This window comes from Streptomyces sp. NPDC051576 (assembly GCF_040681835.1).
Lineage (GTDB): Bacteria > Actinomycetota > Actinomycetes > Streptomycetales > Streptomycetaceae > Streptomyces.
Window position 1 is genome coordinate 171,907 of sequence record NZ_JBFAZO010000003.1, and the last position, 112,741, is coordinate 284,647.

The 112,741-nt window shown below is 69.8% G+C and carries 111 protein-coding genes, 4 tRNA genes and 1 pseudogene (1 of these 116 cut by a window edge); 63 read left to right on the forward strand and 53 right to left on the reverse strand.

What is annotated here, in order from left to right:
• Window positions 1-215: 215 nt before the first annotated feature.
• Genes dapF through AB0M63_RS10550 form a run of 4 tightly spaced genes read left to right on the forward strand, consistent with a single transcriptional unit; the run spans window position 216 to window position 3,025 of the window.
• Complete coding sequence (gene dapF / locus AB0M63_RS10535) at window positions 216-1,016, forward strand: diaminopimelate epimerase (protein ID WP_366019112.1); 801 nt, start codon at window positions 216-218, stop codon at window positions 1,014-1,016.
• The gene (locus AB0M63_RS10540; protein WP_366019113.1) at window positions 1,013-2,104 is read left to right on the forward strand and encodes an ATP-grasp domain-containing protein; all 1,092 of its coding nucleotides are present in this window, start codon (window positions 1,013-1,015) and stop codon (window positions 2,102-2,104) included. Before dapF ends, AB0M63_RS10540 begins: the two co-directional genes overlap by 4 nt.
• 37 nt (window positions 2,105-2,141) lie before the next feature.
• Window positions 2,142-2,663: a C39 family peptidase gene (locus tag AB0M63_RS10545; protein WP_366019114.1), complete on the forward strand. Its 522-nt coding sequence runs from the start codon at window positions 2,142-2,144 to the stop codon at window positions 2,661-2,663.
• Window positions 2,663-3,025 carry a UDP-N-acetylmuramoylalanyl-D-glutamate--2,6-diaminopimelate ligase gene (locus tag AB0M63_RS10550; RefSeq protein WP_366019115.1) on the forward strand — a complete coding sequence of 121 codons (363 nt, stop codon included), beginning with the start codon at window positions 2,663-2,665 and terminating at the stop codon, window positions 3,023-3,025. Before AB0M63_RS10545 ends, AB0M63_RS10550 begins: the two co-directional genes overlap by 1 nt.
• Before the next feature lie 88 nt (window positions 3,026-3,113).
• On the opposite strand, the gene AB0M63_RS10555 is transcribed toward AB0M63_RS10550, so the two are convergent.
• The 9 genes from AB0M63_RS10555 to AB0M63_RS10595 form a co-directional block, all read right to left on the reverse strand.
• Window positions 3,114-4,376 (reverse strand): hypothetical protein, encoded by a 1,263-nt coding sequence (locus tag AB0M63_RS10555; protein ID WP_366019116.1) that lies wholly within the window; start codon window positions 4,374-4,376, stop codon window positions 3,114-3,116.
• Between the two features lie 113 nt (window positions 4,377-4,489).
• Window positions 4,490-5,959 carry an SAVED domain-containing protein gene (locus tag AB0M63_RS10560; protein WP_366019117.1) on the reverse strand — a complete coding sequence of 490 codons (1,470 nt, stop codon included), beginning with the start codon at window positions 5,957-5,959 and terminating at the stop codon, window positions 4,490-4,492.
• Window positions 5,959-6,879: an AAA family ATPase gene (locus AB0M63_RS10565; protein WP_366019118.1), complete on the reverse strand. Its 921-nt coding sequence runs from the start codon at window positions 6,877-6,879 to the stop codon at window positions 5,959-5,961. The genes AB0M63_RS10560 and AB0M63_RS10565 overlap by 1 nt, the downstream gene beginning before the upstream one ends.
• 29 nt (window positions 6,880-6,908) lie before the next feature.
• Window positions 6,909-7,418, reverse strand: coding sequence for a hypothetical protein (locus tag AB0M63_RS10570; RefSeq protein WP_366019119.1), 510 nt, complete (start codon window positions 7,416-7,418; stop codon window positions 6,909-6,911).
• A gap of 2 nt (window positions 7,419-7,420) precedes the next feature.
• Window positions 7,421-8,425, reverse strand: coding sequence for a CBASS oligonucleotide cyclase (locus AB0M63_RS10575; protein WP_366019120.1), 1,005 nt, complete (start codon window positions 8,423-8,425; stop codon window positions 7,421-7,423).
• 517 nt (window positions 8,426-8,942) lie between these two features.
• The gene (locus tag AB0M63_RS10580; protein ID WP_366019121.1) at window positions 8,943-9,143 is read right to left on the reverse strand and encodes a hypothetical protein; all 201 of its coding nucleotides are present in this window, start codon (window positions 9,141-9,143) and stop codon (window positions 8,943-8,945) included.
• Entirely contained in the window at window positions 9,136-11,499 is a 2,364-nt protein-coding gene (locus AB0M63_RS10585) for an N-6 DNA methylase (protein ID WP_366019122.1), read from the reverse strand. The genes AB0M63_RS10580 and AB0M63_RS10585 overlap by 8 nt, the downstream gene beginning before the upstream one ends.
• A 442-nt stretch (window positions 11,500-11,941) precedes the next feature.
• The gene (locus AB0M63_RS10590; protein ID WP_366019123.1) at window positions 11,942-12,355 is read right to left on the reverse strand and encodes a DNA-binding protein; all 414 of its coding nucleotides are present in this window, start codon (window positions 12,353-12,355) and stop codon (window positions 11,942-11,944) included.
• Complete coding sequence (locus AB0M63_RS10595) at window positions 12,337-12,621, reverse strand: hypothetical protein (RefSeq protein ID WP_366019124.1); 285 nt, start codon at window positions 12,619-12,621, stop codon at window positions 12,337-12,339. Before AB0M63_RS10595 ends, AB0M63_RS10590 begins: the two co-directional genes overlap by 19 nt.
• Window positions 12,622-13,673: 1,052 nt before the next feature.
• Here AB0M63_RS10595 and AB0M63_RS10600 point away from each other — a divergent pair.
• The 9 genes from AB0M63_RS10600 (at window position 13,674) to AB0M63_RS10640 (ending at window position 20,899) form a co-directional block, all read left to right on the forward strand.
• Entirely contained in the window at window positions 13,674-13,979 is a 306-nt protein-coding gene (locus tag AB0M63_RS10600) for a helix-turn-helix transcriptional regulator (RefSeq protein WP_366019125.1), read from the forward strand.
• A gap of 126 nt (window positions 13,980-14,105) precedes the next feature.
• On the forward strand, window positions 14,106-14,726 hold the full coding sequence (locus AB0M63_RS10605) for a DUF2975 domain-containing protein (RefSeq protein WP_355910673.1): 621 nt from the start codon (window positions 14,106-14,108) through the stop codon (window positions 14,724-14,726).
• Complete coding sequence (locus AB0M63_RS10610) at window positions 14,726-14,950, forward strand: helix-turn-helix transcriptional regulator (RefSeq protein WP_366019126.1); 225 nt, start codon at window positions 14,726-14,728, stop codon at window positions 14,948-14,950. Before AB0M63_RS10605 ends, AB0M63_RS10610 begins: the two co-directional genes overlap by 1 nt.
• Before the next feature lie 38 nt (window positions 14,951-14,988).
• Window positions 14,989-15,465 (forward strand): DUF3515 family protein, encoded by a 477-nt coding sequence (locus AB0M63_RS10615; RefSeq protein ID WP_366019127.1) that lies wholly within the window; start codon window positions 14,989-14,991, stop codon window positions 15,463-15,465.
• Window positions 15,466-15,628: 163 nt separating this feature from the next.
• Window positions 15,629-16,126 (forward strand): hypothetical protein, encoded by a 498-nt coding sequence (locus AB0M63_RS10620; protein ID WP_355910664.1) that lies wholly within the window; start codon window positions 15,629-15,631, stop codon window positions 16,124-16,126.
• 85 nt (window positions 16,127-16,211) lie between these two features.
• Window positions 16,212-17,867, forward strand: a complete 1,656-nt coding sequence (locus AB0M63_RS10625; RefSeq protein ID WP_366019128.1) for a hypothetical protein — start codon at window positions 16,212-16,214, stop codon at window positions 17,865-17,867.
• 58 nt (window positions 17,868-17,925) lie between these two features.
• Complete coding sequence (locus AB0M63_RS10630; RefSeq protein ID WP_366019129.1) at window positions 17,926-18,651, forward strand: ABC transporter ATP-binding protein; 726 nt, start codon at window positions 17,926-17,928, stop codon at window positions 18,649-18,651.
• Entirely contained in the window at window positions 18,648-19,865 is a 1,218-nt protein-coding gene (locus tag AB0M63_RS10635; protein ID WP_355910655.1) for an ABC transporter permease, read from the forward strand. The genes AB0M63_RS10630 and AB0M63_RS10635 overlap by 4 nt, the downstream gene beginning before the upstream one ends.
• Window positions 19,862-20,899: a hypothetical protein gene (locus AB0M63_RS10640; protein ID WP_366019130.1), complete on the forward strand. Its 1,038-nt coding sequence runs from the start codon at window positions 19,862-19,864 to the stop codon at window positions 20,897-20,899. Before AB0M63_RS10635 ends, AB0M63_RS10640 begins: the two co-directional genes overlap by 4 nt.
• A 164-nt stretch (window positions 20,900-21,063) precedes the next feature.
• On the opposite strand, the gene AB0M63_RS10645 is transcribed toward AB0M63_RS10640, so the two are convergent.
• Window positions 21,064-21,765: a restriction endonuclease gene (locus AB0M63_RS10645; RefSeq protein ID WP_366019131.1), complete on the reverse strand. Its 702-nt coding sequence runs from the start codon at window positions 21,763-21,765 to the stop codon at window positions 21,064-21,066.
• A gap of 234 nt (window positions 21,766-21,999) precedes the next feature.
• Between AB0M63_RS10645 and AB0M63_RS10650 the strand changes: the two genes are divergently transcribed.
• On the forward strand, window positions 22,000-22,278 hold the full coding sequence (locus AB0M63_RS10650) for a hypothetical protein (protein ID WP_366019132.1): 279 nt from the start codon (window positions 22,000-22,002) through the stop codon (window positions 22,276-22,278).
• A gap of 177 nt (window positions 22,279-22,455) precedes the next feature.
• Here AB0M63_RS10650 and AB0M63_RS10655 read toward each other — a convergent pair whose 3' ends face one another.
• Window positions 22,456-23,337, reverse strand: a complete 882-nt coding sequence (locus tag AB0M63_RS10655; protein ID WP_366019133.1) for an SDR family oxidoreductase — start codon at window positions 23,335-23,337, stop codon at window positions 22,456-22,458.
• A gap of 86 nt (window positions 23,338-23,423) precedes the next feature.
• Between AB0M63_RS10655 and AB0M63_RS10660 the strand changes: the two genes are divergently transcribed.
• Window positions 23,424-24,002 carry a helix-turn-helix domain-containing protein gene (locus AB0M63_RS10660; protein ID WP_355910641.1) on the forward strand — a complete coding sequence of 193 codons (579 nt, stop codon included), beginning with the start codon at window positions 23,424-23,426 and terminating at the stop codon, window positions 24,000-24,002.
• A 46-nt stretch (window positions 24,003-24,048) separates the two neighbouring features.
• On the opposite strand, the gene AB0M63_RS10665 is transcribed toward AB0M63_RS10660, so the two are convergent.
• Together AB0M63_RS10665 and AB0M63_RS10670 are read right to left on the reverse strand one after the other, a co-directional pair.
• Window positions 24,049-24,882 carry an NAD(P)H-binding protein gene (locus tag AB0M63_RS10665; protein ID WP_366019134.1) on the reverse strand — a complete coding sequence of 278 codons (834 nt, stop codon included), beginning with the start codon at window positions 24,880-24,882 and terminating at the stop codon, window positions 24,049-24,051.
• 108 nt (window positions 24,883-24,990) lie between these two features.
• Complete coding sequence (locus tag AB0M63_RS10670; protein WP_355910635.1) at window positions 24,991-25,416, reverse strand: hypothetical protein; 426 nt, start codon at window positions 25,414-25,416, stop codon at window positions 24,991-24,993.
• 508 nt (window positions 25,417-25,924) lie between these two features.
• Between AB0M63_RS10670 and AB0M63_RS10675 the strand changes: the two genes are divergently transcribed.
• Complete coding sequence (locus AB0M63_RS10675) at window positions 25,925-27,307, forward strand: alpha/beta hydrolase-fold protein (RefSeq protein WP_355910632.1); 1,383 nt, start codon at window positions 25,925-25,927, stop codon at window positions 27,305-27,307.
• A 113-nt stretch (window positions 27,308-27,420) separates the two neighbouring features.
• Entirely contained in the window at window positions 27,421-28,410 is a 990-nt protein-coding gene (locus AB0M63_RS10680; RefSeq protein WP_366019135.1) for a cytochrome c oxidase assembly protein, read from the forward strand.
• Between the two features lie 15 nt (window positions 28,411-28,425).
• On the opposite strand, the gene AB0M63_RS10685 is transcribed toward AB0M63_RS10680, so the two are convergent.
• Entirely contained in the window at window positions 28,426-30,183 is a 1,758-nt protein-coding gene (locus AB0M63_RS10685; protein ID WP_366019136.1) for a copper resistance protein CopC, read from the reverse strand.
• Between the two features lie 157 nt (window positions 30,184-30,340).
• A complete protein-coding gene (locus tag AB0M63_RS10690) occupies window positions 30,341-30,808 on the reverse strand; it encodes a cupin domain-containing protein (RefSeq protein WP_366019472.1) in 468 nt (155 codons plus the stop codon).
• Window positions 30,809-30,973: 165 nt separating this feature from the next.
• Between AB0M63_RS10690 and AB0M63_RS10695 the strand changes: the two genes are divergently transcribed.
• The 4 genes from AB0M63_RS10695 (at window position 30,974) to AB0M63_RS10710 (ending at window position 32,874) form a co-directional block, all read left to right on the forward strand.
• Entirely contained in the window at window positions 30,974-31,570 is a 597-nt protein-coding gene (locus AB0M63_RS10695; RefSeq protein ID WP_366019137.1) for an HhH-GPD-type base excision DNA repair protein, read from the forward strand.
• Between the two features lie 62 nt (window positions 31,571-31,632).
• A complete protein-coding gene (locus AB0M63_RS10700; protein ID WP_355910620.1) occupies window positions 31,633-32,298 on the forward strand; it encodes an HdeD family acid-resistance protein in 666 nt (221 codons plus the stop codon).
• A gap of 79 nt (window positions 32,299-32,377) precedes the next feature.
• Window positions 32,378-32,695: a hypothetical protein gene (locus AB0M63_RS10705; protein WP_366019138.1), complete on the forward strand. Its 318-nt coding sequence runs from the start codon at window positions 32,378-32,380 to the stop codon at window positions 32,693-32,695.
• Window positions 32,696-32,748: 53 nt separating this feature from the next.
• Window positions 32,749-32,874: a hypothetical protein gene (locus AB0M63_RS10710; protein WP_355910615.1), complete on the forward strand. Its 126-nt coding sequence runs from the start codon at window positions 32,749-32,751 to the stop codon at window positions 32,872-32,874.
• Between the two features lie 27 nt (window positions 32,875-32,901).
• Here the strand turns inward: AB0M63_RS10710 and AB0M63_RS10715 are convergent, their stop codons facing one another.
• Complete coding sequence (locus AB0M63_RS10715) at window positions 32,902-34,416, reverse strand: helicase HerA-like domain-containing protein (protein WP_366019139.1); 1,515 nt, start codon at window positions 34,414-34,416, stop codon at window positions 32,902-32,904.
• Between the two features lie 105 nt (window positions 34,417-34,521).
• Between AB0M63_RS10715 and AB0M63_RS10720 the strand changes: the two genes are divergently transcribed.
• Both AB0M63_RS10720 and AB0M63_RS10725 read left to right on the forward strand, forming a co-directional pair.
• Entirely contained in the window at window positions 34,522-34,818 is a 297-nt protein-coding gene (locus tag AB0M63_RS10720; protein WP_003999914.1) for a type II toxin-antitoxin system VapB family antitoxin, read from the forward strand.
• A gap of 123 nt (window positions 34,819-34,941) precedes the next feature.
• A complete protein-coding gene (locus tag AB0M63_RS10725) occupies window positions 34,942-35,574 on the forward strand; it encodes a LytR C-terminal domain-containing protein (protein WP_355910835.1) in 633 nt (210 codons plus the stop codon).
• Window positions 35,575-35,656: 82 nt separating this feature from the next.
• Here the strand turns inward: AB0M63_RS10725 and upp are convergent, their stop codons facing one another.
• Window positions 35,657-36,292, reverse strand: a complete 636-nt coding sequence (upp, locus tag AB0M63_RS10730; protein WP_200691015.1) for a uracil phosphoribosyltransferase — start codon at window positions 36,290-36,292, stop codon at window positions 35,657-35,659.
• Window positions 36,293-36,388: 96 nt separating this feature from the next.
• Between upp and AB0M63_RS10735 the strand changes: the two genes are divergently transcribed.
• The 10 genes from AB0M63_RS10735 (at window position 36,389) to AB0M63_RS10780 (ending at window position 42,091) form a co-directional block, all read left to right on the forward strand.
• Complete coding sequence (locus tag AB0M63_RS10735; RefSeq protein ID WP_355910608.1) at window positions 36,389-36,583, forward strand: hypothetical protein; 195 nt, start codon at window positions 36,389-36,391, stop codon at window positions 36,581-36,583.
• A gap of 249 nt (window positions 36,584-36,832) precedes the next feature.
• Window positions 36,833-37,366 (forward strand): hypothetical protein, encoded by a 534-nt coding sequence (locus tag AB0M63_RS10740; RefSeq protein WP_355910605.1) that lies wholly within the window; start codon window positions 36,833-36,835, stop codon window positions 37,364-37,366.
• Window positions 37,367-37,434: 68 nt separating this feature from the next.
• The gene (gene tadA, locus AB0M63_RS10745) at window positions 37,435-37,866 is read left to right on the forward strand and encodes a tRNA adenosine(34) deaminase TadA (protein ID WP_355910602.1); all 432 of its coding nucleotides are present in this window, start codon (window positions 37,435-37,437) and stop codon (window positions 37,864-37,866) included.
• Between the two features lie 45 nt (window positions 37,867-37,911).
• Window positions 37,912-37,996: transfer RNA gene (locus AB0M63_RS10750), tRNA-Ser, on the forward strand.
• A gap of 178 nt (window positions 37,997-38,174) precedes the next feature.
• Window positions 38,175-38,351, forward strand: a complete 177-nt coding sequence (locus AB0M63_RS10755) for a hypothetical protein (RefSeq protein ID WP_355910599.1) — start codon at window positions 38,175-38,177, stop codon at window positions 38,349-38,351.
• Window positions 38,352-38,377: 26 nt separating this feature from the next.
• Window positions 38,378-38,671 (forward strand): Dabb family protein, encoded by a 294-nt coding sequence (locus AB0M63_RS10760; RefSeq protein WP_355910595.1) that lies wholly within the window; start codon window positions 38,378-38,380, stop codon window positions 38,669-38,671.
• A 160-nt stretch (window positions 38,672-38,831) separates the two neighbouring features.
• Window positions 38,832-39,695, forward strand: coding sequence for an RNA polymerase sigma factor SigF (locus AB0M63_RS10765; RefSeq protein ID WP_355910592.1), 864 nt, complete (start codon window positions 38,832-38,834; stop codon window positions 39,693-39,695).
• Between the two features lie 304 nt (window positions 39,696-39,999).
• Window positions 40,000-40,890, forward strand: coding sequence for an RNA polymerase sigma factor SigF (locus AB0M63_RS10770; RefSeq protein WP_355910589.1), 891 nt, complete (start codon window positions 40,000-40,002; stop codon window positions 40,888-40,890).
• A gap of 60 nt (window positions 40,891-40,950) precedes the next feature.
• Window positions 40,951-41,625, forward strand: a complete 675-nt coding sequence (locus tag AB0M63_RS10775) for a hypothetical protein (RefSeq protein WP_366019140.1) — start codon at window positions 40,951-40,953, stop codon at window positions 41,623-41,625.
• A 22-nt stretch (window positions 41,626-41,647) separates the two neighbouring features.
• Entirely contained in the window at window positions 41,648-42,091 is a 444-nt protein-coding gene (locus AB0M63_RS10780) for a GNAT family N-acetyltransferase (protein ID WP_366019141.1), read from the forward strand.
• A gap of 24 nt (window positions 42,092-42,115) precedes the next feature.
• Here AB0M63_RS10780 and AB0M63_RS10785 read toward each other — a convergent pair whose 3' ends face one another.
• Entirely contained in the window at window positions 42,116-42,316 is a 201-nt protein-coding gene (locus AB0M63_RS10785; protein ID WP_355910581.1) for a hypothetical protein, read from the reverse strand.
• A 189-nt stretch (window positions 42,317-42,505) separates the two neighbouring features.
• On the opposite strand from AB0M63_RS10785, the gene AB0M63_RS10790 reads away from it, so the two are divergent.
• The 4 genes from AB0M63_RS10790 (at window position 42,506) to AB0M63_RS10805 (ending at window position 46,936) form a co-directional block, all read left to right on the forward strand.
• Window positions 42,506-43,012: a MarR family transcriptional regulator gene (locus tag AB0M63_RS10790; protein WP_355910578.1), complete on the forward strand. Its 507-nt coding sequence runs from the start codon at window positions 42,506-42,508 to the stop codon at window positions 43,010-43,012.
• 21 nt (window positions 43,013-43,033) lie between these two features.
• Entirely contained in the window at window positions 43,034-45,532 is a 2,499-nt protein-coding gene (locus tag AB0M63_RS10795; protein ID WP_366019142.1) for an MFS transporter, read from the forward strand.
• Between the two features lie 86 nt (window positions 45,533-45,618).
• Entirely contained in the window at window positions 45,619-46,440 is an 822-nt protein-coding gene (locus tag AB0M63_RS10800) for a YceI family protein (RefSeq protein WP_366019143.1), read from the forward strand.
• Between the two features lie 28 nt (window positions 46,441-46,468).
• Window positions 46,469-46,936 (forward strand): PPOX class F420-dependent oxidoreductase, encoded by a 468-nt coding sequence (locus tag AB0M63_RS10805; protein WP_355910569.1) that lies wholly within the window; start codon window positions 46,469-46,471, stop codon window positions 46,934-46,936.
• 7 nt (window positions 46,937-46,943) lie between these two features.
• Here the strand turns inward: AB0M63_RS10805 and AB0M63_RS10810 are convergent, their stop codons facing one another.
• From AB0M63_RS10810 to AB0M63_RS10850, 9 genes are all read right to left on the reverse strand, one after another.
• On the reverse strand, window positions 46,944-47,708 hold the full coding sequence (locus AB0M63_RS10810; protein ID WP_366019144.1) for a TetR/AcrR family transcriptional regulator: 765 nt from the start codon (window positions 47,706-47,708) through the stop codon (window positions 46,944-46,946).
• A gap of 35 nt (window positions 47,709-47,743) precedes the next feature.
• The gene (locus AB0M63_RS10815; RefSeq protein ID WP_366019145.1) at window positions 47,744-49,228 is read right to left on the reverse strand and encodes an MFS transporter; all 1,485 of its coding nucleotides are present in this window, start codon (window positions 49,226-49,228) and stop codon (window positions 47,744-47,746) included.
• Between the two features lie 98 nt (window positions 49,229-49,326).
• Window positions 49,327-51,570 carry a glycosyltransferase family 39 protein gene (locus AB0M63_RS10820; RefSeq protein WP_366019146.1) on the reverse strand — a complete coding sequence of 748 codons (2,244 nt, stop codon included), beginning with the start codon at window positions 51,568-51,570 and terminating at the stop codon, window positions 49,327-49,329.
• Window positions 51,567-53,078: a bifunctional glycosyltransferase family 2/GtrA family protein gene (locus AB0M63_RS10825; RefSeq protein ID WP_366019147.1), complete on the reverse strand. Its 1,512-nt coding sequence runs from the start codon at window positions 53,076-53,078 to the stop codon at window positions 51,567-51,569. Before AB0M63_RS10825 ends, AB0M63_RS10820 begins: the two co-directional genes overlap by 4 nt.
• 13 nt (window positions 53,079-53,091) lie before the next feature.
• A complete protein-coding gene (locus AB0M63_RS10830) occupies window positions 53,092-54,774 on the reverse strand; it encodes a HAMP domain-containing sensor histidine kinase (RefSeq protein ID WP_355910554.1) in 1,683 nt (560 codons plus the stop codon).
• Window positions 54,771-55,511 (reverse strand): response regulator transcription factor, encoded by a 741-nt coding sequence (locus AB0M63_RS10835; RefSeq protein WP_019054929.1) that lies wholly within the window; start codon window positions 55,509-55,511, stop codon window positions 54,771-54,773. Before AB0M63_RS10835 ends, AB0M63_RS10830 begins: the two co-directional genes overlap by 4 nt.
• Window positions 55,512-55,673: 162 nt before the next feature.
• Window positions 55,674-56,591, reverse strand: a complete 918-nt coding sequence (locus AB0M63_RS10840) for an amidohydrolase family protein (RefSeq protein ID WP_366019148.1) — start codon at window positions 56,589-56,591, stop codon at window positions 55,674-55,676.
• Window positions 56,592-56,642: 51 nt separating this feature from the next.
• The gene (locus AB0M63_RS10845; protein WP_366019149.1) at window positions 56,643-57,524 is read right to left on the reverse strand and encodes a DUF2797 domain-containing protein; all 882 of its coding nucleotides are present in this window, start codon (window positions 57,522-57,524) and stop codon (window positions 56,643-56,645) included.
• Between the two features lie 36 nt (window positions 57,525-57,560).
• Entirely contained in the window at window positions 57,561-57,926 is a 366-nt protein-coding gene (locus AB0M63_RS10850) for an HGxxPAAW family protein (protein WP_355910543.1), read from the reverse strand.
• A gap of 93 nt (window positions 57,927-58,019) precedes the next feature.
• On the opposite strand from AB0M63_RS10850, the gene AB0M63_RS10855 reads away from it, so the two are divergent.
• Window positions 58,020-58,502 (forward strand): MarR family transcriptional regulator, encoded by a 483-nt coding sequence (locus tag AB0M63_RS10855; RefSeq protein WP_355910540.1) that lies wholly within the window; start codon window positions 58,020-58,022, stop codon window positions 58,500-58,502.
• Window positions 58,503-58,647: 145 nt separating this feature from the next.
• Window positions 58,648-59,190, forward strand: coding sequence for a GtrA family protein (locus AB0M63_RS10860; protein WP_366019150.1), 543 nt, complete (start codon window positions 58,648-58,650; stop codon window positions 59,188-59,190).
• On the opposite strand, the gene AB0M63_RS10865 is transcribed toward AB0M63_RS10860, so the two are convergent.
• The 4 genes from AB0M63_RS10865 to AB0M63_RS10880 form a co-directional block, all read right to left on the reverse strand.
• On the reverse strand, window positions 59,187-60,131 hold the full coding sequence (locus tag AB0M63_RS10865; RefSeq protein WP_366019151.1) for an aminoglycoside phosphotransferase family protein: 945 nt from the start codon (window positions 60,129-60,131) through the stop codon (window positions 59,187-59,189). The two genes, AB0M63_RS10860 and AB0M63_RS10865, sit on opposite strands and share 4 nt — an antisense overlap.
• Window positions 60,132-60,292: 161 nt before the next feature.
• On the reverse strand, window positions 60,293-60,460 hold the full coding sequence (locus AB0M63_RS10870) for a hypothetical protein (protein ID WP_355910531.1): 168 nt from the start codon (window positions 60,458-60,460) through the stop codon (window positions 60,293-60,295).
• Between the two features lie 78 nt (window positions 60,461-60,538).
• Complete coding sequence (locus AB0M63_RS10875; protein WP_355910528.1) at window positions 60,539-60,760, reverse strand: hypothetical protein; 222 nt, start codon at window positions 60,758-60,760, stop codon at window positions 60,539-60,541.
• A 254-nt stretch (window positions 60,761-61,014) separates the two neighbouring features.
• Entirely contained in the window at window positions 61,015-61,917 is a 903-nt protein-coding gene (locus tag AB0M63_RS10880) for a LysR family transcriptional regulator (protein WP_355910525.1), read from the reverse strand.
• Between the two features lie 139 nt (window positions 61,918-62,056).
• On the opposite strand from AB0M63_RS10880, the gene AB0M63_RS10885 reads away from it, so the two are divergent.
• Window positions 62,057-63,373: an aminotransferase class III-fold pyridoxal phosphate-dependent enzyme gene (locus tag AB0M63_RS10885; protein ID WP_366019473.1), complete on the forward strand. Its 1,317-nt coding sequence runs from the start codon at window positions 62,057-62,059 to the stop codon at window positions 63,371-63,373.
• Complete coding sequence (locus AB0M63_RS10890) at window positions 63,373-64,848, forward strand: amino acid permease (protein WP_355910522.1); 1,476 nt, start codon at window positions 63,373-63,375, stop codon at window positions 64,846-64,848. Before AB0M63_RS10885 ends, AB0M63_RS10890 begins: the two co-directional genes overlap by 1 nt.
• Window positions 64,849-64,931: 83 nt before the next feature.
• Here AB0M63_RS10890 and AB0M63_RS10895 read toward each other — a convergent pair.
• Window positions 64,932-65,004, reverse strand: a tRNA-Arg gene (locus tag AB0M63_RS10895).
• 172 nt (window positions 65,005-65,176) lie between these two features.
• Window positions 65,177-65,267 (reverse strand) — tRNA-Ser (locus tag AB0M63_RS10900).
• 168 nt (window positions 65,268-65,435) lie between these two features.
• Here AB0M63_RS10900 and AB0M63_RS10905 point away from each other — a divergent pair.
• Both AB0M63_RS10905 and AB0M63_RS10910 read left to right on the forward strand, forming a co-directional pair.
• Window positions 65,436-65,906 (forward strand): SSI family serine proteinase inhibitor, encoded by a 471-nt coding sequence (locus AB0M63_RS10905; RefSeq protein ID WP_366019152.1) that lies wholly within the window; start codon window positions 65,436-65,438, stop codon window positions 65,904-65,906.
• A gap of 175 nt (window positions 65,907-66,081) precedes the next feature.
• Window positions 66,082-70,341, forward strand: coding sequence for a PAS domain-containing protein (locus AB0M63_RS10910; RefSeq protein ID WP_366019153.1), 4,260 nt, complete (start codon window positions 66,082-66,084; stop codon window positions 70,339-70,341).
• 18 nt (window positions 70,342-70,359) lie between these two features.
• Here AB0M63_RS10910 and AB0M63_RS10915 read toward each other — a convergent pair whose 3' ends face one another.
• The 8 genes from AB0M63_RS10915 to AB0M63_RS10950 all read right to left on the reverse strand — a co-directional run bounded on the left by AB0M63_RS10915 (window position 70,360) and on the right by AB0M63_RS10950 (window position 78,462).
• Entirely contained in the window at window positions 70,360-72,036 is a 1,677-nt protein-coding gene (locus tag AB0M63_RS10915; RefSeq protein WP_366019154.1) for a long-chain fatty acid--CoA ligase, read from the reverse strand.
• Window positions 72,037-72,145: 109 nt separating this feature from the next.
• Window positions 72,146-72,769 (reverse strand): SigE family RNA polymerase sigma factor, encoded by a 624-nt coding sequence (locus tag AB0M63_RS10920; protein WP_355910510.1) that lies wholly within the window; start codon window positions 72,767-72,769, stop codon window positions 72,146-72,148.
• A gap of 116 nt (window positions 72,770-72,885) precedes the next feature.
• Window positions 72,886-74,076, reverse strand: a complete 1,191-nt coding sequence (locus AB0M63_RS10925) for a lipid-transfer protein (protein ID WP_366019155.1) — start codon at window positions 74,074-74,076, stop codon at window positions 72,886-72,888.
• The gene (locus tag AB0M63_RS10930) at window positions 74,073-74,468 is read right to left on the reverse strand and encodes a MaoC family dehydratase (RefSeq protein WP_355910829.1); all 396 of its coding nucleotides are present in this window, start codon (window positions 74,466-74,468) and stop codon (window positions 74,073-74,075) included. The genes AB0M63_RS10925 and AB0M63_RS10930 overlap by 4 nt, the downstream gene beginning before the upstream one ends.
• Before the next feature lie 29 nt (window positions 74,469-74,497).
• Window positions 74,498-75,592, reverse strand: a complete 1,095-nt coding sequence (locus AB0M63_RS10935; protein WP_366019156.1) for an acyl-CoA dehydrogenase family protein — start codon at window positions 75,590-75,592, stop codon at window positions 74,498-74,500.
• A gap of 1 nt (window position 75,593) precedes the next feature.
• Entirely contained in the window at window positions 75,594-76,601 is a 1,008-nt protein-coding gene (locus AB0M63_RS10940) for a bifunctional MaoC family dehydratase N-terminal/OB-fold nucleic acid binding domain-containing protein (RefSeq protein WP_366019157.1), read from the reverse strand.
• 65 nt (window positions 76,602-76,666) lie between these two features.
• Window positions 76,667-77,923 (reverse strand): acyl-CoA dehydrogenase family protein, encoded by a 1,257-nt coding sequence (locus tag AB0M63_RS10945; RefSeq protein ID WP_366019158.1) that lies wholly within the window; start codon window positions 77,921-77,923, stop codon window positions 76,667-76,669.
• A 227-nt stretch (window positions 77,924-78,150) separates the two neighbouring features.
• On the reverse strand, window positions 78,151-78,462 hold the full coding sequence (locus tag AB0M63_RS10950) for a hypothetical protein (RefSeq protein ID WP_033285529.1): 312 nt from the start codon (window positions 78,460-78,462) through the stop codon (window positions 78,151-78,153).
• Window positions 78,463-78,844: 382 nt separating this feature from the next.
• Between AB0M63_RS10950 and AB0M63_RS10955 the strand changes: the two genes are divergently transcribed.
• Window positions 78,845-79,729, forward strand: a complete 885-nt coding sequence (locus tag AB0M63_RS10955) for a bifunctional DNA primase/polymerase (RefSeq protein ID WP_355910497.1) — start codon at window positions 78,845-78,847, stop codon at window positions 79,727-79,729.
• A 71-nt stretch (window positions 79,730-79,800) separates the two neighbouring features.
• Here the strand turns inward: AB0M63_RS10955 and AB0M63_RS10960 are convergent.
• The 4 genes from AB0M63_RS10960 to AB0M63_RS10975 form a co-directional block, all read right to left on the reverse strand.
• Window positions 79,801-79,887 (reverse strand) — tRNA-Ser (locus tag AB0M63_RS10960).
• A 486-nt stretch (window positions 79,888-80,373) separates the two neighbouring features.
• Window positions 80,374-81,309 (reverse strand): CU044_5270 family protein, encoded by a 936-nt coding sequence (locus tag AB0M63_RS10965; protein WP_366019159.1) that lies wholly within the window; start codon window positions 81,307-81,309, stop codon window positions 80,374-80,376.
• 15 nt (window positions 81,310-81,324) lie between these two features.
• On the reverse strand, window positions 81,325-81,972 hold the full coding sequence (locus AB0M63_RS10970; RefSeq protein WP_366019160.1) for a sigma-70 family RNA polymerase sigma factor: 648 nt from the start codon (window positions 81,970-81,972) through the stop codon (window positions 81,325-81,327).
• 213 nt (window positions 81,973-82,185) lie between these two features.
• On the reverse strand, window positions 82,186-83,742 hold the full coding sequence (locus AB0M63_RS10975) for a trypsin-like peptidase domain-containing protein (RefSeq protein ID WP_355910486.1): 1,557 nt from the start codon (window positions 83,740-83,742) through the stop codon (window positions 82,186-82,188).
• 258 nt (window positions 83,743-84,000) lie between these two features.
• Here AB0M63_RS10975 and AB0M63_RS10980 point away from each other — a divergent pair, with 258 nt between their 5' ends.
• The 3 genes from AB0M63_RS10980 (at window position 84,001) to AB0M63_RS10990 (ending at window position 86,725) form a co-directional block, all read left to right on the forward strand.
• Window positions 84,001-84,834, forward strand: a complete 834-nt coding sequence (locus tag AB0M63_RS10980) for a glycerophosphodiester phosphodiesterase (protein ID WP_366019161.1) — start codon at window positions 84,001-84,003, stop codon at window positions 84,832-84,834.
• A gap of 143 nt (window positions 84,835-84,977) precedes the next feature.
• Entirely contained in the window at window positions 84,978-85,616 is a 639-nt protein-coding gene (locus AB0M63_RS10985; protein ID WP_355910480.1) for an ATP-binding protein, read from the forward strand.
• Between the two features lie 119 nt (window positions 85,617-85,735).
• Window positions 85,736-86,725 (forward strand): DUF5926 family protein, encoded by a 990-nt coding sequence (locus AB0M63_RS10990; protein WP_355910477.1) that lies wholly within the window; start codon window positions 85,736-85,738, stop codon window positions 86,723-86,725.
• Window positions 86,726-86,969: 244 nt separating this feature from the next.
• Here AB0M63_RS10990 and AB0M63_RS10995 read toward each other — a convergent pair whose 3' ends face one another.
• Window positions 86,970-87,557, reverse strand: coding sequence for a hypothetical protein (locus AB0M63_RS10995; RefSeq protein WP_366019162.1), 588 nt, complete (start codon window positions 87,555-87,557; stop codon window positions 86,970-86,972).
• A gap of 56 nt (window positions 87,558-87,613) precedes the next feature.
• Window positions 87,614-88,279, reverse strand: a complete 666-nt coding sequence (locus AB0M63_RS11000) for a bifunctional DNA primase/polymerase (RefSeq protein WP_355910471.1) — start codon at window positions 88,277-88,279, stop codon at window positions 87,614-87,616.
• A gap of 459 nt (window positions 88,280-88,738) precedes the next feature.
• Here AB0M63_RS11000 and AB0M63_RS11005 point away from each other — a divergent pair, with 459 nt between their 5' ends.
• From AB0M63_RS11005 to AB0M63_RS11020, 4 genes and pseudogenes are all read left to right on the forward strand, one after another.
• Window positions 88,739-90,286: a PP2C family protein-serine/threonine phosphatase gene (locus tag AB0M63_RS11005; protein WP_366019163.1), complete on the forward strand. Its 1,548-nt coding sequence runs from the start codon at window positions 88,739-88,741 to the stop codon at window positions 90,284-90,286.
• A gap of 93 nt (window positions 90,287-90,379) precedes the next feature.
• Window positions 90,380-91,846 carry an aminopeptidase P family protein gene (locus AB0M63_RS11010; RefSeq protein WP_366019164.1) on the forward strand — a complete coding sequence of 489 codons (1,467 nt, stop codon included), beginning with the start codon at window positions 90,380-90,382 and terminating at the stop codon, window positions 91,844-91,846.
• 137 nt (window positions 91,847-91,983) lie between these two features.
• Window positions 91,984-93,348 (forward strand): PLP-dependent aminotransferase family protein, encoded by a 1,365-nt coding sequence (locus AB0M63_RS11015; RefSeq protein ID WP_366019165.1) that lies wholly within the window; start codon window positions 91,984-91,986, stop codon window positions 93,346-93,348.
• 87 nt (window positions 93,349-93,435) lie between these two features.
• A pseudogene (locus AB0M63_RS11020) lies at window positions 93,436-94,663 on the forward strand (MFS transporter).
• Between the two features lie 243 nt (window positions 94,664-94,906).
• Here the strand turns inward: AB0M63_RS11020 and AB0M63_RS11025 are convergent.
• Window positions 94,907-95,353, reverse strand: a complete 447-nt coding sequence (locus tag AB0M63_RS11025; protein WP_355910452.1) for an ATP-binding protein — start codon at window positions 95,351-95,353, stop codon at window positions 94,907-94,909.
• A gap of 236 nt (window positions 95,354-95,589) precedes the next feature.
• On the opposite strand from AB0M63_RS11025, the gene AB0M63_RS11030 reads away from it, so the two are divergent.
• The 9 genes from AB0M63_RS11030 (at window position 95,590) to AB0M63_RS11070 (ending at window position 105,403) form a co-directional block, all read left to right on the forward strand.
• A complete protein-coding gene (locus tag AB0M63_RS11030) occupies window positions 95,590-96,426 on the forward strand; it encodes a hypothetical protein (protein WP_366019166.1) in 837 nt (278 codons plus the stop codon).
• Window positions 96,427-96,578: 152 nt separating this feature from the next.
• On the forward strand, window positions 96,579-97,295 hold the full coding sequence (locus AB0M63_RS11035) for a YcnI family protein (RefSeq protein WP_366019167.1): 717 nt from the start codon (window positions 96,579-96,581) through the stop codon (window positions 97,293-97,295).
• Between the two features lie 94 nt (window positions 97,296-97,389).
• Window positions 97,390-98,040, forward strand: a complete 651-nt coding sequence (locus AB0M63_RS11040; protein ID WP_366019168.1) for an SCO family protein — start codon at window positions 97,390-97,392, stop codon at window positions 98,038-98,040.
• Complete coding sequence (locus tag AB0M63_RS11045) at window positions 98,037-98,483, forward strand: copper chaperone PCu(A)C (protein ID WP_366019169.1); 447 nt, start codon at window positions 98,037-98,039, stop codon at window positions 98,481-98,483. Before AB0M63_RS11040 ends, AB0M63_RS11045 begins: the two co-directional genes overlap by 4 nt.
• Window positions 98,484-98,498: 15 nt before the next feature.
• Entirely contained in the window at window positions 98,499-100,463 is a 1,965-nt protein-coding gene (locus AB0M63_RS11050; RefSeq protein WP_366019170.1) for a copper resistance protein CopC, read from the forward strand.
• Between the two features lie 7 nt (window positions 100,464-100,470).
• Window positions 100,471-101,781, forward strand: a complete 1,311-nt coding sequence (efeB, locus tag AB0M63_RS11055; protein WP_366019171.1) for an iron uptake transporter deferrochelatase/peroxidase subunit — start codon at window positions 100,471-100,473, stop codon at window positions 101,779-101,781.
• Window positions 101,782-101,852: 71 nt separating this feature from the next.
• Window positions 101,853-102,785 carry a prephenate dehydratase gene (gene pheA, locus AB0M63_RS11060; protein ID WP_366019172.1) on the forward strand — a complete coding sequence of 311 codons (933 nt, stop codon included), beginning with the start codon at window positions 101,853-101,855 and terminating at the stop codon, window positions 102,783-102,785.
• A gap of 540 nt (window positions 102,786-103,325) precedes the next feature.
• Entirely contained in the window at window positions 103,326-104,603 is a 1,278-nt protein-coding gene (serS, locus tag AB0M63_RS11065; protein ID WP_355910427.1) for a serine--tRNA ligase, read from the forward strand.
• Window positions 104,600-105,403: an HAD family hydrolase gene (locus AB0M63_RS11070; protein WP_355910424.1), complete on the forward strand. Its 804-nt coding sequence runs from the start codon at window positions 104,600-104,602 to the stop codon at window positions 105,401-105,403. The genes serS and AB0M63_RS11070 overlap by 4 nt, the downstream gene beginning before the upstream one ends.
• Window positions 105,404-105,717: 314 nt before the next feature.
• On the opposite strand, the gene AB0M63_RS11075 is transcribed toward AB0M63_RS11070, so the two are convergent.
• The 5 genes from AB0M63_RS11075 to AB0M63_RS11095 all read right to left on the reverse strand — a co-directional run bounded on the left by AB0M63_RS11075 (window position 105,718) and on the right by AB0M63_RS11095 (window position 109,557).
• A complete protein-coding gene (locus AB0M63_RS11075; RefSeq protein WP_355910421.1) occupies window positions 105,718-105,960 on the reverse strand; it encodes a hypothetical protein in 243 nt (80 codons plus the stop codon).
• Between the two features lie 79 nt (window positions 105,961-106,039).
• Window positions 106,040-106,759, reverse strand: coding sequence for an ABC transporter permease (locus tag AB0M63_RS11080; protein ID WP_366019173.1), 720 nt, complete (start codon window positions 106,757-106,759; stop codon window positions 106,040-106,042).
• Window positions 106,760-106,770: 11 nt separating this feature from the next.
• On the reverse strand, window positions 106,771-107,682 hold the full coding sequence (locus AB0M63_RS11085) for an ABC transporter ATP-binding protein (protein ID WP_355910415.1): 912 nt from the start codon (window positions 107,680-107,682) through the stop codon (window positions 106,771-106,773).
• The gene (locus tag AB0M63_RS11090; protein ID WP_355910412.1) at window positions 107,679-108,587 is read right to left on the reverse strand and encodes an ABC transporter permease; all 909 of its coding nucleotides are present in this window, start codon (window positions 108,585-108,587) and stop codon (window positions 107,679-107,681) included. Before AB0M63_RS11090 ends, AB0M63_RS11085 begins: the two co-directional genes overlap by 4 nt.
• Window positions 108,577-109,557: an ABC transporter ATP-binding protein gene (locus tag AB0M63_RS11095; RefSeq protein ID WP_366019474.1), complete on the reverse strand. Its 981-nt coding sequence runs from the start codon at window positions 109,555-109,557 to the stop codon at window positions 108,577-108,579. The genes AB0M63_RS11090 and AB0M63_RS11095 overlap by 11 nt, the downstream gene beginning before the upstream one ends.
• 245 nt (window positions 109,558-109,802) lie before the next feature.
• On the opposite strand from AB0M63_RS11095, the gene AB0M63_RS11100 reads away from it, so the two are divergent.
• The 3 genes in view from AB0M63_RS11100 to AB0M63_RS11110 are tightly spaced (each overlapping or abutting the next) and all read left to right on the forward strand, a layout consistent with a single transcriptional unit that may run on beyond the window.
• Window positions 109,803-110,645: a M24 family metallopeptidase gene (locus AB0M63_RS11100; protein WP_355910409.1), complete on the forward strand. Its 843-nt coding sequence runs from the start codon at window positions 109,803-109,805 to the stop codon at window positions 110,643-110,645.
• The gene (locus AB0M63_RS11105; RefSeq protein WP_355910406.1) at window positions 110,642-112,411 is read left to right on the forward strand and encodes an SDR family oxidoreductase; all 1,770 of its coding nucleotides are present in this window, start codon (window positions 110,642-110,644) and stop codon (window positions 112,409-112,411) included. The genes AB0M63_RS11100 and AB0M63_RS11105 overlap by 4 nt, the downstream gene beginning before the upstream one ends.
• Window positions 112,408-112,741, forward strand: the start of a protein-coding gene (locus tag AB0M63_RS11110; protein WP_355910403.1) for a metal-dependent hydrolase. 569 nt of this gene lie beyond the right edge of the window; only the first 334 of its 903 coding nucleotides appear in the window; the start codon lies at window positions 112,408-112,410; the stop codon falls past the right edge of the window. The genes AB0M63_RS11105 and AB0M63_RS11110 overlap by 4 nt, the downstream gene beginning before the upstream one ends.

A 112,741-nucleotide genomic window follows, 5' to 3' on the forward strand; every position in this document is an offset into this window, starting at 1 on the left:
TAGGGGACTTCGTATGTCTCGACGGCTTGTACCTGCGGGTCCAGGACATGCGGTCCGCCGGCACCGCGGGACACCGGGTTCTGATCTTCGACGGGCACTCCCCGTGGGTCATGAACGAGCCGACGACCACGTACCGGCCCGTCGAACTTCTCTGATCCGGGCCCCCATTCAGCCACCACCAGAACTGCCACCTCACGCCAGCGAGGAGCTTCGCCATGCGCTTCCGCAAGATCCACGGAGCGGGGAACGACTTCGTCCTGTTAGCCGACCCCGTCCCGGACAGCGACAAGGACTGGCCAAAGAAGGCCGAGCGCCTCTGCGCCAGACGAACCGGCGTAGGCGCGGACGGCCTTGTCATCAGCACCCTGATCAGCATCAGCCCGCTCGTCCTCGAAGTCGGCTGCTTCAACGCCGACGGCTCGATCGCCACGATGTGCGGCAACGCGCTGCGGTGTACCGCCTGGGCCGCGCACCACGACCACGGCTTCCGCGAGATGAGTCTGCGCATGGCGGGGGTGATGCACGAGGCGATCGTTAGCGATGACTCCGTGTGGGTCACCGCCGAAGTCGGTGCGGTCCATCCCCGCCGCGTGCAGACCGTCATCAACGGCAAGCCGACCTGGTTCGACAGCGCCCACACCGGCACCGAACACGTCGTCGCCATCGTGGACGACGTGGACGCCATCGACGCGGTACTCGTCGGACGCCTCATCCGCCACCACCCGGACCTGGCCCCGCTGGGGACGAACGTCAACTTCGTACAAGCCGCCGGCCGCCAGGCGCTGAAGATCCGCACCTACGAGCGCGGCGTCGAGGCGGAAACCCTCTCGTGCGGGAGCGGAGCCGTCGCGGCCGTCGTGATCGCCACCCTGCGCGGCCTCGTGTCGCCGCGCGCCGTCACAGTCCACAACCGCGCCGGGGAGCCTCTCACGGTCCGGCCGCATCCCGACCGGCCGAAGCGGACTCACTGGGTCGGCGGTCTGGTCACCCACACCTTCGAAGGGGTCCTCGCATGACTCAGTTCCTCACCTCCAACTCGGACCTCGCGGTGCGCGAGGCCGCCCAGAACCTTCGCGACTGGCAGCGCGACCGCGAGGGGCTCGGTGTCGCCCTCGTCTACGGGCCGGTGTCAGCCGAGGACCGGCTCTACCACTCGAAGTGCCCTGTGGACCAGCGCTCCGTGACCGCCCTGTCCGAGGCCCTCGACGACATCGGCGCCCGCTGGAAAGTGCTGAACCCGTGCGAGCCGGACTTCATCACGGAGTTGGCCGGCTACGACGTCGCCCTCTCGAACCTGCACGGGCCGTACGGGGAGGACGGGAGGCTCCAGGGCCTGCTCGACTACCTGCGCGTGCCGTACTGCGGCAGCGGAGTCGCGGCGTCCGCGGTGGCCGCCGACAAGATCCTGTGCAAGCGAGTGATGCTGAGCCTCGGCGTCCCCACGCCCGGGTGGTGGGTGTGGTCCGGCGGATCAACGCAGTGGAACAGACGCGCCGCGATGGTCAAACCACCGTTCGGCGGCTCCAGCGTGGGCATGAGCCTGGTGCGCGAACAGGCTGATCTTCCCCGGGCGTTGGCCGACGCTGCCGGCGAAGAAGGCGATGCCGTACTGGTCGAGGACTACCTGACCGGCGTACCGCTGACCGTCGGGCTCCTCGAACTCCCTGAAGGCGCGGTCGTGGTGTTCCCACCACTGGCCACCGAGGCGACCGAGGCGGAGTTCTACGACGCCGACACCAAGCTCGACGTGGACTCCAGGGGTGCCGTGGCCGTGCGGGCCGCCGAGTTGTCGCCGGAGGTGCTGGCCAAGGTCACCGAGTGCGCCACGACGCTGTGGGACGGACTCGGGTTGCGTGGTTCGGCGCGCGTCGACTTCATCCTCGCCGAGGACGACGAGCCGTACGTGCTGGAGGTCAACAGCACGCCGGGCATGTCCCGCGACAGCAACTTCGTGGTGGGCGCCGCGATGGTCGGACTCACGCACACGGACGTCGTAGTGGCCATGCTGCACGAGGCGTTGACCCGCCCGCCATACGATGTCCCCCTGCCCACTCCCGCGTTCGCCAGCACCACGCTGACCCGGGAGGCTGCCGTCTCACCGTAGGAGCCCGCCCGCTGTGTCGCGTGTCCACGATGTCCCCATGTGCCGCCAGCTCATCGACCCCACGGAATGGGATCTGCACGGAGGCTGGGCACTCGGGGACAGACTGGAATGGTCCAACCGGGCGTGCGGTCTGGCGTCGCTGAGAATGATCCTTCTCGCCTACGGACGCCCAGCACCCACGGTAACGGAACTGCTCAAACTCGCGGTCAAGCACGAGGTTCTGACCCCGCGTGGAGCGCTCCACGCGGGGATCGCGAGCCTCGCTGCAGACCTCGGTGTCCCCTCAACTGCGCAGCCAGTACGAGCGGAAGACCTATTCGCCCGCCTCGACGACGCACCGGTCATCGTCTCCGTCACCGAGCAGTTCCCAGACGACGGCCGTTCCGGAGGCCACCTCGTCATCCTCTGCGGCTACGAGGACGGCCCCGACCCGACGCTCTTCATCCGGGATCCATCGGCCTGGGGCCAGACGCACGACCGAATCCCCCTGAGCCGTCTGTCCCCTTCCTACACCGGCCGCGCGATCACCTTCGCGCCCTTGAACAACGGAGAGTCCTGATGCCCGAGGCAGACGGCGACACGACCGAGGCCACGACAGGCCGCAGGATCGCCGTACTCGGAGAGATGCTGGAGCTGGGCGACGAAGCCGTGGAAGCCCACCGCGCGGTCGGGCGCATGGCAGCCGAGAACGGCGTCGACCTCATCGTGGCGGTCGGCAACGCACTCGCCAAGCAACTCGCCCTCGCGGCGGGGGCGGCAGGCGTCCCGGACATCGCGATGGTCGGCGACAACGGCACCGCCGCCGCCTACCTCGCCTCCATCCTCCGCCCCGGCGACGTCGTTCTCGTAAAGGCATCCCGCGGCGGACAGCTCTGGCAGATCGCTCAGGCGCTCACCGGGCAGCCCGTCACCGGCCTGTGAGCAGCCCGTCAGCCTGCTGGCTCGCCGGGGGAGAGCCGGTTCGAGAATGCCCGGTTCGGGGTCTGCGACGTTTCCACGCACTCCTCAGCTAGCGACCGTTGAGTTCGGCGCGGCACACCGCGCAGTACATGGCCGCATAGCGTCCATGCCGACGCATCAGCTGACCGCAGCCAGCGCACAGTCCCAGCTCCCAGGTCGGGCAGCCCAGTGCCGCCGAGGCCGCCGCCCGCTCGACGGACGTGATCAGCGACGGCTTCACGGACCGTTGCAGCGGCATCCGCGGCAAGGTGTAGCCACCAGTGGGCTGTCCCAGATCACGAATGGGCCGAGCATCGATCACGAACCGTCCCTCTTCACCAGCGCGGCATGTTCGGTCGATCTCCTGCTCGGCGAAGGTGATCCGGTCGTCGTCCTCCTGCTCCGGCGCGAGGGGAAGTGGCACCTTCTCTCTGACCAGCTCCCGCCATAACTCGCAGTCGTCCGTCGGGACCCACATGTGCCGGCCGGCCCGACCACTGCCCCGATTGGGCACGTAGACGGGGACGCTCTCCCCTGTCGCACTGGAAACGACGAGATCCTCGATATGAACGGGCTTTTTCTCCGGTAGGCACAGAGCAGGCAGGAACCACTCGGCATGAGTCCCGCCGCAGTAGCCGGCTCCCTCGGACAAAGGGCAATGACGATCGCTGCTGGACACGCACTTCCAGACTTGGAGGTAGCGGTATCCACCGCGGATCACCATCTCCTTGCCGTCGGCGATCTCTTTCCACGGCATGTCGTCCACACGAGCCCACGGCGCTCGGTCGATCAGCGAGGCCGTACGGTCCTTGGCCACCCATAAGGGCGTGATGTCGTGCTGTACGGCGTTCACGGAGCGGCGATGGACACTGCTGGGACTGATGTGGTGGTACTGAATCTCCCAGCCGATGCGGATACCCCCGGGGCCGGCGACGAGGGCATCCGAGACTGTCCGCCGATTCGCCGTGGAGACTTCGGCGTCTGCATCTAGACCGGAGCGCGAAGCCGTCTCGACGACCCGCTCCTTCGTGGCCTTGTGCTGTGCGCTCTCCGCCGGATTCGCCTTGTGCGTGATCGGCAGGTGTGAGGCCACGAGGGGCCGACGGCCCCCGACGCGGCCTCGCCGGATGAACATCCACGGCGATTTCCCGCCGGACTCCGACAGGCACTCGCGCCCGTGGTGGTGCGCGAGACATTCGAGTAGCTGTGGGTCGCGGTCGGCGATGCTCGCGGTGATCTCTCGAAGCAGATCCGGACGATCCCCGTGACCGAGATCGGGCAGGGACAGATTGATCTCTATGTCATATCCGGTGTGCCACACCCCATTTGCCATCTCAACACGATACGGAGAACCTCTGGCAGTCGAATAGATCGCCTGACGTGCAGAGACGTTGCAACGCCCCACACCGAACCACTCAAGATGGCGTAGGAGAGGACAGCCTCTCGCTATGCCTGCACAGTGAAAGCCGGCTCATAACCCTGTTCAGTGCGGACGTCCTCGTATACGACGGTTGGGCGCAGCCGGTTCCAGCGGTGTCCGAGGAGGAGGGCGAGCCCCATGGGGCCCGCAATAAAGAGGTGGATCCGTGGGGTCGTGCGGGTGGCTCGGCGAACAACGTTGCGGATGCCGATAGCGAGGGCATTGGCAGCTGCGGAGTCGGGGACTGATCGATCTTTGGCCCCGCCGGGCGGGGTGAGGACGAGGAGCTTGGAGACAGGCGTCTGTTGTTCGCGCAAGTACTCCAAGACGTCTTCGGTGAGTTCCGTGGCCACCTCGATCGCGACGGCGAGCTCATCGCCTTGGTCCAGGGAGTGCTCGTGGACGGTCGGGGGTTGTGGAGCGTCATACGGCTCACTGGTGGACCAGAGCTGTCCGCGTTGGAGGACAGCGAGGTCGGCACCGGTGACCATTCGGAACGCTGTGCCGGTCAGGAAGGTGGGGGCCAACCGGATACTGCCGGTGATGGAGATCGCGGCGGTGCCTAGCGGCAGGCGAGCTGGAGCAGCCTCGATGTCCGTCTGAAGCTGCCTCCACGTGGCAGGGGACAAGGGACGGCGCTTGGTGAAGTCGTCGGGTCCGTCGAAACGGTCGACCCAGTCGATGGCGTAGTCGGCATCATCGGCCAGCGGATCCGGCTTGAGAGTGGCGATCGACAGGACGGCCCGAGCGGGGCCAGCCCTAAGACCGAGAGCGTCGACGGCTTCCTTGACCATGGCCAGAGTGAGAGTGCGGTGGCCTGCACGGACCTGTTTGGCGACCCAGTCGGCTCCGCATGTCACTGCGTCCTGATCGTGGCGCAGGCCGGTCGCAGCCATGAGCAGTTGCAGGCGTTCCTGGACATGGGTCTGATCTCGGGCTAGGTCGAAGCGCAGGACGGAAAGAAGTTCGCAGAGTTCCTCCTCGCTCAGGCCAGCTGCCGCTGCCCATCGAGTGCGGGCGGTACCGAGCGCTGACCGGGGCCCCTGGAGACCGGCCTTCGGCATCAGGAGCTGGCTGCGGGAGTCGCGAACGGCCACGAGCGGGTCAGCCGGGTCAGGAGCACGATTGGTGAAAAGAGCCAGGTCAGCAGGTGTACCGTCTGCGGTCAGCTTCTGCCATGCCATGGCAATCTTCTTCAGGACGGACGGGCCGCCGTTCTTACTTGGTTTGGTCAGGTACTCCTCGTTGACGGGTGTGGAGCTGTCGACCGTGTACTTGACCTGGGTGTAGGTGTGCGGTGGCGTGCGGCGGAGCAGTACGACGTCATCGAGGTTGCCAGCGCCGTCTAGCTCCACGCCGACGGAGGCGACGGGGTTCTCGGAGCGGGCTGCGTTTTCGCGCAGAAGTGCCAGGCAGCCTTCCCATGCGATGAGCCATTGGTAATGGTCACCGGTGATCCTCACGCTGGTGGGGCTCGGGGCCGGCAGAGGCTCCATCAATGCTCCTCGGTGAAAACGGGGCTGGGCTCAAGTTGTTCGGCAAGTGCAAGGAGGTCTTCGTCACCAACAGGGTGATCAGGGAAGGCTTGGAGGACCGCAGCCGGGACCAGGCGCTGGGTGAGGTCGGAGAAGGTGTAGCCGGGCTGGCCGGTGCTGGGGCCGGTGAGCACGACCAGCTTGTCGATGGTCTCAGGCCGAATGGCGAGACCGTCCAGGGCCTGAGTAAGGACCGCGTGGCGCTGCTGGGCGTCGGGACGGGTAAAGGTGAAGGTGGCAGCCGCGCGGCGCATGATCGCTGGGTCGAGGGCGCCGACGCGGTTGGTGCACAGCACGACGATGACGGGGACCTTGGCGCTGGAAAGGCTGTCGATTCCAGCGAGGAAGGCATCCACTCCGGCCCGGTCCTCGTGGTGCATCTGTTGCGCCTCGCGGGACTGAACGAGGGCATCGGCCTCATCCACGACAAGGATCAGAACCGAGTTCACCCCACGAGCCCCCTGCGCTCGGCGCCCCTCGGCATGCAGGTGGGTGAAGGCGTCGCCGATGAGGGCAGTCATCTCGCCCACCAAGCCGCTGCCGCGGGTGGCGAGCTTGAGCCGATAGAGGAAGACGGGCAGATCGAGCTGGTCGGCGAGATCGCAGCCGAACGACTCGGCGAGTGCGGACTTGCCGGAGCCGACGTCACCGGCAAAGACGAACAGAGGGGCGCGGTCGGCGAACAGCGTGAGCGCGGCGACGTCGCCGCCGTGGTGCCTGCTGGCCCACGCCTGCAGCAGCCGCGGGTCTGCCAGCAGGGTGGCTTCCTTCCGCAAGCGCGCCTTCATGCTGTCCAGACCCACCAGGCGGTTGTATCGGGCTCGGCGAACAGCCTCGGGAAGTTCAATCACGGGGTGGAACAGGTCATCCTGGCTGGTCACTCGGTCTTCCTCCTGCTGTTCGATCGGGGTCAGAAAGCGACGTAGACGTCGCGGGTGACACCAGCGCCGTTGCGGGCATAGCCTTGGCCGGCCGTGGAGGTACCGGAAAGGGCACTCGGAGCGGCGGCCCCCTGCCGAGGAAACGGCAGGTCCTCCTTGACCTTGGTCTGCTCGGTGCTAGTGAGGGCATGGAACTTCTGGCTGTACGTGAGGTAGCTGTAGAAGCTGTGGCCACTGACCTCGGCCGCCCGGGGCAGGCTGCCCGGCCGGCCATCCGTGAGCTGCCCCCCGAGGGTCGCCTTGTATCGAAGGCGCAGTTTCCACGCGTTGCTCCCGGCATCCCGGAACCCGTAGTCGACCGTGTCCAGGTAACCGTCGCGCAGCAGTAGAGCAACCTCCTCGACGTACTCTTCGATATCGTCGAGGCTGGGCTTGCCGTAGTAGTTGTGGAGCAGGCGAAGGTCGGCACCGACTTTCGCACCGACGTACCGGGCATCGGTGATGGTGAAGGACGCCGATCTGGCGTACGTCCCGGTCATCGTCACGCTCCTTGGAAAGACGGGCCGAACAGCTCGCGCCACGCGTCGTTTGCCTCGCCCTTGGTCGGTGCGCCAGCGGCCCATGCGACGGCTTCGAGTGCCGTGTTGGCGTGGTCGATCAGTCGCTGACGGTGGAACTCGGTGTAGCTGGAGGCGACGTTGTTCTCGGGGTTGACGGGGTCCCAGACCTGGATGGGATCCGAGGACGAGGCGACAGCGTCTGCGTGGTAGTAATCCGTGAACACGATCGGGGTCTTCAGGCCGGTGACCGCGATGTAGGACAGGACCTGCTCGATGGCACGCGGGTAGTCGTTCACTTGCAGCGATTCGCCGTTCCACCCGTGTTCCCACAGGTGAGCGACCAAGAGTTCGAGAAGGAAGCTCTTGCAGCGCAGGTCCGGGTCATTTCGCTTGCCCTCGCGGATCCATGCCTTGAGCAGCCGGATCAGCTCGGTGTAACCGGGCCCTGCAGCGTCCGGGTGCTTGCGCTTCTCGATGAACCTCAGGTGCAAGGTGACCGATGTCAGCACCTTCTCGCCCTGGCGGGTAATCAAGTGGCCCTTGTCGTCTGGTTCTCCGGTGTAGAGGACTGGCGCCACGTCGATCTTCAGGCCGGAGCCCCTCAAGGTGATCCCGACGGCGTGCTGGGAGATAACAAAGTCCTCTGCAACCTTTGTCTTCCCGTATACCTCGATGCACCGGTCTCGCAGCCACTCCAACAGACCCGCCTCGTCCACGTCAGTGTCCGCGACGCGTACATACGCTGCCACGTCCGCGTCGGAGCCCTCGCCTCGGCGCCGCCGGATTGCCGTGTGCTTCGCCGTGCTACCCGAGGCCCGGAGTTTGACGAGGTTGTAGTCAGGGTGTTCGGCGATGTACGCCTCCAACCGCTCCCGAAGATGCCTCACCTGCCTGCGGCGCTCCTTCGCCTCCACACCAGGCACATTCACCCTGTTCTCCGCAAAGTCCGCCAAGACCTTGTGGTCAACGTGGCGTTCACCGGTCATACCGCGCACCCTTCGTCCATGCGGGCTAACCCCCGCGAAACATCTGTATCACCCGCCACTGACAAACCAGGATGCCGAGGAAGATGATCAATGATCCGGACAAGAGGGGCACACCGCGCGGCATGCACCCACCCGTCGGGGCCGCGAACCCGCTGACGTCGCGTTAGCACTGTCGGCAAACTGCGCCCTGAGCAGGGCTGATGCCAGCCGCTGTGGTCTCAGTTCTGGTCTCATTCGCCCCCGTCCGGCGCCGTTCAAGGACGCCGCCACCACTCACTCCACTCCAGGTCAGAACACCCCCGTCCCCCACCGAACCCCCGGACGAAGACTTGGAAAGCGTGTTGGGGGCAACCCCTCACGAGTTCGAATCTCGTATCCTCCGCCAGTGCCTCACCGGGCACGATGTCGAAGGGCCCCGCTGTTCGCAGCGGGGCCCTTCGACGTGTGATCACGGTCGGGGCCTTCGTTGTGTCCCGCCAGGGCCCCGTCCCGGTTCGTCGGTGTTCGATCGGTCTGGTCAGGTGCCGAAGGCCGCGGCAAGAACGCCCAGGCAAAGGATCATGGAGCCGGCGAACGCCGTGCCAGCGACAAAGACGGCTTCGGATCGTCGGGTTCCGGTGTCCCGCTTCAGCATGAAGGCCAGCAGGGCAACCACCACGGAAGCGAGCGCGGCCACGAGCAGCCAGGCGATTCGTGTCGCGGCGGGCAGATCACTCACCAGCGTGCCCCTTCGATGTGTCGCGGTCAGGTCCAGGAGACGGGAGAGCCTCTCCCATCAGCAGAATCGCCAGTTCGCCGTGTGCGTGTTCGGCAGCTGTCACCACCTGGTGGTGGGCCACGATCTGGCTGTCGAGTGCGCACAGGAGTTCACCGATGCGGCGCTGCTCGTCGAGCGGGGGCAGCAGAACGGGAAGTTGCTCCATCGCCTTTGTCTTGATGGAGGCGACGATGGTCATCTCGGCCCGCTCCTTGATCCACGCCTGCGTTTCCGGCAGGGAGAGGAAAGCGAGGACGAAGCGCGGATCCACGCCGCACGCGAAGGAGTGCAGGCGGAGAAGGTTGCCGCTGTAGAGCGATCCGGCCTCTGCCGCCCCCACGAGGGCCGAAGGCCCGACCGTGCCGGTTCGTGTGCACAGAATGTCGCCCTCACGCACGCGGAACCGCTCGAGCCGTCGCGCGTCCTGGTACGAGACCCTGCTCTCCTCGACGCCGGAAACGCGCCGATGCCGCAGATGCTTGGGCAGAACGACGGGGATTTGCTCATCAGGGGAGAACATCTTGGGGTTCAGCAAGGAGGGCGAGGGGCCGGCCTGCACTTTGCACAAGTCGCGCAGGAGAAGCTGCAACCAGCCCTGTGCGGGGCGTTGGCGCATGTGACCGGAGTCCGTTCCCTGCTCCCAGAGGGAGTTGGTCGCTGCGTCGAGGGACTGGGCGGTGTCCTGAGCCCTGAAAAGCTCTTCGCGGGACGCGGCCACGTCTTCGGGCGTCCCAACAGCGTGCGTTCCGACGCTGATGTAGTCGACAGGGCTGAGGGAATACCCCCTCTTCTTGATCTCCCGCACCGAGACGGACTTTCCCAGAACTCGCTCGTCTTCGGGCACCGTGTTCCCGTCGCGCAGCGAGCGGTAGATCTGTTGCACCAGCCGCATCTCGTCGGACTGCAGTTCCCGGCGTGTCCGGGAAACCATCCCTCCCGCTCGGCGGGCGTTGATGAAGTGCACTTCGGTACGCGCCGACGGCGTCGCCAGGAACCAGACGCATGCCGAGACGGTCGTACCCCTGAAGAGGTGCGAGGGAAGGGCGACGACGCATTCGACCACGCCGTCCTCGACCATGGCCTGGCGGATCGCTCGCTCTTTCGGCTGGTCCGACACAGCAGCGTTGTCGGCCATGACAACGGCGGCGCGTCCGCCGGGCCGGAGGGAGGACAGGACGTGCTGGAGCCAGGCGAAGTTGTCGTTGGACGGCGGTGGGGTCCCGTACCGCCAGTCAGTGGTACCGGTCTTTCCGGACACGGCGTTGAACGGCGGATTGGTGAGGACGTAGTCCGCCCCGGCCCCGTGGTCCGGCGCCGTGGTGAGCCATGGGACCTCGGCGTCGGTGTCCAGCTGTGGGACCACACCATGGATCATCAGGTTCATGGCGGTCATGCGGAGCATGCTGTCGTTCGGGGCCTTGGCGAAAACCATAGGAGGCGGGGAATCCCCCATCGCCGCCACCACCGCGGTAAGCAGCTCGCCCCCTCTGGGGTAGGGGTCGTGAATCCGAAGTGCCGGACTGTTCGCCGAGGAGAATTCGCTCAGCAGGTCCACGACTGCCTTGGGCGTGAACGCCTGGCGACTACTGAGAGCCGCGTCTTGCGCGAACGTATCGAGCAGATCGCGGAAGGACTCCCGGTCCAGCCCGGCGACCAGGCTCAGCATCTGCGCCGGATCGGCATCCGGCCCGGGCGCCAGCCGCTGCAGTGCGCCTCTCATCGCGGGAACCACGCCTGGCGTGCGTAGCAGACGGTCCGCCTCCAGGCCCGCCTGTTCGAGGAAGCGCATGGGGGGCACGGGCGGACCAGCGCCGACCAACCGCTGCAACGACCCGTACTTCTCGGGGGCCGCCCACCTCAGGAACGTCAGGCAGATCGGCAGAGGGAGATAACCTGCCAGGGAGCGAGCCCCCCACCGCCGCGCCATCGACGGCTCCAGCAGCACGGCCAGCGTCTCACCAGACAGCGACCGGGCACGCACGCTGTCTGCCTCGGAGGCCGCGAGTCGTGTGTAATCGCCCGGTGACGACAGTTGTCGCTGCGACGGCGATGCGCGGACCCGATCGCCGTACGTAACGCCTTCGGGCTCCGACTCACGGCGGTCCCTTTCCGACACCTGCCGCGTGTCGAGCCAGCGGACGATGTCGGAGAGCCGGTAGTAGTCCTGCTCTCCAGCTCGGCGCGCGGTGGGAAAGTCGGCATGGCGCCGTTCCCAGTTGGTGATCGCCGATCGCCTGACGCCGGCCAGCGCAGCGATCTCCGCCCGTGAAACGAGTCGGCCCTCTGTGTTCTGCTCACTGCTGTCCTCACTCGTCATGTCCCCGCCTTCACTGCGCCTGATGGATGCGATGAAGCGACCGTACGGAGGACAGATGGACCGAGGCAATTGCGCACTGCAGTGCGCAGCCGCCTGAGGTGGCATCACTACCATCCCGCAGGACCCGCAGAGCATTACCCATAGAGGCTTTGAACTGCTACTTCTTGGCAAGAACGTGAGGGACGCCGATTTTCAGCACGTGGGCGTCCCGCAGCACTTGTGAACCCCTGACACCAGATGACTTCCATCGAGATCACTGGCGAAGGCCCGTCACATGCCTTGGTGGCACCCGCGGGGTGCCCCAGCCCAGGGCATGGGCCAGACATGATGAGGGGCACAGCGGAACGCCATGCCGGCCAGCATCTGATGGAGCTCACCGAGGAATCCCGGGCCCTGGAACAGCGTGCCGACATTGCAGCTCGAGGCACATGAGCAACGCCCGTCACACAGCCACGAGGCGTACCTTGTCACCGCACAGCTTCGTCATGTCGTCAATGTCGGAAGTGAGCAGAACGACCGGTCGCCGTTGCCGCAGCGCCATCTCGGCCACGGCCGCGTCGCTGGCGTATTTGTGGCCGTGCAGCCCGGCATTGACGAGCAGGGCGGAAGCAGCCTTGGCTTCCTCGTCACCGATGTGTGCGATCCGCACACCCGACAGGATCCAGGCGAGACGAGCTTTGTCCGTCCGACGGTGCGCGGCTTCGATGATGGTCAGCGCGCTAATCACCGTCTCCATGCCCCGCTTACGCGCTTCTGCGACCAAAGCGACGACAGGTGCCTGATCACTGACGAGCTTCGACAAGCCCTCGCAGTCGAGAATCAGAGCGCCCTCGTGGCTCAGCTTGCGGCGGGCCACTGGCCCTCCTCGGTGAATACCTCGTCGAAGATCTGGCGTGCCCGCTCCTGCTCCTGCTCAGAAACCGAGCCCCTGCGGCGTTCGTAGTCCGCCAGGTACTCGTCCAGGATCTGGCCACGCAGCTCCCGCTCTACGGCTGCGGTGATGAATGCGGAGAACTCACGCTTGCCCACCCGCTGACGGATCGCCTCGGCTGTGCCCTCCGGGAGAGAGAGGCTCACCCGGGTCGCCGGCCCCTCACCAACGCTGTACGGCGTTTCAGTCATGGCACATGATTATCAAACAAGTAGGAATCCTGCGGTCCAGCCGCGTCTTGGTCTCAGTTTCGGTCTTGTTCAGCTCTGTTCGGCGGAGTTTCGACGTGTGTGGTTGCAGTTTTAGTTGCGGTTGCCTGCATACGGCCACCGTGAGCCTGGTACGACAGATGGCGGGCCGTGTCGGCCACTACTTGCTCCGCAAGCGCGTCCTGCTCGTGGCCGCCGGCAAGGGTAGAGTTGGACAGCCCCCTTGGCGCCATGGGTGATACGGCGAGGGCTCGCAGAGGTCCTGACGTGGCCGCTCAGCGGCGTCCCATCCCGGCTGGTCCGGGCACCTGCCGACACCACCTCGCCCGCGTCGCGGCCTTCCCCCGCCGGGCCCGAGCTGTCCGCCGCCGAGCGGCGAGCGTTCTTCGGGCAGCTGCGCCGTACCGCTGAACAGGCGTGCGGGACGGGGCGCTTCCTGCTTCGACGCCAGGCCCTCCACCTCTCCGGTACGACCGCGAAGCCGATACGGCAGACCGACTCACGCACCGGCAGAGCACCGAACGGTCGGACGACCGGCTTGCCAACCGGCTCAACAGCCGGTCTGTAGTGGCCGTCGCCGCCCGGCAGGGCGACCGAGGGGCATGGCCCACTTCATCGCCGACGACTCTCTCGGGCCACGGTCCGGCGACGAACCTCGCCGCGCGGCACTGGACGATCGGACATCGCCCCGAAGGGCATCGACCTCTGAGGCAACCTCAACACTTCCTCAACTCCCTTTACTTGGGGCATTTGTAGATCGTTTACTCACCTACTGCACCATGATGGGGCGCTTCCACGCGTGGGTGACTGACCGACCTCAACAGCCGCCGGCCACAAGGCATTGCCAGCCATGTCGGCCTGGTGGCGTGCCACGCAGGGAGCACAAACGTGCGACACCGCGGCCCGATCAACCAGACCACGATGCCGCCACAACGGCCGCCCGGCGCCGAAACCCCGGCAGGCAAGCAACGCAACGAGAGCAAGGGGACAACCGGCTAAAGCGGTCAGACGGAAACGAACGGGGGACCACCGCTTTGACTTACCTCACGACGGACAAGCAGGGAACCGGACCACAAGGAGACTCCAGCCCGATCCCGGCCGCTCCACCCACTCCAGGAGACCTCCACGCCATCCCCTCCCTCACTCACCGAGAGCGCCAAGTTCTCACCCTGCTGGGCCACGCCGCCGACAATCGCGAGATCAGCCGTCGGCTCGGCATCGCCGAACGCACCGTCAAAGCACACCTGACCAACCTCATGACCAAGATCAAAGTAAGCAGCCGTACCGAAGCGGCCCTCTACGCCTACGCCCATCACCGCAGCCTCATCGACCGGTCCTGAGGATCTCGTTCGCCTACCTCCTGAGGCCATCCCGGTCGCCGCCGCACCCTGAGCTTGACAGCGCCCATATCGCTTATCGATACTATCGATAAGCGATATGGGCGCTACGGACGATCAGGGGGAACCGTGGGTACGAAGTCCCGGTGGAGCCGAACAGACAACCGGCTGCTCGAGGCAGCTCTTGGCCTGGCCGCTCTGTTGGTCGGCATCTTCGGGGTCCTGATCCAGGTCCTCGGAGTGGTCGGCCTCATCGACCCGGTGGACACCCGCGAGGTCAGAGCCGCGACCACGACCCGGGTCGCGGGCACCGTGACCGACGCGGTGGCCGGCCACGGCATGACCCTCACCGGCACCCACCGGGCCGACCTGGTCTTCGCCCATCCAGACCTGGGGCAGCGCCTGTTGCTCGCACTGCCGGACGTCATCGGCGGCCTGCTGCTGCTGCTCGTCCTGGCCATCCTCCTTCAGATGGCCAGGACCCTGCGCGACGGCGACGTCTTCGTGCCGAAGAACGCCCGCCGCCTGAGCGTCATAGGGCTCACGGTGCTGGTGCAGGCCGTCCTCTCCCCCGTGCTGCCGACGCTCACCACGCAGGCGCTGGTGAGCGGCACCCCCATGGCCGATCAAGTCCCCTTGTCGGTCACCTTCACGGGCGAGTACGTCCTGCTCGCCTTCCTCATCCTGGCCCTGGGCGAGGTCTTCCGGCGCGGCACGAAGCTACGCGCCGACACCGAGGGACTTGTCTGATGCCACCGGAGGACGAACACCGGGTCCAGTGCCACCTGGACCGACTACTCACCGAGCGCGGCATGACCCTTTCCGAACTGGCGGCCAGGGTCGGGGTGACGGTGGTCAACATCTCCATCCTGAAGAACGACCGGGCGAAGGCGATCCGTTTCTCGACCCTCACCGCGATCTGCCGCGAACTGGGCTGCCAACCAGGCGACTTGCTCAGCGTCCGCGAGGACTGAAAGCCCCACAGTCGCGTTACCTAGACAAGGAATGACTCATGGAGATGACCTCTGCCCGGCGTCTGGCACAGGCCGGTGTGATTGCCGTGTGCGCCACCGCCCTCGCGGCCTGCGGCTCGTCGCGTTCGTACAACGTGTCCGGGGCACCGGGTGGCGACAGTGCCGCCTGCTCCGGCCTGGTCGGCAAGGCGCCGAAGAAGCTGGGGGGTTACCAACGCAACGACTCCGACCAGAAGGGGACTGCCGTATGGGGAGACGGTGACGTGGTCCTCCGCTGCGGCAACATCTCGGACGTCCCGGAGTCGGCTTCCTGCACGTCGATGGACGGCGTCGACTGGGTCGTGAACGCGAAGAAGACCCACAACGGGGTGAAGACGGTCCTGTCGTACGGGCGCAGCCCCGCGGCCGAGGTCACGGTGTCGGAGCGGATCAAGGACCAGGACGCCGTCATCGGCAAGGTGTCCGGGATCGTGTCGGGGCTGACGAAGCAGAAGACGTGCGCCAAGAATAGCTGAAACGCCCCGATTTGGGCTGGTAGCCCTGGAGGGCAGGATGCCCGAAGGTCCGATGGTGACGGGTGCGGCAAGGCCGTAGAAATCTCTTGAACATGCGCACGGGCACTGACCACGACGCCGAACGCATGGTCGAGAAAACGTTTCACTTCTACGGGGAGAAATCATGCGTACCCTCTCACGTCTGGCCTCCGGCGGCGCCGCCGCGGTGGCCGCCGGCGCGCTGCTGTTCGCGGCCGCGCCCGCGCAGGCCACGTCGGCCTCCAACACCTGGGGCATCCCGGGCCACAAGATGCAGGTGAACGCCTGGCACTGCGGCAGCTACGTCACCGCCTGCGACTGGAAGGCGTCGACCAAGGTGTACAAGGGCTCGGCCCACGACAACGCCCAGTGGGTGCAGAACCGCGCCATCCTGGCCGCCCACGGGGTCAGCGTCTCCATCAAGATCTCGAAGAACCCTGAGGCGACGCTGACGATGGACAGCCAGTCGCAGGGCACGGTCCGCTGGAAGAACTACGGCGGGCACAAGTGGATCGCGGACACCTACGGCCAGATGAAGCCCAGCTCGCTGACCGTCTACGTGTCGACGAAGTCCTGCGGCTCGGCCCAGATCACCAGCAGCATCAAGTTCACGGAGAAGTGCGTCACCGCCGGCGCCGCCTGATCCGCGCCTGACGCCGCACATCATCTGACGGCCTCTGCCCCCGCCTTCCGGCGGGGGCAGAGGCCGCTTACGGGGGAGAACAAGCGTGTCTCACGCCAGGAAGGGTGCGAGGACAGCGGTGCGGGCGGCTGCCTCGGCCTGCGTCATGATGCTGGCCGCGTCCTGCGCCTCGCAGGGCGGCCACCGCGACAGCACCGAACCGGCCTACTTCCAGACCCTGGTCAGCCAGGCCAACGGCCTGTACTACCACCCCTTCCTGAGGGAGGAGCGCGGCAGCCCCGAGGCCCAGTCGTACGCTCTGCGCATCCTGGCGGAGACCGGCACGAAGCCGAAGGTCACGGTGGACGCCAGGACGGCCGCGGCGCTGCGCTCCGACGCGGTCTCGGCCTCCGCACTGTGGGGCAGGTACTGGCTCGTCCCGCTGCGCGACGCCGGGGTGCCGGGGGTCCTGGGGTCGGGCGACGCACGGAGCGTGGAGAACCTGCGGACCGGCAAGGGCTGGTACGACGATCCCGCGCTCGGGGAGAAGAGCGACGCGGGGCGCCTCGGTGCCACTTGGGCCGCGCTGGAGGTGCAGGCTGCCACCGGATCCCTCGGGAAACTTCCCGCCGCCGACAAGGCCGCCACCGCCCATTGGCTGACCCAACTGGCAGACAGCAAACCGAAGTTGGACGAGGCCGCGGCCCTGGCCCGTTGCCTTCGGCTGCTCGGCAGATCCGTCCCCGCCTCCCTGACCTCACTGCGGGCTCCGGACACGAGCGGGTTCACCGAGCGGCCGGAGCAGGAACGCGCCGCCCTGCTGGAGGACACGTACAACTACGTCCTGCTCCAGGAGTCGGCCGGTACAAAGCCGCGGGTGGACCGGAAGACCTGGCAGCAGGCCCTGTCCCACAACGTCACCGGCCTCGAATACGAGCAGCTCTACAGCCTGGTGCACATCCTGCGCGCCACCGGCAGCCCCCGGCAGGCGTTCGGAGCGGTCACCCGCCGCCTGGAGCGGGAGCGCATGCCGGACGGAACGGTGTCCGACCCGTCCTCCTACCTGGGCACGCCCGACGCCTCGCTGTTCGTGGAGCGTCTGCGGAGTGTGGCCGGATGGACGGTGCGGGACAAGAGTCTGCTGGCCGCGGCCGAGGAACAGGCCGACGCCCAGGACGCGCCCCGCGACGGCGCCGCACGGCTGACCATGGCCGCACTGGAGCACAGCGCCGGCGGTGCGCCGCTCTCACGACAGGAAGCCGCGCTGTGCCGGGACCCGTCGACGGTGCCGGTCACGGTCACCGCGGACAACGCGGCCGACTGGCAGCGCGTGGCGTGGAACTGCGCGGAGTCCGGCGTACCGATACCGGCTCCCTCCGTCACGCGCTGGAGTGTCGACGATCTGGAAGGCGCGCAGGCGGCCGCCACTCTGGTGGTCGGTCTGCACCAGGACGGCCAAGGGGACCGAATACCCGGCTGGCTGACCGCGGACGCGCTCAAGCGATGGGTGGACGCCCCGGGGCCGCGCGCGAGCGTCTACGACCGTGCGCTGATCGTCCGTGCCTACCTGCTGCTCGGCGGCGATGCCGGCAATTCCCTCGTCGCACACCTCGCCCGTCAGCTCAAGGCGCACAAAGGCTGCCCGGGGCTGCCCGCCCTGTACCGGCCCGATGACGAGCCTGGCTGCGACCTCAAGACGACGTGGGCCGTATGGGACCTGGACAAGGCACTGCACGGGAAGCTCGGGGCCCTGCCCTCGTAGGGCTCGGGACTCCTCGTACGACCACAACTCCTCGATACAGAAGGTGAGCAGAGCCTCCGTGAGCACGCTGTTGACGGCGAGTGGGGTGGGCAAGTCCTATGCGCTGCGCGGCCGGCCGGTCGACGTCCTCAAGAACATCGACCTCGCTGTCGCGCCAGGATGTGTCACCGCACTCGTCGGACATTCCGGATCGGGCAAATCCACCCTCATGCACATTCTCGGGCTACTGACGAAACCCGACACCGGCCGGGTGGAGCTGGAGGGCCGCGACACCCGCGGGCTGTCGGAGGGCGCGCTCGCGGACCTGCGGCGCCGTCGGCTGGGGTTCGTCTTCCAGTCCTACAACCTGCTGCCCCAGCACAGCGCCCTGCGCAATGTCCTGCTTCCGTACACCGGTGGGCGCCGGGAGGCAGAAGCCCGGGCGCGCGGTCTGCTGGAGCGCGTGGGGCTGGGAGACCGGTGCGAGCACCGGCCCGGCGAACTGTCCGGGGGCGAACAGCAGCGCGTGGCGCTGGCCCGGGCGCTGGTGAACGATCCACCGCTGCTGCTGGCCGACGAACCCACCGGAAACCTGGACACCGAGAGCGAGGCCCTGCTGCTGGACCTGTTCCGGGAGTTGGCGGATGACGGGCGAGGGGTGCTGGTCGTCACGCACGACCAGGCGGTCGCGGATGCCGCCGACGTTGTTCACCGGCTGGGCCGGGATGCGGTTCTTTCGGCACAGGACAAGACCGACGGCCGCTCCTGGGCGCACACCCGGGATGCGCGGGAGGGTGAGCTGTGAACCTGTTCCAGGTGGCGTGGTGGAACGTGAAGGCGCTGCGCAAGCGGCTGTTGGGGCTGGTGGCGATGGTCGCGGTCGCCGGCGCGGTGTGCCTGAGCGCGATCGGGATCGCCTCCAGCGCACAGGGGACGACGACCAGCCAGGTCGGGGAGTCGACGGCGAACCGGTCGGTCACGGTCGACTCGCCGGACGATCGTCCTGATACGGCTCAGCTGACGCAGGCGACGGAGAAGCGCCTGGCGAAGATCGCTCACGTGGAATCGGTCCAGCACAGGCTCCAGGTGTCCATGCCAGTACGGGACAACCCCGAAGGGGCCGATCTGCTGTACGCGACGACCTACCGCGAGGCGCTGGCGCCCCCCGTGGTCAAGTCCGTACGCAAGCGGTTGTTCCCGCTGCACCGTGGAGAGGTGGTCTTCCCCGCCTCCACTCACGGGGTGGACCTGTCCTCGACCGTGGGCAGGACGGTGACCGTGGACGCACACCGATACGTGCGGCCCGGCGTGGGGGACACAGTCAGTGACCGGGTGAAGGTGGTCGGCCTGTACGACCCGAGCTGGCAGTTCGACGGCCCGGACGTCGCGTATGCGGACGACGCCACCGTGGTGAAGTGGGCGGCTGCCGCGGCCGGCCGGACGACCGACGACTATCTGCGCACCTCGGGCTGGGACCAGCTGACGGTGGTGGCCGACAGTGCCTCTCAAGTACCACGCGTGCTCAAGGCCGTACAGCGGATGAACTACCCGGCTGTCACCCTGCAGCAGCAGCTTCAGGCGCTTCCCGGAGTGCTGCAGTTGGTCAGGCTGACCGGGAATGTACTGCTCGGCGTCCTGGGCGTGCTCGCCTTCGCCGGAGCGGTCACGGTGACGGGTGCGCTGGGGCGGCAGCGGGCCCAGGAGGTGGGCATCCTCAAGGCGGTCGGTTTCCGTGGCCGCTCGGTGATGGGGATGCTCGTCGCGGAGATGGCGATCGCCGGGGCGGTCGCGGCCGTGGCCGGTGTGGTGCTCGCAGTGGGCGCCTCCAGTGCGGCGGCCGCCGGTCTTCGGCGTATCGGCGACATCGCCCCGTATGTGCACGACGCGGTGCCGCTGCCGGGGACGCCGACGCTGATCTCCCTGTCCCTCGCCACAGTTGTCGTCGTGGCCGCCGGCGCCGTGCTCCCGGCACATCGAGCCGCGCGTATGTCCCCCACCGAAGCCATGAAGGACTGGTGATCCCTGTGATGCGGCGCAAGATGCCGTACGCCGCCCTCGCGGTGTCCGCTGCCCTGTTCGCCTCCTGTTCCGGCTGTTCCGGTACCGACGATGTGAAGTTGGGGACGGACTGGAAGGGTTCGCAGACCTTCGTGACGGCGAGCGTGTCCGGACAGACTGTGCTGGTCGGCATCGATCCCGAGGCCCACCACGCGCAGGCGCTGGCCGTGGTGCCCCGGAAGGTCGGCGACGACGACGTACGGGCTCCTCAGCTCGTGCGGTCGGCGGACGGGACGTGGTGGCTGTCGACGCCCCGCAAGGGAGAGCGCCCGGACCGGCTCTTCACACTGGACACCGGTCGGCACGCCCTGGCCGAGAGGACCGACGACACCACGGAGCGGCAGCGTGAACTCGTGCCGGGCAAGAGCCTGGTCGCGGCCGTTCGCGGCTCCTCCGGATCCACCAGTGTGCTGGTACGCGATGCACGGACGTGGAAGAAGGTCCGGGACGTGCGGGTTCCGGGATCGGTCACGCTGGCGGCTTCCGATCCGTCCAGCGACACGGTGTGTCTGGCCACCGGACAAGGATCCGACACGAAGGTGAGGGTGCTCGACCTCACCACAGGCAGGACCAGGCAGGCCGGAGGGTCGGGCGGTGTGCAGGTGCAGCAACTGGCGTGCCAGGCAGGCACCCCGGTCCTGGTCGGTACCCCTGCCGGGAACAGCCGGGGAAGCACCATGAAAGTGACCCTCGGTCAGGCGAACGAGACAACAGTGGTGAGCGTGGACGGCGGACGGGTCGATGCCGTGCAGGCGTCGAAGAGCACTGTCGTGGTCGCGGTGAACCGCGGGCAGGACAGCGATCTCGTCGAACTGGACCGGACGAGCGGGCGTGAACTGCGGCACGTGGCGGTCAAGGGCATGGACAACTCGTACCTGCTGCGGCACACGCGGGATGGCTGGGTGATGGTCTCGGACAACACCGCGGCCGTGGTGGACCTGGACAAGGGGACGTCCCAGACGTTCGACCTACCGGGGACGCTGACGAGCCTCTGATCTTGACTCTGAAGCGTGACCGCCGTCCTGCCGGTACGGCTGTCACGCGAACCCCTCCGACGAACTGCTCACCGGCCCCTCCGACCCGGCCGGGCTTCTCGCCGGCATCGCCGACGTCCGCATCCCGAGGAGAGCGATCCGGCTTCGCCCTCTTACGGGGCCGGTCACTCCCCGTACACCCGCTTCCAGCGCGCCCGGTGCAGAGAGTCACCCTGTCCACGGCCGTTCACCTCGCTCAGGGACAGCAGCGCGACCCCGTTGTTCCACAGCCCGAAATGATCACGGTGCACGGCGAGGATCCCGTGCTGCAGCGCGAACTTCTCGGAAGGCCGGCTGAACCGCGTGGTCGTCACGAACACAGCCAGGTCGGCCCCGAAGTGCACCTTCGCGCCCAGCAGATCGCGCAGTTCGCGGCTCGCGATCGTGCTGGTCGGCGTATAGCGCTTGCACTGGATCACCAGACTCCGGCCGTCCGGGAGACGACCGACGACATCGGCGCCGTTGTCGTTGGCGCCGCCTACGCGCCGGACGTCTGTGCATCCGTCCCGTCGGCAGAGGCTTGCCACCAGATCCTCGAACTCGGTGCCCGTCATCGTGTCGACCTCGGCCAGGGTCCGGTGGCCGGCCTTCACCGCCTCTTCCTGCCGCCACAGACGATCCCGCCCGCGCACGAGCCGATCCGTGCGCCACAGCCACCATCCCGCCACTGCGACGCCGCCGAGAAGCACTGCCCCCATGACGTACGGCCACACGACCGACCAGAACGCCACGAGCAGGACCAGCACCAGAGCACCGCCGACCGCTACCGACTTCAGCCGCGCCGCTCGCCGTCTGCGAGCAGCCCCGCTCCGTCCACGCGCAGTCACCGTCGAAGCCCTCCCCCACAGGTCCGTGTACCGCAGTGTGAGTCGACCGAGGCAGCGTGAGAAGGGCGCGAGTCGGCCATGTCCTGATCCCGATCGCCTGGCGGGGCCGCCGGCCCGGTGCCGGTGCCGGAGCGACCACCTCACACGTCAACGCCAACGACGTCCGCCGCTCTTTCCGGTGGTCACCGTGCTGATCGACGTCGTAGAGACCCGCCCCGCCACAACACTCGCCAAGTGGCCGACTCGACACCGCACGCACCTGGCGGACCTGACCCCTCCCCGCAGAACGGACCCACACCGGCACGAAGGGCAGAGGTCGGCGACGGCCAGATACGGCTCCAGATCTGGCGCTGGGTACTCGCCCCTCGGACGACATGGCAGGCCCGCCGACTGGCGGCCGAATTCGGGCCGGGCATGGACACCCGCACCGCCTGGGTGATGGCACGGCTGGCACGGCACCCGGAGGAGCGCCTTTACGCGATGCGACACCTGAACGGCGAGAACGATGACTGATCCCCGCGCAAGAGCTCGGTGCCGTGGCGGCGCTGACACTGCCTCTGGCCGTCGCTGAGCAGGAACAACGCGGCCACCACTGGGATCTCGTATCCTCCGCCAGTGCCTCACCGGGCACGATGTCGAAGGGCCCCACCGCGAACGGTGGGGCCCTTCGACGTATTCTCACTCCTCGTTTCAGGGCTGGATGTTCTCCAGGTCCTCCAGGAGGCTGGGGTGTTTCGGCTCCCAGCCGAGGGTCTGGCGGGTGTGGGTGCTGGACGAGGGCTGGTCGGCCGCGAAGATCGGGCCGAGGGGGCCGTAGGTGTCCGGGGGGACCGACTCGACCGGGAGGCCCAGCCGTCGGCCGATGACCTCGGCGATGTCCCGCACCCTGTCTCCTTCGTCGGCCACGGCGTGCCAGGCCGTGCCGGCTTCCGCCTTCTCCAGGGCGAGGCGGAAGAGGACGGCCGCGTCGAGGGCGTGCACGGCCGGCCATCGCTGTTCGCCGTCGCCCGCGTAGCCGGACACCCCGGTCCGGCGTGCGATGCCGGTCAGCACACCGGCGAATCCGCCCGCGCCCTCGTTGTGAACCGTGCGCGGCAGGCGTACGGACGAGCTGCGGACCCCTCGCGAGGCCAGGCCCAGGACCGCCGTGACGGTGCGACCGCGACCGCCGACCGGCCCGTCGGTCGGCAGCGGGTCGGCCTCGGTGGAGATACGGCCCGTCACCCAGGGCGTGCCCGAGACGATGACGAAGGGGCGGTCGCTGCCGACGAGTTCCTCGCCGAGGGCCGTGAGCGCGGCCGTCTCCTCGGCGACGTTCGCCGCGAGGGCCTCGGGGCTGCTGAAGTCATTGCCGAACGCCAGGTGGATGACCCCGTCGGCCCGGGCGGCGCCGGCGCGCAGGACGTCCGGATCGGCGAGGGACCCCCGCAACGGCTCGGCGCCGGCGGCCTCGGCGGCCCGCTCGGACGCGTCCGAGCGCGTGAGGGCGAGGACTGTGTGGCCGTTGCCGATGAGTTCGGCGACGACGGCGGACCCGACCAGGCCGGTGCCGCCGGTGACGAAGACGCGCATGGAAACTCCCTCACAAGTGATGGGACTCTTGTCCCATCACCGTAGCAGAGCGATGGGACAAGAGTCCCATCACATAGAATGGGTCCATGGGTCGATGGGAACCGGGTGCGCGCGGACGTCTTGTCATGGCTGCCGTCGACCTGTTCACCGAGCAGGGGTACGACGCCACGACGGTCGCGCAGATCGCCGAGCGCGCCGGCGTCACCAAAAGCACCTTCTTCCGGCACTTCCCCGACAAGCGCGAGCTGTTGGTCGCCGGGCAGGAGGAGCTGAGCCAGCTGCTGGCCGAGGGAATCGCCGAGGCGCCGGGTGACGCCACCCCGCTGGAGACGGTCGCCGCCGGTCTCGTGCGCGCCTCCGCCATGATGGGCCCCGAGAACCGCGCGTTCGCCCCTCGGCTGAAGGCGGCCATCGCCGCCAGCACCGAGCTCCAGGAGCGTGACGCCCTCAAGACCGTCAGTCTGGCGGCCGCGATGACATCCGCGCTCGCCGCCCGCGGCATACCCGATCCGACCGCGGCCCTGGCGAGCGAGCTGGGCGTCCTCGCCTTCAAACGGGGATTCGCCGAATGGACCGAGGGCGACCGCGACGCCAAGGACGAGCTCGCCGGATACGTCCTGACGGCCTTGGACGAACTGCGCGCCGCGAGCGCGTCTCTGGGCTGAACCGGCACCCCGGACCCGGCTCGGGCAGTGGTCCGGGGGTCATCTGTCAGCGGAAGGCGTCGGCATTCTCCGCCGCCCACTGCCGGAACGGTCTGGCCGGTGAACCGGTGATCCGCGCGACCGTGTCGCGCACCCTCAGGAGCTCGTCGTTGACGTCGCCACCCGTGATGTCGAGGACCGCGTCCGCGGCTTCGGGCCCGAAGACCGCGGCCATCAGGGCGTGGGCCTCCTGCCGGCCGATCTCGGCGAAGGGCACCTCCCGCCCCAGCACCGCCGCGATGGCCTCGGCCTGCTGCCGGGGCGTCACCGGCTCCGGGCCGGTCAGGGCATACGTCCGCCCCTGGTGGCCGGGCTCGGTCAGCGCCGCCCGGGCCACCGACGCGATGTCCGCGGGGTGGATCGTGGGGAGCGCGGTGTCCGCGTACGGCGCGCGGACCGTCCCTCGGTCACGGATCGGCCCCGCCCACATCAGGGTGTTCGAGGCGAACTGGGTCGGCCGCAGGATCGTCCAGGCCATGCCGCCGTCCTTCAGCAGCCGCTCGACCGCCAGGTTCTCCGCGGCGGGGCCGAGGTGCGGATGGGTCTGGACCGTGATGGACGACACCAGCACCACATGCTCCACACCCGCCCGCCGCGCGGCCTCGAGGACGTCGGCATCCGGGCCCAGCCGCGACACGAGGAACAGCGAACGCACCCCGTCCATCGCGGACTTCAAGGACTCCGGCTCCGCGAAGTCGCCCTCAACGGCTTCGACACCCTCGGGGAACACGGCCCGCCCGGCGTCACGGGTGAACCCTCTCAGCGGTCCGGCACCGCATTCGCGCAGTTCCTTCAGCAGTGCACTTCCTATGTTCCCGGTGGCTCCGGTCACGAGGATCACGAGCGCGTTCTCCCGTCGTCAAATGATCAACCACAGGGAAGGCTAGAAACTCAAGCGCGCTTGGGGTCAAGGCGGAGTAGGACCCGCCGGGGTCCTGTCCTCGGCAAGCTATGCGGACGGCGTGTTCCACCAGGTCCGCGGAGGTGGGACCGGGGTCCAGTCGGGGCCGCGGTGGGAGAGCCACCACTCTCCTACGACGTGGAACTTCTCCTCGAAATGGCGGTCCCAGGAGAGGAATGCGGTCTGAGGTGCCCGTAGAACGGTGCGCCGGCCACCCGCCTCGTAGAGGACGACCGATCTGGTGCCCAGGACGGATTCGATCTGGACGCCCTGGATGCCGGACCAGGGGATCGTCCTGCGGCGCAGGTTGTGGACCACGGCCGCCGTCGGGGTCAGGGTGATGCCGAAGCGGAAGGAGAGCGCGGGCCCCAGCGCCAGCAGGACGATCCAGAACGTCACCAGGCCGGTCAGTCCGCCCGGGGGTGGTACGTCGGGTACGTCGGGCGCGGACGGGATGGAGACGGCCGTTGTCATAATGACCGCGGGCAGAAATGGCGTTGTCTGTTGCCACAAGGTCAGGCGGTAACGCATCTCGACCGGCGACGAAGTCCCACTCCGCGAACGCCCCATCACTGCCACCCCGTTCTCTGTGTCGGTGCAGCTTGCAGGGCCTGCGGACCTGGTGTCCAGCGTTCTCGGCCGGAGAGTCAACGCTCTGGTACCGGCTCACCACCGCCAGCCGGCCAGCACAGCCGGCACCGGCCGTCAACGGTCCCCCTGAATTCGCTCCGAATGCGCTCCAATTGTGACTTGTTTCCGTCGTCGAATTTCCGCCACCAATAAGGCGGGGGAATGCGAGTCAACAATTACGGCGCGATATCCCGCGTTAACTAAGCTTGCACGACGCGAATTCATCCGCGCCACCAGGAAACCTCTGCGTATCCTGTGAAAATAAGTTCCCTTTCTCGTATCGCCGCACAGATTGAGGCGGGACAGTGGCGTTCGGCAGCCCTGACAACCTCGATCGAAGGAGCTCACCTTCATGGACAGGCGTAGGTTCATGGCCGGTACCGCGACCGCGACGGCGGGGGCGCTGGCCGTGTTCGGCAGCGCGACCCCCAGCTCGGCGGACGAAGCGAGCGGGACGGGCGGGACGAGCGCGGGCGGGGATCACGTGAAGAGCCTCACCGCCATCACCCAGGTCTTCGGAGCCGGACAGAAGCTCGTCGCCGTAGCGGTCGAATACGACAGAGACATCGACGGCGCTTCGCTGTCGACGTCGACGTTCACCGTCACCGACCGCACCGTGACCAAGGTCTACACGAACCGCACCGCCGACCTCGCGGAGCGGGCGAGGGTCGGGCGCTACGTCATCGTCGAGCTGTCGCCGGACGACACCGCGGCGGCGCTGTGGGTGACCCAGCAGGGTTCCGGCACCCCGCCCACGGACGGGTCGGGCGACTCCGGCGGCGGGGTCGGGGCGGGCGGCCCGAAGGTCGGCGACACCACCCCCGGCGGAACCATCGTCGCGGCGAAGGCCACGCTCACCCAGGCCGGCACCGTCACCACGGTCCGCGGCACGCAGTACGCCGCGAGCACCACCGCGCTGACCACCGACACGGTGAAGAACCTGATCGTCGACGACTTCCAGCAGTTCACCTTCGACGACCCGGCGACCGGCCAGACCCTGAAGTACAACCTGTTCGTCCCCAAGCACTACAACCCGCGCAAGAGCTACCCGCTGGTGCTGTTCATGCACGACGCGAGCGTGGTCAACGTCGCCACCGAGGGCCCGCTGGTGCAGGGCCTGGGCGCGGTGTGCTGGGCGAGCCCGGAGGACCAGGCCCGGCACGAGGCGTTCGTGCTCGCACCCGAGTACGGGTCCGTCGTGATCGACGACGACTATCTGCCGTCGACGCTGTTCGACGCCACCGCCAACCTCGTCGAGTCGGTCACGCAGCAGTACAGCATCGACCGTAAGCGCCGCTATACGACCGGGCAGTCGATGGGCGCGATGATGTCCCTCGGCCTGAACATCAAGTACCCCGACCTGTTCGCGGCGGCGTTCATCGTCGCCGGGCAGTGGCCGGAGGCCCAGGCCGCGCCGTTGGCGAAGAAGGACCTGTGGATCCTGGTCTCCGCCGACGACACCAAGGCCTATCCCGGTGAGCAGGCCATCACCGAGGTCATCCAGGAGCAGGGCACCGCGGTCAGCACCGCGCTGTGGGACGGGCAGTCCACGGCCGCCGAGTTCGCCGCCGACGTGCGCAGCATGAAGGCCCAGCGGACCCCGGTGAACTTCGCCGCCTTCGAGACCGGCACCGTCGTACCGACCGGCTCGACGACCAGCGCGCACATGGCCACCTGGCAGGTCGCGTACACGATCCCGGGCATCCGGGACTGGATCATGCGCCAGTCGATGTAGTCCTCCATGCAGTGGGCGACCGGGCACGGGGGCGGGTCCTCGCCCCCGTGCCCGGCGGCATAGAGTGCTGCGGCAGATCCGGCGAATCCGGCAGGCCGTGGAGGTAGAAAGCGATGGAGAACCCGCCGCAGCTCACCGTGGGACGGCTGTTCTCCTCCTGGCAGGCGGACGTCCCCGCGCTGCTGCTCGTCGTACTCCTCGGCGGTCTTTACGGCTGGGGTGTCCTGCGGCTGCGGCGCCGGGGCGAGGCCTGGCCGGTGGCGCGGACCGCCGCGTTCGCGCTGTTCGGCCTCGGCACGCTCGTGGTCGCCACGATGTCCGCGCTGGCCGTCTACGACCGAGTGCTGTTCTGGCCGGCCGCCGTCCAGAACGTCCTCCTGGACCTGATCGCCCCGCTCGGCCTGGCCCTCGGCGATCCGCTACGGCTGGCCCTGCGCGCCCTGCCCGAACGCGCCGCCGCCCGAGCGCAGCGCACGCTGACCGGCCGACTGGTCCGCCTGTTCACCTTCCCACTGGTCAGCACGGCCCTGGTCCTCACCACCGAACTGACGATCTACTTCACGCCGTACTTCGAGACGGCCCTGGCCCACACCTGGCTGCACCAGCTCATGTACCTCCAACTGCTGCTCGCCGGGAGCCTGTTCGTCCTCCCGGTGCTCACCCGAGAGGAGGCGCTGCCCGCCTGGTGCACCCACCCGGTGCGGGCGGCACTGGTGTTCGTCGACGGGATCATCGACGCGGTACCGGGCATCGTGGTGATGACCCACGGCACCCTGATCGCCGGAGCCTGGTACCTGCACCACGCCCCCTCCTGGGCCCCCGACGTCCAGCACGACCAGCAACTCGGCGGCGGCGCGATGGTCGGCATCGCCGAACTGGTCGCCCTCCCCTTCCTCCTCGCGATCCTCGCCCAGTGGGCCCGCACCGAACGCGCCGAGACGGTCGCACTGGACCGCCGCCTGGACACGGAACTGGTCCGGGCGACACCTACGGCCACCACATCAACCGCTACGGCTACGGCGACCGAGGGCCCGGAACTCGTCCGCCCCTGGTGGGAGACCGAGAACAGCGAGGTCGCGCAGCGCATCCGGGGACAGCGGTAGGGGTCAGGCCCCCGCCTAACGCACGATCCGCACCCGCCGCTCCACGCTCACCTGGTCCACGTCCGTCGTCCTGATCGTGACCTTCATCGTCCAGGTCCCGGCGATGGGGAGGTTGAGGGTGTTGGTTCCCCAATAGCCGCCCTCGTCCTTGATGTTGGCGTCGAGGGGGCCGATCTTCTGGGTCGGGAGGGTGAAGGAGAGGCGGAGTTCGGGGACGGTGGCGAAGCCGCCGTCGGGGCCGTAGACGACCGCTTCGACCGAGTTCTGGCCGACGCGGCCGGGGTCGAGGGTGATCTGTACCTTGCCGCCCGCGTTGCCGACGCGGAAGGGGACCATGGTGACGGAGGCCGCCGGTACGCCGGCCGGGGTCGCCGTCTGCTGTGCTTCCGCCGCCGCCCGGCCCGGGAGGGTGTTGGTCAGCAGAGTGGTGATCACCAACACCGTGACGCCGACGGCGACTTCGCACAGCACCGAGCGGCGCAGGCCACGCCGGTACCGGTCCTGGGAGCCGTCACCGGGAGCCGTGGTGGCCCCGGCTGTGGCTGTTGGGTCTGCGGACTTGGTGTCCGCTTCCGCTCCTGTCCGTACCAACTCCGGTATCTGTAGGCGTACTTCCGCCTCCGTCAACCGGGCCGTCCACTGCCGCGACCAGGCCGCCACCACCAGCAGCAGCACCACCGCGCCGAGTTTCACGAGCAGGATGCGGCCGTACGACGTGCCGGTCAGGGCGTTCCAGGAGCCGAGGCCGCGCCAGGACTGGTAGACGCCGGTGACGACCAGCACGGTCACCGAGGCGAAGGCCAGGCGGGAGAAGCGGGCGACCGGGGCCGCGTCCAGGTCCGGCGAGCGGTAGAGGACGGTCAGCAGGGCCGTCAGGCCGCCGAGCCACACCGCCATCGCGAGCAGATGCAGCACCGCCGACGTCATCGCCACCGGCACCTGGATCCCGGCGGAGGCGTGTTCCGCGGACGCCCAGGTCAGCGCCAGGCCGACCGACAGTGCGGCGCCCGTCCCCAGGGCCACCCGGCCGAACCGCTCGCGGCCCCGCAGTCGTAGCAGGAAGACCGCTGTCGCGGCGAGGAGCAGCAGGCGGGCGGCCAGGGCCAGGCCGGGGCGGGACGTCAGGGTTCTGAGGAAGGCTGCCGGGTCGAAGGCCGTGGTCAGGGCGGTGCCGGCCTCGTAGGGGGCCCGGAGGATCAGGAGGGCGACCGTGGACGCCAGGAGGGTCCACCAACCCGTCAGGATCGGCTTGTTGAGGACCGACGGGTCCGGTGGGCGGCACAGGGTCGCGAAGGTGGCGGTGCCGATGAGGAGGGCCGCGGCGATGTACGCGAAGTAGCGGGCGATGTCGTACAGGCTGCCCGTGAGGGGGTCCTCGTTCGGGTCGGTGGTGATCGGGGTGGTGGTGGCCGAGGGCTTGCCGATGGAGAAGGTGAAGGCGCCCGAGACGGGGTGGCTGTCGGCCGAGACCACGCGCCAGGCGACCGTGAAGGTGCCGGTACCGAGCTTGGCCGGGAGAGTCACGCTCGCCGTGTCGCTCGCGTCCTTCGCGTGGTGCGCGGAACTCGTCTTCACCCGCCGGTTGTCGGGGTCGTAGACGCGGAAGGAGTCGTCGAGCAGGGTGACGGACTCGGAGAAGGTGAGGGTGACGTCGCGCGGGGCGGACTTGAGGACGCTTCCGTCGGCGGGGTCGGTGGTTTCGAGGGCGGCGTGCGCGGACGCGGTGCCCGCGGTGCCGAGGAGGAGCAGGACCAGCAGGGAGCCCAACAGCACCAGCTCTTGAACTCCTCGCCGCCTTCCACTCCCTCCGTCGCGTCCACAACGCTGTCCTTCGTTCCGTCGTCGGCGCACGTCATATCTCCGTCTTCGGACTTGCAGGCCTCCGGTTATGTACGGACGAACCGCTCCCTTCACTCACCATGAGGGCCGGTCACGGGCGGCACAGGGCGGTTATGCGGGCGGTCTCGGACGGGTAGCGGGCGGTCAACTCGGCCGCGTCGCCGTGCTCGTAGCCCTCGAAGGTGAACCCAGGTGCCATCGTGCACCCGAAGAACGTCCACGCGCCGACCACCCCCGCCCCCATCCAGGTACCGGCGGGCACGGTGAACTGGAGGTGCTGGCCGTGCCGTAGGTCCGGGCCGAGGACCGCCGTGCTCACGGTGCCGTCGGGGGCGAGGAGCAGCAGTTCCAGCGGGTCGCCGAGGTAGAAGTGCCAGACCTCGTCGGTGGGCAGGCGGTGCAGGGCGGAGAAGTCCGGCGCGGTGAGGAGGGCGACGATCGCCGTGCCCTCTGGGCGGCCGTCGGTCCGCTCCGGGCCCGCCCACGTCTGACGGAACAGGCCGCCCTCGCGGGGTATCGGCTCCAGGGCATAGTGCGCGACGAGGTCTTCCGGGGTCATCACGCCGGAAGGCTACGGGAGGGCGGTGGAAAGGCCATCTCCCGGGGAGGGAACGCCAGTTGAGCGCGCTTTTCCGGGAGGAACACACCGGGGATGTCGATCAGCCCCTCCGACTGACGTACCAGGACAAGCGCAACCAGCCCCCCACCCGGCATGATGCGAAGCATGGACGTCACCCTTCACCTCGCCCAGGACCCCGAGGCCGACGAACTCCTCGGCCGCTCACCGCTCGCCGCGCTGGTCGGGATGCTGCTCGACCAGCAGGTGCCGATGGAGTGGGCGTTCAAGGGGCCGCGGACGATCGCGGACCGGCTCGGGGCCGAGCATCTGGACGCGCACGAGATCGCCGCACGTGATCCCGAGGAGTTCGCCGCGCTGCTCTCCGAGAAGCCGGCCGTGCACCGGTATCCGGGGTCCATGGCCAAGCGGATCCAGCAGCTCTGCCAGTACCTCGTCGAGCACTACGACGGGGACGCGAGCGGCGTCTGGGAGGGCGTCGGCACCGGTGCCGAGCTGCTGAAACGGCTGGAGGAGCTGCCGGGGTTCGGGAAGCAGAAGGCGCAGATCTTCCTGGCCCTGCTCGGCAAGCAGCTCGGTGTGACACCGAAGGGCTGGCGGGAGGCCGCCGGTGCCTACGGGGAGCCGAAGTCCTTCCGGTCCGTCGCCGACATCACCGGGCCCGAGTCGCTCACCAAGGTCCGCGCCCACAAGCAGGAGATGAAGGCCGCGGCCAAGGCGGCGAAGGCCGCCGGAGGGAAATAGCCGCGTCAGCCGGGTGGCCCGCCCCGGTGGCGGGGCGCTCGCCCCCGGTCAGAGCATGGACCATGACCGAGGCACCGAGCGGCTCCCCCTGGGGCCCGGAGTTCGACGACCGCCGCGCCCACGCACCGCGGCCCCCGCACCACGAGCGGGACCGGGAACCGGATCTCGAAGGTCCGCTGTACACCCTGTCCAAGGCCGCCTGGCAGGTCGTCCTGCTCACCGGCGTCGCCTCGCTGGTCCTGGGTGTCCTGGTCCTGGTGTGGCCGGGCGCGTCCCTCTTCGCGGCCGGCATCCTCTTCGGCGTCTACCTGCTGATCAGCGGCGTCTTCCAGCTGGTCTCCGCCTTCGGCACCCACAAGGCGACCTCGCTGCGCGTGCTGGCGTTCATCAGCGGCTCGCTCTCGATCGTGCTGGGCCTGTTCTGCTTCCGCGGCCCGATGCAGTCGATCCTGCTGCTCGCCCTGTGGATCGGCATCGGCTGGCTGATCCGGGGCATCACCCAGACCCTGGCCGCCCTCCACGACCAGACCATGCCCGCCCGCGGCTGGCAGATCTTCCTCGGGATCGTCACGTTCGTCGCCGGCATCGTGCTGATCGACTCGCCCTTCCGCTCGGTCGCCGTGCTCACCCTGGTCGGCGGCATCTGGCTGGTCGCGGTCGGCGTCGTCGAGATCATCACGGGGATCCGGATGCGGAGCCGGGCCCGGCAGGTGCCGAGCGCGCTGTGACGGGCACCCCTGCTCCATGTGGGCGTATCTCGCTCCGGACGCGATGAACGCCGTAGGGCCGCAGGGCAGATTGACCCCTGTGACCCCCGCACGAAGCCTCCCCCGCAGCCGTGCCTGGCTGCGGGCGCTCGTGCTGCTGCTCGCCCTGCTGGTGCCGGGCGCGCACGTCGACGCGAGCGCGACACCCGTCGTGTCCTCCGTCGAGACGACCGTCGAGTACGACGCCCTCGACACGACCGCGCCGGCCCTGCGGCCCACCTCCCTTGCGGTCGACCGCCCCACCGCACCGCTACGTCCCGTCCCGGCGCCCGGCGCTCCCGCGCGCCGCCCTCTCGCCGCGACACCGCGGGCGTCGTACACCCTGCGTGCCCTGCGCACCGTGGTCCTGCGCTGCTGACGGACCGACCGCCCCCCAGGTCAGCCCGTCGGTACGACGCAAGGAACACAGCCATGCCCATCGACCCGTACGCGGTCCTGCGCGCCCTGCTGCGCGCGGAGGCCGTACGCAACGCGCCCAAGCCCGAAGTCCGCGAACCCGCCGAGCCGCAGCGGCCCCCGGCGGAACCCGGGCGCTGAGCCGCCCGTACGGCCCGGTGGTGGTGGCTAGCGCTTCCGCCGGGCCGTGCCGAACAGGGAGCGGGTGATCTCGCGGCCGATCTGGGTGCCGACGGAACGCGCCAGGGACTTGAACATGCCGCTGCCGACGACCTGTTGGACCATCGACTCGTCCTCCTTGGGAGCCGACTTGCCGGCCGTCTTCGGTGTCTCCTGCGGATGCGGCTCCGGCCGTGCCGACAGCTTCTCGTACGCCGACTCTCGATCCACAGCCTGTGCGTAACGGCCGTAGAGGGACGATGACTTGACCGCCCGGTCGAGGGTGGCCGCGTCGACCGGGCCCATCAAGGACTCGGGGGCGCGGAGGCGGGTTACGGCTACCGGGGTCGGGGCGCCGTTCTCGCTGAGGACGGTGACGACGGCCTCGCCGGTGCCGAGGCCGGTGAGGATCTCCTCCAGGTCGTAGGAGGAGTTCGGGAAGGTCTTCACGGTCGCCTTCAGGGCCTTCTGGTCGTCCGGGGTGAAGGCGCGCAGCGCGTGCTGGACGCGGTTGCCGAGCTGGGCCAGGACGTCGCCGGGTACGTCCTTCGGGGTCTGCGTCACGAAGAAGACGCCGACCCCTTTCGAGCGAATCAGCCGGACGGTCTGCGTGATGGAGTCCAGGAACGCCTTGGAGGCGTCGTTGAAGAGCAGATGCGCCTCGTCGAAGAAGAAGACGAGCTTCGGTTTGTCGGCGTCGCCGACCTCCGGGAGGTCGTGGAAGAGGTCGGCCAGCAGCCACATCAGGAAGGTCGAGAAGAGCTGCGGTTTGTCCTGGACGGCGGGGAGTTCGAGGACCGACACCATGCCGCGGCCGTCCGACGCCGTGCGCAGCAGCTCGTTCGTGTCGAACTCCGGCTCACCGAAGAAGTCGGCCATGCCCTGCGCCTCGAACGCGGTGAGGGAGCGCAGGATCACGCCGGCCGTGGCGGTGGACAGACCACCGATGTTCTTCAGCTCCGGCTTGCCCTCGTCCGAGGTCAGGAAGGTGACGACGGCCCGCAGGTCCTTGAGGTCGATCAGCTCCAGGCCCTTGGTGTCGGCGTAGTGGAAGATCAGGCCGAGGGACTGCTCCTGGGTCTGGTTGAGCTGGAGGACCTTGGAGAGCAGCACCGGTCCGAAGCCGGTGATCGTGGCCCGGACGGGGATGCCGTGGCCGATGCCGCCGAGGGCGTAGAACTCCGCCGGGAAGCCGGTCGCCGTCCACTGCTGCTTCACCTCGGCGGCCCGCCCCGCGACCTTGTCGTTCGAGGTGCCCGGCGCCGAGATGCCCGAGACATCGCCCTTCACGTCCGCGAGGAACACGGGCACGCCCTGCGCCGAGAGCTGCTCGGCGATGAGCTGGAGCGTCTTGGTCTTGCCGGTGCCGGTGGCGCCCGCGACCAGGCCGTGGCGGTTGAGCATCGGGAGGGGGATGCGGATCTGCGCGTCGGGCAGACAGGCACCGTCCCACAGCAGGGCGCCCAGATCGAGTGCAGGTCCTGTGAAGGCGTAGCCCGCGGCGATCGTCTCGCTGTCACTCATATCCGGCCCCTGTTCCCTTTTTGCCCGCCTTTGCGGCATCTTTTCCAGCGTCGCACTCCGTCTCCATGGCTGCGCCCGGAACGTCATGACCGGTAGGCTTTCCGTGTGATCTTCAAGCGCATCGGAAACGGCCGGCCGTACCCCGACCACGGCCGGGAAAGCACCCGGCAGTGGGCGGATGTCGCGCCGCGCCCGGTCCGCCTCGATCAGCTCGTGACGACCAAGGGCCAGCTCGACCTGGAGACCCTCCTCGCCGAGGACTCGACGTTCTACGGCGACCTCTTCGCCCACGTCGTGAAGTGGCAGGGCGACCTGTACCTGGAGGACGGCCTGCACCGCGCGGTCCGCGCCGCGCTGCAGCAGCGGCAGGTCCTTCACGCGCGCGTGCTCGAACTGGACTGAACGCCGGGCTTCTGAGCTGTTGACCCTTTCGGGTTGGTCTCGGCGCTGTCGAATGATCATCTAGTAGGCATCACCGCCCAAGCGCACTACGCTGCGCTCATGAGCATGCTGACTCCCCCAGGCATGGGCGGCCAGTACCGGATCACGGGGGACAAATACCCGCGCATGCGCCGTCCGCGGCGTCGCGGGCGGCTCGTCCTCATGGTGGTCGCGTCCGTCGCCGTACTGGGTGTGGGCGGGTGGGGCACATTGCAGCTCATCGATGTCTTCACCGGTGGCGGCAAGCAGGCCGCGGCGGCCGGTCCCAAGGCCGACTGCGCGACCAAGGCCAGCCCCTCGGCGAGCACCGGCACGGACGCCGCCGTGCCGAAGCCGGCCCAGATCACCGTGAACGTCTACAACGCCACGCCCCGCAGCGGCCTCGCCAAGTCGACCGCCGACGAGCTGAAGAAGCGCGGCTTCAAGATCGGTGACGTGGGCAACGCGTCCGCCCAGTGGGACAAGAAGGTCAAGGGCACCGGGGTGCTGCTCGGCCCGGCCGCCTCCCTCGACACCTCGCTGCCCGTCCTCGCCACCCAGCTCACCGGCGCCGAGCGCCGCACCGAGGCCACCCGCAAGGGCACCGACGTCGACCTGATCATCGGCACCGCCTTCAAGGACCTCACGGCGAAGGCGGCCGCCGACAAGGCCCTGGCCGCGCTGGGCGGGCCCGCACCGGCGGCCAGCGCTTCGGCTTCGCCGAAGGCGTGCTCGTAGCCGTACGGAGACAGCCGTCCGGAAGGCACACGCGCCCGTACGACCAGGTAGGAGTCGTACGGGAATCGGGTGTTGAGCGGGATTACTCGGCGGCGCCGTAGAGCCGGTCGCCCGCGTCGCCCAGGCCCGGGACGATGTAGCCGTGTTCGTTCAGGCGCTCGTCGACCGAGGCCGTCACGACCGTCACCGGGGTGCCCGCGAGCTCGCGCTCCATGACCTCGACGCCCTCGGGGGCGGCCAGCAGGACCACGGCCGTCACGTCGTCGGCGCCGCGCTTGATCAGCTCGCGGATCGCCGCGACCAGGGTGCCACCGGTGGCCAGCATCGGGTCCAGGACGTACACCTGACGGCCGGAGAGGTCCTCCGGCATGCGCGTGGCGTACGTGGAGGCCTGGAGCGTCTCCTCGTTGCGCACCATGCCCATGAAGCCGACCTCGGCCGAGGGCAGCAGCCGGACCATGCCGTCCAGCATGCCGAGGCCGGCCCGCAGGATCGGCACCACCAGCGGGCGCGGGTAGGACAGCTTGACGCCGGTGGTCGAGGCGACCGGCGTCGTGATGTCGACCTGTTCGGTGCGCACGTCACGCGTGGCCTCGTAGGCGAGCAGGGTGACCAGCTCGTCGGCCAGGCGGCGGAAGGTCGCGGAGTCGGTGCGCTGGTCGCGCAGCGTGGTGAGCTTGTGGGCGACCAGGGGGTGGTCGACGACGTGGAGACGCATGTCCACAACAGTAGCCGCCGCTCCGTTCCTGCTCACGCTGGCATCAAACCGCCCGTCCGGGGGAAAGTGGGAGGGACGGACCGGGGTGGTGAGCCGATGCCTGACCGTGAGTCCCACGAGGACCCGTCACAGCAGGACAGCCGGGAGACCGATGCCGAGCGCCGACGGCGCCGGGCACAGTTCCTGCGCGACCTGACCGAGGCGCGCGAGCTGCGTGACCGGGTCCAGCCCCGGCGCGCCAAGGTCGCGCGGCTGCGCCACGCCATGCGTATGCGCACGTTCCGCTGGTAGTTGAGGCCTGTCTCACAGCACCTTGTAAGGCCAACCGGGTGCGTGTGCACGGCGATCGCCGCGTACGATCCCGCTGGTGGTCGATCAAAACGGGCGGACACAGGGAGCCGAAGACGTCCCCTGTGCGCCATGTTTCTGCCACGATTCCGAGTGGGTGGGGCTCGGAGCACGAGCTCTCCCCGCCCGCAACCTCAACCTCCGCCGGGGGGACCCCCAACCGGCACGCCTAAGACCAGTGGGAGAGTCACGGTGTACTTCGCCGCACTGCTCGCGCGCACCGAAGACGGGTGGGAAGCGAGCGACACAGAGCTCGACGATGTCGAGAGCCTGTCGGATCTGGCCGAACTGGCCCGTGAAGCCTCGCCCGAGGACGACACGGTGCTGGTGCTCATCGAGCAGGAGGACGCCTGGTTCGGCGTCGTCCGCATCGACGGCGAGGACGACCCTCGGATCTACGTCTCGGACGCCGCTGCGGCAGCCCGCAGCTCGTACGGCGAGATCCTGCTCACGGACGAGCTGCTCGGGAGGGATCCGGACGACGACGCCGTCGTCGACCTGGACTCCCTCGACCTCGACGGCACCGAGGACGGTGACGCCGAGGAGGACGACGACGAGGACGGCACCTCCGCCGAGGCCGTTCCGCACAGCCCCGTCGGGGACAGCCAGATCCTCGACGACCTGGGCGTCGGCGAGAAGGAGCTGCGACTCCTCGACGCCGACGACGCGCTGAGCTCCATCGCCGAGGCCCTCGGGGCCTCGGAGGTCCTGGAGACCGTCCGCTGACCACGGCAGCACGCACAGAAGGGACCCCCGACCCTCAGGACCCGGTACGAGACCGCTGGCGGGCCGCGATGCGGCTCGCCCTGGAGGAGGCCGGAGCGGCCGCCCGGGGCGGCGACGTCCCGGTCGGCGCGGTCGTGCTGTCCCCGGACGGTACGACCGTGCTCGCCACCGGCCACAACGAACGCGAGGCCACCGGCGACCCGACCGCCCACGCCGAGGTCCTCGCGATCCGGCGGGCCGCCGCGCACCTCGGTGAGTGGCGGCTCTCGGGCTGCACGCTCGTCGTCACCCTCGAACCCTGCACGATGTGCGCGGGCGCGCTGGTCCAGTCCCGGGTGGACCGGGTCGTCTACGGCGCCCGAGACGAGAAGGCCGGCGCGGCCGGTTCCCTCTTCGACGTGGTCCGCGACCGACGGCTCAACCACCGCCCCGAGGTGATCGGTGAGGTGCTCGCGGACGAGTGCGCACACCTGCTCACGGAGTTCTTCCGCGGCCGCTGATTACCGATTTCAAACCACGCCCCACCTTGTTGTAAGGTCTCTCTCGGTAGCGTGTCCGAGCGGCCGAAGGAGCTCGCCTCGAAAGCGAGTGTGGCGCAAGTCACCGAGGGTTCAAATCCCTCCGCTACCGCTTCTGAAGGGCCCCGTCGAAAGACGGGGCCCTTCGTGCGTGTCCCCCCTGCCCCCGGCAACAGCCCTCCACCTGCGCGCCGTTGATCCCTGATTGATCCAGAAAAGGGCCGTGAAGGTTACACTCACCGCCGTCAACAGGGGGCCCACCGGGCACGGACGTCACAGGGGAGGCCGCGATGGCGGTGAACGCGAAGAAGGTCGCCGTCTATTTGCTCGTGGTCTTCGCGCTGTATGTGATCATCACGGACCCGTCCAAGGCGGCCGACTACGTCCAGATAGGCTTCGAGGGCATATCGGACGCCGCGAAGGCCATCGGCGACTTCATGACCTGGCTGGCCGACGGGGCGCACTAGCCGACCGACCAACCAGGAGCGCGCAGATGATCCGCCACCTCGTCCTCTTCAAGCTCGACGAGGGTGTCGAGCGCGACGACCCGCGTGTGGTGGCGGGCGTCGAGGCCTTCCGCCCGCTCGGCGACCTGATCGAGGACCTGCGCTTCTGGGAGCTGGGCTGGAACATCAGCGACCGCCCCATCGCCCACGACTTCGCGATCAACTCGGCGGTCGACGACGCCGACGCCCTGAAGCGGTACCTCGAACACCCCGCCCACCAGGCGGGCGTCGCGCTGTGGCGCGAGTTCGCCACGTGGGTGATCGCCGACTACGAAGTCTGAGGTCTCCTCGTCCCAGGTCTCCTCTCTTCAACAGCCCTCCGCCGGAACGGCGGAGGGCTGTTATGCGTCTTATGAACCAATTCAACCCTCAACACGGAGTAACGCGGTGATATGCGGTGCTTGCACACAGTGCGCATGTGTTGTGATGCTATGACCGCTATTGACGGATGAGTTGACCGATGAAGAGGTGGCGTTGACCGTGTCGGCCAGTACTGCGCCGCCCCAGGAAGTCACGGAAACCCCGCCGGCCGCGCCCCGCAGCCGGGGCGCCGACACCAGGGCCCTCACCCAGGTGCTGTTCGGCCAGCTCAAGGGGCTCCAGCCGGGCACGCCGGAGCACAACCGGGTGCGCGGGGCGCTCATCGAGGCCAACCTCCCGCTCGTGCGCTACGCCGCCGCGCGCTTCCGCTCCCGCAACGAGCCGATGGAGGACGTCGTCCAGGTCGGCACGATCGGTCTGATCAACGCCATCGACCGCTTCGACCCGGACCGGGGCGTGCAGTTCCCGACCTTCGCGATGCCGACCGTCATCGGCGAGATCAAGCGGTACTTCCGCGACAACGTCCGCACCGTCCATGTCCCGCGCCGGCTGCACGAGCTGTGGGTGCAGGTCAACGCCGCGACCGAGGACCTGACGACCGCCTTCGGGCGCACCCCCACCACCGCCGAGATCGCCGAGCGGCTGCGCATCGCCGAGGAGGAGGTGCTGTCCTGCATCGAGGCCGGGCGCTCCTACCACGCGACCTCCCTGGAGGCCGCCCAGGAGGGCGACGGACTGCCCGGCCTGCTGGACCGGCTCGGCTACGAGGACCCGGCCCTGGACGGCGTGGAACACCGCGACCTCGTCCGCCATCTCCTCGTCCAACTCCCCGAGCGGGAACAGCGCATTCTGCTGCTGCGCTACTACAGCAATCTCACCCAGTCGCAGATCAGCGCGGAACTCGGCGTCTCCCAGATGCATGTCTCGCGGCTACTCGCGCGTAGCTTCCAGCGACTGCGCTCCGCGAACCGCATCGAGGCATAGCCATCGAGGTATAGCCACAGCACCGCGCGGCCATAACCGAAAGCGCGAGCGATCCGTCACCGGTACGAACGAATCGCCCACCAGGGCCCTTCCCGACATTTCTGCTCTGAAAAACCGTCAGACCCCCTGTTTCCAGGGCTGATTCGTCACTGACATGTCGACATGTCACTACAGCGTGTTGCCGACATGTGACATTCTGCGGGAAGCGCGTTTGCCGTGGCCCAGGCTCCGGTATTCAGGTGAAGGCACCGCTCCTCAGACGGGGGCGATCGCCACGACCGTCCCGCGACCCAAAGGGGGTGGCATGTCCGCAGACCAGGGCAGCTCGAAGGTGCTCACGCTCACCAAGAGCGAGGCTGAGCCCGCACTCGACGCCGTTACGGTCCTGGAGGCCGTACCCGCCGTACCGGCCCCGGCCCTCCCGACCACGGGAGCCATCGACACCCGCACCCTGTCCCGCTCCCTGTTCCTGCGGCTCGCCGCACTCGACGAGAACAGCCCCGAGCGCGCCTACGTCCGGGACACCCTCATCGAGCTCAATCTCCCGCTGGTGCGTTACGCCGCCGCGCGTTTCCGCTCGCGGAACGAGCCGATGGAGGACATCGTCCAGGTCGGCACGATCGGCCTGATCAAGGCGATCGACCGCTTCGACTGCGAACGCGGGGTGGAGTTCCCGACGTTCGCGATGCCGACCGTCGTGGGCGAGATCAAGCGCTTCTTCCGCGACACCTCGTGGTCGGTGCGCGTCCCGCGCCGGCTCCAGGAGCTGCGGCTGGCCCTTACGAAGGCCAGCGACGAGCTGTCCCAGAAGCTGGACCGGTCCCCGACCGTCCCCGAACTCGCCGCGGTCCTGGGCGTGTCCGAGGAGGACGTGGTCGACGGCCTCGCGGTCGGCAACGCCTACACGGCCTCCTCGCTCGACTCCCCGGCCCCCGAGGACGACGGCGGCGAGGGCTCGCTGGCGGACCGCCTCGGCTACGAGGACACGGCGCTGGAGGGCGTGGAGTACCGGGAGTCCCTCAAGCCGCTCCTGGCCAAGCTGCCGCCACGCGAGCGCCGGATCATCATGCTGCGCTTCTTCGCCAACATGACCCAGTCGCAGATCGGCGAGGAGGTCGGCATCTCCCAGATGCACGTCTCCCGCCTCCTCACGCGCACCCTGTCCACCCTGCGCGAGGGCCTCATCTCCGACTGAGGATCGCCGAACCCGCCGCCGAGGGTTCCTATTTGACGGAGTGTCAGCCACCATGGCGCGATGCTTCGTTCGACATGGACAACTGGCCGCCGAGGCGCCCTGCTGGGTGCGTCGGCGGCCGTCGTCTGCGCGACGCTGACCGCGTGCGGAGGCGGCAGCGGCGGTTACACGGCGGTCGGCGCGCCCCCGCCGTCGGCCACGGCGGCCCGTCCGACCGGAAGCGTCACCCTGGTACCGCTCGACGACGCCCCCAAGCCACCTGCCACGAGCGGGACTTCGGGAGCGGGTGCAGGGACCGCACCGGGACCAGGACCAGCGTCCGGTGCACCCGCCCCGGACACTTCACCCGCGGGCGCCAAGTCCGGTCGTAGCAGCGCGCATTCGCCCTCGCCGACCCCGACCGCCGCTTCTACGACGGCCCCCGCCACCCCCGCCGCCCTCACCTGGGGCACACCCGTGCGCGCGGCCACGGACCACCGCTGGTGCGAGGACGTGACCTTGGGCTTTCGCAACTCCGGTGGTACGGCGGTGCGTTCGGGCACGGTGAGTTTCGGGACGCACATCATCGGGGCCCTCGGCATCGACTGGGCGACGATCGACTCCACGGAGGGACTGTCGGTGCCGATCGCGGCCGGCGCACACAAGGACCAGACCTGGACGGTGTGCGTCGACGCGTGGCGGGTGCCGCTGGGGATACACATCGAGACGCGGGACGTGTCCGTCCAGTGGCGGTAGCGCGGTCGATAGGCTCTGCGGCATGGACGTACAGGTGGAGGTCGTGCGCGAGGCGACCGATGAACTCGTGGACGCGTTCGGCCGGTTGCTGCCGCAGTTGTCCTCGACGGCCGAGCCCCTCGACCGGGCCGCGGTCGGGCGGATGGTGTCGTGCACGGCGAACACCGTGCTGGTCGCGCGGGCGGAGGGCACGGTCGTCGGCACGCTGACGCTCGTCCTGCTGCCTCTGCCGACAGGGGTGCGCGGGCGCGTCGAGGACGTGGTCGTCGACAGCGCGGCCCGGGGGCGGGGGATCGCCGCGCTGCTGACGAACGAGGCGCTGCGGATCGCCCGGGAGGCCGGTGCGCGGACCGTCGATCTCACCTCGCGGCCCGATCGGGCGGCGGCGAACCGGCTGTACGAGCGGCTCGGCTTCCGGGCCCGGGGGTCGACGGTCTACCGGTTCACCCTGGAAGGGGACCGGTAGTCCGTCCGATGTGGGCGACCCCTGTTACATGAAGGCCAGGTAGGCCACCGCCGCCACGACCAGCACGGCGACGACGACGCCGACGATCAGGCCGATACGGGGTCCGGCGGGAGCGGCGGCCTGCTGCTGCCGGCCGCCCTGGGGGGTCTCGTCGACGAAGGCACGGAACATCTGGGTGCTGCCGGCGGGGTCGTAGTTGCCCTCGGGGCCCTGGGTGTTTGCCATGGGCCGAGACACTAGCGAATCCCCGGGGGACACCCAAGTGCGGGGCCTCGCGCTGCCATCCCCACCTGTGGATTTACTTTCCGCAATGCTTGCCTTTGCCAACTTTTTATGCCCCATGCAGGCTTTTTATTTGCCTGTAGCAACCAACCTCTTCTATGGTTGCCCCAAGCAACGAACATGGGAGGTGTGATGGCCGAGCAGGCGCAGTACGAGGAGCTGATGCGTCAGTTCAGTGCCTTCGGCGCCGTACGCAGGGAGCTGGGGCGGATCCTGCCGTCCGACTGCCCCAGCGGTTCCGTGGCCGTCCTGACGCTGCTCGGCCGGCACGGGGACATGCGGATGAGCAGGCTCGCGGAGCTGCTCTCCGTCGACATGTCCGTGACCAGCCGCCATGTCGCGCACGCCGCCGACCGGGGCTGGATCACACGGTCCCCCGACCCCGCCGACAAGCGCTCCCGCATCCTGCGCCTCACCCCCAGCGGCTGGGTGCAGGTGGACGAACTGTCCCGGCGGACCGCCGAGTTGCTCGCCGACCGGCTGAGCGACTGGAGCGAGGAGGAGGTCGGGCAGCTGATCCGGCTGATGGCCCGGCTCCGGGCCAGCTTCGACGACTGCCGCACGGCCTCCCATGCCCCCCACACCACTCCCGACTCCCCCCACCCCGAACTCGAACACACCACCCGTACACCCGTATAAGCACGGAAGAAAAGGAAGCCCATGGCAACGACCACACCAGCCGGTGTGCGGGCCCAGGCGAAGCACGGAGGGGGATCCCCCGCGGCCCCCGACGGCGCTCCGATGACACACCGGCAGATCATGGAGGCGCTCTCCGGGCTGCTGCTCGGTCTGTTCGCCGCGATCATCTCCTCGACGATCGTCACCAACGCCCTGCCGAGCATCATCGGCAGCCTGGGCGGCGGCCAGGAGGCCTACACCTGGGTCGTCACCGCGGCCCTGCTCTCCATGACGGCCTCGGTGCCGCTGTGGGGCAAGATGGCCGACCTGGTCAGCAAGAAGGCCCTGGTCCAGATATCCCTGGTCATCTACATCATCGGCTCGGTCGTCGCCGGTCTCGCGCAGAACCCGGCGATGCTGATCGGCGCCCGTGTCATCCAGGGCCTCGGCGCCGGCGGTCTCTCCGCCCTCGTCCAGGTCGTGATGGCCGCGATGATCGCCCCGCGCGAGCGCGGCCGGTACTCCGGCTACACCGGTGCCACCTTCGCGGTCGCGACCGTCGGCGGTCCGCTGCTCGGCGGCGTGATCACCGACACCTCGTGGCTCGGCTGGCGCTACTGCCTGTTCGTCGGTATCCCCTTCGCGCTGATCGCGCTGATCGTCCTGCAGAAGACGCTGAACCTCCCGGTCGCCAAGCGGAAGGTCAAGGTCGACTGGACCGGCGCCTTCTTCATCACCGCCGCCGCCTCGCTGCTGCTGGTCTGGGTGACCTTCGCCGACGACAAGTACGACTGGCTGTCGTGGCAGACGTACACGATGGTGGGCGGCACCTTCGTGCTGGCGCTGCTGTTCGTGTTCACCGAGACCCGGGCCAGCGAGCCGATCATCCCGCTGCGCCTGTTCCGCAACCGCACGGTGTCACTGGCCTCGCTGGCCTCCCTGTTCGTCGGTGTCGGCATGTACTCGGGCACGGTGTTCTTCTCCCAGTACTTCCAGCTCGCCCGCGACAAGTCCCCGACGATGTCCGGTGTCATGACGATCCCGATGATCGGCGGTCTGTTCGTCGCGTCGATGGTCTCCGGCCGGTTCATCACCAAGACGGGCCGCTGGAAGGGCTGGCTGGTCGCCGGCGGTCTCTTCCTCACCGCGGGCCTGGGCCTGCTCGGCCTGATGCGCTACGACACCCCGTACTGGGAACTGTCCATCTACATGGCCATGCTGGGGATCGGCGTCGGCACGATGATGCAGAACCTCGTGCTGTCCACGCAGAACCAGGTCACCCCGAAGGACCTCGGCGCCGCCTCCTCCACGGTGAGCTTCTTCCGGTCCCTCGGCGGCGCGGTCGGCGTCGGTGTGCTCGGTTCGGTCATGTCCGGCCGGATCACGCACTACGCCAAGGACACCGTCACCTCGCTCGACCCGCAGTCGCAGGCCGCCGCCGCGAAGGCCGTCGGCAGCAGCGCGCTCCCCGACATGGACGCCCTGCCGTCCACCGTCCGCACCTGGCTGGAGAGCGCCTACGGCCACGGCATCGCCGATGTCTTCCTGTACGCGGCGCCCTTCGCGCTGATCGCCTTCGTCGTCGTCATGTTCATCAAGGAGGTCCCGCTGCGGACGTCCGGCGGGCTGGCCCAGGCGGCGCAGGAGAGCGCGGGCGTGCTGGAGATCGGCGAGGTGCCGCTTCCGGCCGAGGCCGAGGAGAACGCCGTAGCCGCCACGAACGTCCAGGCCGCCGCCGTAGCGACGGTGGCCAGGGAGGAGACCGTCCCCATGTCCGGTGGGATTCCCGTCCGCGGCTTCGTCCGCGGCGCCGAGAGCGCGCCCGTGCCGCAGGCCGCCGTCACGCTGATCTCCCTCGGGGGACGCCAGTTGGGCCGCTCGGTCACCCAGGCCGACGGGTCCTACGGGGTGGACGCGCCGAGCGTCGGCTCGTACGTCCTGATCGCCTCCGCCGACGGCTTCCAGCCGCAGGCCTCCACGGTCGTCGTCAACAGCGCCGAACCGGTCTCCTACGACGTCGTCCTCAGCGGCACCAGTGGCCTCAACGGCCTTGTCCGGGCGGCCGATTCGAGCCAGCCCGTCAAGGACGCGATGGTGATCGTGACCGATGTGCGCGGGGATCTGCTGGCCACCGGGACCACCGGTGAGCAGGGCGAGTTCGCCTTCGCCGAGCTGGTGCCGGGTGCGGTGACCCTCGCGGTGAACGCCGCCGGGTTCCGGCCGCGCGCCCTGCCCGTCGAGGTCGGCGGCACCGGTGTCACCCGGGTCGAGATCGACCTCGACTCCGGCGCGCAGGTCCTGGGCGTCGTCCGCTCCCCGCACGGTCCGCTGGCCGACGCCCGCGTCACCCTCGTGGACGCGGCGGGCAACGTGGTCGGCACCGCCACCACCGGGACGGACGGGGCGTACGCCTTCACCGACCTGAGCGGCGGCGAGTACACGGTGATCGCGACGGGCTACCCGCCGGTCGCGACCGCCCTCACGGTGAACGGCCGCGGAGCCGACGGCCACGACATCGAACTCGCCCACCCGGGCGAGTAGTTCAGCCCCGGCCCGTGGAGCGTGTCCCGAGCGGAGGCACGCTCCACGGGCCGGTTCCCTTTGCACGGCGAGGAGTTACAAGAGACATGGGACTGACCGCGAAGATCCGTACCCGCGACGGATGGGCCGTGTCGCACGCGGTCGTCACGGTGACCGACATGACCGGGGCGCAGGTGCTGCGGGCCGAGGCCGACGCGGAGGGGGCCGTACGGGACGTGAACCCGCTGGCGCCCGGGCCGTACACGGTGATCGTGACCGCCGTCGGGTACGCGCCCGCCGCCGCCACCGCGATCGTCACCGCGAGCGGCCGGGCCGAGGTCGGCACCGTCACGCTGGCCCGGCAGGGCGGCACCGAACTGCCGCCGCCCGGCCCCTGGACCGTCGACCCGGCGCACTCCACGGTCGGCGCCCTCGCCCAGCACCTGGGCATCTCCAGCGTGCGCGGCCGGTTCACCGACTTCGCCGCGACCGTCGAGATCGCGCCGGACGACATCGCCAAGTCCCGGGTGGAGGCGGTGATCCGGGCCGCGTCGATCGACACCGGCAACGGCATGCGCGACGAGCATCTGCGCTCGGCGGACTTCCTGGACGTGGCCCGCTGCCCGGAGATCACCTACTCCTCGACGGGCCTGACGGCAGCGGGCTCCGACCGCTGGACGGTCCACGGTGAACTGACCCTCCGGGGTGTCCTACGGCCCGTCGACCTCGACCTCGCCTACCTCGGCACCGGCGCCGACCCCTGGGGCGGCACGCGGGCGGCATTCCGCGCGACCACGGAGCTGCACCGCGAGGACTTCGCCATGAACTACAACCAGGTCGTCCAGGCGGGGATCGCCGCGATCGGTACGACCCTCAAGGTCGAGCTGGACATCCAGGCGGTCCAGGGCGAGACGCTGCCTCAGGGATAAGCGGGCGCGGTGCGCCTAGGCTGGACGCATGGCACCGAACATCGCGACCAACACCACCGTCACCCTGGACGAGTTGCTCGACTTCGTACGGCCCCGTCACCGCGCCCTGCTGCTGACCCGGCGGGGAGACGGCGGGCCTCAGGCCTCGCCGCTGACCTGCGGGGTCGACGACTCCGGGCGGATCGTGGTCTCCACCTACCCCGAGCGCGCCAAGACCCGCAACGCCAAGCGGGACCCGCGGGTCAGCATCCTCGTCATGAGCGACGAGTGGAACGGCCCGTGGGTCCAGATCGACGGCACGGCGGAGGTCATCGACCCGCCGGAGTCGGTGGAACCGCTGGTCGAGTACTACCGGAACATCGCGGGCGAGCATCCCGACTGGGACGAGTACCGGGCTGCCATGCTGAAGCAGGGCAAGTCGATCATCCGGATCACGCCCGAGCGGTGGGGGCCGGTGGCCACCGGAGGCTTCCCGGCGCGGCTGGCCGACAACTGAGGCGTTCTCAGCCTCGTTTCACCATCGCCTCGATGCCCGCCACCAGCAGGTCGAGGGCGAAGGTGAAGTCGCGGTCCATCATCTCCGCGACCGTGTCGCCGCCCCGGGCCGCCATGAGTGCCCTGGACTCCTCGATGACGTCGGCCGTCGTCGGGGACTCGTTCACCGTGGTCATGGCGTGCCGGAAGTAGTCGTCGGGGGTCATGCCCGTGTCGGCGACGCGGGCGAAGAAGTGGCCCTCGATCGTGCCGTAGCCGTACACGAACTGGAAGACGGCCGAGATCGCCCCCGTCAGGCCGTGGGCCGGCAGCCCGGTGCGGCGGATGACGCGCTGGACGACACGGGAGAACGCGAGCGAGTTCGGGCCGATGTTGAGGAACGTACCGGCCAGCGGCGACAGCCACGGGTGCCGGACCAGCAGCGCCCGGTACTCCGTGGCCAGCATCCGCAGTTGCTCGCGCCAGTCCTCGCCCTCGCCCTCGGCCTCCGGGTCGGGCAGCCGCAGCTCGCCGAAGACGGCGTCCAGGGCGAGTTCGAGGAGGTCGTCCTTGGTGTCGACGTACCAGTAGACGGACATCGCGGTCACCTTGAGCTCGGTGGCCAGCCGCCGCATGGAGAACCTCGCGAGCCCCTCGGCGTCGAGCAGTCGTACGGTGGCGTCGGTGATACGGGTGCGGTCCAGCCCGGAGGGCTGTCCTCCGCCACGACCGCCGCGCCGCGTCCTGGTCTCCAGCCACACGCTGGTACGCGCGTTGCCGGCTGCCTTCACCATGGGCGCACCTTCCTCAGCATTCCAACCCGGCCACCTTACGCAGGGTCGCCGACCACCGTCTCCGAGTCTGCCCGCTCAGCCCGCCACAACAACGCGGCCGCGAGCAAGCCCCCGGCCAAGACCGCGACGGCGCCCACCAACTGGCTGACCTCCAGCCCGGCGGAGAAGGAGTCCGTCACCTTTCTGCGTTCCTCGGCCGTGGCTGCCGCCGCCAGGCCCACGGGCAAGGACACCGCCGCGAACCGGGAACTCAGTACCGCTCCCAGTACGGCGACCCCGAGCCCGTTCCCGAACTCGCCCAACGTGCCGTTGATCCCCGCGCCGACCCCGGCCTTCTCCGGCGGAATCGCACTCATGATCGCGTGAGCCATCGCCGGATTGGCCAGCGCGGCACCCGCCCCGATCAGCAACAGGCCCAGCAGAGTGCCCGCGTAGCCGCCGGAGGCGATCACCGCGATCGAGGCCAGTCCCGCCGACATCAGCACCATGCCGAGGGCGATCGCCACCGGCGCCCCGAGCTTCGCCGTCCACTTGGCCGCAAGGCCGGAGAAGTTGAGCGCCACGATCGCCAGGGCGAGCGGCGCCGTCCGCACACCGGCCTCCAACGGGCCGTAACCGAGGACGAATTGGAGATGCTGGGTGAGCAGGAAGAGGGAGCCGGCCATGCCGAAGGTGATCAGGACGACCCCGGTGACCGCGCCGGTGAACCTGCGGTCGCGGAAGAAGTCCAGGTCGAGCATGGGGTACGGGACACGGCTCTCCCAGTACGCGAAGGCGGCCAGCACCAGGACCGCCACCGCGCCGGTGAGCAGGACCCGCTCCGAGGTCCAGCCGTGCGAGGGGCCGGAGATGATCGCGTAGACCAGCGCGGCCATGCCGACGGTCGAGAGCAGGGCGCCGAGGAGGTCGGGGCGGTCACCGCGCGGGTTCTTGGATTCGGGGACGAGGGCCACCGCCGCGACCAGGGCCAGCGCGGCGACCGGCAGGTTGATGAGGAAGATCGCGCCCCACCAGAAGTGGTTCAGCATGAAGCCGCCGAGGAGCGGGCCGGTCGCGAAGCCGAGCGCGTTGACGGCGGCCCAGATGCCGATCGCCCTCGGCTGTTCCTCGGGGGTGAAGATCTGCATCACGACGGCGAGCGTGGTGGTGATGAGCAGCGCCCCGCCCACGCCCATACCGGCCCGCGCGACGATCAACTGCCCGGTGGACTGGGCGAGTCCGGCGACCAGCGAGCCCACGCCGAACAGCACCAGGCCCGCGATCAGCATCTTCTTGCGGCCGTAGCGGTCGGCGGCGCTGCCCGCGGTGAGCAGCAGTCCGGACTGGACGAGCGAGTACGCGTTGATCATCCACTGGATGTCCGCGGTGCCCGCGCCCAGTTCACGGGTGAGCGAGGGGATGGCGACGTTCAGGACGGTGTTGTCGAGCAGCACGGTGAGCTGGGCGAGGCAGATGACTCCGAGGACGATCCAGCGCTGGGAGTGGGCCTGGAGGGCTGGGGAGGTCGGCACGGTTGGCATGTTGTACACCGTAGAACAGTTCCTGTACGGCGTACAACGGAGATAAGAAGAGGGGCGGTGACCGGGTGGTCACCGCCCCTCTCGGGTCAATCCGACCGTCAGCTGGTCGCCTTCTGCGTCAGGTCGTAGAAGGTGGCCGAACCGACCGTCACCTTCTTGTAGTTCTTCTCGACCCACGAGGTGATCTGCGAGGAGCTGCCGGTGCTGCTGCCGCCCATGCCGGTGCCGCCCGAGATGAAGTAGTGGATCTTTCCGTCCGCCACGTACTTCTGGAACTGGGCCAGCGTCGGCGACGGGTCGGTGCCGTTGAAGCCGCCGATCGCCATCACCGGGTCACCGGTGGCGAGTTGGTAGCTCGCAGCGTTCTGGGAGCCGATGGACGCGGCCACCCAGGTGTACTTGCTCGCGTCCGTCGACAGCAGCTTCTTGGCCGCGGAGGTCACGGTCGCGCCGTTGAGCAGGCCGCCCACACCGCCGCCCATGCCGCCGCCGTCGCCCATCTGGCCGCCGCCGAAGCCGCCGCCCTGGTTCTGGGTCGTACCGCCGCCACCGGGCGCGGTACCGGTACCGCCGCCGGGCATGGTGCCGCCGCCCGGGAAGCCGCCACCCTGGTTCTGGGTGGTGCCGCCGCCCTGTTGCGTGCCGCCGCCGGGCATCGTGCCGGTGCCACCGGTGCGGTTGCCGCCGCCGAAGCCGCCACGGCCACCGCCGCCGCCCGGGCCGCCGCCCATCATGCTCGCGCCGGCCGGACCGGCCGTCGGGATGGAGCCGGTGTGCGCCGAGTTGACCGTCGACATCGTGTACGCCGCCGGACCGGCAAGACCCGCCACGATGCTCAAGCCGACTGCCGCGAGGGCGAGTTGGCGGCCGATCTTCGCCACGAAGATCAGGCCGAGCGCACCGGCCAAGGAGCCGAGGAGGACGAGCCACTTCAGCCAGGGCAGGTAGTCGGGGGTGCGGTTGAGGAGGACGTAACCCCACACGCCGGCCGCGACTACCGCCGCCGCGAGGGTGATCGACGCCCAGATCTCGCTCCGCCGCTCCCACAGGGAACCGGCGCCGATGCCGATCACGGCGGCCAGGTAGGGGGCCAGCGCGATCGTGTAGTACTGGTGGAAGATGCCGGCCATGTAGCTGAAGACGACCAGGGTCGTCACCAGCGAGCCGCCCCAGACCAGGAGCGAACTGCGCCTGACCGACGTGCGGCCCAGCTTGCGCGTGGCCACCAGGCCCGCGACGAGGAGGATCAGCGCGGCGGGCAGCAGCCAGGAGATCTGGCTGCCGATCTCGTCGTTGAACATCCGGTTCCAGCCGGTGGCACCCCACTGGCCTGTCCCGGTGCCGCCACCGCCGCCGCCGACACTGCCGGTCTCGTCGCCGCTGAGGCGGCCGAACCCGTTGTAGCCGAAGGTCAGTTCAAGGAAGCTGTTGTTCTGCGAGCCGCCGATGTACGGGCGCGAGGACGCCGGCCACAGCTCGACGATCGCCACCCACCAACCGCCCGCGGCGACCAACGCGGCCGTCGCCAGGCCCAGTTGGGCGAACCTCTTCTTCACGCTCACCGGCGCGCAGACCGCGTAGACGATGGCCAGCGGCGGCAGGATCAGGAAGGCCTGAAGGGTCTTCGCGAGGAACGCGAAACCGATCGCGGCACCGGCCCACACCAGCCACTTCGTACGGCCGTCCTCCAGGGCCCGGACGACGAGGTAGCAGGCGACCGCCATCAGCAACGCCAGTGCGGCGTCCGGGTTGTTGAACCGGAACATCAGCGCGGCGACCGGGGTGAGCGCCAGCACGGCGCCCGCGATCAGACCGGACTGCGGGCTGTAGCGACGGCGCACCGCCGCGTACACGACCGCGACCGTGCCGACGCCCATCAGGACCTCGGGGACCAGGATCGCCCACGAGTTGAGGCCGAAGATACGGACCGAGATCTCCATCGGCCACAGGAACGCCGAGGGCTTGTCGACGGTGATCGCGTTGCCCGCGTCCAGCGAGCCGAACAGGAACGCCTTCCAGCTCTTGCTGCCGGCCTGGACCGCCGCCGAGTAGAAGGAGTTGGAGTAGCCGGACGCGCTCAGGTTGTAGAGGTAGAGGAGCGCCGTCGCCAGCAGCATCCCCCAGAACGCGGGGCGCACCCAGCGCGGGTCCTCGGGCCGGCCGCGCCACAGACGGCGCCCGAGCGGCAGCTTGGGCTCACCGGACTGGGGGGCCAGGGTCTCCGAGGGCGCGACCGGCTCGTGCACGGCCGTGTCTCTGTCGCCGGTGTCACCGGCCGGCGCCCCCCAGGACGAGGGGCCGCCTCCTCCCGGATAGGTCGTCTGATCGGTGTCGGTGCTCATCGGGGGTCCCTCGGGTCGGTGTCGTGGGGACGCACCGGCTGCAACTGCATCGTCGCGTCCCTCCAGGTGCCGTCCGCGGCTTCACCGGCGCGGAACTGGGTCGTGCTGTCGTACGTGGTGGTGTCGTACGTCCCCTGCTGGGGCTGCGGCTGCCGCTGGGGCAGCGGGCCGTACGAACCGTTGTGCTGTGCGTGCTGAGGCGTCGCCGTCGAATAGGTGGGCGACGCGGGGGTGTTGAGGGCTACGACCGTCAGCTCCTGCTCGCTGTCGCCGCGGTCCGGGAAGACCCAGGCGCGCAGCAGCAGGAAGCGCAGCACGGTCGCCGCGAGGTTGGCGACCACCAGGACCGCCAGCTCGGTGGAGTGCCCCGGGTCGCTGCTGGCCGCGTTGAGGGCGGCGAGCGAACCGGCGGTGAGCGCGAGGCCGATGCCGTAGACGACCAGGCCCTGCGCCTGGTGGCGGACGGCGCCGCCCCGGCCGCGGACCCCGAAGGTCAGCCGGCGGTTCGCGGCCGTGTTGGCGATCGCCGAGACCAGCAGCGCGAGCGCGTTGGCGATCTGCGAGCCGGAGAACTGCCGGAAGGCGCTGTAGAGCACCAGGTAGAAGAGGGTGGAGAGGCCGCCGACCACGCAGAACCCGACGAGCTGGCGGGCCAGCCCCTTGGGCACGTCCTGGATGTCGCGGTCGCGGGGGTCGTCGCCGAAGGGTCGCGTGACACGGTCGAGCGGCAGCGAACCGGAGGCCAGGGCCTTGCCCACGCGCCACACTCCCTTCAGGTCCTCGGTCGCCGTCTTGACGATGTGGACGGTCGAGTTCGGGTCGTCGACCCAGTCGACCGGCACCTCGTGGATGCGCAGTCCGGCCCGCTCGGCCAGCACCAGCATCTCGGTGTCGAAGAACCAGCCGGTGTCCTCGACGAGCGGCAGCAGCGCCTGGGCCACATCACGCCGGATCGCCTTGAATCCGCACTGAGCGTCCGAGAAGCGGGCCTGGAGCGAGCCGCGCAGGATCAGGTTGTAGGTCCGGCTGATGAACTCGCGCTTGGCGCCACGCACGACACGCGACGAGCGGGCCAGCCGGGAACCGATCGCCAGGTCGGAGTGACCCGAGATCAGCGGCGCCACCAGGGGGAGCAGCGCGTTGAGGTCGGTGGAGAGGTCGACGTCCATGTAGGCGAGGATCGGGGCGTCCGAGGCGGACCAGACGGTGCGCAGTGCTCGACCGCGCCCCTTCTGCTCCAGCCGGAACGATTTGACCTCGGGGATCTCCGACTCCAGCCGCGCCGCCACCTGAGGAGTGGTGTCGACCGACGCGTTGTCCGCGATGGTGATGCGGAACGCGTACGGGAACGTGCGCTTGAGGTGCTCGTGCAGTCTGAGCACACATGGCTGGAGGTCCTTCTCCTCGTTGTAGACGGGGATCACTACGTCCAGGACAGGCGTACCGGCGTCTCCGGCCGGGAGGTGCTCCCGCGCCGGCAGGGTGCCGGGAGAAGAGTCGGTTCGCATGAACCGACTCTCCTCAAGCGCCCTGTTGCACCCATGTGGTGGCACTGTGGTGTGCCTGTGAGTGCGATTGCCAATTCGTTTCGGGGGCGGGCGCGGGCACAGCCGGTGCAAGCGCGGGCAGATGCACGGTGAACACAGTGCGTCCGGGAACACTGTCCACGGTGACGGCACCGCCGTGTGCGGTCGCGACCGCCTGCACGATGGCGAGGCCCAGACCGGTCGAACCCGTCGAGCGGGAACGCGCCGAGTCGCCGCGCGCGAACCGTTCGAAGACATGCGGCAGCAAATCCGCCGGGATGCCCTGGCCGTTGTCCTCGACGTCCACGCACATCCACGGTCCGCGCCGCTGGACGCGGGCGGTGATCGTGGTGCCGGGTGGCGTGTGCTTGCGGGCGTTGCCCAGCAGGTTCACGAGGACCTGCTGGATACGGGCCGCGTCCGCCGACACCAGGGCCGGTTCGTCGGGCAGGTCGAGGCGCCAGTTGTGGTCCATGCCGGCCGCGCGCGAGTCGCTGATGGTGTCCACGACGAGCGGGATGAGGTCGGTCTGGTCGAACTGGAGCGGTCTGCCCGCGTCCAGCCGGGCGAGCAGCAGCAGATCCTCGACGAGCAAGGTCATCCGGCCCGCCTCGGACTCGATCCGCCCGAGCGCGTGCTTGGTGTCGGGCCCGGTCTGTTCGCGCCCGCGACGGGTCAGCTCCGCGTAACCGCGGATGGAGGCGAGCGGCGTCCGCAGCTCATGGCTGGCGTCCGCGACGAACTGCCGTACCCGCATCTCGCTCTGCTGTCTGGCGTGCAGGGCGCCGTGCACATGGTCGAGCATCCGGTTGAGCGCGGCACCGACCTGGCCGACCTCGGTGTGCGGGTCGGTCTCGGACTCGGCGACACGTTCGTTGAGGGTGACCTCGCCGGTGTGGAGGGGGAGTTCGGAGACCCGGGTGGCGGTGGCGGCGACGCGGCGCAGGGGGCGGGTCGCGATGCCGACCAGTACGTAGCCGGCGATACCGGCGGCCACGAGACCCGCGGCGCTGACGCTCAGCTCGACGAGGATGAGGGTGGTGACGGTGTTGTCGACGTCCGTGGTCGGCAGGGCGACGTAATAGCCCTCGGTGGTGCTGTCGGGGACCGCGGCGTACTTCACCAGATAGTCCCCGAGCCCCGGGATGGTCACGGTGTGCGCGTTGCCGTCCTTCGACACGGACGCGAGGGCCTGCTTCTGCGCCGTGGTGAGGTCCGGGGTGTCCATCCCCTTGCCCACGCCCTGGCTGTCGGTCTTCTGCAGACTGTAGGACGCGGTGGCGATCTTGCCCTTCTTCACATAGGCGGCGATCGTCTTCTCCTGCGTCGGACCGCTGGTGGTGAGAAGCCTGTCGACCTTCTGGGTCGGCGTGAGGACCGGTTCGGACTCCTTGGTCTTGGTCGAGGTGGTGGAGGACGAGTTGTTCTGGGTACCCGGCGGTCCGCCACCCCCCGGGCCGGTGTCCTGAGGACGGCCCACCGCGCGAATGGCCGTCTCGTTCACCTTGTCCCTGAGCTGGTCGTACAGGTGCGACTTCAGCGCGACAGTCGTCACCGTGCCGATCACCGCGCAGACCACGGCGATCAGCGTCACCGACGCGACGACGAGCCGGGTCCGCAGGGTACGCGGCTTACCCGCTCGCCTCTTCTGCGCATGCGGCCGTCGTCGCCCGCTCATGAGGCCGCGGGCTTGATCAGGTAACCGGCGCCGCGCCGCGTGTGGATCATCGGCTCACGTCCGGCGTCGATCTTCCGTCGCAGGTACGAGATGTAGAGCTCGACCACATTGGCCTGCCCACCGAAGTCATACGACCACACACGGTCGAGGATCTGCGCTTTGCTGAGTACACGCCTGGGATTACGCATGAGGAAGCGCAACAGCTCAAACTCGGTGGCGGTGAGGTGGATGCCCTCCCCGGCCCGCGACACCTCGTGGCTGTCCTCGTCGAGGGTGAGGTCACCCACGACCAGCACGGAGTCCGAACGGCGGTCGGCGGCACCGGAGCGGCGGATCAGCCCGCGCAGCCGGGCCACGACCTCTTCGAGGCTGAACGGCTTGGTGACGTAGTCGTCGCCGCCGGCGGTGAGCCCGGCGATACGGTCCTCGACGGCGTCCTTGGCCGTCAGGAACAGCACGGGAACGTCCGGCAGCTCCCGGCGCATACGGCCGAGAACGGTCAGGCCGTCCATGTCCGGCAGCATCATGTCGAGGACGACGGCGTCGGGCCGGAACTCGCGCGCGGTCTGGATCGCGCCGGTTCCGTCACCCGCGCTACGGATCTGCCAGCCCTCATAACGGAGGGCCATGGACAGCAGCTCGGTGATCGACAGCTCGTCGTCCACCACAAGCACTCGGACGGGGCTCCCGTCCGGCCTCAGCAGTTCGGTGCGCCCCTGGGGCGAGGTCGTGGTCATAGTGGACACCTTGTCGGGGCCCTCTAAGAGCACGCTTTCTAGAGTCTGTGATTTTCCTGAGAAACTCACAGGCGCCACTCAGGGAACGCCTTGGAACCGCTTGCCCAGCACTCATCCGGAGGGGACGGAACTGTGTGTTCCTCCTCGGCCGACGTCCTCGTCTCAGAGTCCGAACAGCCGCGCCCCGTTGTCATGGCACACCGCCCGCAGCCAGTCGTCCCCGAGGTCCAGCCGCTCCAGCGCGTGCAGTTGGTGGACGTACGGATACGGGATGTTCGGGAAGTCGCTGCCGAACAGCACCCGGTCACCGAGCGCGGCCAGCCGGGGGAGCGCACGCGGCGGGTAGGGCGCGAAGCGTTCGCTGAAGTCCGTGAAGGTCATCGTCGTGTCCAGCCGCATCTCTCCGTACCGCTCGGCGAGATCCAGGAAGTCCTCGTACTCCGTCATCCCCATGTGTGCGACGACCAGCCGCAGTCTCGGGTGCCTGGCCAGTACCCGGCCGATCGGCTCGGGCCCGGTGTGCTTGCCGGGTGCGGGCCCCGAGCCGCAGTGGATCACGACCGGTGTGCCGGCCTCGGCGAGCAACCCCCAGGCGGGGTCGAGGAGTTCGTCGGCCGGGTCGTACGCCCCGACCTGCACATGCGCCTTGAAGACCCGGGCACCCGAGTCCAGCGCCTCCCTGACGTACTCCCCGACTCCCGGCTCCGGAAAGAGAGTCGAGGTGTGCAGACAGTCGGGGGTACGGGTGGCGAATTCCACGGCCCAGCCGTTGAGCCACCGGGCCATGCCGGGCTTGTGCGGATAGAGCATGGCGGTGAAAGCGCGTACTCCGAACTCCCTGACCAGCGAGACCCGTTCAGCCTCCTCCTGCCGATACGAGATCGGCCATTCGAGCAGACCACCGGTCGCCTCCCTGAGCGAGTCGAAGTACTGCCAGACCTTCTTGAGCACCTGCTCCGGCATGAAGTGCGTGTGCACGTCGACCAGCCCGGGCAGCCCGAGCCGCTGCCAGAACGCACGCACTTCGGCGGCCTCGCCGTGCTCCTCGCGTTCATCGCGTTCATCGCGTTCACCGTCCATACGGAACCCCACTCCTGACCATCACGGCTTCCCGATCCTCATGCCCCGGCATCAGAACAACCCCTCCTGCACCCCCGGCGCCTCCCGCCTGAACTCCCGTACCGGCACGGTGAATCCGGCCCCCTCGCCCCCGGCGGGGATCAACTCCCAACCCGTCATCAGCCGCGTGTCGAGCACCAGCACACCTCGCCCGGTCACGAGATGGAGATCCGGTCCCGCGGCCGCGAGCACCTCCCCGCTCAGCTCACCGCCCGCGACCAGAGCGCTCACCTCACCGACGGCAGCAGGCAGTCCCTTGAGGCCGAACACGTCCACGTGGTCGACGGGTTGATACGGCTCGCGGTGCAGCGACTCCGGCCATTCGCGCAGCGCGAGGGCACGGGTGTGCAGGTCGGCGATCTCGGCCGCGCGCTCCGTCGCCGAGCCCGGCAAGGCGGACCGTACGGCGCGCTTCTCGGCGTAGGGAATGCGGTCCGGTACCCGGAGCGCGGCACGCAGCAGCTCCTCCGAGCGGCGGGCCGCCATCAGCGGGCCGAGGCCGAGCCAGCTGAAGCAGACGGCGCCCTGCTCAAGCAGCCGCGCGGAGCCGCGCTCTTCGGCGGTGATACCGACCTTGAGCAGACCGGGCCCGAACCAGGCCAGATATACGTGATACGGCCGCGGGTCGTCGGCGATCGTGTCGGCGGCCACCGAGTGGGCCCGGTCCAGCCGCGCGCACTCCTCGCACCGCGCCCCCGTGCCCCGCTCCGGCACGGCCGCCCGCACCGGACAGGGATGCCCCCGCGCTCCCACACATGTCCGCACGCCCCCTTCCGCGACCGCGAAGGCCACCCGCTTCCCCCGGGGCAACGGGCTCCCGCGCCCGCCGTCCCACTTCAGCTCGGGACCGTCCGCCGCCCACCGCAGCCCCGAGCACTTCCACGTCTGTGCCATCGCTCACGAGACTAGACGGCGCCACTGACAACGGCCTCAGCCCACGGTCTCCCCGACCTGGGCGGACTCGCGCGGCACCACGACCGCGTACCCCTCGGCCGCCCGCCCCCGCCCGGCCAGCCGGCACCCGACACACCCGGGATGCCCCGCGCGCGCCAGCGGATCCCGCACCCGCATCCCCCACTGCGCCCGGTCCCGCCGCCCGGGCGGCTTGCCCCACCCGGTGAGATGCAGCGCCCAGGTGACCAGGAGGCTCACCACGACGATCCCCAGTCCGCCGCCTATCAGCAGGGCCGAGACCGTACACACCCCCACTCCCGCGACGGCCGACCCGACGGTCGCGATGCCGAATCCGGTCCACCCGGCGACCGTATGTCCCTCGTCATACTGGTGTGCGCTCATGCGCAGATCTCCCTCGCCCGATCCACCCCAAGTCAATCCCTTACTACCTAAGTACTTTAGAGGCTAAACCTCTCATCAACTAAGGCAATAACGATGCACGCCAAACCTCGCCCCACCGCCACCCCGGCCCAGGCGCTGGACGCGATGGACTCCCTCATCGCCACCGCCCAGCTCGGCCAGCAGGAAATGGCCGAGCGGCTGGGGCTGAACGTCACCGATCTGCTCTGCTTCGCCTGCGTCCTCAAGGCGGGCGAGAACCTCCTCACGGCGGGCGACCTCGCCGAACACGCCCACGTCACGACGGGCGCGGCGACCGGCATCATCAACCGGCTGGAACGCGCCGGTTTCATCACCCGCGTCCCCGACCCGACCGACCGCCGCCGCGTCCGCGTGGCCGCGGTACCGGCCGCGGTGACCCGGGTCGTCGCCCTCTACGGCCCCTACTACGACCGCCTCAACGCCCAGTTCGCCGACTACTCCCCCGAGGAGATCGCCGTACTGGCCGACTGGTTCGCGCGGACATCGACGCTGGCACAGGACTACATCGAGGAACTCCGCGCGCGGGACCGGGGGTAAACCCGCCCCCCGGTGGTACAGCCCGCTACACCAAGGGTTCGGGAGAGTGCTTCATCGTGCCCGGAGGCGTACGACGGCATCGTTGATCTCAGCCGGTCAAGAGGACCGGCACAGGTCGAACGGCCGCCGTACGGAGGGGAATCCCATGAAGTCGCTGCTCTCACCGAAGCGGGGAACGGCGACCGGGACGACCCACGAGACGGCTCCGGCAGCGCCCGGCCCGTTCGCGTCCTTCGTCAGGTTCGTGGTCTGCGGCGGCGGTGTCGGGGTCCTCTCCAGCGCCGCGGTACCGCTGCTCGCCGCGCTGATGCCCTGGGCGGCGGCGAACGCGCTGATCACGGTCGCCTCGACCGTCCTCTGCACCGAGCTGCACGCCCTGTTCACCTTCGGCACCGGCCGCCGCCCCGGCTGGCGCGAGCACTGGCAGTCGGCGGGTTCGGCCACGGCGGCCTACGCGGCGACCTCAGCGGCGATCCTCGTCCTCCACACCGTCCAGCCCTCACCCGGCATGCTGACGGAACAGATCGTCTACCTCAGCGCCTCGGGCCTCGCCGGCATCGGCCGCTTCCTCGTCCTCCGCCTGTTCGTCTTCACCGACCGCACTCCGCGGACGACCACGCCTTCGACCCCGGTCGCGATCCCGGTACGACCGACGGCGGCAACGCCCGCGTTCAGCGCGGCGGCCTAAGGGGCCGGTCGCCTCAACAGCCCGGCGCACCAACGGAAGTGGCCGTCACCGCCGTCCGAGGAGAACAGGTCGTACGTCGACAGCGCGTACGCGCGCTGGTAGAGGGCGAGCGTGTCCGGGGAGTGATGGAGCTCCGCGGCGAACAGACGGGTGAGGGTGACGGTGTGCCACTCCGCGTGCGGCCCGTACATGTCCCACACGGAGGCGGTCACGGCGGCCTCGAACGCCGGGTCGCCGGCCGTGGTGAAGAACCCGAAGTCGAGTACGGCCGTAGGGGCACCGGCGTCGTCGACGTGGATGTTCGGCGGCACGAGATCGCCGTGCACGACGGTGACGGCCTGGCTGTCGGAGAGCGCCACCAGCGACTCCGTCGTACGCCGCACGACGGCCGCGAGGTCGGGGACCTGAGCGGCCAGCAGGTCCCCGTGCCGGCGGACGGCACGCAGGACGAGGGCGGCGAGCGCGTCGGGGAAGCGGGCGTGCCCGTCCCAGAGGGGGCGGTCGTCACCCTGCACGGTGAGGCGCCGCATGGCTTCGGTGCCGGGTACGGCGGCCAGGCCGCGCAGCACCGTCAGCAGGGCGCCGGTCTCCCTCGCGGGCAGTTCCCTCTCCGGCGCCACGACCGCCGAGTCGGCCCGCAGAGGTACCCCGCGCAGCTCGCGTTCATAGGTCACCAGAACGCCCTCGTGCTCCTCCACGGCGAGGATCTCCGGCGTGACGAAGGGCAACGACGCCGACTGCCGGGCGATGTCCTCGTAGACCTGCCGCACGAGCCCCACCCCGGCCGGCCGCCGCCCGCTCCACACCTTGGCGACGGTGCCGTCACCGAGCAGATGCACAGCACCCTCGACCCCCGCGGCGAGCGGCCGGACACCCTCGTGACCACGGTCGGCGAAGTACCGGGTCCAGTAGGCGGTGTGCTGTTGACGATGGGCGGTCATGATCGAAGTAGACCCGCTCGTCGTCGATGGGCTTCGCCGGACGCGGTCAGGGGAAGCCCAGCCCATGACGACTCGATCGATGTCGATCCGTATCGATCGGTGTTGAGGGTGTTATCGGTGTTGAGGGGTGTCACCGCACCGGTCGGACCGGCCCGCCCCGACTAACCCGCCCTGCGGTAGGTCTCGTCCAGGTCGGAGAAGGAGGTCTGCCCGTCGTCGAGTGACAGGGTGTCGTCCTCCCCGAAGTCCGGGGCCTGGAAGGGGTTCGTCGCCGGAGGGGGCGATCCCGCGCTGGGGTGGCGGGACGCCCCCTCCGGGGCGGAGAACAACGAGGTCAGATCGATGAGAGGTCTCCCGTTCGATACAGGCCGCTGGGACCTGGTGTGCCGTGACCGGGCACTGCGGTCCTACAGCTTGCTCATCTTGGCGTACGGACTCAGGATGCGCTCCTGGACCGACCCGAAGTCGACGAGCACCGCGATTCCGTCCTCGATGCCGATGACCCGGCCGAGGCCGTACATGTCGTGTGTGACCTGGTCGCCCACCGCGAAGTGCTTCGGGGACGGCGCGGCCGGGGCTTTGAAGGGGCTGGTGGGCAAATAGCGCTTCGGTGCAGCTGGCTTTGTCATTGCTTCCAGTATGGGCCTTGACAGGCCTCCCGCTGAGGCCGTCCACATCGCTTGTTCATCACAACCTAGTCGCGGACCGTGCCGAGGGGGCCTGTCCTGCGGAAACGCGAGCGGCTCCGGATCACTCCGGGTCCCACATCGCCGCGCATTCGGCAGGACCGGAACCCGCGACCTTCCGATCCGCAGGTCCGGACAGCGCGTGACGCGGGCTCCGCCCACTTCCGAAGGCATCGCCAACGGTGGTGAACACCTCGTCAGCCGGTTCCCGCGGCCAGGACCGTCTCCTGGGCGACGCGCGCGAAGTTCTCGGCGGCGCGGGGCGCGTCCCGGCGGCGCACGGCGGCGACCTCGCAGTCGTCCATGCCTTCGATGGGCACGAACCGCACGCCGGGGCGGGCGTAGAGACGCGCGATCGACGCGGGAACGACGGAGACCCCGCGACCGATGGCCACGGACTGCAGCTCGGCCTCGAACGTGGCCGCCTCATGGGCGACGTGGGCCGGTGTTTCGCGGTGGGACGCGAGGATCCAGTAGTCGCGCCAGACGTTGTCGCCGGGTGCCGCGACGATGGGTTCCGTCAGCAACTGCGCCACGGTCACCTTCGGCAGGGCCGCGAACGGGTGCCGCTCGGACACGCACGCCACGCACCGCTCGCTGAGCAGAGTGGTGGTGACCGCGTCCGCCACGCCCTCCAGTGGCGGCCGGACCAGGGCCACGTCCGTCTCCCCGCTGTCCAGCCCGCCGCCCGGCGAGGCGAAGTCGTACTCGGTCAGCTCGACGGTGACCTCGGGATACCGCTCGTCGAACGCGCGCAGGATCGCCGGTACCTGCTCGACGGCCGCACCGATGAGGTAGCCGACCCGCAGCCGGCCGAGTTCACCGCCGGCGATGCGCGAGGACCGTTCCATCGCGAGGTCGAACCGCTCCAGGACGGCCTTCGCCTCGGCGAGGAACTGCTCGCCGTCGGGCGTGAGGGCCGTCGCACGGGTGGTGCGAGCGAAGAGGCGGAAACCGAGTTGGCCTTCGAGCTGGCGGATGGTGTGGCTCAACGACGGCTGGGCGATGTGAAGTTGCTCGGAGGCGCGGGTGAAGTTCATGGTCTGCGCGACGGCCACAAAGGCCCGCAGGTGCCGAAACTCCACATTAATAGACGCCATCTATAAAGTGTACGGTATTTGGTCTTTCACAACCGCCGGGGCCGCTTCCTACGCTGCCGCATGAGGCAGCTCGTCATGACGCAGCTCACATCCCCGAGCATCCCCGATGCATCCCCGAGGCGGAGACAACGTGACCGACATGCTCACCTATCAGACCGAGACCCACGCCCGGGGCCGGGAGGCCCTGCTCCACGAGCCGGCGGGCGGCGACCCGGACAAGCTGACCCTCGTCAAGGCGCTCGGCTCCCTCGTGTGGGACGAGAACGGCAAGGAATACATCGACTGTACGGCGCAGGCCTGGTCGAACAACCTCGGCGCGAACGACCCGCGGGTCATCGAAGCGGCGATCGAGCAGACCCGGCAGATCACGCATGCGCGCCCCACCTTCCACACCCCGGCGCTGCTGGAGCTGGCGGAGCTCCTGGTGTCGATCGCACCGGAGGGCCTGGACCGCGTCGGCTTCACCCTGCACGGCTCCATGGCCGTCGAGATGGCACTGAAGCTCGCCCTGCGCAACCGCCCCGACGCCCGGCACGTCGCCGTCCTGCACGACGCGTACCACGGCCGTTCCCTCACCACGATGGCGGCGAGCTGGCCGCACCCCGGCAACGTCTTCGGGATCCTCCAGCCCCAGTTCCTGCGCCTCCCGCGCCCGGACCTCTACCGTCCGCGCCAGGGCCTGAGCACCGGGCAGGACACCGAACTCTCGCTCCGGCTGATCCGCGACATCCTCACCAAGGGCACCGAGGGGCCCGTCGCCGCCCTGATCTACGAGCCCATCCAGGGCAACGGCGGCCACAACGAGTTCTCCGCGCGCTGGCACCAGGGCATCCGCGAGATCTGCGACGAGTACGGCATCATGCTCATCATCGACGAGGTGCAGACGGGGCTGGGCCGCACCGGTCGGATGTGGGCGAGCGACTACTACGGCATCGAGCCCGACGTGCTGGTCTTCGGCAAGGGCGTCGGCGGCGGCTTCCCGCTTGCCGGGGTGCTGGCGAAGAAGCGCTTCGCCAAGTTCCTCGCGGGCGACGACCAGCTCACCTTCGGTCAGTTCCCGATCTCGATCGCCGCCGGGCTCGCCGCCGTGCAGGCGATCATCGCCGACGACCTGTGTTCCCGGGCGGCCGAACACGGCAGGTACGCGACCGAGCGCCTCCTGGAGATGCAGAAGCGTCACCCGCTCATCGGTGAGGTGCGGTCCCCGGGTCTCATGGTGTCGATCGAACTCGTCCGTGACCGGGTCACCAAGGAGCCGGCGAGGACCGAAGCGCACGCGGTGTTCGAGCTGGCGCAGGAACGCGGCGTCATCCTCGGCGAGAGCCGGTACGGCGGCCTGGGCAACCTGATCAAGATCAAGCCTCCGCTCGACATCAGCCGCGAGCATCTGAGCACCGCCCTCGACGTCCTCGACGAGGTCCTGACCCTCGTCGAGAACGGAACGGGAGCACCCTGATGACCACCGACGAAAGACCACCCGAGGCGACACGGTCAGACTCCGACGATCTCGCGGCACTCGGCTACGGCCAGCAGCTCAACCGGTCGATGAGCTCCTTCACCGCCTTCGCGCTGGCGTTCTCGATGGTCTCCATCAACACCGGGATCGTCACCCTGTTCACCGACCCGTTCAACCGCATCGGCGGCGCCGCCGTCCTGCTGTGGCTGCTGGTCACCCCGATGGTGCTCACCCTCGTCGCGGTCTACGCGCACCTGTCCGGGCGGATGCCGATCACCGGCTACGCCTACCAGTGGTCGAGCCGGCTGGTGGGGCCGAACTTCGGCTGGTTCACCGGCTGGATCGCGCTGATCTCGTTCCTCGCCGGCACGGCGGGAACCGCGGCGGCCCTCGGCACGGTGTTCGCTCCGGAGATCTGGGACCACCCGACGACCCATCAGATACAGGCGTTGTCCATCGGCTGCACGCTGGTGGTCGCGGTGCTCAACATCGTCGGAGTGAAGATCGCCACCCGCGTCAACAACATCGGCGCGTCCGTCGAGTTGATCGGCACGGTCGTCCTGGTCGTGGTGCTGGCGGCCGGCGTACTGGTCTTCTTCGACCACACCCAGGGCCTGAAGATCCTCACGGACACCCACCCGCTGGACGGACACCCGATCACGCTGAGCAGCATCGCGCTGGGGGCCCTGCTGCCCGTCTACGTCCTGCTCGGCTGGGAGGGCGCGGCGGACCTCGCGGAGGAGACCGTCAATCCGCGCAAGGCGGCACCCCGGGCCATGTTCCGCTCCGTGGTGGTCTCCGGCGTCATCGGCTTCGTGGTGTTCGCCCTCCTGGCCCTCGCCATGCCCACCGGCCCGGCGACCTTCCTGACCGGCTCCGAGAACCCGGTCCTGAAACTGATCTCCGAACAGGTCGGACCGTTCGCCAGAGCCCTGATGATCGTGGTCGCGTTCGCGTCGATCTTCGCCTGCCTCATCGCCAACATGGCGGTGGCCACCCGGATGACGTTCGCGCTGTCACGCGACAACATGCTGCCCGCGTCCAAGGGCCTCCAACGAGTGGGCAGGCGCACCAAAGCCCCCGTACCAGCCATCATCCTCGTGACGGTCGTGGCGATCGGCCTCAACCTGCTCAACTCCGGCCTGGTCGGCAAGATCTACGCGATGATCGGGCTCACCTACTACCTGACCTACGCCCTCACCATGATCGCGACAGCCATCGCGGAGAAACGGAAGACCATCCCGCGCGCCACCGACGGCGTCTTCGACCTCGGCCGCTGGCTGAACCCGGTCGTCGCCATCGCACTGCTCTGGTGCCTGGCGGTCATCGCGGCCCTGACCATCCCCGAGGAGAACAACCAGAACGCGGTGACCGTGACGGTCGTGCTCGCCATCGGCTTCCTCTGGTGGGCCCTCGTCCTCAGACACCGCCTCAAGGCAGGCACCGCAGGACCGCCCAGAACACGAAACGACTGACCGGACACCCGACTCATGACTCATTGACCGACGCCCCAGAAACACCGAAGGCCCCGGATCGCTCCGGGGCCTTCGGCCTGCTGTGCACTCGGCAGGATTCGAACCTGCAACCTTCTGATCCGTAGTCAGATGCTCTATCCGTTAAGCTACGAGTGCTTGTTTTCTCTTGTTTTCCTTTGCCGCTCCCGGCCCTTCCGGCCCGCTCGCGGCGACAGGAAGAACATTACATGACTGCCGCCGCCATGTGAAATCCGTTAGCCGCAGCCATTGTGACCTGCGAAAACGACGAAACCCCGGTCCTGTGGACCGGGGCTCCGATGATCTTGCGCGGAGGCGGAGGGATTTGAACCCTCGATGGGATTTGCGTCCCAAACCGCATTAGCAGTGCGGCGCCATAGACCGGACTAGGCGACGCCTCCAGCACAACCACCCGCGCGAGCGCGGAAGGTGCGTGCAGATGATGACACAGATGAGCGCGCTGTCACCAATCGCCTCCCACGGTACTAGGCAGTCGGCCCGCAGGGCAAAGCAGTTCCCGCCGGCCGTCGGGTCCGCAACGTCCGGGGGCGGCCGGCGTTAGTCAGGTCATGTCGCAGGTCAACCGTTTCCTCGTGATCGCCGCCGCCTCCGCCGCCACCGTCGGCTCGCTGGCCTCCGTGCCCGCCGCCGCGTCCCCGGCGGCTCACCGCACCCTCGCGCCACCGCCCGTCCATGACGAGGACCAGTCCGGCGGCGACCATCTCACCGTCACCGTCCGGCACGCGGGCGGCTCGGCGGACGGGACGTACGACCTGTACTGCCATCCCGACGGCGGCACCCACCCGGACGTCAACGGCGCGTGCGAGGCCGTCACCCGCAACACCCGGTGGGGAAAGGACCCCTTCGCACCGGTGCCCCCGGACAGCATGTGCACGATGATCTACGGCGGCCCCGCCACCGCCCATGTCACCGGCACCTGGGCCGGACGCCCCGTCGACACCACGTACGACCGCGGCAACGGCTGCGAGATCTCCCGCTGGAACGGAATGGTCCCGCTGCTGCCCGACCTCCATCGGTAGGGGGCCGACGACGGTCGGTCACACGTTCTACGTCACTTCACCGTGCGACCTCCCTCTCATCTCACTCCGCGAGCACAACGACTGCCCTTAGACTCCCTCGCGTGACACGTCGCGGGCAGGTTGGCAAGATGGCCTCCGCGGTCGGAAAGGTGCGGTAACAGGGAGGAAGCGTCTCGTGAGCAGCAGGCCATCCCGAGGCGCTGCTCGCCTCGCAGCCATACTCGACGCGCTCCCGGACGCGTTGGTGCTGGTCAACGCCAACGGGACGGTCGTCAACGCGAACACCATCGCGCTGGAGGCGTTCGAGGCGCCGGGCACCGCGCTCGTCGGACGCGGACTGCTGGATCTGCTGCCGGAGTTCGACTCCCGGCTCATCCCCGGTTCCATGCGGCGCCCCGACTCGATGGACCCGCGCGGCCGGACCAAGCCCACCCGGATGACCGCCCGCCGCACCGACGGCTCCGAGTTCCCCGTCGAGGTCACCAGCGCCAACCTCGAAGACGGCCAGCAGGCCTACGACGGCTACGGCTACACCGCCGACGAACTGCTGATGCTCGTCGTCCGCGACCTCTCCGGCACCGTCGACACCGAGGCCGAACTGGCCCGTTCGCAGCGGCAGACCGAGATGATCCTGCGCGCCGCCGCCGAGGGCGTCGTAGGAACGGACACGGACGGACGGGTCGTGCTCGTCAATCCGGCCGCCGCGCAGATCCTCGGGTACCGCGCCAGCGATCTCGGCGGCAAGGAACTGCACACCCTCGTGCTGCACTCGCGCCCCGACGGCTCGCCGTTCCCGTACGCGGAGTCGCCGCTCGCCGACACCCTGCGCTCCGGGCGCAAGCACCGGGTGCGCGGGCAGGTGCTGTTCGCCAAGAACGGGGACCGGGTCTCCGTCGACCTGACCACCGCGCCCGTGCGCGACGGCGACCAGCTCGTCGGCGCCGTGATGACCTTCACCGACCGGCGGCCCTACGACTCGCTCGCCGAGGAGAAGGAGGCCGCCGACAAGCTGCACCGGGACGAGCTGGAGCGGATCGACGAGGAGCACTCCTCCGAGCTGACCGCCCTGCGCCAGAAGCACATCTCCGAGATCGAGGAGCTCCAGGAGCAGCACGAGGAGGAGCTCGCGGCGAACGAGGAGCGGTACGCCGCGCTCGGCGAGCGGGAGAAGGACCGCTTCGAGGAACTGGCCGCACGGCACGAGCAACTGCTCACGCTGCTCGGCCGCTCGCTGCGCGGCCCCCTCGACGAACTGCGCCGGGAACTGGCCGCGTTGGCCGCCGACGACGCCGGGCAACTGTGGCCCGAGGCCAACCAGGTCCTGCACCACCTCTCGGCGGGCTACTCGCGCATCACCCAGCTCATCGACAACGTGCTCGGCTATCAGCGGCTGGAGACCGGCGCCGAGGGCGTCTCGCGTACGAAGGTCATGCTCGACGCCGTCGTCGCCGCCGGTGTCGACGGGGCCGTCGAACTGATCGGGCCCGGCCGGGTGCAGTTCGCCGTGCACGCGCCGCCCATCGAGGCCGAGGTCGACCCCGTCCTCCTCGCCACCGCGCTCGCCCACCTGGTCGCGGACGTCGCCGGTGTCGACGCGACCGGCAACTCGCCCGCGTCGGCGGGCGGTTACATGGACAACACGGTCGTCGTGGCGGCGGCGCAGCGCGGCGAGGTCGTACGGATCGAGGTGCGCGGGCCGTACGCCGGGGGAGACCCGGTGCACGAGCCGATCGTGCGCGGGATCGTCCGGGCGCACGGCGGTGTGCTGCAGACGCACGACGTGCCGGGGATGAGCGGCAGCTCGTACGTCCTGGAGGTTCCGATCGGCGGCGGGGCGGGTGCGGTCGCCGTGCCGGCCGCGGCCGGCGGTGCCGAACTCGCCGTACCCGAGCAGGCCTCGGGCAGCGGCGGGCGGCGGCGGGCCCGGCGGTCCTCCGTCGACGCCTTCCTGGAGAGCGAGGTTCCGGGCGCCGCCACCGACGACTCCGGTGGCGAGGCCGCGGTGCCCACCGGGCGGCGCAGAAGGCGGGCGGGCGAGGAGCCGGGCGGCGACGGCGCGTCCAGCGGTACCGGGCGGCGGCGCGGGCGGGCGGCCGAGGTCGCGGCCGGTGACCTGTCCGACGAGGACGCGGAGGGCGTGTCCGAGGGTGCCGTGATGACGGCGGCCGAGCATGCCGCCGGCACCGCGGCCGCGGGCAACGGCCTGGGCGGGACGGTGCCGCCGCAGGGCGTGCCCGCGCCCGGCGAACGCCAGGCGCTGCCGCCCGCGTTGCCCTCGGGCGGTACCTCTGACGGTTCCACCGGCGAGGACGGGCAGCCGACCGGACGTCGTAGGCGCGCGCTCGCGGCCGCGGCCGAGCGGGCCGCCGCGCAGGAGGCGGGCGCCCGTACGGTGTTCGCGCTGCCGCCGGCCGAGGCCGACCGGACGCCCGAGGTGGCCGCGCCCGCGCAGGTCGCCGGTGACGAGGGGCGGCACGACGCCGTTCCGCACGACCAGTCCGAGGACCACACCCCGCCGCAGCCGCACCCCGCGAACGCGCCCACCGGCCGTCGGCGCCGGGCCGTGGCCCAGCCGCAGTCGCAGGAGTCGGTGCCGGCCCAGGCGGCCGGCGCGGTGGTTCCGGCGCAGGGTACGGCGGGTCAGGGGCAGGCCGTTCCGTCGCAGACCGGGGTCGCCCCCTCGGTGCCCGGGCAGGCGGTAGCGGGTCGGCAGCAGGGCGGGGCGCAGCCGGTCGCCGGTTCGTCCGTCGCCGGTCAGCCGGTGCCCGGGAACGCCATGCAACTCGCCCCCGCGCAGAACCTCCCCGCCGCCGGGCAGACGCCCGCGGCCCAGCCACTGCCGCTCCCCGCGGAGGCGGCTCCCGGCCAGGGCATCCCCGGCCAGGCGGCTGCCCCGCAGAGCGGTCCCGGCCAGCCGGTCGCACCTCAGGGAATCCCGGGCCAGCCGATTCCGCCGCAGGGAATCCCGGGGCAGCCGGTCTCGCCCCAGGGCATTCCCGGTCAACCCGCGCCCGCCCAGGGGCACCCCGCGCAGGACACCCAGGGGCAGGCCGTCTCCCCGCACGGGATCCCCGGGCAGGGCGTCGGTCCGGCTCAGGGGCATCCCGGTGAGGCGGTTCCGCAGCAGGCGTTGCCCGCCGGGCAGCCGAACCCCGCCCCGGCTGCGGGCGGTCCCGCCGGGACCCCGGCACCCGACCCCGCCGTAGCGCCGCACCCGGAGCCGAACGCGCAGCCGCACACCCCGGCGCCGGGGACCCCCGTCGCCGCGCAGGCGCGGGCCGCTCAGCCGTTGCCCGCCGAGGCCGGCGCGGCTGTTGATCCCAACTCCACTCAGGGGCGGGCGATCAGTGTGCGGACGCTGGGGCAGGGGGTGCCCTTCACGCGGCAGGCGGCTCAGGTGCAGCAGCCGACCGCCACGCCTCCGCCGCATCAGCCGGGTGGTGGCGGGCGCCGTAGGAAGTTGGGAACGCGGCCCGAGCCCGCCACCGGCGGGGCGCCGGAGCAGGCGGCCCGGCCGCATCCCCAGGGTGAGCAGGCGCAGCCCTCGATGGCCGGGCAGTCCCGGCTGGCGCAGTTGACCGAGGGTGCCGGGCGGTCGTACGCCATAGGAGCACCGGACGAGAACGCGGCCGAGGGGCCCGAGCCGCTGGACGGGCCGGGCGGGGCCGTGGAGATCGCGGACACGCCGAGGCCGCAGCCGCTCGACGACGAGCTGCCGCCCGAGCCGCTCGACAATCCGCGTCGGCTGCTGGTGTGGCCCGCGCCGGACGTGACGACCACACAGGCGCTGAGCGACCGCGGGTACCGGCCCGTCATCGTGCACTCGCGCGAGGAGGTCGACGCGCAGATCGCCGCGTTCCCGGCGGCGCTGTTCGTGGACCCGCTGACCGGGCCGATCACCCGGACCGCGCTCCAGTCCCTGCGGCAGGCGGCCGTCGCGGCCGAGGTGCCCGTGCTCGTCACGGCCGGTCTCGGGCAGGCGACGCGCGAGGCGGCCTACGGCGCCGATCCCGCCGTTCTGCTGAAGGCGCTCGCACCCCGGGACAGTGAGCAGCATCCGCCGCGGGTGCTGCTGATCGAGGAGCACGCGGAGATCGCGCTGGCGCTGACCGCGACGCTGGAGCGGCGCGGGATGCAGGTGGCGCGGGCCGCGAGCGATGCGGACGCGGTGGCGTTGGCGGGGCAGTTGCGGCCCAACCTCGTGGTGATGGACCTGTTGCAGGTCCACAAGCGGCGGGCCGGGATCGTCGACTGGCTGCGGGCGAACGGGCAGCTCAACCGCACCCCGCTCGTCGTCTACACCGCCGCCGTCGACCAGGCCGACCTGCCGCGACTGGCCTCCGGGGAGACCGTCCTCTTCCTCGCCGAGCGGTCGACGAGTACGGAGGTCCAGTCGCGGATCGTGGACCTGCTGGCCCGGATCGGCACCAACTGACCCTGCTGCGCTCGCGGTTCAGAGCTTGGTGACGTCCAGGTCGCCGGCCGCGTACCGCCTGCGCAGCACCTTCTTGTCGAACTTGCCCACGCTCGTCTTCGGGACCGACTCGATGATCGTCCAGCGTTCGGGGAGCTGCCACTTGGCGATCTTGCCCTCGTCGGCGAGGAAGGCGCGCAGGGACTCGAAGTCGGCGGTGGAGCCTTCCCGGAGGACGACGGTCGCCAGGGGACGCTCCCCCCACTTCTCGTCCGGTACGGCGACCACGGCGGCCTCGGTGACGTCCGGGTGGGCCATCAGGGCGTTCTCCAGGTCGACGGAGGAGATCCACTCGCCGCCGGACTTGATGACGTCCTTGGCCCGGTCGGTGAGGGTGAGGAAACCGTCGGGGGAGATGGTGCCGACGTCACCCGTCTTGAGCCAGCCGTCCTCGCTGAACTTGTCGGCGGGGCGCAGGGGTTCGGCGTCCGGGCCGTTGTAGTAGGCGCCGGCGATCCACGGGCCGCGCACCTCCAGCTCGCCCGCCGACTCGCCGTCCCAGGGCAGCCGCTCGCCGCCGGGGCCGGAGAGCCGGGCCTCGACGCTCGTCGGGAAACGGCCCTGCGTCAGCCGGTACTCGAACTCCCGCTCGGTGCCGACCGCCTCGGCCGGCGGCCGGGAGACCGTGCCCAGCGGGGACGTCTCCGTCATGCCCCAGGCGTGGCAGACCCTCATGCCCAGTTTGTCGAAGGCCTCCATCAGAGCGGGCGGGCAGGCCGAACCGCCGATGGTGACCTGGGTGAGCGAGGAGACGTCGCGCGGCTTCGCGGTCAGCTCGGCGAGCAGGCCCTGCCAGATGGTGGGCACGGCCGCCGCGTGCGTCGGACGCTGGCTCTCGATCATCTCGGCGAGCGGGGCGGGCTGCAGGAAGCGGTCCGGCATCAGCATGTTCACGCCGGTCATGAAGGTGGCGTGCGGGAGGCCCCAAGCATTTACATGGAATTGGGGCACTACGACCAGCGAGGTGTCCTGGTCGGTGAGACCCATCGACTGGGTCATGTTGACCTGCATGGAGTGCAGGTAGATCGAACGGTGGCTGAACACCACGCCCTTGGGGTCGCCGGTGGTGCCGGAGGTGTAGCACATGGCGGCGCCCTGGCGTTCGTCCAGCTCGGGCCAGTCGTACGTCGTCGGCTTGCCCGCGATCAGTTCCTCGTACTCGTGCACGCGGGCGTGAGCGCCTTCGAGGGGCGTGCGGTCGCCGGGGCCGGACACGACGACGTGCTCGACCGTCGGCAGCTTGGGCAGCAGGGGGGCGAGCAACGGGATCAGCGAACCGTTGACGATCACCACCCGGTCCGCCGCGTGGTTCACGATCCACGCCAACTGCTCCGCCGGAAGACGGAGGTTGAGCGTGTGCAGCACCGCGCCCATGGCGGGGATCGCGAAGTAGGCCTCGACGTGCTCGGCGTTGTTCCACATGAGCGTGGCCGTCCGCTCGCCGTCCGCCACCCCCAGGTCCTCGCGCAGTGCGTGCGCCAGTTGGGCCGAGCGGGCACCGACCTCCGCGAAGGAACGGCGCTGCGGCTCTCCCTCACCGGTCCAGCTGATCACCTGCGATGTTCCGTGGACCGTCGACCCGTGGGTCAGGATCCTGGAGATCAGCAGCGGTACGTCCTGCATGGTGCTCAGCACGGCGTCCTCCCGGGGCGGCATTGCCTGCGCGGTAGTAAGGGCTGCGCTGATTCTGCGCACATACCGCACGGTATGTCACTAGGGACCGGGTGATCGATCACATCTCGTGTCCGGCTGCTACTGACAGGAGCTATCGAACCAGGTCCAGCTCGGGGTCCTCGCGCAGCTTGCCCAGCGCCCGCGACACCGCCGACTTCACCGTGCCCACGGACACCCCGAGCACCTCGGCCGTCTGCACCTCGCTGAGGTCCTCGTAGTACCTGAGGACGACCATCGCCCGCTGCCGCTCCGGCAGCTTCGCGATCGCCCGCCACATCGCGTCGTGCAGCGCCTGCCGCTCGGCCGGGTCCTCCGCGGCGACGCCCGTCTCCGGCTCGGGCAGCTCCTCGCACGCGAACTCGTCGACCTTGCGCTTGCGCCACTGCGAGGTCCGCGTGTTCAGCAGCGCCCGGCGCACATAGCCGTCCAGCGCCCGGTGGTCCTCGATCCGCTCCCAGGCGACATACGTCTTGGTCAGCGCGGTCTGCAACAGGTCCTCGGCGTCGCACGGGTTCGCGGTCAGCGACCGTGCGGTGCGCAGCAGCACCGGCTGCCTGGCCCGCACGTACGACGAGAACGACGGGTACGTGGTGGTCTGAGCCGGGGCCTGGGTCTGCGAGGCCCGTGCGGCGGGCCGCGTGACAGGCCGTGCGGCCGCCCTGGGGGCGGGCCCTGCGGCGGCGTTCGACGCGCTGGTGCAGACTGCTGTGGTCATGGCTCCACGCTATGAGCGATGGCCGCTCCGGCGGATCGGCCGCAGGTCCCGAAGCAGACTCCGCCTCAGGTTGTAGGGGTGGGGCTGGCTCCACCTCCTGAAGGTGGACGAGCGGCTCACATGTACTGCGGGTTTACCCCTGGGGGCTCACCCGTGAGCACCAGCCCGGACGTCGGTACGCCCGTCCCCGCCGTCACCAGGACCCGCCCGGCGTCCGGTATTTGGTTCACGGCGGTGCCGCGCACCTGTCGGACCCCTTCCGCGATCCCGTTCATCCCGTGCAGATACGCCTCCCCGAGCTGTCCCCCGTGCGTGTTGACCGGCAGCCGCTCCTCGGCCATGAAGTCCGCCGCCTCCCCCTTCCCGCAGAACCCGAACTCCTCCAACTGCATCAGCACGAACGGCGTGAAGTGGTCGTACAGGATCGCCACATCCATGTCCTCGGGCCCGAACCCCGCCGTCCGCCACAACTGCCGGGCGACCACGCCCATCTCCGGCAGGCCGGTCAGGTCGTCGCGGTAGAAGCTGGTCATCTGCTCCTGCGCCCGCCCTGCGCCCTGGGCCGCCGCCGCTATCACCGCGGGCGGACGCGGCAGGTCACGCGCCCGCTCCACGGACGTGACGACGATCGCCTGCGCGCCGTCCGTCTCCTGGCAGCAGTCCAGCAGCCTCAGCGGCTCCACGATCCAGCGCGAGGCCGCGTGCTCGGCGAGCGTGATCGGTCTGCCGTGGAAGTACGCCGCCGGGTTCGTCGCCGCGTACTTGCGGTCCACCACCGCCACCTGTCCGAACGCCTCCGGTGTCAGCCCGTACGTGTGCAGATAGCGCTGCGCCGCCATCGCCACCCACGACGCCGGTGTGAGCAGCCCGAACGGCAGCGACCAGCCGAGCGCCGCGCCCTCCGCCGACGGCTCCCGGTGCGTCACGCCCGAGCCGAATCTGCGTCCCGACCGCTCGTTGAACGCGCGGTAGCAGACCACCACCTCCGCGATCCCCGCCGCCACCGCCAGCGCCGCCTGCTGGACCGTCGCACAGGCCGCGCCGCCGCCGTAGTGGACCCGGGAGAAGAAGGACAGCTCGCCGATCCCGCAGGCCTGGGCCACGGTGATCTCCGGGTTGGTGTCCATCGTGAACGTGACCATCCCGTCCACGTCCGCCGGTGTCAGCCCCGCATCCGCCAGCGCGGCCCGCACCGCCTCCACGGCCAGCCGCAGCTCGCTGCGCCCCGAGTGCTTGGAGAACTCCGTGGCCCCGATACCGACGATCGCGGCCCGCCCGCCGAGGGTGTCGCGGGTACGGGTGCTCATCGCCCGGCCTCCCCCGGCACCATGACCACGACGGTGCCGGCCACATGTCTGCCGATGCCGTTCGCCCCGAGCACGCTCACCGTCGCGGTGTCTCCGTCGATCTTCTCGATCCGGCCCGTCAACACCATGGTGTCGCCCGGGTAGTTGGGCGCGCCGAGTCGTATGGCCACCTTGCGGAGGGTCGCTCCCGGGCCGAAGTGGTCCGTGATGTAGCGGCCCACCAGGCCGTTCGTCGTCAGGATGTTCATGAAGATGTCGGGAGACCCTCTCCGCCGTGCCGACTCCGTGTCGTGGTGCACGTCCTGGTAGTCACGGGAGGCGATGGCTCCGGCGACGATCAGGGTGCGGGTGATCTCGATCTCCAGCGGGGGGAGTTCGGCACCCGGCCGCACCTGTACTTCCACTGTCATCCCTCGCTCTCTTAGCTCTTTTCGTTCTCTTCGCTGTCCTCGTTCACGATCAACTCCCCCAGTTCTTGGAGAACTTCGCCCCCGCAGCCCAGGTACGCGTCCAACTGCCGGCCCCACAGGAAGTGCCGGTGGACCGGATGGTCCAGGTCGGCTCCCGCGCCGCCGTGCAGATGCTGGCCCGTGTGGACGACACGCGTGCCCGCCTCCGACGCCCACCAGGCCGCGGTCAGTGCGTGGGTGGCGTACGGCAGTCCGGCGTCGCGCCGCCAGGCCGCCTCGTACGCCGTCACGCGTATCGCCTCGATGTCCATGTGGGCGTCCGCGGCACGGAGTTGGACCGCCTGGCGCGTGGCCAGCAGGCGCCCGAACTGCTCCCGGGTGTTGGTGTGCGCCACGGCCCGGGCGAGCGAGCCCGCGCAGACCCCGGCCTGGAGTCCGGCGAACGCGGTGCGGGCGGTGGCCAGGACGTCGGTGTAGGGGGAGGAAGAGTAGGAGGGAGGCTGCTGGACCTCATCACCGAAGTGAGCGTCGGTCGCCCCCAGCCGCTCCGCCGCCGCCCCGTCGAGCGTCAACCGCCCCGCCGACCAAGGCGCCGTGAGCTCGACCGCCTCGATGTGCGTCCCGTCCGCGACCGGCGTCAGCCACAACCTCCGCCGATCATCGGCGACAAGGACATGCGTGGCATCACGCAGCCAGGGGACGACAGGCACCGTCCCGCTCAACTCCCCCCGCGCAGAGGCCCGTACACCCCCTTGAGCCGGAAACGCCCCGCACACCACCACCGACCCGTCCCCGATCCCCGGCAACAACCGCTCACGCTGCTCGGCTGAACCGTGCGCCGCCACCGCCAGCAGCCCGTACACACAGGTCGACGCGAAAGGCACCTGAGCCGTGCTCCGCCCCTGTTCCTCCAGGAGGAGGACGAGGCCGAGCAGGCCCAACTCCTCGACGGCGCCCACCAGTCCGGCCGCGCTCAGGGCCTTCCACAACTCGGGGTCGCTCCCCGTCCCGGCCGCCGTGAGCCGCTCCGGTGTCGCGAGGTCGCCGAAGATCCGGGCGGCCAGGTCGCGGGCCGCCGCCTGTTCCTCGGTCGGTGTGAAGTCCATGTCAGCCCACCCCGCCCTCTCGGCCTTCCTGGACTCGACCTTCATGGGCTCGACCTTCCTGAGCCCGGAAGACGGGGAGCACGAGTGGGCCGTCCTCGTCGTCGTACCGCTGGAATTCGAGCCGTACCGGCAGCCCGATGCGGACCTTGTCGTACGGCACACCCACCACGTTGCTCACGATCCGTACGCCCTCGGCGAGTTCGATCAGCCCCACCGCGTAAGGGGGGTCGAAAGCGGGGAAGGGCGGGTGGTGCATCACCACGTACGAGTAGACGGTCCCCTCGCCGCTCGCCTCGACCGTGTCCCAGTCCAGACCGCCGCAGGCGTTGCAGCCCGGTAGCCAGGGGTGGCGCGGTGTTCCGCACTCCGTGCAGCGCTGGATGAGGAGACGGTGGTGCTCCACGCCCTCCCAGAAGCCGGCGTTGTCCCGGTTGACGACGGGGCGGGGCCGCCGTGCACGCGCCCCCTCGCCGCTCTGCTTCCCGTCCTGCTTCCCGTCCTGCTTCCCGTGCTGTTTCTGTCGCGCGGGGGCGTATTTGAGGATGCGGAAGCGGTGGGTGCCGGCGAGGTCCTGGCCCACCCGGACGTCCATGCGGGTCGTGACGAAGTACCCCGTGCCCAGCTTGGTCGTCTTGCGGTCCGACACCGACTCGATCACCGCGTCGAAGGTGATCTCGTCCCCCGGTCGCAGGGGCCGTAGATACTCCTGCTCGCAGTCGGTGGCGACCACCGAGGTGCAGCCCGCCTCGTCGAGGAGGTCGAACAGCTCGTCGTAGGCCTCCGTGCGTCCCGTGTGTCCGGAGAGGCCGCCCATGGTCCAGGCCTGGAGCATGGTGGGCGGGGCGATGGTGTCCGGGCCCGAGTACGCCGGATCGGTGTCTCCCATCGCCTCGCACCAGTGCCGGATCATCGGCTCGTTGACCGGGTCCTTGCCCACGCCGGCGACGGCGGCCGCACGCCCCTCGTACGCCTTGAGCCGCGCCCTCAGCTCGTCGACCGCCGTGCTCACCGCAGCCGCCCCCTGTCGGTCGCCCAACGCACTCACCACCGCCCCCCGCCGGTCGCCCATGCCACTCACCGCCGTCCCCTCGTCATCCCGAGCCGCATCGTCGCGACGATCTCCCGCTGCACCTCGCTCACCCCGCCCCCGAACGTGTTGATCTGCGCCGCCCTGTTCAACCGCTCCAGCTCGCCGTCCCCGAAAACGCCCGGCGATCCCGAACGCACCAGTCCTGCCAGCCCTGTCGACCCGTCCGGTTCGGCCGATCCGTCCGTCCCGGCGACGTGCTGACATATTCGGTACACCGCCACCGTCGATTCGGTTCCCACCACTTTCACGCCACTCGCGTCGCCCGGCGCCAGCCGGCCCGCCCCCACATCACCCACCAAACGCCAGTTGAGCAGGCGTGTTGCCGCCAGCCGGGCATGCGCCTCGGCCAACTGCGCCCGCACCCACGGCTCGTCAACCCGGCGCCGCCCCGTCACCGGATCGGGGGTGCGGGCGGCGGTCAGCACGGCCGAGTAGAAGTCCTCGGCCTGCATACCGGTCGCGGCGAGGGCGACCCGTTCGTGGTTGAGCTGATTGGTGATGAGCGACCAGCCCTCGTTCTCCGCGCCGACGAGGTTGCCTGCCGGGACCCGGACGCCGTCGTAGTACGTGGCCGTCGTCCGCTGCCCGCCCACCGTCTCGATCGGCGTCCACGAGAAGCCCGGCGCGTCGGTCGGGACGAGGATGATCGAGATACCGCGGTGCTTGGGGGCCGCGGGGTCGGTGCGGCAGGCGAGCCAGATCCAGTCGGCGTTGTGGGCGTTGGAGGTGAAGATCTTCTGCCCGTCGATCAGCCAGTCGCCATCGCCGTCACCGCCGCAGTCACTTCGATCCCCATCCGCCTCCGCACACGCACCCGACCCTCGCCGTACCGCCCGCGTCCGCAGTGACGCGAGATCCGTGCCGGCCGACGGTTCGCTGTAACCGATCGCGAAGACGACCTCCCCGCGCAGAATGCCCGGCAGGAGGGTGGTCTTCTGCTCCTCGCTGCCGTACTTCATGAGGGTCGGTCCGACGGTGTTCAGGGTGACCATCGAGACGGGTGCGCCCGCCCGGTAGGCCTCGTCGAAGAACACGAACTGCTCGTCCGCGCCGCGCCCTTGACCGCCGTACTCGACCGGCCACCCGAGACCGAGCCAGCCGTCGCCGCCGATACGGCGAAGCAGGGCCCGCTGCCCCTGGGGGTCGTCCGCGCGGGGTGGTCCGTCCGGCATCAACGCGGTGAAGTACGTGCGGAGTTCGGCGCGTAGCCGCTGCTGGCGTTCGGTGGGGGCGAGGTGCACGACGGCGGACCTCCGGGGCGTCGTACGGGCGAGGATGAGGATGAGGGGGAAGGTTTCTGACTGTCCGTCAGATACCGAGCACTGTCAAGGTCGTTGCCGGCACGCGCGCGTGGCACACGAAAAACGCCTGCGCGGCGGCACCGAAGCACCACCGCGCAGACGCGTTACGACCCCACAGAGCACACCTCAGACACCTCCGCGCATCCCCGAGCGGAAGTCGGGCGCGGCTACCAGAAGTTGGCGAAGTTGACGGCGACGTTCGAGTTTCCCTGGTTGATGGCGGTGAACGCGGATCCGTTGACCTGGGCGGTGTTGCTCTGGTTCGAGGCCCCGGAGCCGACCGCCTGCTGCTGGGTGGTGGACGAGTTGCCCTTGTTGTCGTGCCCGACCCCGCTGCCGCTGACGGTCGCCACACCCGCGTTCGATCCGTTGCCCGCGATGGCGCCGTTGTCCGCCGCCGCGACGCCGGTGAAGAGGGCGGCTGCCAGCGGGAGGGCGGAGACGGCGGCGATGACGCGGGCGGTACGGATGCTTGCCATGTTGTTCCTCCAGAACAGGGTACGTACCGGCTCCGTAGCCGGACGCACATGAAGTACGGCTTCAAGTACGGCTGCTACCAGGGCAGTTGGCCGACCGCCTCGGTGTTGTGCACGACGTCGCGAGATCAGAGTTGCCCACCGAATCCCCGGCGAACCAGACCGGAAGCGGTTATTCCCCCTGAAGCGTGATGACAAGTCGATAAACCCCTTTGACTGCACCGAAGCCGCAGTTCGGGGCAGTACGGACAGTTCGACAAGCAGCTCACCCTAGGCGCCCCAAGGGGCGAAGCGTTCCGGCACTTTTCCGGCCAATCGGCTCGACCCGGGCGAGTCGACGCCGCCTCCCCTTCCCTTTTTCGAACACTCGTACGAACATGGAGTCATGGCCACCACCGACCGGCAGGCCACGACGCTGGCCCTCGCACACGCCCTGTCAGCCGCCGAACGCGGACTGGCCGTCATCCCTCTGTCCCGGACCAAACTCCCGGCGCTGCGTTCCCCGCACCGCGCGGACCCGTCAGGCGCCACAGGTGCCACCGGCTCGCCCTGCCACGGCGAGTGCGGGCTCCTCGGCCACGGCGTCTACGACGCCTCCTCCGACCCGGTGCGCATCCGCGAGCTGTTCGCCGCCGCGCCCTGGGCCACCGGCTACGGCATCGCCTGCGGACTGCCGCCGCACCACCTGATCGGCATCGACCTCGACACCAAGACCGGCACGGACTCCTCGTCCGCCCTGCGCGAGCTGGCCCTCCGCCATCTGTTCACGATCCCCGAGACCGTGGTCGTCCTGACCCCCAGCGGCGGCCGCCACCTCTGGCTCAGCGGGCCACCCGACGTGGTCGTCCCCAACTCCGCGAGCCGCCTCGCCCCCGGCATCGACATCCGCGGCGCCGGCGGCTACCTCGTCGGCCCCGGCTCCCGCACCGAACACGGCTTCTACGGCGCCGCCCCGGCCACCGCCCACCTGGCACCCGCGCCCTGCCCGCCCTCGCTCCTGCGTCTACTCCTCCCGCCACCCCGCACCAACCACCCGACCCCTGCCTCGACCGGCCAACACGGCCAGGGCCTGGTCCAGTTCGTCCTCGCCGCCCACGAGGGCCAACGCAATACCCGCCTCTTCTGGGCAGCCTGCCGCGCCTACGAGAACGACATCGGCCCGGCCCTCGTCGACCCCCTGGTCGAGGCGGCCCTGGGCACGGGCCTCTCCGAGCGGGAGGCACGGGCGACGATCGCCTCTGCGGCGCGGATGACGGGGCGCCGGCCGTAAGACGGGTAGGTACGCGTAAGGGGCGCCCCCTATGGAGAGCGCCCCTTACGGACGGGACCTTATGGTCACTGCGGTGGGTGTGGGATTTGAACCCACGGTCACATCGCTGCGACGACGGTTTTCAAGACCGTTCCCTTAGGCCGCTCGGGCAACCCACCTGCGCCCCTCGCCACCTGGGGTGGGGCGGGTACAGCGTACCGGGAGACGGGGGAGCCGTGGGCTGTCGGCCCATGGTCGGCCAGCGAAGTTCCATTGCCGCCGTCACGCCTCGGCGAAGGCGGCGGTGCTCCGGTCGGCGGTGACGTAGGGCAGCGAGTGGCCGAGGCCCGCCAGGTGGGCGGCGAGGGTGTCGGCCTGCTCGGGACTGGGCGGGAGGCGAGACCGCAGGACGGAAGGCGGTAGAAGGCGGCCTGACCTTGCCCCCTTGTTCCAGGCGGCCGAACAGGGGGCTGAGCGCCGTGTTCGGCCGCCCTGCGCCTTCGTAGCCCCTCCATCACTGTCAGTTGCACGGTGTGCAGAGCGGGGCGCGAGCGCAGGAAGTCTCCGCCTCGGGCGAGGAAGTCGGCCAGGTCTTCGGTGAGTTGCCAGTCGTCCGATCGCATCCGATCGCATGGTCCATGATTTCCCGCGCTCGCCGGGCCTCGCTACGGGCGCTGCAGCACCCGGTCCACCACAGCGCTCGCGGCGACGTACGACCACTGTTCGTATGTCGTCCCGCCCGCCGTGCGCCGGTCGTGCATGCCGAAGTACCGGTACGTCCTCGCGTCGAAGACCAGGACCGGTTCGCCGCTCTCCCACGGGGTTCCCGCAGGGCCCACGTACTGGATGCCGATGCCCACGCGGCCGTCGGCGTCCTTCTGGTGGGGCAGGACCCTGATGCCGGGGACGGCGGCGAGCGCCTCGTAGGCCGCGGAACGCAGCCCCTTCGGCAGGATGGAAGTACGGAGCAGACCCGAGACGAAGAACTGCGTCTTCGGCCAGTCGTCGCCCTTCATCGGCCTGCTGTAGTCCGGCTTTCCGGGCCCGTCCCGGAGGGCTATCAGCAACTTCCCCGGATCGGTGGGCAGTTGCTTCAGCAGGGCCCACCTGCTTGGCGGCCAGTTGGTCTGGTTCGGCGGGTACACCGGGACCCACTGCTTGTTGCCCAGTTCGCTGACGTACGACCGCTTGGAGCCGTCGACCGAGTCCCAGCTCTCGTCGACGTACGTCCTGGTGCGGCCGCCGCCGGTCGGGGTCTCCTTGATGATCTCCTTGGTGTAGATGAACTGGTCGTCGCGCGGGGCGACCGGCTTTTCGAGTCTGCGGTCCTCGGCCGCCGCCCCGTGCAGCACGGTGGTCGCGCTCACCGGCCGGGTGCGCGGTGAGGTGTTGTCGTTCTCGGCGACCAGCACGGTCGTGGCGACCGCGGCCGTCGCGACGCCGGCCACCGCCATCCGCAGGAGCGGGCGGCGTCCGACGGTCACCGGGGCGGCGGGAGCGCGCATCGCCTCGTGGAGGCGGAAGCGGGCACGCGCGCGTGCGGCGTCCGTGAGCGGGGGCGCGTCCGCGTCCCACTTCCTGAGGAGTTCGAGTTCGTTCATCGTCGTCCGCCTCCCTCACGCCTCGGAAGTTCGTCGAACCGGTTCATCGTCGGATTCCTCTCGGAAGGCTGTGGGATCGGATCCGCCCAAGGCGTCGCGGAGTCTGCCGCGGGCCCTGTGCAGCCGTGACCGGACCGTCCCCACCGGTATCTCCAGGGCGCGTGCGACCTCCTCGTAGCCGAGGTCGGCCCACGCGACCAGCAGCAGCACGTCCCGGTGCCGGGCGGACAACCGGGCCATCGCCAGGGCCAGTTGGCCGCGTATGGCCTCCGCGCTGACCCGTGCGGCCACCCGGTCCGCGACCGTGTCCTCGGCGCCGGCGGCCGACGGCAGCCGGCCGATCGCCCTCAGCCGCCGGGCCTCGGCGCGCCGGTGCCGGCCCACGAGGTTGGTCGCGATGCCGAACAACCACGGGCGGGCATCGGCCAGTTCCGTGTCGTAGCGGAAGCGCTGCTGGAAGGCGATGGTGAACGTCTCCGCCATCAGGTCCTCGGCCACCTCCGTGCCGAGCCGGCGCGCCGCGTAACGGTGCACCGGGTCGGCATGGCGGTCGAAGAGCACGGCGAATGCCTCGGGCTCGTCCCAGGACCGTTCGATCACCGAGGCGTCACTCATCGCGACGCCACTGTCGTGCCCCACTTCGAGGCCTGGTCGGACGGCCATCGGGGCTCCTCTCGTCCATGCGAACACGCTGATGAAGACTGGGCTTTCACCCGTACTTCGCCGCTGGGAGGAATCCGGTTCCCATGGTGTGCGCGCACAGTCGCGGAGGGCGGAAAACGATCGGGCCGGGCAAGGAGACTCCTTGCCCGGCCCGTCGATCCGTCAGCCGATCAGGTCGGCGGATCCGTCGATCCGCCGGTCGTCGGAGCTACGTCAGCTGTCGCCGACCCTCGACCCCAGGGTCAGGTCGGTCGTGTGCTCCGTGCCGTCGCGCTTGTAGGTGATCTTGACCTTGTCGCCCGGCTTGTGGGTCCAGATCTCGCCGATGAGGGTCGGGCCGCTGTCGATCACCGAGTCGTCGAGCTTGGTGATGACATCGCCGGCCTTGAGGCCCGCCTTGGCGGCGGGGCCGCCGGCCTCGACCGCGGAGGAGCCGGTGGTGATCGTCGCGCCGGCGGTGCTGTCCTCCAGGGAGACGGAGGCGCCGATCTTGGCGTACACCGGCTTGCCGGTCTTGATGAGCTGCTGGGCGACGTACTTCGCCTGGTTGATCGGGATGGCGAAGCCCAGGCCGATCGAGCCGGACTGGCTGCCGCTGTCGCCGAGGCCGCCGCTGCTGGTCGACTGGATCGCGGAGTTGATGCCGATGACCGCGCCCTGGGCGTTGAGCAGCGGGCCGCCCGAGTTGCCGGGGTTGATGGAGGCGTCGGTCTGCAGGGCGCTCATGTAGGACGCCTTGCTGGTGGAGCTGCCGTCGCTGGAGGCCACCGGGCGGTTCTTGGCGCTGATGATGCCGGTGGTCACCGTGTTGGAGAGACCGAAGGGGGCGCCGATGGCGATCGTCTCGTCGCCGACGGCCACCTTGTCCGAGTCGCCGAGGGCGAGCGGCTTCAGGTCGCTGGGGGCGTTCTTCAGCTTGATGACCGCGACGTCGTAGCCCTGGGCGTGGCCGACGATCTCGGCGTCGTACTTCTTGCCGTTCGGGAAGGTCGCCGTGAGCTTGCCGCCGTCGACCGCGTCGGCGACGACGTGGTTGTTGGTGACGATGTGGCCCTGGGTGTCGAACACGAAGCCGGTGCCGGTGCCGCCCTCGCCGCTGGTGCTCTCGGCCTCGATGGTGACCGTGCTGGGCAGCGACTTGGCGGCGACCGCCGCGATGGTGCCCGGGTCGCGCTTCACGGAGGCGCTGCTGCCGGTGTCGGCGGAGACGGTGGTGGAGTTGCTGTTGTTGTCGTTGTCCTTGGCCAGGGTGTAGCCGAGGCCACCACCCAGGCCGCCGGCGACCAGCGCGGCGATCAGGACCGCGGCGATCAGCCCGCCGCGCCCGCCACCGGGCTTCTTGGGCGCGGGCTGCTGCTGGTAGGCGGCGCCCCAGCCGCCGCCCGCGCCGGCTCCGTCGCCTCCGTACCCGTCGCCCCCGTATCCGCCCACGCCCTCGCCGCCGTACGCGCCCGCAGCCGCGCCCGTGCCGTTGTCGGCGTACGACGGGGTGGCGGGCGGCGGGGGCGGCCAGGCGGCGTCGGGAGCGGATCCCGTGCCCTGCGGGCCGGGTGTCTGCGGTCCGGGTGCCTGGGGCGCGGCGGCGTACGCGGGCGCGTGCCCGGCGTGCGGCGTGTCCTGCGGGGCGCTCGGAGGCACCTGCGGGAGCTGCGTCGTGGGTGCGCCCCCTTCGGGCGCCGCCGGCTGCGGGGAAGCTGCGGGAGATTCCACCGGCACAGGAGGTGCAGACGGGGCCGGGGGTACCTCAGTGCCCTCGTTCTCGGTGCTCACAGCTCTTCTCCTCGGTCCACGGCTGTTGTTCTCGGAAGCATGCGGTCACACTCGTTCACGCTTGTCGATGGTCCGGCGCGAAACAGCTGTGCATGTGCTTTTGTATGCCGTCAGCTTTTCCCACCGGACGTCAGGGCACCATAAGCGGTGCCTGTGGGTCCATGGCGACCCTTTATATGGGTTCATTCAATTAAAAAAGGCGCATACCAGCACCTTCTCGGTTCCACGTGTACCGCTGGGCGGTGACACCATGACGCGGTGACCCACGCACGGCAGCACCGGATCCAAGTCGTCGCCCACCGCGGGGCCTCCGAAGAGGCGCCCGAGCACACCCTGGCCGCCTACAAGAAGGCGATCGAGGACGGTGCGGACGCTCTCGAATGCGATGTACGGCTGACCGCCGACGGCCATCTCGTCTGTGTCCACGACCGCCGCGTCAACCGTACGTCGAACGGGCGCGGAGCGGTGTCGGCACTGGAACTCGCCGATCTGGCCGCCCTCGACTTCGGCTCCTGGAAGGGCCGCGACTCCTGGAAGACGCGGGACGAGGAGCCCGACTGGGAGCACCTTCCGGAGGACCGGGAGGACACCTCCGTCCTCACCCTGGAGCGGCTGCTCGAACTCGTCGCGGACGCGGGCCGGCGGATGGAGCTGGCCATCGAGACGAAGCATCCGACGCGTTGGGCGGGGCAGGTCGAGGAACGGCTGCTGGTGCTTCTGAAGCGCTTCGGCCTGGACGCCCCCGCCACCGCCGCCGACTCCCCGGTACGGGTCATGAGTTTCTCGGCGCGATCATTGCACCGGGTGCGGGCCGCCTCCCCCACGCTGCCGACGGTCTACCTGCTGCAGTTCCTCTCGCCCCGCCTCAGGGACGGTCGACTTCCGGCCGGTGTCCGGATCGCAGGCCCCTCGATCCGGATCGTCCGCAATCACCCTGCGTACATCGAGCGGCTGAAAAACGCCGGTCATCAGGTGCACGTATGGACCGTCAACGAGCCCGAGGACGTCGATCTCTGCGTTGACCTGGGCATTGACGCCATCATCACCAACCGGCCGAGGGCCGTTCTGAGCCAGCTCGGCCGGGAACCTTAAAGAACCTCATAAAGACCGCCAAACACCCCTTGACCCGGGCACCTCACCTGCACCATCCTCCGAACTCGGCCACACCATCGAAAACAAGCCACTCGATTACAGGGAGTGCTCCGGCGCGTTCGGTCCGTGTTCGATCGTGGCGAATGCGTCACTCAACGTGGATTGGCCGGTTTCCGGTACAGGCCAATGGGGCATCCACACCGTGGCGTGGGGCGAAGGAGGTCTCGGGGGTGGCGTTGGTGGTGGCACAGGAGGTGCCCGCGTCGTCGAGCATGGCCGTGACCCATGGCCCTGCGGGCGTGGGACAGGCAAGACATCGCATGCGCGATCAGTTGCGCACGGGTGGTGTGTCGGAAGCGGTCATCGACGACGCCGTACTGATCCTTTCCGAACTTCTGAGCAATGCGTGCAAGCACGGCCGGCCGCTGGGCGACGCCCTGGCCGGTGACGGTGACGTCCGGTGCGCCTGGCGCGTGGACACGGGCGGACGGCTCACGGTCGAGGTGACGGACGGCGGCGGCCCGACCCGCCCGGCCCCGGCCACCCCGTCGGTGACGGCGCACGGCGGACGCGGGCTCAACATCATCACGGCCCTGGCCGACGACTGGGGCGTACGGGACGAGGCCCGGGGCGAGGTCACGGTGTGGGTCGTCGTGCACGCCGACGTCCATGATCCGGATGCCGGTCACCGACGCGACGACTTCGCTACGCGGGTCACGGCGCCCACCGTGTCGACGGCCCCCCGGCTGGAGTTCGCGGACGCCTTCGACGACCTGGACTGACCCGCCGGACCGGCACATCCGTCCACAGGCACACGGTTGTCCACAGGCTCCCGTCGGTCATGGCGTGAACGGCTAGGCTCCCGCCGTACGAGACGAGCCGTAACCGGGAGACACCCACGATGGCCAAGAAGCGACCCCAGACCACGGCCAAGCGGCCGCAGCGCAGCGACGGGGCCCGTACCGCGGGCGCTGATGGAGACTTTCCGGTCGTCGGTGCCCGCGAGCCCTGCCCGTGCGGCAGCGGCCGGCGCTACAAGGCATGCCACGGCCGGGCCGCCGCACACGCGGCGACCGAGCTGGTGCAGCGCCCCTTCGAGGGACTGCCCGGCGAGGGCCACTGGGTGGCGCTGCGCGAGCTGGTCCCCGCGGCCACGGTCGAACTGCCCCTGAAGGGCGGTCTCCCCGAAGGCGTCCCCTCGGTCACGCTCGCCACGGTGCTGCCGATGGCCTGGCCGGCCCTGCGCCGCGACGACGGCTCGGTCCTGCTCGGCCTGCAGAACGACACGGCGTCCGGCGACATCAGCCGCGACCTCGCCGACACCCTCCGGCGCGCGCTGGACGCGGAGCCGGGCACTCCGGTGCAGGCCCGCCGCGCCCCGGCCGACGGTCCGCGACTGCAGGATCTGCTCGACCCCGAAGGCGCCTTCGAGCCAGTTGTCCACGCGGGCTTCGAATTCTGGGTTCCGGAGGCGGAGAACGCGACGCCGGAGGTGACCGCCTCCCTGGAGCGCGCCAACGCCGCCGCCATCCCGACCGCGAAGCTCCAGGGCGTGGACGCCGCGTACTGGTGCGAGACCCCGGACAAGAACCATCTGCGCTGGGTCATGCCGTACCCCGAGGAGCAGCTTCTGGACGGTCTCGCCCGGCTGCACGCCGCGGGCCGCTCCAGTCTCGGTGAAGGCACCCGTCTCGTGGGGTCCTTCCGTGCTCACGGTCTCACCGTCCCCGTCTGGGACCTCCCCAGCGGGCTCACCGCGGACGACATCGAGAAGCCGGCCGCCGAGTTCGCCGAGCGGCTCACCGCCGCGCTGGCGACGGAGGCACCGCTCACCCCGGACGAGCGCCGCGCGCGCGGGGGCCTCACCAACCGGCAGGTCACGCTGAGCTGACACCCGGATGGGAGCAGGGGTTCGACTGACCGACGGTTCAGTCGCAACAGGCCTGTTCACTCGGGTGACTCCTGTCACAACTCCCCGTTGTGAAAAGGAAGTCGGTGTCCGAATAGCCGAGATCGAATTTGCGAACCGCCGATCTCTTGTTACCGTTCGAGTAGCCCGGTTGCTGGTGCATCCCCCGTCGCCAGCAACCGGGTCTTTTCATGCCCGGCCCGCGTGTACGGAACGACGTGCTCCGTCAACTCGCCGTAGGCGCCGAGGAGTTGCTCCCCGAGCGCAGCAACAGCGGCCCGCGCCCGCCCTGCCCGGCGAACTCCGCCACGGCCGTGTAGGCCGCCAGATCGCCCTGTGTCCGCTCCCGGGGTGTCTCGCACAGCGCGGGCTCGTCCTCGGCCTCCACGGCGCAGTGCATCTGCACGGTGCGGTCCGCCGGGCCCATGAGGCTCAGCACCGAATCCAGGTCGTCCCCGGTCGTGTTGCGGTAGTAGGTCCGCGCCCAGGTCTCCTCACCCTGCGTCATGACACAGGTCTGCGCCTCGATGCCGTCGGGGGAGGAGAGCCCGGGTCCGCAGCGGGCGGCGGTGGCCAGCCCCAGGCCGAGCGTCAGCGGGGAGCGGGTGGGCGCGGGAGCGGCGGACGGCACCTTGTCGTCGTCGCCGGAAGAGGCTCCGGAGGAAGCGCGCGAGGAGTCGCCGGCGGAAGTGTGCGAGAGGGAACGTACGACTGCGTGGCCCTCGTCGCGAACGGGCCCTGCGGACGCCACGGCCAGCGGCAGCGCGACCGCGCACACCGCGACGCCCGCGAGGGCGAGCAGACGGAGGTTCATACAGCGGAAGATAACGACCTACCCGGGGCGCCGCGTTCCGCGCGCGCCCGACACCCCTACAACTCGGGTGCGCTCACACCCGTACGAGTGAGGGCCTCGACCACGGCGTCCACCACGGCCTCGACATCGGGGACCCAGGGCGACGACGAGCCGGGCAGGGGGGCGCGCTCCCAGCGGATCTGGCCCTGGCCGGTCTCGGAGGGTGGCAGGGCGAGGTAGCCGCCCTCGCCGTGGAAGCGCAGCGAGCCGGGGACGTGGTCCTTGGCGTAGAGCAGCTCGCCCAACTGCTCCATGGAGTACGGCTTGACGAGCAGCGACCAGCGGGTCGGCGCGGCGACGACCGGGCCCAGGCGCATGCCCTGGCGGTCGAGCGCGGCGAGGGCCCGGGAGGCCGCGGGGGCGGGCAGGCTGACCGCGCAGGGAGCCTTGTCGCCGGTGGCGAGGACGATCGGGGCGGTGGGTCGGTTGCCCCACCACCAGCGCACCATGCGGGCGTCGGTGGTGGCCGCCAGAAGGCCGGGGTCGAAGGGGTGTGCGCCGGGCACCGTGCACTCCGGGTCCGGGCAGCCGCAGCGGGCACGTCCCTGGGGATCCGGTGCCACGCCCGGGAGTACGGGCCATTGCCAATCTGTCGCGAAGGTCAGGGCCGCGCCGAGCATCTCAGACCTCCTGCTGTCTCGCCTGAACAGGAGCCTGCGTCGCTTTCCGAGGATCTCGCGCATGAGCGCTCGTTCCTTTCCGTTGCACCGCTGGCAACACCGAGGACCACATCACACCATGTGTCGATCACTGCACTGTGCGTACCTGTTGGCGCATCACACCCCTGCCTTCGGCAAGGGGAACCCGTGCGTGCTTGAAAAGCATGGGCGTGGCGTGGGGGTGGCGAAGTCTGGCGTTTGCCGTCCCGCGTATTTCTCTCCGCCTCCGCCACGGGAGGATGGGGCACGATCGTCGGTGGTTAAGACGCCCGGGTTCCTCATCAGGTTCCGGGTGGCCCCCAGCCACCCCTGGCCTTCTCCGAGTACGTACCCATCACGACCGCTGTGACGCTCCGTCGAGCAAGCCCAGTCGACCGCAATGGACCGTCCCCTGATGCAGTTTTAAGCCAACTTCACCAATCCGCAAGGGGAGAGCGAAATGCCCCCGCGAAACCCATGGACACCAGGAATCCCAGCAGGACAATGCTGGACATCCCCTCACGAGTGCGTGTACATGTGGAGACACTGCCAGCGGCGCAGAATGACATGGGGGTTTGCGATGCTTTTGAGCAATACGCACCGGTCGGAAAGCCGGACGCCATGAACGCCCCTCACCCTCCGAAAGTGGCTGGAATCGATTCAACGGTTCCCTCGCCCGCACACACTGTCGCGCCCGCGCCTGCCGCCACCGGTACCCCTCCGGCCCCCTCCTCGAACGTCCAGAACCCGCCGGACACCGCTCAGAACGCGCCAGGTGCCCTGCTCCAGGACCGTCTCGCCGGCTGGGTCTCCGATCTCACGACCCTCCATGAACTCACGGAGCGGCTGGCACGCACGGACGCACTCGACGAGGCGCTCCAGGAGCTGCTGCGCGCCGGAGCCGCCCTGGTGGGCGCCCGGCGCGGACTCGTCGTCCTGGAACCCGGCGACGGCCTCGGCCCCCACACCACGATCGGCCTGGGCCTCGCCCGCTCCGACCTCGGCCACATGGAGACCGTCCCGCGCGGGGCGATGTCCTACGGCGAACTCCTCGACAGCCCGGTCGGTACCCCAGGGGGCGACGAGATCGTCCACCCCGACCTGTTCGCCGAGGACGGCCTCGACCCGCGCCACCGCGAGGTCGCCGTACGCCTGGGTTACGCGGCCAGTTACACGCTGCCCCTGGCGACCGACGCGGCCGGGCGGCTGGGCGCCGCCGTGTGGCTGTACGACGAGCCCGCCGAGCCGGTCGAGCGGCAGCGCCATCTCGCCGGTCTGTACACCCGCTACGCCACCGAGCACCTGGCCCGGCTGCTCGAAGTCGAGCGCACGCGCGCGTGCGTGGCGACCATCGCCGAGGAGCTGCTGCCGTCCCGGCTCCCCCGCGTGGCCGGTGTTCAGCTCGCCGCGCTGCACCGCACGGGTCCGCGCGGCGGCGGCGACTGGTACGACGCGCTGCCGCTGCCGGATGCCGCGCTCGGCCTCGCCGTCGGCTCGGTGACCGGTTCCGGGCCGAGCGCGATCGCCGCGATGGGTCGGCTGCGCGCGTCCCTGCGGGCGTACGCGGTGATGGAGGGCGAGGACCCGGTCGCGGTCCTGTCCGACCTCGAACTGCTCCTCAGGCTCACCGAGCCCGCCCGCTCGGCCACCGCCCTGTTCGCCTACTGCGAGCCCGCGCTGCGCAAGATCACCCTGGCGGGGGCAGGTCACAGCCCGCCGCTGCTGGTCGGCGAGCGGCGCACGGAGTTCGTGGAGACCTCCGTGTCCGCGCCGCTCGGCATGCTGGCCTGCTGGGAGGCGCCGAGCGTGGAGCTGGAGGCGGAGCCCGGCGAGACGGTTCTGCTCTACACCGACGGGCTGCTGCACCGCACCGGCGACCCCATGGACCGCGCCTTCGCCCGCCTGCACTCGGCGGCGGCGAGCGTCCCCAAGGCGCTGCGCGAGGACCCGGCCGCGATCGCCGACCACGTGCTGCGCACCGTGCTGCCGGACGGCCTCGACACGGCCGACAGCGACGAGGACGTCGTCCTCCTGGCGTGCCGTTTCGAGTAGTCGCCCGGCAGCCATGTGTAACAGGCCATACGGCCCTGGACCCCCTTCCGTACGACCGTACGATGGACGGGGTCCAGTGCCGTATCTAGGAGGATGACCGTGGCCGACGAGCTCAACCCGGAGACCCCGGAAACCGAGCCTGAAGAGCCGATCAAGAAGCGGAAGAACGGCCTGTACCCGGGCGTGTCCGACGAGTTGGCCGAGAGCATGAAGTCCGGCTGGGCCGACACGGAGCTGCACGACCTGCAGCCGGTCGAGCAGGCCGCGCACACCGCCCGCCGCCGCACCGCGCTCTCCGCGCGCTTCCCGGGCGAGCGCCTGGTGATCCCCGCGGGCAACCTGAAGACCCGCTCGAACGACACCGAGTACCCCTTCCGGGCGTCGGTCGAGTACGCGTACCTGACGGGCAACCTCACCGAGGACGGCGTCCTCGTCCTGGAGCCCACGACCGACGGTCACAAGGCGACGATCTACCTCCTGCCGCGCTCCGACCGCGAGAACGGCGAGTTCTGGCTCTCCGGCCAGGGCGAGCTGTGGGTCGGCCGCCGCCACTCCCTCGCCGAGGCCGAGCAGCTTTACGGCATCCCCGCCTCCGACGTCCGCGAACTGGCCGAGGCGCTGCGCGAGTCCACCGGCCCGGTGCGCGTGGTGCGCGGGTACGACGCCGGCATCGAGGCCGCCCTGACCGACAAGGTCACCGCCGAGCGCGACGAGGAACTGCGGGTCTTCCTCTCCGAAGCACGCCTGGTCAAGGACGAGTTCGAGATCGGCGAGCTGCAGAAGGCCGTCGACTCCACGGTCCGCGGCTTCGAGGACGTCGTCCGCGTCCTCGACAAGGCCGAGGCGGCCGGCGAGCGCTACATCGAGGGCACGTTCTTCCTCCGCGCGCGCGTCGAGGGCAACGACATCGGCTACGGCTCGATCTGCGCCGCCGGCCCGCACGCCACCACCCTGCACTGGGTGCGCAACGACGGCCCGGTCCGCTCCGGCGACCTGCTCCTCCTGGACGCGGGCGTCGAGACGCACACCCTGTACACCGCCGACGTCACCCGCACGCTGCCGGTGAACGGCCGCTTCAGCGAGCTCCAGAAGCAGATCTACGACGCCGTGTACGAGGCCCAGGAGGCCGGTATCGCGGCGGTGCGGCCGGGCGGCAAGTACCGCGACTTCCACGACGCGGCGCAGCGCGTGCTGGCCGAGAAGGTCGTCGAGTGGGGCCTTGTCGAGGGCCCTGTGGAGCGCGTCCTGGAGCTGGGCCTCCAGCGCCGCTGGACGCTGCACGGCACCGGCCACATGCTCGGCATGGACGTCCACGACTGCGCCGCCGCGCGGACCGAGACGTATGTGGAGGGCACCCTGGAGCCCGGCATGGTCCTCACGGTGGAGCCCGGTCTGTACTTCCAGGCCGACGACCTGACCGTCCCCCAGGAGTACCGCGGTATCGGCGTCCGCATCGAGGACGACATCCTCGTCACCGAGGACGGCAACCGGAACCTGTCCGACGGCCTGCCCAGGCGGTCCGACGAGGTCGAGGCCTGGATGGCGTCCCTCAAGGGCTGACAGAGCTGATACAAGACGGAGCTGATACAAGACTGATGGCCGGGCACACGTGCGGTGCCCGGCCATTCGTGTGCCGGTCGGCGCCAGTCGCACGGCTGTCATATGCCAAGTCGTATGCCTAGGGGGAGGGCTTTTTCGTGAACGACTTCTGGTCCGGCGTCGGGGTCGACCTGCATCTGGAACCCGACCCGGAGGGCGGCCGCCGGGTCGGTCTCGAACGCGCGCTGCGGGACGCCGTACGCGACGGCCGGCTGGCCCCCGGGACCCGCCTCCCGGCCACCCGCCGACTCGCGACCGAACTCGGCGTCTCCCGGGGCACCGCGAAGGCGGCCTACGACCAGCTCGTCGCCGAGGGCTATCTGACCGCGCGCCAGGGGTCCGGCACCCAGGTCGCCCTGCTGCCCTCGGTCGACGCGGAGGCACCGGGGGCGGCGGCACGCGCGCGCGTACCCCGTTTCGACCTGCGGCCCGGGAGTCCCGACGTCGGCGCGTTCCCGGCGGCGGCCTGGCTGCGCTCACTGCGCCGCGCCATCGCGACGGCCCCCTCCCTGGCGTACGACTACGGCGACCCGCGCGGCCGTATCGAACTGCGCACCGCGCTGTCGGGCTACCTGGGGCGGGCACGCGGGGTGATCGCGCCACCGGAGCGGATCGTGATCACTTCCGGGTATGTGCAGGGGCTCGCGCTCCTCACGCGCGTGCTCGACGGTTCCCGGGTGGCCATGGAGGATCCCGGACTGCCCTTCCACCGGGAGGTGGTGCGGCACAACGGCGGGCACGTGGTGCCCGTACGGGTCGACGAACGGGGCGCCCGCGCCGAGGAGTTGGGGGACGCGGCGGCCGTGGTGGTGACACCGGCCCACCAGTACCCGACCGGCGTGACCCTGCATCCCGAGCGCAGACGGGCGCTCACCGACTGGGCACGCGCGCGTGGGGGGCTGATCGTCGAGGACGACTACGACGGGGAGTTCCGCTACGACCGGCAGCCCGTGGGCGCGCTCCAGGGGATGGCGCCGGGGCAGGTCGTCTACCTGGGCACCGCCTCCAAGACGCTCGGGCCCGCGCTGCGGCTCGGCTGGATGGTGCTGCCGCCCCACCTGGTCGACCCGATCGCCGACGCCAAGCTGCACAGCGACCACCACACCGAGACCATCGGCCAGTTGGCGCTCGCCGAACTGATCGACAGCCATGCCTACGACCGCCACGTGCGCGCGTGCCGGCTGCGGTACCGGCGCCGCCGCGACCAGCTCCTCGGCCGGCTCGGGACGCGCAGAAGCGTGCGCGGGATCGCGGCCGGGCTGCACGCGCTGGTGGAGGTGGACGACGAGGAGGCCGTGCTGGCGCTGGCCGAGAAGGAGGGGCTCGCGGTCGGACGGCTCGGGGAGCACTGGCACGCGGGTGGAGAACACCCTCAAGGGCTGGTGGTGGGGTACGGGACGCCTCGGGAGCGGGTGTATCCGGAGGCGTTGGAGGTGTTGGGGCGGGTGCTGGAGGGGGCGTGAGGGGATCGGCTCACCCCCAATTGGGCCAGTGAATATGACGCCTATTGGACCTTATGACAGGTCCAACCTCGGCCTACCGTCGTAGTCATGACGAACTCGCTCGTCCCGCCCGCGGGCCCGCAACGCACCCTGGCACTGGCCCAGTTGACCAACTCCGTCGGCGACGGCGCCTACTACGTGACCTCGGCGCTGTACTTCACCCACGTCGTCGGCCTCGCCCCCGCGCGCGTGGGCCTCGGGCTCACCCTCGCGTGGGCGGTCGGTTCGCTGGTGGGGGTGCCGCTGGGGCGGCTGGCCGACCGGCGGGGGCCGCGCGGTACGGCGGTGCTGCTGGCGCTGGCGACGGGGTTCGCGGTGGCGTCCTTCCTCGTCGTACGGGGGTTCGTGCCGTTCGTGCTCGCCGCGTGTGCCTACGCCTCCGCGCAGTCGGGGCTAGCGGCGGCCCGGCAGGCGCTGCTGGCGGGGCTGGTGTCCGCCGGGGAGCGGACCGGGCTGCTGGCCCATCTGCAGTCGACGCTGAACGCGGGGCTCGCGGTGGGCGCGGGCCTGGGCGGGCTCGCGCTGCGGGCGGGGACGCGGTCGGCGTACCTCGGGGTGTTCGCGCTGGACGCGGTGAGTTTCCTGGTGTGCGCGGGGCTGCTGCTGCGGCTCCCGTCGGTACGGGCCGCCGGGGTGCGGAAGCCCGACGGTCTCGGTGTCCTTCGGGACCGGCCGTATGCCGTCGTCACGCTCCTCAACACCGTGCTGCTGCTCCGGATGCCGCTGCTCAGCCTCGGGCTGCCGCTGTGGGTGGCCGAGCGGACGAACGCGCCGACCTGGCTGGTCTCTGCCCTGTTCGTGCTCAACACCGGTGCGGTGATGGTCTTCCAGGTCCGGACGGCCCGCGGGATCACGGGAATCGCGTCCGCCACGCGCGCGGTACGGCGGTCCGGCTGGGTGATGCTGGCGGCCTGCGCGGCCTTCGCACTGTCCGCGGGCACGTCGCCGTGGGTGGCCGTGGGGGCGCTGGTGGTCGGAGCGGTACTCCAGGTCGCCGCCGAGATGGGCCAGTCGGCGGGTTCCTGGCAGCTCTCCTTCGACCTGGCACCGGTCGGCCGGGGGGGGCGAGTACCAGGGCTTCTTCGGTACCGGCGTCACCGTGGCCAGGACGATGGGCCCCCTGGTGCTGACGTCCCTCCTCCTGGAGTGGGGCACCCCCGGCTGGCTGCTGCTGGGCGGGGCCACGGTGGCGGCGTCGTACGCGATGGGCCCGGCGACACGGTGGGCGGCCACCGGTCGCGGGGTGGCTGTCAGGCAGCCGGCGCTGGTGAGTTGACGACCGACAAGGAGCCCCGCACTTCCGCGAGGGCTCCACGCGCGTGTGGAGGTCGGTGTCCTGGAGGGTGCCCATCACGATGAACAGGACCTCGAGGCGGGCCTGGGTCTCGCTCGCCCCGAGACGGCCCGCCGTGTACTCCCGCACCTGCGCCTCCAGGCGCTCGCGCTGTCCTTCGGCGGTGCAGAAGGAGTCGGGGCGGTACGGCTCCGTGGGCCGCGTCCCGCATCCGGGGACGCGCCCTCACACCGCCATCAACGGCGCGTCCTTGCGCCACTTGAGGATCTTGTCGAAGCTCACCACCGCGCCGCCCACACCCGGCTTGTTGCCGATGTGGACATGGTCGGCGAGTTCCTGGATGAGGCACAGACCGCGGCCGTTCTCCGCCTCGCTGGGGGCCGGCCGGACGGACTGCGTGCGGGTGAAGCCGGGGCCCGAGTCGGCCACCTCGATCCGGCACTTCTCCCCGTCGAGATACGCGGTGACCCGGTACGCCTCCGAAGAGGCGCCGTGCGCGGTGTCGCCGCCGTGCTCCACGGCGTTGGCGCAGGCCTCGGTGAGGGCGACAGAGAGGTCGTAGGAGATGTCCGGGTCGACGCCCGCGGTCTCCATCGTGCCGAGGAGCAGTCGCCGGGCGAGCGGAACGCTCGCGGCCTCGCGCCTCAGATGGAGTGACCACCAGATGCTCATGCTCCAGCCTCCCGGCCGCGGCTCGACATACCGATACCTATTGCCGCCAGTGCCCCTGTGTAAGCACGGAGTTGACGTGATGCCGCCCATATGGGGGATGTGTCCCAAACGTAATTGGTGTATCCGGAGGTAGCTCACGTCGGAGAGTGATCTTCGTGATCTACGACACATCGAGGTCCCGATGTTGCGGACCTGCCGTATGGCGGCGATAAGGCCGGTGCGATGATGAGCCCGCCATGACTGCCCCCCACCCACGTACGGCGCGCTCCGGCGGTGAACTCCGGGTCCTGCGGGCCGCGGTGTTCGCCGCGGTCTGTGTCGTGCTGGCCGCGGCCGGTCATGCGATCGCCTCCTGCGCCACGGTGCCGCTGTGGACCCTGGGCGCGGGCTTCCTCGCCACGTTCCTGGTCGTGGCGCCGCTCGCCGGGCGCGAGCGCTCCCTGCCGGGGATCGTCGCGCTGCTCGCGGTCGGACAGGCCGTACTGCACACGCTGTTCGGAATCGGTCAGACGGCCACCACCGTGTCGACCGGCTCCCTCTCGGCCTCCGACGCCACACTCGTCGCGCGCGCCGCGCATCTGCTGTGCGGGACCACCGCGGCGGCGATCAGCCCGGCGCAGGCCCACCAGATCCTCGCCAACGCGCGGTTGCTGCCGGCCTCGGGCTCGATGGGTTCGATGAGCGGCATGGGGGCGATGCACCACCCGGCGGACGCCATGTCCACCTCCGCCGGCTCCTCGATGTCCCTGTTCCCGTCCCTGTCCATGCTCCTCGGCCACGTCCTCGCGGCACTCGCCGCGGGCTGGCTGCTGCGGCACGGGGACCTGGCGCTGCGGCGCCTGACGGAGCTGTCGGCGCACGGAGTCGCGGAAGGGGCGCTCGTACGGTCCCTGCGCGGAGCGCTCGCCCTGGTGCGCGCCCTGCGGGCCGGGCTGCCGGGGGCGCCCGAAGCGGGCCCGCGCCCACGGCGTACCGCCCTGTTCGCACCGCCCGCGCCGCACACCACCGCACTCCAGCACTCGGTGATCCGCCGCGGCCCGCCGGCCGCCGCCGCACACGTACTCGCCGCCTGACGCGACGCGACCCCCGTCCCGCACTCCTTCCTGGTGCGTGGAGAGGCCGCCGTCGTGCGGCACACGCGCGTGCCCGAGTTTTCAGCCGGGAACCACGCGCCCCCTCTTCACCACCGGAACTCACTCGAACTCGAAGTGGAGTGCTCCTTTCCATGAAGGCTTCTCGTATCGCCGCCGCCGCTGCCGTCGCCGGCTCGGCCGTGGTCGTCCTGTCCTCCCCCGCCTTCGCGCACGTCTCCGTGCAGCCGGAGGGCGCGGCCGTCAAGGGCGGCTACGCGGTCGTCGACTTCAAGGTCCCGAACGAGCGCGACGACGCCTCGACCACCAAGCTGGAGGTCACCTTCCCGACCGACCACCCGCTGGCCTCCGTGATGCCGGAGCCGATCAGCGGCTGGACCGTCAAGGTCACCAAGTCGAAGCTGGCCAAGCCGGCCGAGATGCACGGCGAGACGATCACCGAGGCCGTCACCAAGGTCACCTGGACCGCGACCGGCAAGGGCGTCGAGCCCGGCTACTTCCAGAAGTTCCCGGTGTCCGTCGGCATGCTGCCCACGGACACCGACCAGCTCGTCTTCAAGGCGCTCCAGACGTACTCCGACAAGGAGGTCGTGCGCTGGATCGAGGTGCAGAAGGACGGCGCGGAGGAGCCCGAGAACCCGGCACCGGTGCTCGAACTCACCGCCGCCTCCACCTCCGGCGCGACCGCCGAGGACGCCTCCGAGAAGACCGAGAACACCGCCGCCGACACCACCTCGGACGTCGGCTCCTCCGACACCACCGCCCGCGTCCTCGGCGTGGTCGGCATCGTCGTCGGCGCGGCGGGCGTGGCGTACGGCGTTCTCGCCGGTCGTCGGCGTACGACCGTCTGAGGCCCGTCCGCTCATGGCGCGCACAGGGGTCCGTGCGACTCTTGCGTACGACCCCGGTGCGCGCCGGAGCTCTCACAACTGGGACATTTTTCCTATGCGCAAGAAGACGTTCGCGGCGGCCGCGCTGCTCGCCGCCGCCACCCTGACGCTCTCCGCCTGCGGCAGCGGCGACGACGGCAACAGCCCCGTCGCCGTGGTCTCCGAGGACACCGCGACCCAGGCCGCCACCGTGCTCGACACCCCGTTCGAAAAGCCGGACCTGGTCCTCACGGACACGCACGGCAAGAAGTACGACTTCCGGGCGGAGACCAAGGGCCGGCCGACGCTGATCTACTTCGGCTACACCCACTGCCCCGACATCTGCCCGCTGACGATGAACAACATCGCGGTCGCCAAGAAGGCGCTGCCCAAGGCCGAGCAGGACAAGCTGCTGGTCGTGTTCGTCACCACCGACCCGGCCCGGGACACCCCCTCCGAACTCGGCAAGTGGCTCAAGGGCATCGACACCCAGTTCGTCGGTCTGACCGGCTCCTTCGCCACCATCCAGGCCGGCGCCCGCTCCCTGGGCATCTCCATCGAGCCGACCTCCAAGGACAAGAACGGCAAGCTCGTCTCCGTCCACGGCACCCAGGTCGTCGCGTTCTCCCCCAAGACCAACGGCGGCTATCTCCTCTACGGCCAGGACACCACCGTCGACGACTACACCAAGGACCTCCCCAAGATCATCAAGGGGGAGACACCGTGAGGCGGTTCGCCGTGCCGGTCGCGGTGCTGACCGGGGCGCTGGTCCTCACCGGCTGCGGCGGCTCGGACGACGCGAAGGCCCAGCTCTCGGTCGGCTCCGCCTATATGCCCCAGCCGGTCTCGGACATGGCGGCGGGCTTCCTGGAGATCGCCAACAAGGGCGGCGCCAAGGACGAGTTGACCTCCGTCACCAGCGACGCCGGCCCCGTCTCCGTGCACGAGACGGTCGGCCAGGCGATGGAGGAGGTGACGTCCCTCGATGTGCCGGCACACGGTCAACTCGTGTTCAAGAGCGGGGGCAACCACCTGATGTTCGACAAGCTGAAGCACACGCTGAAGCAGGGCGACAACGTGACCGTGAAGCTGCACTTTGCCAAGTCCGGCCCTCTCACGGTTGAGATGCCCGTCAAGTCGGCCACGTACAACCCCACGACCGGGCACTGAGGGAGGGACCCCACCTTGAAGACGACCATCACCCCCCGAGTCCGCAATCTGGTGCTGCTGTTCCTGGCCGTCATCGGCATGCTGTTCGCGGGTGCCGGGCCGGCCTCCGCGCACGCCGCCCTGACCGGCAGCGACCCCTCCTCGGGGGTGGTGGTCAACAAGGCTCCGACGCAGGTCTCGCTCACCTTCTCCGAGAAGGTCGCCACGAACGACGACTCGCTGCGCGTGCTCAACCCGAAGGGCAAACGCGTCGACGTCGGCAAACCGTCCAACATCAGCGGGACGACGTACGCCGTGCAGATCCGCAGCGGGCTGCCCGACGGCACCTACACAGTGGCCTGGCAGGTCGTGTCGGCGGACAGCCATCCCGTCGGCGGCGCCTTCACCTTCTCGATCGGCGCCCCCTCGAAGACCACCGTCTCCGCGTCGACCGACCAGGACGTCGGCGGCGGCCTCGTCGGCGGGCTGTACGGCTTCGGGCGCTACATGTCGTACGCCGGCTTCATCGTGATGGTGGGCGCCGCCGCCTTCGTCCTGGCCTGCTGGCAGCGGGGCGCCGGGGTGCGCGCCCTCCAGCGGCTGGTGGTCTCCGGCTGGGTCTCGCTGACCGCGGCGACGCTCTGGCTGCTGCTCATCCGGGGCTCGTACACGACCACCGGGAAGTTCGGCGACATCTTCGACCTGAACCTCCTCGGCCAGGTCCTCCAGACCAAGCCGGGCGCCGCGCTCGTCTCCCGGCTGCTGCTGCTCGCCGCCGCCGCGCTGTTCATCGCCGTGCTCTTCGGCGCGTACGACAAGCGTGAGGACGAGGAGAAGCGGGACCTGACCTTCGGGCTGGCCATCGGCGGCGGGGTGGTGGCCGCCGGGCTCGCCGCGAGCTGGGCCCTGGCCGAGCACGCCTCGACCGGGCTCCAGCCCGGCATCGCGATGCCCGTCGACGTCGTCCACCTGCTGGCCGTCGCGACCTGGCTAGGCGGCCTCTCCGCCCTGCTCGTGGCCCTCTACCGGGCCCCCTCCGACAACCCCGTCGGACGGGTGGCCGTACAGCGCTTCTCGCGCGTCGCGTTCGGCAGCGTCCTAGCACTGGTCGCGACCGGCATCTACCAGTCCTGGCGCCAGCTCGGCTCCTGGTCGGCGTTCACCGACACCGGCTACGGCCAACTGCTGCTCGTGAAGATCGGGCTCGTGGCGCTGCTCGTCGGCATCGCGTCGATCTCCCGCCGCTGGACCGGACGGCTCGCGGGCACGGCCGAGACGGCCGTAGCGGAAAAGGAAGCCGGGGACTCCGAGCAGGCTGAGGAGCGCGAGCCGGACAAGGAGAAGGAGCACGTCACGGCGTCCGCCGCAGCGGTCGACTCCGGTGCCAAGGCGTCTGCCGGATCCACCGCCACCGGCGACTCCAAGCGCGCCGCCCAACTCGCCCGCCAGCAGGCCGCCGTGGACACCGCCCGGCAGAAGCGGCTGCGGGACTCCGATCCGAACCTCTTCGGGCTGCGCCGTTCGGTCCTCGCCGAGGCCGCCGTCGCCGTCGTCGTCCTCGCCGTCACCACGGCCCTGACGACCACCGAACCGGGCCGCACGGAGGAGGACGCCAAGGCGGCCAAGGCTTCCTCCTCATCCGCCGCCACCTCGTCCTCCGGTGCCCTGACCCTGGACATGTCCTTCGACACCGGAGGCACGGACGGCAAGGGCGTCATACGGGTCGACCTCGACCCCGCGCGGGTGGGCGGCAACGAGATGCACGTCTATGTGCAGCGCCCCAACGGCCGGGCCTTCGACGTCCCCGAGGTGAAGGTCGCCTTCACCCTCGCCGCCAAGAACATCGGCCCGCTGCCCGTGACGCCCGACCGCATCACCACCGGGCACTGGGCAGCGAACGGAATCCAGATCCCCATGGCGGGCGAATGGAAGATCTCGGTGACCGTGCGGACCTCCGACATCGACCAGACGACCGTCGAGAAGAACGCGCAGATCGGCTGAGCCACCCATGCCTGACCAGTCCATTCCCGAGGCCCCCATCGCAGAGGCATCCCCCGGGGCGTCTCCCGGGGAGGCCCTTTCCGAAAACGCCTCCCCAAGGGAGGGCGTTTCCCGCCGACGGCTCCTCGGTACGGCCGGTGCCACCGGGCTCGTCCTCGGTGCCGGGGGCGGAGCCGTCGGCTACGCGGCCGCCCCCGCCGGGGCCACACCGCTCACTTCCCTGGGCGCGGACATGGCAATGTTTCACGGGAAACATCAGCCCGGCATCACGGAGGGCCTCCAGGCCCGCGGTCACCTCGTCGCCTTCGACCTGGCGGCGGGCGCGAGCCGCAAGGAGGCGGCGGCTCTGCTGCGCCGCTGGTCGACCACGGCCGAGCGGCTGATGGCGGGCGAACCGGCCGCACAGGACGACACGGATGTCGCCCGGGACGCGGGGCCCTCGTCGCTGACGATCACCTTCGGCTTCGGCAACAGCTTCTTCTCCCGTACGGGCCTGGAGAAGCAGCGCCCCGCCTCCCTCGACCCGCTCCCCGACTTCTCCTCCGACCACCTCGACAAGTCGCGCAGCAACGGCGACCTGTGGGTGCAGATCGGCGCCAACGACGCGCTGGTCGCCTTCCACGCCCTGCGCGCGATCCAGAAGGACGCGGGCAGCGCGGCCAAGGTCCGCTGGCAGATGAACGGCTTCAACCGGACGCCGGGCGCGACGACCCGCACCATGACGGCCCGCAACCTGATGGGCCAGCTCGACGGCACCCGCAACCCCAAGCCGACCGAGTCCGACTTCGACAAGCGGATCTTCGTGCCGACGTCCGGTTCGACCGACCCGGCGTGGATGGCGAACGGTTCCTACGCCGTCGTACGCCGGATCCGCATGCTCCTCGACGACTGGGAGAAGCTCTCGGTCGGCGCCCAGGAGAACGTCATCGGGCGCCGCAAGTCGAACGGAGCCGCGCTGTCCGGGGGCGGTGAGACGACCGCGATGGACCTGGAGAAGACCGACGCGAAGGGTGCGCTGGTCGTCCCCATCAACGCGCACGCCCGGATCGCCCGCCCCGACCAGAACGGTGGCGCGGCGATGCTCCGGCGCCCCTTCTCCTACCACGACGGCATCGCGGCCGACGGCACCCCGGACGCCGGGCTCCTCTTCGTCTGCTGGCAGGCCGACCCCTTGCGCGGCTTCGTCACCGTGCAGCGGAAACTCGACCGCGGCGATGCCCTGTCGACGTACATCCGCCACGAGGCGAGCGGCCTGTTCGCGGTACCGGGCGGGGCGGCGAAGGGCGAGTACGTGGGGCAGCGGCTGCTGGAGGGGTGAGCCCGTCGCCCTATGGGGTGGTCGGCCAGGAAGCGTGCCCCGGGTTTGGCAAGGGCCATTAGGGTGAGGTCATGCCAGCCAGCTATGCGTATCTCGGCCCTGAGGGCACCTTCACCGAAGTCGCCCTGCGCACGCTTCCCGAGGCGGCCACCCGTGAGCTGATCCCGTACGTGTCGGTGCAGTCCGCGCTGGACGCGGTGCGGGCCGGCGAGGCCGAGGCCGCGTTCGTGCCGATCGAGAACTCCGTCGAGGGCGGTATCACCACCACCCTGGACGAGCTGGTCGCCGGCGCGCCGCTGATGATCTACCGCGAGGTGCTGCTGTCGATCACCTTCGCGCTGCTGGTCAGGGCCGGCACGAAGATCTCCGACATCAAGACGGTCTCCGCCCACCCCGCCGCCCAGCCGCAGGTCCGCAACTGGATGAAGGCGAACCTCCCGGACGCCCTCTGGGAGTCGGCCGCCTCGAACGCGGACGCCGCCCGCCTGGTCCAGGAGGGCCGCTACGACGCCGCCTTCGCCGGTGAGTTCGCCGCCGCCCGGTACGGTCTTGAGGCCCTGGAGACCGAGATCCACGACGCGGAGAACGCGCAGACGCGGTTCGTGCTGGTGGGCAGGCCGGCCCGCCCGGCGGCCCCGACCGGCGCCGACAAGACGTCCGTCGTCATCTGGCAGCGCGACGACCACCCCGGCGGTCTGCGCGACCTGCTCGGCGAGTTCGCCACCCGAGGCATCAACCTCATGCTGCTCCAGTCCCGCCCGACCGGCGCCGGCATCGGCAATTACTGCTTCTGCATCGACGCCGAGGGGCACATCTCCGACCGCCGGGTCGCCGAGGCCCTGACGGGGCTCAAGCGGATCTGTCTGCAGGTGCGCTTCCTCGGTTCGTACCCGCGTGCGGACGTCGGCGTGGACGGGGTGCGGCCGCTGTTCCCGGGGACCTCGGACGAGGAGTTCCTGGCGGCGGCCGACTGGGTCGCGCACTGCCAGGACGGCCGTTTCTGACCGGTAGTACCTGCGTATCTTCGTTATCCACAGAAGTTATCCACAGGCAAGCTTCTCGACCTGGGGACAAGTCGACACCGACGTGCGATGCAGTCGACAAATCGCCCTACAGCCCATGATCGCGTCCATCGACGCGTAGGTCACTCTTCGTCCACCCGTTTCCTTCGAGCAATCCTATGGAGCGACGCAATTCCACCCGAAAGTGGGTGTGAGGGGCGTTTGGGTCGGGAATTCCTCGACCCGGGAACCCCTTTCGGAATGATCACTTCCGGCATCCACAGATCTTCCACACAGCCTGTGGATAACTCTTCCGGGATGTGGATTCCTGTGGACAACCGCGACCTCAAGTCCCGTTCTCCACAAGGGATTCGAGTCAACAGGCCGCCTCACACCTGCCCCCTTCCAGGGAGTGAGGCGTCCTTTTATTGACTCGCTCCGACATGTTTCAACACTCTTCGCAATTGCCCCATAACTGGATGTAAGCCGCAGTTCGGAATGCTGAGTCGTGAGCCGGAACCCGGCACCGGTAGCCTGGTCCGCGTGATTGACCTTCGCCTGCTCCGTGAGGACCCCGACCGTGTGCGCGCGTCCCAGCGCGCCCGTGGAGAGGACGTCGCGCTCGTCGACGCTCTCCTGTCCGCCGACGAGCGGCGCAGGTCGTCCGGCGTCCGCTTCGACGAGCTGCGCACCGAGCAGAAGTCGCTCGGCAAGCTCATCCCCAAGGCCTCCGCGGACGAGAAGGCCGAGCTGCTCAAGAAGGCCGGCCAGCTCGCCGCCGACGTCAAGGCGGCCGACGCCGAGCAGCACGAGGCGGACGAGGAGACCAAGCGCCTCGCGCTCCAGCTCGGCAACCTCGTGCACCCGGACGTGCCCGTGGGCGGCGAGGAGGACTTCGTCGTCCTGGAGACGCACGGCACGATCCGCGACTTCGCCGCCGAGGGCTTCGAGCCCAAGGACCACCTGGAACTCGGCGAGGCCCTGGGCGCCATCGACGTCGAGCGCGGCGCCAAGGTGTCCGGCTCGCGCTTCTACTACCTCACCGGCATCGGCGCCCTCCTGGAGCTGGCGCTGGTCAACGCGGCGATCGCACAGGCCACCGAGGCCGGGTTCGTCCCGATGCTGACGCCGGCGCTGGTCCGCCCGCGCGCCATGGAGGGCACCGGCTTCCTCGGCCAGGCCGCAGAGAACGTGTACCACCTGGAGAAGGACGACTACTACCTGGTCGGCACCTCCGAGGTCCCCCTCGCGGCCTACCACATGGACGAGATCCTCGACGCCGACAAGCTGCCGCTGCGCTACGCGGGCTTCTCCCCGTGCTTCCGCCGCGAGGCCGGCACCTACGGCAAGGACACGCGGGGCATCTTCCGCGTGCACCAGTTCGACAAGGTCGAGATGTTCTCGTACGTCCTCCCCGAGGACGCGGAGAACGAGCACCGGCGGCTCCTGGACTGGGAGAAGCAGTGGCTGGAGGGCCTCGAACTGCCCTTCCAGGTCATCGACGTGGCCTCGGGCGACCTGGGCTCGTCGGCGTCCCGCAAGTTCGACTGCGAGGCGTGGATCCCGACCCAGGGCAAGTACCGCGAGCTGACCTCGGCCTCCAACTGCGACAGCTTCCAGGCCCGTCGGCTGTCCGTGCGGCTGCGCGACGGCAAGAAGGTACAGCCGCTGGCCACGCTCAACGGCACGCTGTGCGCCGTACCGCGCACCATCGTGGCGATCCTGGAGAACCACCAGCTCGCCGACGGTTCCGTGCGGGTGCCCGAGGTGCTGCGTCCGTATCTGGGCGGCCGTGAGGTCCTGGAGCCGGTCGCCAAGTGAGCGCCGGCTTCCCCTACAGGCTGATCGCGACCGACCTCGACGGAACGCTTCTGCGGTCCGACGAGTCGGTCTCCGGGCGCACCCGTGACGCCCTCGCCGCGGCCACCGCGGCGGGCGCGGCCCATATCGTCGTGACGGGCCGCGGGGTCCCCTGGACCCGGCACATCCTCGACGACCTCGGCTACGACGGTCTCGCGGTCTGCGGCCAGGGCGCCCAGGTCTACGACGCCGGGGAGCACCGCCTGCTGACCTCGGTCACCCTGGACCGTCAACTGGCCGGTGTGGCGCTCGCCAAGATCGAGGCGGAGGTCGGCCCGCTGTACCTGGCGGCGAGCCGGGACGGCCTGGAGGGCGAGGTGCTGGTCGGCGACGGATACGCGGTCACGGGCCCACTGCCCACGACCCCGCTCTCGGACGTGTCCGAGCTGTGGGCCGCACCGCTGAACAAGATCTACATCCAGCACCCGACCCTCACGGACGACGAACTCGCCGCGGCGGCCCTGCTGGCCGCGGGCGGCTTCGTCTCGGTCGCGATGGCGGGCGCGGGCATCGTCGAACTGCTTCCGCTGGGCCTGTCCAAGGCGACCGGTCTCTCCCTCGCGGCCCGCCGCCTGGGCCTGAAGGCCGCCGACACGATCGCCTTCGGCGACATGCCCAACGACATCGCGATGTTCGCGTGGGCGTCCCGGGGCGTGGCGATGGCCAACGCGCACGAGGAACTCAAGGCGGTGGCCGACGAGGTGACGTCCTCGAACGAGGACGACGGCATCGCGGTGGTGCTGGAGCGGTTGCTCGCGTAGGTGTGGGCAACCGCCCCAGCTCGGCTCGCCCCCTGCGATGGGGGCAACAGGGAAGGCGGCCCACGCATCCGCAGTGCGTCGCGTGCTCGAAGCGGCCGCCCCGGGCAGCTCCCCGTGATGGGCGACTCGACGGAGGGGTAACTACTCCGGAGACCGCCTCGGGCTGCCCTGAAGGGAGTTGGACGTCCTGTCGTGCATCGACATCGCCCAGCTCCTCTCCCAGTCGGTGGCGCCGGCTGATCCGGCGTCGACACAACAACTGTGCCTGTACGCCGAGTTGGGCGCCACCGAATAAAAGGGCGGCCGTACGGCGGCTAGCGGAGGCGCCACCTGCGCCGACGCGCCTTGCTGAAGAACCAGCCCGCGGGCGGCTCGTCGGAGCGCCAGGGCTGTGGCTCGGGCGACTCGGCGCGCCAGCGGGCCGCGAGCATGCGGGCGCGGGCGGACGGCTCGGCCGTCTCGGCGGAGCGTATGAACTCGTCGTCCAGGACCAGTTGTTGGTCCCAGCCGTCCCCCGGCTCCGCCTGACCGGCGCCGTCCGTTGCCTCTCCAGCCATCCCCGTCCTCCTAGCCGTGCGTCCCCGTTTGTCCAGTGTGCCCGGACAGAGATGAAGTCCCCGTCAAGATCGGGACCTGTCATTCCTCGCCGGCGAGCGTCAGCGAGCGCAGCTTCTGTCCGGCGAACCAGGTGGCTCCCGCGGTGACCAGGACCAGGAACACCGTCGCCGTGGTCAGTCCGACGTCCGAGGTCACCAGGTCGCCGCCGGACACCTTGTGGGCGACGGCCAGGGACCACTGCTGGACGCTGAGCGCGCGGGCGCCGGCGACCAGGGAGCCGAACAGGGCCTCCCAGACGAGGGCGTAGACGAGTCCGAAGACCACCGCGTGCCGGGAGACCGTGCCGAGCAGCAGGAAGAGCGCCGCGTAGGCGATGGAGGCGACCAGGGCTGCCACCGTGTAGGCGACGGCGATCTGCTGGCCGTTGCCGTTGAGGATGAGGCCGGCGATCAGCATGGGGACCGCGGAGAACACCATGGTGACGGCGATCGCCACGATCAGCTTGGTGAAGATGATCGTCGGCCGCTTCAGCGGCTTGGACAGCAGGTACACCACCGAGCCGTCGTCGATCTCCGGTCCGATCGCGCCCGTGCCCGCGATGACGCCGATGATCGGCACCATCGTGGCGAGGCCGAGGCCGCCCAGGACGTCCACCGCGGTCTGGTCGTCGGCGCCGGCGAGGCCGCGCACCACCACGGCGATCAGGATCAGCAGGACGGGCAGGGCGCCCAGGATGAGGGCCCGGCGCCGGCCGAGCAGGGCCCGGTAGGTGAGTCGGGCGACTGTGGGGTCGTACATCTCTTGGCCTCCTACGCCGCGACGAGATACGAGAAGACGGATTCGAGCGACTCGTCGGACGGCGAGACCGTGAGCAGCCGGATGCCGTGGTCCCTGGCCACCTTGGGCAGCAGGGCGGTGAACCGGCCGAAGTCGACGGCCTGGATACGCAGCGCGCCCTCGGCCAGGTCGACCTCGATGCCGGAGGTCGACGGGTCGGCGATCAGCGCGGCCGCGAGGGCGCGGTCGTCGCTGGAGCGGACCAGGTAGCGGTGCGGACGGTCGGTCATCAGGCGGCGGATCTTGCGGAAGTCGCCGCTGGCCGCGTGCCGTCCGGCGACGACGACCTCGATGTGCCAGGCGAGCTGTTCGACCTCTTCGAGGATGTGGGACGAGAACAGCACCGTGCGGCCCTCGTCGCCCATCTTCCGCAGCAGGTCCATGAGTTGCATGCGCTGGCGCGGGTCCATGCCGTTGAAGGGCTCGTCGAGCAGGAGCAGCGAGGGGTCGTGGACCAGGGCGCTGGCCATCTTCACGCGCTGGCGCATGCCCTTGGAGTACGTGGAGATCTTGCGGTCCTGCGCGTACTCCATCTCGACCGTGGCCAGGGCCTTTTGGGCGGCCTTGGCGCCCAGGCCGTGCAACTCGGCGTTGGCGACGACGAATTCGCGTCCGGTGAGGAAGTCGTACATCCCCTCGCGCTCGGGGACGATGCCGATGTGCTTGTAGATCTGCTCGTTGCGCCACACCTGCTGGCCGTCGAGGGTGACGGTGCCGGTGGAGGGGGCGAGGAAGCCGCCCATCATGTTGATGAGGGTGGACTTTCCGGCGCCGTTGGGGCCGAGCAGCCCGGTGACGCCGGGGCCGACGTTCATGGTGATGTCGTTGACGGCGACCACGTTGCCGAACCAGCGGGAGACGTGGTCGATGGAGAGCGTGGTCACAGGCCCACCTTCCGGTAGCGGCGGATCAGGAGGCCGTAGGTCGCGGCGATGAGGCCCAGGACGGCGAGGACGTAGACGACGCCCTGTCCGTGGGAGGGGCCGACGCCTCCGGGGAACGCCGAAGTGGCGCCCAGGAAGGCCGATTGCAGACCGTCGATGAGGGTGACGGGCGAGAAGAGGCCGATCCAGGGGATGGCGCTCGTGGCGTTCTGCGCGTCGGCGATCGCCTGGAGGGTGGAGACGGCGCCGTAGGAGATGGTCAGTACGGCGATGACGGCCGCGATGCCGAAGCCGCGGCGCGGGGTGACCGCCGCGATGACCAGTCCGATGCCGGCGAAGAGCAGGGAGAGGAGGGTCACGGAGACGAGCCCCTGGGCGAAGCCCTTGGTCTGGTCGGCGAAGTCCAGCTTGGCCAGAAGGGCGCCTACGTAGAGCACGATCAGCGGGGCGGCGGTCAGCACGAACATGGCCGAGGCGAGGGCGGCGAACTTGGCCCTTACGTAGTCGGCGGTTTCGATCGGCCGGGAGAAGTACAGCGGGACGGTCTTGAAGCGCAGGTCACGCGATACGGACTGGGGTGCCTGGGAGGCCACGTAGAGGCTGATGACGGCCTGCATGATGATCGCGTAGCGCGTGTAGTCGACGGGCAGGTCCTTGGCCTTCGTGGCGACCGCGACGGCCACCATGATGGCCGCGGGCACGCACATGACCACGAACAGCAGCATGGGCAGCACCTTGGACTTCACCGAACGGCCGAGGCCGTAGGCGCCGCGCAGGGACTGCGAGTAGAGGGAGCGGCGGGCGTAGGCGCGGCCGAGGCGCGGGCCGTCGTAGTTGCGGTAGCCGATGTTGTGGATGCGGGTCTGGTCGCCCGGCTGGGGGACCAGGGGCTGGTCAATTGCCATGGCCTACGGCCTCCTTCCGCTCTGCGTCGCTGTCGGTGCCGGTCTCGGTGTCGGTGAAGACCTCGGAGATGTGGTGCCTGCGCTGCTCCATGCGCACCAGTCCGAGGCCGAGGTCCGCGATCACGTCCCGGACCAGGTCGTACGTCTCCTCGCCGGTGGCCGTCAGGAGCAGGACATGGCCGGCGCCCGGCAGACCGCTGCCGTCGTGGGTGTCCACCCCGCGCGCGTGGAGCGCGTCGCGCACCGCTCGGGTGCCGTCCGGGTGCTCGTCGGTGTCGGTGACCTCGATCGCCAGGGTGGTCGTGGTCTGGGTGAAGTCCGTGGTGGAGCTGGAGCGCAGCAGCTTGCCGCCGTCGACCACGATCACGTGGTCGCAGGTGCGCTCCAGTTCGCCCAGCAGGTGCGAGGTCACCAGGACCGAGATGCCGAAGTCCGTGTGGATGCGGCGGATGAGGCCGAGCATCTCGTCACGGCCGACCGGGTCGAGGCCGTTGGTCGGCTCGTCCAGGAAGACCAGCTGCGGGTCGTGGACGAGGGCCTGCGCGAGCTTGACGCGCTGCTTCATGCCCGTCGAGTAGCCGCCGATGGGACGGTAGCGCTCCTCGTACAGGCCGACATGGCGCAGCGTGTCCGCGGTCCGCTCACGCGCGGCGGTCGGCGGGAGGCCGGACATGCGCGCCATGTGGACGACGAACTCGGTGGCCGAGACGTCGGGCGGCAGGCAGTCGTGCTCGGGCATGTACCCGACACGCTCGCGGATGGCGGCGCCCTTGGTGGCCACGTCGAGTCCGAGCACTTCGGCTCGCCCCTCCGTCGCCGGGGACAGACCCAGCAGGATCTTGATCAAGGTGGACTTGCCGGCTCCGTTGGCACCGACGAGCCCCGTAACACCGGGTCCGACGTCCACGGAGAGCCGGTCAAGCGCGGTCACCCGGGGGAACCGCTTGCTCAGGCTTTCGGTCGCGATCACAGTCACGTCTTCGAAGGTAGTGACGCGGACCACTCCGGTCGTCAACCCGCAGAGCTGTCCTCACATCAGACTCCAGGCGTACGGGTCCGTAGGGGTTCCCCTGCTTGAGGGCTACGTGACGGGCCCGCGCACTTATCCACAGGTGGAGATCAAGGCTATTGACGCAGCCTCTAACGACTGTCACATTCATCAGTGTCAAGTTACGAGCACGTACCGCAGTCGGTGTGGACAGGTGGGGCGGTGGCATGACTACGGCGGTGACAGGCGAACTCTCCGCGGAACTGCGGGGGTTCAGGGAGGTCCAGCGGCTGGCGTACGAGTGCGCCGAGGCCGTGGCGGCCCGGCTGGAGCCCGGGGTGACCGAGCGCGACGCGGCCCGGATGCAGCGGTCGTGGCTGCGCGCGCGAGGGGTGCGGGACTGGTTCCATCTGCCCTTCGCCTGGTTCGGCGACCGCACGGCGTTCACGGACTTCCGGGTGCCGCTCCAGTTCTTCCCCACGGGCCGCCGACTGGAGCCCGGGATGCCGTTCATCCTGGACATGGCCCCGGTGTACAAGGGCTTCACGGCCGACATCGGGTATTCGGGCTCCCTGGGGGCGAACGCGGTGCAGGACCGGCTGATGGCCGACCTGGAGGCACATCGCGAGCTACTGCTGCGCGAGGTCCGCGAGCGGCGCCCGCTGCGTGAGATCTACGAGGACGTGGACCGCCTCATGGTCCGCCAGGGCTACGCCAACCGGCACCGCGCGTATCCCTTCGGCGTGATCGCGCACAAGGTCGACCGGGTGGCCGAACGCCCTTGGTCCCCGCGGCTGTTCGGGTTCGGCACCCAGGCCCTGAAGGGCCTGGCGAGCGACGCGCTGCACGGCCACCGCGAGGGCTGGTCCCCGCTGTGGTCGCCGTACCGCTTCTCCGACCATCCCCCGCACCCGGGCCTGTGGGCGGTCGAGCCGCATCTCGGATTCCGGGGCACGGGCGCCAAGTTCGAGGAGATCCTGGTCGTCACCGACTCCAGGGACCCCGAGCAGAGCGCCTTCTGGCTGGACGACGATCTGCCGCACGTGCGGCGCTGGGCGGAGGACAAGTGAGCCTTGAGGGTGCGCGCGAGCGCCGGGTTCTGACCGGCGGAGTCGAGCTGTGCGTGGCCGAGCTGGGGGACCCGTCGAACCCGACGGTCGTCCTGGTGCACGGTTATCCCGACAGCAAGGAGGTCTGGTCCGAGGTGGCCGGCCGCCTCGCCGACCGCTTCCATGTCGTGCTCTACGACGTCCGGGGCCATGGCAGGTCCACGGCTCCGAAGCCGTTGCGGGGCGGGTTCACCCTGGAGAAGCTGACGGACGACTTCCTGGCGGTCGCGGACGCGGTCAGTCCGGACCGGCCGGTGCACCTGGTGGGGCACGACTGGGGTTCGGTGCAGTCCTGGGAGTTCGTCACCGTCGGGCGCACCGAGGGCCGGATCGCCTCCTTCACCTCGATGTCCGGACCGTCCCTCGACCACTTCGGGCACTGGATCAACAAGCGCCTGACCCGGCCCACCCCGCGCCGCGTCGGTCAACTCCTCGGCCAGGGCGCCAAGTCCTGGTACGTGTACCTGCTGCACACGCCCGTGCTGCCCGAACTCGCCTGGCGCGGCCCGCTCGGCAAGCGCTGGCCGAAGATCCTGGAACGCGTCGAGAAGGTGCCGCGCGGCGACTACCCGACCTCGTCGCTGCCCCAGGACGCGGCCCACGGCGCCTGGCTCTACCGGGACAACGTCCGCGCGAGGCTGCGCAGGCCACGCCCCGACGCCTACGCGCACGCGCCCGTGCAGCTCGTCACGCCCCTGGGGGACGCGTTCCTCTCGGAGCGGCTCTACGACGAACTGGAGCTGTGGGCACCGGGGTTGGTGCGCCGTACGCTGCCGGCGAAGCACTGGATCCCACGGACGCGCCCCGATCAACTGGCTTCGTGGATCGCGGAGTTCGTGACCGCCCACGAGGACGGCGGGCAGCCGGCATCGGCCTCTGTCGTCAAGGCCTCGGGTCGGTACGCCGAGCGGTTCGGCGGGCAGCTCGTGCTGGTCACCGGGGCGGGCAGCGGGATCGGGCGGGCCACGGCGTTCGCCTTCGCCGAGGCGGGGGCGCGGGTGGTGGCCGTCGACCGGGACGCGGAAAGTGCCGCCCGCACCGCCGAGTTGTCGCGGCTGATCGGCGCCCCCGATGCCTGGGCGGAGACGGTCGACGTCTCCGACGAGCAGGCCATGGAGAAACTCGCCGAGAAGGTCGCCGCCGAGTACGGCGTGGTGGACGTCCTGGTGAACAACGCCGGAATCGGACTCTCCGGTTCCTTCTTCGACACCACCCCGGAGGACTGGAAGAAGGTCCTCGACGTCAACCTGTGGGGTGTGATCCACGGCTGCCGGCTCTTCGGGAAGCAGATGACGGAGCGCGGCCAGGGCGGCCATATCGTCAACACCGCGTCGGCGGCGGCGTTCCAGCCGTCCAAGGCGCTGCCCGCCTACAGCACCTCCAAGGCGGCCGTGCTGATGCTCAGCGAGTGTCTGCGCGCCGAACTGTCCGGGCAGGGGATCGGCGTCTCGGCGATCTGCCCTGGCCTCGTCAACACCAACATCACCTCGACCGCGCACTTCGCCGGGGTCGACGCCGACGAGGAGAAGCGGCGCCAGAAGAAGTCCGCGCGCCTGTACGGCCTGCGGAACTACCCGCCGGAGAAGGTCGCCGACGCGATCCTGCGGGCGGTCGTCCGCGACCAGGCCGTCGTGCCGGTCACTCCGGAGGCGCGCGGCGCCCATCTGATGTCCCGGTTCGCCCCGCGCGCGCTGCGGGCGATGGCCCGGCTGGAGCCGCCGCTGTGACCTCCGAGAACGAGCACGACGCGAACGAGCACCACCCGATCACGCCCCGCCGGGTCTCCTTCGACTGGTCGCGCACGCCCCTGCACTGGATCCCGGACGAGCCGACCGCCACCCATGTCATCAACGTGCTGCACCTGCTGCTGCCGGCGGGGGAGCGGTGGTTCGTAAGGGTCCTCAAGGAGGGCCTGCCGCTGGTCAGGGACCCCGAACTCCTCGCGGACGTCAAGGGGTTCATGGGCCAGGAGGCCACACACAGCGTCCAGCACGCGCACGTGCTGGACCAACTGGCGGCCCAGCGGCTCGACACCGCCGACTTCACCCGGTACGTCG

Bases quoted from the DNA above. Each gene is read 5' to 3' on its own strand.
- dapF (WP_366019112.1), top strand. From the start codon at position 216: ATGCGCTTCCGCAAGATCCACGGAGCGGGGAACGACTTCGTCCTGTTA.
- AB0M63_RS10540 (WP_366019113.1), top strand. From the start codon at position 1,013: ATGACTCAGTTCCTCACCTCCAACTCGGACCTCGCGGTGCGCGAGGCC.
- AB0M63_RS10545 (WP_366019114.1), top strand. From the start codon at position 2,142: ATGTGCCGCCAGCTCATCGACCCCACGGAATGGGATCTGCACGGAGGC.
- AB0M63_RS10550 (WP_366019115.1), top strand. From the start codon at position 2,663: ATGCCCGAGGCAGACGGCGACACGACCGAGGCCACGACAGGCCGCAGG.
- AB0M63_RS10555 (WP_366019116.1), bottom strand. From the start codon at position 4,376: ATGGCAAATGGGGTGTGGCACACCGGATATGACATAGAGATCAATCTG.
- AB0M63_RS10560 (WP_366019117.1), bottom strand. From the start codon at position 5,959: ATGGAGCCTCTGCCGGCCCCGAGCCCCACCAGCGTGAGGATCACCGGT.
- AB0M63_RS10570 (WP_366019119.1), bottom strand. From the start codon at position 7,418: ATGACCGGGACGTACGCCAGATCGGCGTCCTTCACCATCACCGATGCC.
- AB0M63_RS10575 (WP_366019120.1), bottom strand. From the start codon at position 8,425: ATGACCGGTGAACGCCACGTTGACCACAAGGTCTTGGCGGACTTTGCG.
- AB0M63_RS10585 (WP_366019122.1), bottom strand. From the start codon at position 11,499: ATGACGAGTGAGGACAGCAGTGAGCAGAACACAGAGGGCCGACTCGTT.
- AB0M63_RS10595 (WP_366019124.1), bottom strand. From the start codon at position 12,621: ATGACTGAAACGCCGTACAGCGTTGGTGAGGGGCCGGCGACCCGGGTG.
- AB0M63_RS10610 (WP_366019126.1), top strand. From the start codon at position 14,726: ATGCCACCGGAGGACGAACACCGGGTCCAGTGCCACCTGGACCGACTA.
- AB0M63_RS10615 (WP_366019127.1), top strand. From the start codon at position 14,989: ATGGAGATGACCTCTGCCCGGCGTCTGGCACAGGCCGGTGTGATTGCC.
- AB0M63_RS10620 (WP_355910664.1), top strand. From the start codon at position 15,629: ATGCGTACCCTCTCACGTCTGGCCTCCGGCGGCGCCGCCGCGGTGGCC.
- AB0M63_RS10655 (WP_366019133.1), bottom strand. From the start codon at position 23,337: ATGCGCGTCTTCGTCACCGGCGGCACCGGCCTGGTCGGGTCCGCCGTC.
- AB0M63_RS10660 (WP_355910641.1), top strand. From the start codon at position 23,424: ATGGGTCGATGGGAACCGGGTGCGCGCGGACGTCTTGTCATGGCTGCC.
- AB0M63_RS10670 (WP_355910635.1), bottom strand. From the start codon at position 25,416: ATGACAACGGCCGTCTCCATCCCGTCCGCGCCCGACGTACCCGACGTA.
- AB0M63_RS10675 (WP_355910632.1), top strand. From the start codon at position 25,925: ATGGACAGGCGTAGGTTCATGGCCGGTACCGCGACCGCGACGGCGGGG.
- AB0M63_RS10680 (WP_366019135.1), top strand. From the start codon at position 27,421: ATGGAGAACCCGCCGCAGCTCACCGTGGGACGGCTGTTCTCCTCCTGG.
- AB0M63_RS10690 (WP_366019472.1), bottom strand. From the start codon at position 30,808: ATGACCCCGGAAGACCTCGTCGCGCACTATGCCCTGGAGCCGATACCC.
- AB0M63_RS10695 (WP_366019137.1), top strand. From the start codon at position 30,974: ATGGACGTCACCCTTCACCTCGCCCAGGACCCCGAGGCCGACGAACTC.
- AB0M63_RS10700 (WP_355910620.1), top strand. From the start codon at position 31,633: ATGACCGAGGCACCGAGCGGCTCCCCCTGGGGCCCGGAGTTCGACGAC.
- AB0M63_RS10710 (WP_355910615.1), top strand. From the start codon at position 32,749: ATGCCCATCGACCCGTACGCGGTCCTGCGCGCCCTGCTGCGCGCGGAG.
- AB0M63_RS10715 (WP_366019139.1), bottom strand. From the start codon at position 34,416: ATGAGTGACAGCGAGACGATCGCCGCGGGCTACGCCTTCACAGGACCT.
- AB0M63_RS10725 (WP_355910835.1), top strand. From the start codon at position 34,942: ATGGGCGGCCAGTACCGGATCACGGGGGACAAATACCCGCGCATGCGC.
- upp (WP_200691015.1), bottom strand. From the start codon at position 36,292: ATGCGTCTCCACGTCGTCGACCACCCCCTGGTCGCCCACAAGCTCACC.
- AB0M63_RS10735 (WP_355910608.1), top strand. From the start codon at position 36,389: ATGCCTGACCGTGAGTCCCACGAGGACCCGTCACAGCAGGACAGCCGG.
- tadA (WP_355910602.1), top strand. From the start codon at position 37,435: ATGCGGCTCGCCCTGGAGGAGGCCGGAGCGGCCGCCCGGGGCGGCGAC.
- AB0M63_RS10755 (WP_355910599.1), top strand. From the start codon at position 38,175: ATGGCGGTGAACGCGAAGAAGGTCGCCGTCTATTTGCTCGTGGTCTTC.
- AB0M63_RS10760 (WP_355910595.1), top strand. From the start codon at position 38,378: ATGATCCGCCACCTCGTCCTCTTCAAGCTCGACGAGGGTGTCGAGCGC.
- AB0M63_RS10770 (WP_355910589.1), top strand. From the start codon at position 40,000: ATGTCCGCAGACCAGGGCAGCTCGAAGGTGCTCACGCTCACCAAGAGC.
- AB0M63_RS10775 (WP_366019140.1), top strand. From the start codon at position 40,951: ATGCTTCGTTCGACATGGACAACTGGCCGCCGAGGCGCCCTGCTGGGT.
- AB0M63_RS10780 (WP_366019141.1), top strand. From the start codon at position 41,648: ATGGACGTACAGGTGGAGGTCGTGCGCGAGGCGACCGATGAACTCGTG.
- AB0M63_RS10785 (WP_355910581.1), bottom strand. From the start codon at position 42,316: ATGGCAAACACCCAGGGCCCCGAGGGCAACTACGACCCCGCCGGCAGC.
- AB0M63_RS10790 (WP_355910578.1), top strand. From the start codon at position 42,506: ATGGCCGAGCAGGCGCAGTACGAGGAGCTGATGCGTCAGTTCAGTGCC.
- AB0M63_RS10795 (WP_366019142.1), top strand. From the start codon at position 43,034: ATGGCAACGACCACACCAGCCGGTGTGCGGGCCCAGGCGAAGCACGGA.
- AB0M63_RS10800 (WP_366019143.1), top strand. From the start codon at position 45,619: ATGGGACTGACCGCGAAGATCCGTACCCGCGACGGATGGGCCGTGTCG.
- AB0M63_RS10805 (WP_355910569.1), top strand. From the start codon at position 46,469: ATGGCACCGAACATCGCGACCAACACCACCGTCACCCTGGACGAGTTG.
- AB0M63_RS10810 (WP_366019144.1), bottom strand. From the start codon at position 47,708: ATGGTGAAGGCAGCCGGCAACGCGCGTACCAGCGTGTGGCTGGAGACC.
- AB0M63_RS10815 (WP_366019145.1), bottom strand. From the start codon at position 49,228: ATGCCAACCGTGCCGACCTCCCCAGCCCTCCAGGCCCACTCCCAGCGC.
- AB0M63_RS10820 (WP_366019146.1), bottom strand. From the start codon at position 51,570: ATGAGCACCGACACCGATCAGACGACCTATCCGGGAGGAGGCGGCCCC.
- AB0M63_RS10825 (WP_366019147.1), bottom strand. From the start codon at position 53,078: ATGCGAACCGACTCTTCTCCCGGCACCCTGCCGGCGCGGGAGCACCTC.
- AB0M63_RS10830 (WP_355910554.1), bottom strand. From the start codon at position 54,774: ATGAGCGGGCGACGACGGCCGCATGCGCAGAAGAGGCGAGCGGGTAAG.
- AB0M63_RS10835 (WP_019054929.1), bottom strand. From the start codon at position 55,511: ATGACCACGACCTCGCCCCAGGGGCGCACCGAACTGCTGAGGCCGGAC.
- AB0M63_RS10840 (WP_366019148.1), bottom strand. From the start codon at position 56,591: ATGGACGGTGAACGCGATGAACGCGATGAACGCGAGGAGCACGGCGAG.
- AB0M63_RS10845 (WP_366019149.1), bottom strand. From the start codon at position 57,524: ATGGCACAGACGTGGAAGTGCTCGGGGCTGCGGTGGGCGGCGGACGGT.
- AB0M63_RS10850 (WP_355910543.1), bottom strand. From the start codon at position 57,926: ATGAGCGCACACCAGTATGACGAGGGACATACGGTCGCCGGGTGGACC.
- AB0M63_RS10855 (WP_355910540.1), top strand. From the start codon at position 58,020: ATGCACGCCAAACCTCGCCCCACCGCCACCCCGGCCCAGGCGCTGGAC.
- AB0M63_RS10860 (WP_366019150.1), top strand. From the start codon at position 58,648: ATGAAGTCGCTGCTCTCACCGAAGCGGGGAACGGCGACCGGGACGACC.
- AB0M63_RS10865 (WP_366019151.1), bottom strand. From the start codon at position 60,131: ATGACCGCCCATCGTCAACAGCACACCGCCTACTGGACCCGGTACTTC.
- AB0M63_RS10875 (WP_355910528.1), bottom strand. From the start codon at position 60,760: ATGACAAAGCCAGCTGCACCGAAGCGCTATTTGCCCACCAGCCCCTTC.
- AB0M63_RS10880 (WP_355910525.1), bottom strand. From the start codon at position 61,917: ATGGCGTCTATTAATGTGGAGTTTCGGCACCTGCGGGCCTTTGTGGCC.
- AB0M63_RS10885 (WP_366019473.1), top strand. From the start codon at position 62,057: ATGCTCACCTATCAGACCGAGACCCACGCCCGGGGCCGGGAGGCCCTG.
- AB0M63_RS10890 (WP_355910522.1), top strand. From the start codon at position 63,373: ATGACCACCGACGAAAGACCACCCGAGGCGACACGGTCAGACTCCGAC.
- AB0M63_RS10905 (WP_366019152.1), top strand. From the start codon at position 65,436: ATGTCGCAGGTCAACCGTTTCCTCGTGATCGCCGCCGCCTCCGCCGCC.
- AB0M63_RS10915 (WP_366019154.1), bottom strand. From the start codon at position 72,036: ATGCCGCCCCGGGAGGACGCCGTGCTGAGCACCATGCAGGACGTACCG.
- AB0M63_RS10920 (WP_355910510.1), bottom strand. From the start codon at position 72,769: ATGACCACAGCAGTCTGCACCAGCGCGTCGAACGCCGCCGCAGGGCCC.
- AB0M63_RS10925 (WP_366019155.1), bottom strand. From the start codon at position 74,076: ATGAGCACCCGTACCCGCGACACCCTCGGCGGGCGGGCCGCGATCGTC.
- AB0M63_RS10935 (WP_366019156.1), bottom strand. From the start codon at position 75,592: ATGGACTTCACACCGACCGAGGAACAGGCGGCGGCCCGCGACCTGGCC.
- AB0M63_RS10950 (WP_033285529.1), bottom strand. From the start codon at position 78,462: ATGGCAAGCATCCGTACCGCCCGCGTCATCGCCGCCGTCTCCGCCCTC.
- AB0M63_RS10955 (WP_355910497.1), top strand. From the start codon at position 78,845: ATGGCCACCACCGACCGGCAGGCCACGACGCTGGCCCTCGCACACGCC.
- AB0M63_RS10965 (WP_366019159.1), bottom strand. From the start codon at position 81,309: ATGAACGAACTCGAACTCCTCAGGAAGTGGGACGCGGACGCGCCCCCG.
- AB0M63_RS10970 (WP_366019160.1), bottom strand. From the start codon at position 81,972: ATGGCCGTCCGACCAGGCCTCGAAGTGGGGCACGACAGTGGCGTCGCG.
- AB0M63_RS10985 (WP_355910480.1), top strand. From the start codon at position 84,978: ATGCGTCACTCAACGTGGATTGGCCGGTTTCCGGTACAGGCCAATGGG.
- AB0M63_RS10990 (WP_355910477.1), top strand. From the start codon at position 85,736: ATGGCCAAGAAGCGACCCCAGACCACGGCCAAGCGGCCGCAGCGCAGC.
- AB0M63_RS10995 (WP_366019162.1), bottom strand. From the start codon at position 87,557: ATGAACCTCCGTCTGCTCGCCCTCGCGGGCGTCGCGGTGTGCGCGGTC.
- AB0M63_RS11000 (WP_355910471.1), bottom strand. From the start codon at position 88,279: ATGCGCGAGATCCTCGGAAAGCGACGCAGGCTCCTGTTCAGGCGAGAC.
- AB0M63_RS11005 (WP_366019163.1), top strand. From the start codon at position 88,739: ATGCTGGACATCCCCTCACGAGTGCGTGTACATGTGGAGACACTGCCA.
- AB0M63_RS11010 (WP_366019164.1), top strand. From the start codon at position 90,380: ATGACCGTGGCCGACGAGCTCAACCCGGAGACCCCGGAAACCGAGCCT.
- AB0M63_RS11025 (WP_355910452.1), bottom strand. From the start codon at position 95,353: ATGAGCATCTGGTGGTCACTCCATCTGAGGCGCGAGGCCGCGAGCGTT.
- AB0M63_RS11030 (WP_366019166.1), top strand. From the start codon at position 95,590: ATGACTGCCCCCCACCCACGTACGGCGCGCTCCGGCGGTGAACTCCGG.
- AB0M63_RS11035 (WP_366019167.1), top strand. From the start codon at position 96,579: ATGAAGGCTTCTCGTATCGCCGCCGCCGCTGCCGTCGCCGGCTCGGCC.
- AB0M63_RS11040 (WP_366019168.1), top strand. From the start codon at position 97,390: ATGCGCAAGAAGACGTTCGCGGCGGCCGCGCTGCTCGCCGCCGCCACC.
- efeB (WP_366019171.1), top strand. From the start codon at position 100,471: ATGCCTGACCAGTCCATTCCCGAGGCCCCCATCGCAGAGGCATCCCCC.
- pheA (WP_366019172.1), top strand. From the start codon at position 101,853: ATGCCAGCCAGCTATGCGTATCTCGGCCCTGAGGGCACCTTCACCGAA.
- AB0M63_RS11075 (WP_355910421.1), bottom strand. From the start codon at position 105,960: ATGGCTGGAGAGGCAACGGACGGCGCCGGTCAGGCGGAGCCGGGGGAC.
- AB0M63_RS11080 (WP_366019173.1), bottom strand. From the start codon at position 106,759: ATGTACGACCCCACAGTCGCCCGACTCACCTACCGGGCCCTGCTCGGC.
- AB0M63_RS11090 (WP_355910412.1), bottom strand. From the start codon at position 108,587: ATGGCAATTGACCAGCCCCTGGTCCCCCAGCCGGGCGACCAGACCCGC.
- AB0M63_RS11100 (WP_355910409.1), top strand. From the start codon at position 109,803: ATGACTACGGCGGTGACAGGCGAACTCTCCGCGGAACTGCGGGGGTTC.